The sequence below is a fragment of the Paraburkholderia sp. USG1 genome (genome assembly GCF_031570135.1).
In the GTDB taxonomy this organism is placed as follows: Bacteria; Pseudomonadota; Gammaproteobacteria; order Burkholderiales; family Burkholderiaceae; genus Paraburkholderia; species Paraburkholderia dioscoreae.
In genome coordinates, this window is record NZ_JAMWXW010000013.1 from 1 (window position 1) to 115343 (window position 115343).

Here is a 115343-nt window from a genome sequence, read left to right on the forward strand (position 1 = left end):
CCCACAGTTCGTCATCAATGATCGGCGTGCCCATCCCCTTGGTTCCTGTTGTTCAGATGGCCAAGGTTAACAGCTTGCCGAAAAGGTTAACAGCCCCCTCGGGGTCTTTTTGAAATGGTCTCTAAGAAAAGAGGTGCGCCGGACTGGTGCACCTCTTATGCCATAGCGATTTCAGCGGAGCGAGCACTGATGCCCACGGCCTGGATGTTTCCCAGCCTCGCTTCGCGATGGGCTTTCTGACAGAGGCGATCAATCATTTGACCTCCCGCACCTCGACCTCATGATCCCGCAGCAGGCGGGCCAAACCAGCATCGTAGGTAACACCGCCGCCATAAGTGTTCTGGTGTGACAGAGTTGCTATTCATGAAGGCTCGTGCAGCTTGCAATTATTATTTTTACGAACATATAATTTGTGCGCCATAGACCGTGGTTGTCAGGGCGACGGTGCAAATGGCATGGTATCGGCTGCCCGTCGGGGCTTGCGGATTCGTGCAACAAATTTCTGGAAGAGGAGTGTATGGAAAAGGAACTTGATGTCCTTCGCGGGCAGATCCACGGCCTGGTGGCCGCGGTCAGTGCCATTGCATCGGTGCTGCCCGACAGTGCCTCGGCTGACGCCGCGGAGGTGCTGGACGACATGATCGCGGCGACCGGCAGCTCAGGCCTGTCGGGCACGACGCTGGAGGCCATGCACGCGACCATCCGCCAGATCAGCGGGGCATTGCAGGTGTCACTTCACCGCTGACCGGGGCAGGTGTGCGTCGTCAACTATCTGCGCCTGCGAACTGGCTCCGGTGTTCCGACGCCTGGCGCTGTGAGTCCGCCGACCACAAACGCCGTCAGCTGTTCCAGCGTTTCAGTCGCGTCCCCGGGATTGCAGGCGCCCTCACTGAGCACCTCCAGCCGGTGGCTGTCCGAAAACGCGTACAGGTAGGAACCGATCATCAGCGTCACCCGCCAGTACAGATCCTTTCCAGGAAGAGTCGGCAGGGCGCTTTGGAGCGCTTCGACATAGGCCCGGGTGGACTCGCCATAGGCGAGGTTGCGAAGCTTGTACGAGATCTCGGGGGGTTCGGTATGCAGGCGGGCGTGAAGCCGGATGAAAGCCCGTCCACCGGGGGAGCGTCGCAGCGTCAGCATCGGTTCGAGGAATGTGCGGACCACTTCCGCAACGGACGGCTTCGCGGTGTTCTGCTGAAGCTGGCTGAGCAGGTCGAGGCGTTGCTCGGAAATCCGTGTGGCGCGGCGCAGGAATACCTCTTCGAACAGGCGCTGCTTCGTGCCGAAGTGGTACGTGATCAGTGCCTGGGTTACACCGCAGGCGTTGGCCACCTCACGCAGCGTGGAGCCCGCGTATCCGTGATCGGCGAAGTCGACTTCCGCGGCGTCGAGGATCTTTTCGCGCAGGTTGCTGATACCAACCGGACGGCCAGGGCCGTTACGGCGCTTCGGGGCGTTGCGCGAACGGGTGCTGCTCGGAGTGTCTTTCGTCATTCGCATTCGGACTGGATGTGAGTGCTGTGGCAGGGCGCCTGCGACTTCGTGGATGGATATTGTGTGGCGGCTATTGTACGGCCTTCCATAAGCCGGCTTGCCGTGAGCCGTGGTCGTGGGGCAGGTAGGGATGCCGCAGGGAAATTCCTGATTTTTGAAATCCTTATATTTAATTTTACGACCAAATAATATCAGCCCATGGGTTGATGCAGGTCAATTCTGGAGAGCGGGCAACATGACGAGAAAACTTCGGGTAGGTGTGATCGGTGGCGGCATCGGCGGCGTGGCCCTGACGGCCGCGCTGGCGCAGCAGGGCTTCGACGTGCGGATCTTCGAGCGCGCCCCGGCGTTCGGTGAGGTCGGTGCGGGGGTCCAGATGACCCCCAACGCCGTCAAGGTGCTCGACGCACTCGGTGTTGGCGAGGCGATGCGCCGCGTGACGTTCCTGCCGCAGGCGATCGTCGGCCGCAACTGGGACACGGCGAAGGAAATCTTCCGTATCCCGCTCGCGCACGAGTGCTCACGCCTGTACAACGCGCCGTTTTTCCATATCCACCGGGCCGACCTGCATCAGCTGCTGACCGAAAAGCTGCCCGCGGGCGCAGCGCAGCTTGCGACTGCCTGTGTCGACGTGCGGCAGTCAGGGGACACGGCCGTTGCCCGCTTCGAGGACGGCAGTGAGTTCGAGGCCGACCTGATCGTCGGGGCCGACGGGGTGCGCTCCGTCGTGCGCAGCAAGCTGTTCGGCGCAGACGCGCCGAAATTCACGGGCCATATGTGTTTCCGGGCGGTGGTGCCGGTGGATGGCGTGGTCGATTTCGTTTCGCCCGATTCCTCGTTCTGGCTGGGACCCAAATCCCACGTCGTGACCTATTACGTGCGACAGGGCAAGGCCGTCAATATCGTCGCGGTCAACGAAACGGCCGGGTGGGTCGAGGAGTCGTGGAACGCGCCGAGCAGCCGCGAGGAACTGCTCGCGGCATTCGAAGGATGGCATCCGGACCTGATCCGCCTGTTCGAACGTGTTGATTCGGTGTTCAAGTGGGGGCTGTTCGACCGCGATCCGATGCAGGCGTGGTCGGCCGGACGCCTGACCCTGCTCGGCGACGCAGCCCACCCGATGCTGCCGTTTCTTTCTCAGGGAGCGGCAATGGCGATCGAGGACGGCTATGTGCTGGCCCGGTCTCTGGCCGCGCATGGCAGCGACGTCGCCTCGGCGCTACGCGACTATGAGGCCGAGCGCCTGCCCCGCACGAGCCGGGTGCAGCTCGAATCCCGCGAGCGCGGCCGCACCTATCACCTGCCGACCCTCTTCGCCCAGCGCAAGCGCGACCTCGTCTACCAGTTCAAGTCCTGGCTCAACCCGCAGGCGTCGGGTATCCAGGCCGACTGGGTCTACGCCTATAACGCCACCGATTTCCAGCCGCGCGTCGCCACCGTGGCATGAGCCGCGCCAGCTTTTCCCGTATTCATGGATGACACCAGGATGAGCAAGAACCTTTACCGCATTGGACAGATCGTTCCGAGTTCCAACACCACGATGGAAACGGAAATACCGGCGATGCTGCTGGCGCGCCAGCAGATCCGTCCCGAGCGTTTTACCTTCCATTCCTCACGCATGCGTATGAAGAAGGTCGTGAAGAGCGAGCTGGCCGCGATGGATGCCGAGTCCGACCGCTGCGCGGTCGAGCTGAGCGATGCGCGTGTCGATGTGCTCGGCTATGCGTGTCTCGTCGCGATCATGGCGATGGGACATGGCTATCACCGTCAGTCGGAACGGCGGCTCAAGGCGCATACCGCGGTAAACGGTGGCGATGCGCCCGTGATCACGAGCGCTGGCGCGCTGGTGGATGCACTGAAGATCATCGGCGCGAAACGCATCGTGGTGGTCGCCCCCTACATGAAGCCGCTGACGGAACTGGTCGTCGATTACATCCGCAACGAAGGCTACGATGTGGTCGATTACCGGGCGCTGGAAATTCCGGACAACCTCGACGTCGGTCGCCATGATCCGGCCCGGTTGCCGCAGATCGTCTCGGAGATGGACACCCGCGACGTCGATGCGATCGTGCTGTCGGCCTGCGTGCAGATGCCGTCGCTGCCCGTCGTGGCCCGGGTCGAGGCCATGACGCGCAAGCCGGTCGTGACGGCGGCAATCGCCACCACCTACGCGATGCTGAAGGCGCTCGATCTGGAGCCTGTCGTGCCAGGTGCCGGCACGCTGCTCTCCGGCGCGTATTGAGGGCGCACGATGAGCACTTTCCTGTATGGCGCCAACGTCCACGCGAACGGCATCCGCCAGCATTATCTGCGCTATGGCGGCACGGACGGCGCGCGCGGCGGGCGCGCCGCAGTCATCCTGATTCCCGGCATCACGAGCCCGGCGATCACCTGGGGTTTTGTCGGCGAGGTGTTCGGCCGGGCGTTCGACACCTATGTGATCGATGTGCGCGGCCGGGGCTTGTCCGAAGCATCGCCCACGCTGGACTACAGCCTGGATGCGCAGGGCGACGACGTTGTCGCGCTCGCGGCGGCGCTCGGTCTCGGGCGATTTTCGCTCGTGGGCCACTCGATGGGGGCGCGTATCGCCGCGCGTGCGGCGGTGCTCAGGCCGGTGGGTCTCGCATCGGTCGTGCTCGTCGATCCGCCGGTGTCCGGCCCGCGCCGGCGCGAGTATCCGGGCAAGCTGCCGTGGTACGTCGACTCGATGGCGCTTGCGCGCGCCGGCATGGATGCCGGGGCCATGCATGCGTTCTGCCCGACATGGACCGAAGAGGAGCGCCGGCTACGCGCCGAATGGCTGCACACGTGCGACGAGCGCGCCGTGCTGGAGTCGTACCGGAGCTTTCACACCGACGACTTCCACGCGGATGTGGCGCAACTGCATGTACCGTCCCTGCTGGTCACCGCCGCGCGCGGTGACGTGGTGCGCGACGGGGACGTCGCGGAACTGCAACGCGCGACACCATCGATGCAGCACGTGCGCGTGCCCGACGCCGGCCACATGATCCCGTGGGACAACGCGGGTGGTTTCTATCGCGCCTTCGGCACGTTCCTTGGGGCGTCCCTTCTTTAATTCGTCAATCTCAATCATTCCAGGAAGACGCCATGCCTGTCAGCGATTACGCCATGCTCGAAGCATGGAAGACGGTTCTTGAATTATCCCGGCTCCAGTCCGGCCAGACGGTCACCGTCCTGACCGGCGCGGCGAGCCATCCGCAGACGGTCTCGACGGCCCTGACCGCTGCAGCCTTGATGGGTGCGGTGGTCAACCGCCTCGACCTGCAGCCGGTGAATGCAGAGAAGGCGCTCAGCCGCGACGCGCTGGCCTATCTGGGCACGACGCCGCTCACCGGCAACCGCGCGGCGATTGCTGCGCTAAAGGAAAGCGACCTCGTGCTCGACCTGATGACGCTGCTGTTTTCGCCCGAGCAGCACGAGATCCTCAGGTCCGGCACGAAGATCCTGCTCGCGGTGGAACCACCCGAGGTGCTCGTGCGCATGGTCCCGTCGGTGGAGGACCGCGCGCGCGTGAAGGCAGCGACCGACAGGATCGTGCGGGCGAAAGTCATGCAGGTACGCAACGATGCGGGCACCGATCTGACCTGTGCCCTTGGGCAGTATCCGGCCATCAGCGAGTATGGGTTCGTGGACGAGCCCGGGCGCTGGGATCACTGGCCGAGCGGCTTTGCGCTGACCTGGCCGAACGAGGGACAGACGCAGGGCACGATCGTGCTCTCGCCCGGCGACATCCTGCTGCCGCAGAAGTCGTACATCCGCTCCGAAATCCGGCTGGTGGTGAAGGACGGGTTTGCCGTGGAGATCCAGGGTGGTATGGATGCCGACCTGCTCTCGGAATATGTCGCGTCGTTCAACGACCCGGAGGCCTATGCGATCTCGCACATCGGCTGGGGGCTGCAGCCGCGCGCGCACTGGACGACGCTGGGCCTGTACGACCGGGAGGCTACGCTCGGCATGGATGCCCGGGCGTTCGAGGGCAATTTCCTGTTCTCGCTTGGGCCCAACAACGAGGCAGGGGGATCGAGAACGACCGCCTGCCACATCGATATCCCGATGCGCAACTGCACGGTGACGCTGGACGGCGAAGCGGTGGTCACGCGCGGCAAGGTACAGGACCAGGAGAGAACCCATGCATGACGAGCTTTCGACCTATCAACGGCAGGGTTTTGGCCATACGCTCAAGCCACGCCCCCCGTTCGGCCTGCTGATCGTGGATTTCGTCAACAGCTTCGCCGACCCCGCCGTGTTCGGTGGCGGAAACATTCCCGCGGCGATTGCCAGCACGGTTCCCGTGCTCGATGCGGCGCGGCGCAGCGGCTGGCCGGTGGCGCACACCCGTATCGTGTTTGCGGATGACGATGCCGACACGAACATCTTCGCGCTGAAGGTACCCGGCATGCTCACACTCAAGGAGCGCGACCATAACAGCGCGATTGTCGACGAACTGACGCCGCATCCGGGCGAACTGGTGGTGCGCAAGACCGTGCCGTCCGCTTTCTTCGGGACGTCGCTCGCCGCGTGGCTCACGCAACGCGGCGTGCAGACGCTTGTCGTGGCGGGCGCGGTCACGAGTGGCTGCGTACGGGCGAGCGTGGTCGACGCAATGCAGTATGGTTTCCGTCCGCTGGTGCTGTCCGATTGCGTGGGAGACCGGGCGCCTGGTCCGCATGAGGCGAATCTCTTCGACATGGAACAGAAGTACGCCGCCGTGATGGATTCGACGGTGCTGCTGAAGACGGTATCGGGGACTACGGTTCTGGTCTGAAAAACCGCGCATTATTTTTTTTCGCGTTGCGCCTATTATTTTTACGTTCATATAATAAAAGCACTATCGCCGGTAGTGTGATAGAGGAGAGGGGGGCGCTGACCGCCTCCTCCTGATCTGGCGGGCAGGGCGTTTTCCAGTTTGTCGCGCAATAAAACCAGATGTTGGTAGGGATGTATCAAGGTGGTGCCTCATTGATCAACATATAAACAGGATTCCTATATAAATGGATGGGAAAAATACAGTCACACGCGGCGGCGTGCTGGGCGCGTCAAAACCGGCAACCATTGTCGTTGCGCTTTGCCTCGCCGGTGCCGCGCAGGCGGCGTATGCCGATTCGAACGTCACGCTGTATGGCGTCATTGACGAAGGGATCGACTATGTGAACAACAGCGGCGGCAGCTCGCTGGTCCGTCTGCGCGACGGCACGTGGGACGGCATTTACGGCAGCCGTTTCGGTCTGAAAGGCGCGGAAGATCTCGGCGGCGGACTCAAGGCGATCTTCAGGCTTGAATCGGGCTTTGATGCCACGAACGGGAAGAACCTGCAGGGTGGTCGTCTGTTCGGTCGTTCGGCGTACGTGGGTCTTCAGGACGACCGGTACGGCACGGTGACGTTCGGGCGTCAGTATGACCTCGTGACGGATTATCTGCAGCCGGTCACGTCCAACGGCCAGTTCACAGGACCGTTTGTCCACGCGGGCGATATCGACAACACCGCCAACACGTATCGCATCGACAACGCGGTCAAGTACGTGAGCCCGTCCATCGCCGGTCTCACGCTCAGCGGCATGTATTCGTTTTCCGGTTCGACGACGCTCGGCACGACAGGTATGTGGTCGGTAGCGGCTGCCTGGGAACATGCCGGGCTGAACCTCGCCGCGGTCTATGACCACTTCAACAATCCGGGCCTGTTGACCAACGACGGCAACTTCATCGTCAACACGACCGGTTCGGCCGTCGGTGCCAGCGGTGCGTTCAGTTACGTGGGCAGCCCGCGCAACCAGCAGATCATCGGCGTGGGCGGCAGCTATGCGATCGGCGATGCGACCGCCGGGTTTACCTATACCAATACCCGGTTCGACGATGCCAATGGCACGACGAGCTCAGTTGTGTTCAACAACTACGATATCTGGCTGAAGTACAGCATTACGCCGAGTACTACGGTTGGCGGCGCCTACATCTATTCCGATGGCAAGGTGAACTACAACGGCGAGCGCCCGAAATATCACACGGCGGGCCTCTTTGCCAGCTATACCCTGTCGAAGACGACGATGCTCTATGCAATGGGCGCCTTCCAGCAGGCCGCGGGGGACGCAAAGCAGGCCGATATCTACGACTACGCGATCGCGGATGCATCGTCCACGAATCGCCAGCTGATGTTCCGCGTCGGCATGAATCACCGCTTCTAGTCGGGCGAAGCCGGTCCGGCCGGTGTCCTGGCCGGGCTCCCATTTCGATCACACTGCAGGATCAGCAATGTACACGTTCTCCTTGTTCTCACGTCGTTCCGGAATGGACGGAAAGACCCGCCCTGGTGTCCACAGCCGGCTGGCAACGATATCGCGAGGTATGACCGCGAACCGTCTCGCGGCGTCGATATTCTCGTTTTTTGCGGCCAGTGGTCTTGTCTGCACAGCCGCCTATGCGGCGTCGCCGGTGAAGATCGGGTTGATTCAGCCGCTCACGGGTTCGGTTGCCTACAACGGCCAGGCAGACGTGAACGGCGCGAAACTGGCGGTCGCGGTCATCAACAAGGCAGGCGGCGTACTGGGTCACCCGCTCGAGCTGACGATCGAAGACGGCCAGTGCAACCCGGCCAACACGGTCAATGCGGCCGAAAAGCTGGTCCAGAAGGACAAGGTGTCGGCCCTGATCGGTGCCTTCTGCAGTTCGGCGACGGCGGCCATCATGCCGGTCGCGCAGAAGTACCGCATTCCGCTGCTCACGGGCGTGTCGTCGGAGGCGGATCTGACCGAGAAGGGCAATCCGTGGTTCTTCCGGGCGGCGGAGACGGACCAGCTGCTTGCCCGCTCGTTTGCGCCGACGCTGATCAGGACGTTGTCGCTCAAGCGGGTCGCCTATGTGGGCGTGAACGACGACTGGGGACGCGGCGGCGTCCAGGCGTTCCAGCAGGCGCTGCAGGCGGGCGGGGTGCAGACGGCGTCGACCGACTATTTCGATCATGGCGCGACCGATTTCTATACGCTGCTCGCCAAGCTGCGGGCTTCCGGCGCAGATGGTCTGTTCGTTGCAGCGGAGACGCAGGACGGCTCGACCCTGGTCAAGCAGCTCAAGGAGCTGGGCCTGAACATCAAGGTGTTCGGCGTCGGTTCGTGGGCCACTTCCGACTTCATCGATCTGGCCGGGCCCGCGGCCGAAGGCGTCTATGCCGCCGTGCCGTACGCGTCGACACTGGCCACGCCGGAAAACTCCGCGTTCGTGAACAGCTATACGACCGTGTACAAGGCGCCTCCCGGCAAGTACGGCGCGGCAGGGTACAACGCCGTGGAAATCATGGCGGCGGCAATCCAGCGGGCCGGTTCGACCGATGCGGACAGGATCCGTGCGGCACTCCTGCAGACCGATTATCAGGCGCCGAATGGCCGGTACCGGTTTACGGCGAAGGGGCAGGCCTATGGTTTCAGCCTGGTGCTGGTCCAGATCCACAACAAGGTCCCGCAGGTCGTGGCGACCACGACAGTCGGCGCACCGCACTGATCCGGCAGGGCTGATCTCATGGACCTTCTTCTGCAGTTCCTGGCCGACGGCGTGGTCATCGGTGTCTTCTATGCCTTGTCCGCGCTGGGGCTGACGCTGATCTTCGGGCTCATGCGCGTGGTGAATTTCGCGCATGGGGAGTTTTACATGCTGGGTGGCGTGCTCGGCTGGTTCGTCACGACCCGCCTCGGTCTCGATTTCTTCTCGGGGCTCGCGATCGTCGCGGTCGTGATGGCTACATTTGGCTGGCTCGTCGACCGGTTCCTGATCGAGCGGGTCCGCGACCAGGGGGAAGAGGCCGGTATCCTGCTGACCATCGGCCTGTCTATCGTGATCGCCAACGTCGCGTTGCTGGTGGTCGGTACGGCGCCGCTCAAGGTGGCAGCGCCCGTGCCCGACGCGCCGATCCTGCTCGGAGCGGTGGTCCTGACACGGGTCCGGCTGGTCGCAATCATGATCGGGGCGGCGCTGATTGTGGCGGCGCATCTGCTGATCCGCCACACCACGCTCGGCCGGGCGATGCGTGCCACGTTTCAGGATCCGATGGCGGCGCGCCTCGCGGGCATCCGTACGGGCCGCGTCTACGCCTCGACCTTTGCACTCGGTACCACGCTGTCGGCGCTCTCGGGCATGCTGCTTGGTTCGATCTATTCGACGCAGGTCAGCATGGGCGGCCCGGTCAGCCTGAAGGCGTTCGTCGTCGTGATCCTCGGCGGCATGGGCAGTTTCGCCGGGGCGATCGCGGGCGGGTTGCTGCTCGGTCTGGCCGAGGCGCTGTGGGGCGGCTACGTGTCGACGAACCTGGTCGATCTGGTCGGCTTTGTGCTGGTCATCGCCGTTCTGCTGTTCCGGCCGTATGGCCTGTTTTCGCTGCGTGCCGAGAGGGTCTGACATGAAATTCGAACGTAACGGCCTGCTGATATTCGGGCTCCTCGCCGTGCTGGTGCCGCTGGTCATTCGCGACCAGTATCTGGTGCACCTCGGCGTCATGGTGCTGTTCTATGCGGTGCTGGCCACCAGCTTCAATCTGGTGACCGGATACGTCGGAGAGTTTTCACTGGGGCATACGGCGTTTCTGGGGATCGGTGCCTATACGGCCGCGATCCTGTCGACACGCTACGGATTGCCGATGTGGTCAACCGTACCGCTTGCCGGAATGGTGGCGATGGTCGCCGGCGTGCTAATTGGTGCAATCACCCTGCGCCTGCAGGGGCCGTTCTTCGTCATCGTGACGCTGTCCTTTGCCGAAGCCCTGCGACTGATTGCGGACAACTGGGTGTCCCTGACCAATGGGCCGATGGGCATTGCCGGCGTCGCACAGCCGGCCTGGATTGTGAACCTGGGTAACTTCCGTGCCACGCAGATTCTCTACTACATCATGCTGGGGATCACGGCCGCCGCGCTGTATTTCGCGTATCGCTTCGTATACTCGGCGGCGGGCCGCGCGGCCGTGACGGTCCGGGAAAACCGGTACGTGGCCCAGTCGGTCGGCATCCGGCCGTTCGCCATGGCGATGCAGGCATTCGTGCTGGGCGCTGTGCTGGCGGGGGTGGCCGGCGGCTTTTACGCGCATTACATTTCCTTTGTCGGCAGCGACGTATTCGGTTTTCCGTTTATGGCTACCATGATCATCATGGTACTGGTGGGTGGAAAAGGCACCTTGCTGGGACCGCTTGTCGGCGCACTGCTGGTCACGTTGCTGCAGGAATATCTGCGCGAGGCGCAGGAGTTACGGCTGACCCTGTTCGGCGTGTTCGTCATCCTGATCGTGCTGTTCCTGCCTCGCGGGCTGATGGGTTTCCTGGCCACGCGTCTCGCGGGACCGACGGCACGCAACGGCGATCTTGCCGCGGGCCAGACGCTTCCGGGAGGCACATCATGATGCAGACACATACGGACTATCTCTTGAGCGTGAATGGCCTGTCCAAACGGTTCGGTGGGGTGGCCGCGGTACGCGACGTCAGTTTCGATCTGAAGCCGGGAGAGATCCTGGGACTCGTCGGTCCGAACGGCGCGGGCAAGACCAGTTGTTTCAATCTGGTGACCGGCTTCTACCGCCCCGACTCCGGAGACGTGTCGTTCCGGGGCAAGCGTCTGACGGGAATGAAGCCATACCAGATTGCCCGCGAGGGGGTCGTGCGCAGTTTCCAGAAAACCAGCGTGCTGAAGTCGCTCACGGTTTTCGGGAACATCCTGGCGGGACACTATCTGGCAGCCCGTCAGCCGTTGTGGCGGGTCTTTCTGCCGACTGCCCGGGTACGCGCGATCGAAATGGACGTGCGGCATAGCGCGGAGCGGATCGTTGAGCTGATCGGTCTCGGGCGGCGGATCGATTCACCCGCATATCTGTTGTCATGCGGGGAGCTGCGTCTGCTGGAAGTCGCCATGGCACTCGCGGCCAGACCGAAGCTGTTGATGCTGGATGAGCCTGCTGCCGGGTTGAACACCCAGGAGGCCGTGGTGCTGGGCAAGGTCTTGCGCCAGTTACGCGACACGGAGGTCGAGGCGATTGTCCTCGTGGAACACAACATGAATCTCGTGATGAACACCTGTGACCGTCTGGTGGTGATGCATCTCGGGGAGAAACTGGCCGAGGGTGTGCCTGCGGAAATCCTGTCGAATCCGCAGGTTGTCGAGGCCTATCTTGGCAAGGCGCATGCCGCATGAACGCACTGGAACAACCTGTCCTGAATGTAGCCGACATTCACGTGGCCTACGGTAAGACGAAGGCGCTGCACGGCATTTCGCTGGAAGTGGCCCGCGGCGAGATCGTGGCGTTGATCGGCGCGAACGGCGCAGGCAAGAGCACGACCCTGCGGGCTATCTCCGGCCTGCTGCCGCTGAACTCCGGTTCGATTACCTGGAATGGCAATCCAGTCGGGGGCCTGACGGCGGACCGGATCGTCGCCGCCGGCATCGCGCACTGTCCCGAGGAGCGGCATGTCTGGCCGTCGATGACAGTGATCGAGAACCTGGCGCTGGGCGCCTATCTGTGCCGTTCCCGCGAGGTGGTGGCGCGCCGCATGGAACTGGCGTTCGACCGGTTCCCGCGTCTGAGGGAGCGGTCGTCGCAGCTCGCGGGGACGCTTAGTGGTGGTGAGCAGCAGATGCTCGCGATAGCTCGCGCGCTGATGTCGGAACCGCGCCTGTTGTTGCTTGATGAACCGAGCCTCGGGTTGAGTCCCAGGGTGGCGCACGAGATTCTCGATGTCATCCGCGCGATCAATGAACATGGCGTGACGGTGCTGCTGGTCGAGCAGAACGTACACAACGCACTGTCCGTTGCCCAGCGGGCGTATGTGTTCGAGACCGGCAGGATTACCGCGGCAAAATGCGCGGACGAGTTGCTGGACGATGGTGAACTGCTGGCTGCGTACCTGGGTGGGTAACGGGCAACGGTCATCCCTGTCCGCAAGACGTTGGATTGTGGAGGTACCGGAGACAAGGGAATGCGCTCTGTGGCACAGCCTCATGCGATTGCCTGATCGGCGACCTTGTCGATGAATCGGCTGGGGCCGTCTTGTCATGCCATTACCGTGGGAGGTGCCTGCGCAATCTGTGGAGAGGCCCGGATTCAAGGTTAATCGAATGCTTGCCGGGTGCCTTGTCGCCGGACGGTAAGACTCGCTTTCTTGTGCATATATTGTGGCGGATCGAAGACGTCTGGACCCACGCGCATCACGTAATCAGCGGGTGTGCACTGACCTTTATGGGGCACTTCGGGCGAGCGCTACTCCAGTAGGTACGCAGGGGCACCGGATTTTCGCGCTCGACCGAACAGAATCGATAAATCGCCTGTTGGCCCTCCGGACACAGGTACTTGTCGTCTCTGGCGATGTAGATGAAGTAGGCCCCGTCGAATCGTCCGTCGGCCTTTGCGCTAGAGGCTTGCATTTTCGGCGCTAGCGCCGCGATACCGGCGTCATCGCACGCCCTGATCCCCGGGGCACTGAAGTAGCCACCATCGGCGAGTGCCTTGATCGTCTTCTTGCCCATGGCATCTCGGGCGGCATTGGCCATCGGACTCACCGCGTCTTGTCGTTGCCGATGTTCGTAACTTCGTCGGCCATGATGAGGTAATGCTTCATGTCGACAGCCACCTGAAGGCTGTAGCCCACCACACCTGTACCCTGCCGCGCGGCATTGTATTGCGCGATGACGCTCGTGCTGCGCAGGCTGGCTGTCCACGTCGGGAATCATACGGTTCAGATATAGAAGTTCATGGCTAAAAACGAGGTCCGCCTATCGTCCATGAAAGCGGGGTTGCGAAAGTCTGCGGTAGAGCGAACCGGATCTCGCTGCCGGAGATAATCGCGTGTGCCGTAAAGCCTGAGCTAATAGTCACAGAGTGTGGTGAAGACTTACTGGCCGCGCTCTGGACGTTCGAGCGTAATGGTCATGTCTGCCTCGCGTTTGGATAGGCTGACGAAGTGAGGTACGGGTAGGCGAAGTCTGGCGTGGGCAGTAAAGACATCTCGGATATTTAACCGGATTACAGTCGGCAAGGTCTGCCGGGCGGGGTGGGTACGGCGGCGGATTCTAGCTCACTGCTGCGCGGACGGAATCCAGGAGGCCGAGGCGGCGTCGCTGGCGCGAAAGCTGGTAATCTTCTGCGCCAGTTGTTCGATGCTGCCGAGCCTGTTGTCGACCAGTTGTGCACGCGTGACCAGCGCCGGCTTGACCAGCACCCATTGCCCAGGATTCTGGCCCGCAATGAGCAGACTCACCGCACGTACCGAAACTTCCCCAACGACGGCCGCATTCGTCGCAGCCGTTGCCACCCACGGGCTGTGTGGCTCGACGATGGCCTGGATGTCGGAGGTCGAAATGTCCACGCCGTACACCTTCACCTTCGATTGCAGCCCCAGTTCATTAACCGCCAGCGTGGCGCCGCGGGCGAATTCGTCCCAGGGCGCAAAGATGGCCGTGATATCCGGGTGCGAGCGCAAAGCCGCCTTGGTTTGATCGGCCACCGACGCCGGTACGGAGTCGTTCACCACGCCCCATACGGCCTTTTCGACAATACCGTGCTGTTTGCCGAAGTCCTTCCACTCGGCGTAGCGGTGGTCCAGGGGCGCAAAACCCGCAACGTAGATCGCCCCTGCCTTGAACCCGTCACCCTGTTCCTTCACGGCCTGTTCGAGTACAAGACGAGCCATGTCACGGTCGTTCGGTTCGATCTGCGGAATCTTCGGATTATCGAGGTTGACGTCGTAGGCGACCACCTTGATTCCGGCGTCCAGCGCCCTTTGCGCCACGTCCCTGAGCGCTTCGGGCTTACCGTTGTTGATGACGATGCCGTCTACCTTCAGCGTGATTGCCTGTTCAATCAGTTGACGCTGTACGTTGGGATCCTGGCGAGCCTCCGAAATCCGCAGGTCGACCTTGAGCGCACGTGCCTGACGCCTGGTGCCCGCTTCGAAGGCCTGTAACCAGTCGCCACCGTCTACGCAGTTCACCACCGCGATCCTGACGCCACCTTTGTCGAATGGCGCAGGCGCGCCGGTCAGGCCATCAGCCTTCGCCAGTGTGGAAAGGCAGAGCAGGGCAAACGTCGCCACGGTCGCGCGCCGCAGATGAATTTTCTTTAGCATCTTGAACCGGTCAGGTTGGCGGGTGTGCGGGCGTTGCCGGGAAAATATCACCCGACCAAAGCCACAGCCGGATAGACGGATGGTGCCGGACATTTATACGAAGCGGGCCACGATCTGGCAACGAACGAGTTATGCTTTCGATATGAATCACACGGAATATCACACCTGCAATCCAGCGCAAATTCCTCCAGGATTGCTAAACAACTGGTCACAAAGCCTGAATCATGTTGCGCTTCCCCTCGCTGAGCCCGGATGAGCGTCGGACGGGAGGACGTCAGCCAGGAGCACGAGGCCCCTTACTGCTCTACGTAGAGAAATACGCCGCTGGAATGCCCGCCTCACGGGTAAAGGACAGCGCGACGGTTACGCAGGGCGCCCCCTTTGCAAAATTTCGATTTAGGAAATTCGCCGGAGCCTGTAACAACGCATCGTTGCTGTCAATGCTGGCAGATTTAACTGGCCTCACTCTCAGCAATATGGGACAGGGGGACGGGGTTACGGGTGCGCACGTCACTTTTTTGCAGCCACCTGCCAGCGGTGCGGGCAGGATGCCGAATACGCCGATCGGTGCCGCCACCGGATCCGCTCGGATCGCGGTGTAGTCGAGGTCAATCTGACGCCAGAGCGGAATCAGAACGATGGTTGCGAAATACACAGACCGGATCCGATCGTGACGGCCAGTGAGCCTGGACTTGCCCATGGCGAAATTGCGATGCGCGAACAGGTGAAGATCAATGATCGGATGCTTCTCTCCCAGTTCCCAAACGATCAGGAAGACGATTCCAACGGCCGACAGAATGGTCGTCAGCCAGATGACCGGTGGCGCGAATCCCAACAAGGCCTTCTGGTTCGTGAATTGCCCGTCGATATGCCGCCAGTCAGGTATCCCAGGCGCGGTATTCCCGCTTTGGCGCAGATCCTGGTCATCGAGCCATACGCAGTCTGATTCATCGCCTTTGCCGGGATGTGGCGCGGGATGGCAGCGCGGCAAGAAGCAACTAGAGCATCCCAGCCGACACGGCCGTCGGCGGCTCCCGTTCCCGATACACGTCGCGCGACTGCACAACGTGCGCGTCGCGAAGCACGAGGGTCTATGTCACTCTGGCCGGAACAGAAAACAAACTGGCCAGTTTTCGCAATGGGGAAACAGACTTGTCCGCTTACGCTTCCAGTCAGCGTGGCCTTGTCCTGCCGGTATGAGGATTTGACGGCGGCCCTCGGCTACCCGACATACTTCCAGGGAGCGTTTCCATGATCCACCCCACCCCAGCTGTCACGGCGAAAGAGGCCTGTGCGCTGCCCCGGGCACTTCGCCAGGGGGTCTTATGAGCACCAGTGTGCGCCAGGACGCCAAACCCCTCAAGCCGCTCAAACCGCTGGCCTTCACGGCCATCGGGCTTGCCGTCGTCATCGGGTCGCTGTCCGCCTGGTGGCTGACCCGTCACGCCCAGCCGCCCCAGGCCGCGTTCCCGCCGACGCCAGTTTCTGCTGTCCGGGTTGAGCCCCGTAGCGTGCCGGACGAACTGCAGGCGGTCGGCAGCCTGTCGGCCGTGCAGGAGGTCCTGCTCGCCCCTGACACCGCCGGGCGCGTCACGGCGATCCGCTTTGAGGCGGGGCAGGTCGTTGCCCAAGGCGCACCGCTCGTCCAGCTCTATGACGCGCCGGAACAGGCCGATCGCGCGGCGGCTGTCGCGCGCGCCGACTTTGCGCGCCTGCAGCTGGCGCGGTCGCAGGAACTGGCACCGACCGGTGCCGAGTCGCGCGAGCTGCTGCAGCAACGCCAGTCCGAATACGACGCGGCTCTCGCGGCAGTCAGGCAACTGGATGCCCGTATCGACCAGAAGTCCATCCGCGCGCCATTCCCCGGTCAGCTCGGTGTACGTCGCATCAACCTGGGCCAATACCTCAATGCGGGGGACCCGATCGTCACGCTGACGCGACTCGCGCCACTCTATGTCAATTTCACGGTGCCCCAGCAGGATCTGCCCGATCTGCAGGTCGGAGGACAGGTACGTTTCACCATTGACGCGTTGCCTGGCCGTGATTTCACATCGCGCATCAGTACCATCGAACCCAGGGTTGACGGCGACACGCGAAACGTCACGGTGCAGGCGGTCGTCGCCAATGACGACCATGCACTCAGTTCCGGCATGTACGCCACGATTCATGTGGTGCTTCCTGACACCACCAATGCCATTGTGCTGCCGTCGACTGCGATCCAGACCTCGGCGTCCGGAGACAGCGTCGTCATCGTCAGGGCGCCCGATGCCGAGGGCATTGGCAAGGCGGCCTTCGTGCCCGTCAGGACCGGTCGCCATATTGGTGACAAGGTGATCGTGGAGCAGGGGGTAAAGCCGGGCGATGTTGTCGTTACCGCCGGGCAGCTCCGTATCCCGCCTGATGCAACGGTGAAGGTTTCACCCGCGTCTTCGGCTCCCACCGCCGAGCGGAGTGGAACATGAGATTTACCGATCTCTTTATCCGGCGCCCGATCCTGTCGCTTGTTGTCAGCCTGCTCATCCTGCTGGTCGGCGTGAGCGCAATCTTCTCGCTGCCGATCAGGCAGTACCCCTATCTGGAGAACGCGACCATCACGGTCGAAACCAGTTTTCCAGGGGCGACCCAGGACGTGATGCAGGGCTTCATCACGGCCCCTATCGCACAGTCGATTGCGACCGCGAGCGGCATCGAATATCTTACGTCGACCTCGACACAGGGGGACAGCACGATCAAGGCGCGGCTGGTACTCAACGCCAACGCTGACCGGGCGATGACCGAGATCCTCGCCAAGGTGCAGCAGGTCAAGTACCGGCTGCCGGCGGGAGCGACGGATCCGGTGATTACCAAGTCGACTGAAGGCGGAACTGCCGTCCAGTATGTCGCCATGTATAGCAAGACGCTGTCGATCTCGCAGATCACCGATTTCGCGACGCGGGTTGCGCAGCCGATGTTCACCAGCATTCCGGGCGTGGCGTCTGCCGACATCCTTGGTGGCCGCGAGCTGGCGATGCGGATCTGGATCGATCCGTTGAAGCTCGCCGCACGTGGCCTTTCGGCAAGCGATATTTCAGCCGCGCTCAAGGCCAATAATGTCCAGGCCGCACCCGGCCAGCTTAAGAGCGAGCTGACGGTGAACAACATCACCGCTGATACGGACATGCGTGGCGTCGACGACTTCCGGCAGATGGTGATCAAGACCGGAGCCGATGGCTCTGGTCTCGTGCGGCTCGGCGACGTCGCGACGGTGGAGGTAGGCGGCAAGAATTACGATACCGCTTCCTTCGCGAACGGCATTCCTGCTGTTTTCATCGCGATACAGCCGACCCCGGACGGTAACCCGCTGGAGATCGTCAAGGCAGCGCAGGGACTCGTTCCAAAACTGCGCGCGATGGCGCCGCCCGGTCTGACGGTGTCGCCTAACTACAATGTGGCGCAGTTCGTCAACGCATCGATCGATGAAGTCGTCCATTCGCTGGTCGAAGCCATCGTCATCGTGATCTGCGTCATCTTCCTGTTCCTCGGGTCGGTCCGCGCGGTGATCATCCCGGTCGTCACGATCCCACTGTCGATGGTCGGGACGGCGGCGCTGATGCTGGCTTGTGGCTTCTCGGTCAATCTGCTGACGCTGCTCGCGATGGTGCTCGCCATCGGTCTGGTCGTCGACGACGCGATCGTGGTGGTTGAGAACATTCACCGGCACATCGAGGAGGGGCTTTCGCCCGTCCAGGCTGCCCTCGTGGGTGCGCGCGAAATCGTCGCGCCGGTGATCGCGATGACCATCACGCTCGCCGCAGTCTATGCGCCGATCGGCCTGATGGGCGGCCTGACCGGTGCGCTGTTTCGGGAGTTCGCCTTCACGCTGGCGGGTTCGGTGCTGGTGTCCGGCGTGATCGCGCTGACGCTGTCGCCCATGATGAGTTCCTTTCTGCTTCGCTCCAAGACGGATGAGCCCGGTCTCGAGAAAATGATCGAGCACCGAATGGAGCAGCTCACCGCGGGATACAGCAGGCTTCTCGCGACGACGCTCGCCGCGCGCCCGGCAGTGCTGCTCGTCGGTGGGGTCGTGCTGGCAGGGATTGTCATCCTGTTTAGCGGTACGCGTCACGAGCTGGCGCCCACCGAGGATCAGGGCATCGTCCTCGTTGCGACCAAGGCTCCGCAATATGCCGGTGTCGGCTACAGTGCCCAGTATGCGGCGATGGTGCAGGATGTGTTCAGGGCACTGCCCGAGTACGACAACAGCTTCTTGCATATCGGCGGGTCCAGCGGTGGCGGCCCGAATACGATGATCGCCGGTGTCGTCCTGGGCGACTGGTCGAAGCGGCACCGTTCTGCCACTGAAATACAGCAGGTGGTGCAGGCGCGCGGCGGCGCGATCGACGGCGAAACGGTCACCGCGTTCCAGCTCGGATCCCTGCCGGGCTCCAGTGGTGGCCTGCCGGTGCAGATGGTCGTGCGGTCTCCCGGCGACTTCCGCTCGCTCTACGAGGCAACCGAGAAGCTGAAGGCCGCCGCATGGGCCAGCGGTCTGTTCCTCTTCGTCGATAGCGACCTGGCGTTTGACAGCGAGAATGCACACATCGTCATCGACCGCAGCAAGGCGAACGACATGGGCGTCACGATGGAGGCGATCGCCGATACGCTCGCGGTGCTTGTGGGTGAGAACTATGTGAACCGGTTCAATTTTTTCGGTCGCTCCTACGACGTAATCCCACAGGTTGCTGGTGTGGATCGCGTGACACCTGAGAGTCTCGGGCGGTTCTATGTGAAGACGCGATCCGGTTCACTCGTGCCGCTGTCGACCGTCACGCACGTCGCGATGGAGCCCCAGCCCAATCAGCTGGCGCAGTTCAACCAGATGAACTCGGACACGCTCAAGGCGCTGCCCCGTCCTGGCGTCACCATGGGGCAGGCGGTCGCGTTCCTCCAGTCGCAACCTTTGCCACCGGGCATGAGCATCGACTGGCTGGGCGACAGCCGGCAGTTCGTGCATGAGGGCAACCGGCTGCTGGTTTCGTTCGCGTTCGCACTGGTGGTGATTTTCCTGGTGCTCGCCGCACAGTTCGAGAGCCTGCGCGATCCGCTGGTGATTCTCGTCACGGTGCCGCTCGCGGTGTGTGGGGCACTCGTGCCGCTGTGGCTCGGCTACGGGACGCTCAACATCTACACGCAGATCGGGCTCGTCACACTGATCGGGCTGATTTCCAAGCACGGCATCCTGATGGTGACCTTCGCCAATCACATTCAGGAGAAGGAAGGCCTGAGTCGTATCGAAGCGATCGAAAAGGCCGCGGCGGAACGGATGCGCCCGGTGCTGATGACCACCGCCGCGATGGTCACCGGGCTGGTCCCGCTGCTGTTCGTGCATGGCGCGGGCGCGGAGAGCCGTTTCGCGATCGGCATCGTGATCGTCACCGGCATGCTGGTGGGCACGCTCTTCACGCTGTTCGTCCTGCCTACGGTCTACAGCTTTATCGCGAAGGATCACCGTGTCGCAGCCGAAGGCGAGCGTACACGAGAACTCGCTTCTGCGGAGGTACCCAATGTTTAACCGTTACCTTGTACGCGGGGCGTCGAAACACGTTCTGCGGACTGTTGCGCGGCCGCTGGCCGCGGTTCTCCTGGCCGGTACGCTGGCTGCGTGCAAGAGCGGTCCGGATTACCGGCCGCCGGCGATACCGGACTCGGCCATGCAGCCGTTCGTGACGCAGACCGTGGCCACGGACGGGACCGCACCGCTCCCCGCGGACTGGTGGAAGCTGTACGACGATCCGGACCTGAACCAGCTGATCGGGGAAGCGTTCGCCGCCAATACCGACCTGCGTGTGGCGCTGGCCAACATGCAGCGTGCGAAGGGCATCTTCGACGAGGCACACAGCGGTCTGTTCCCGTCGACGACCGCCTCGGGCGGCGTCACCTACGGGCGCGACGAGACCACCTGGTACGGTACCGGGCAGGCTCCGATGGGCTGGACGTACACCGGTGGACTCGATGTGTCCTATGAGCTGGATCTCTTCGGGCGCGTGCGGCGCGACATCGAGGCGTCGCGCGACGATGCGCAGGCCGTGGCCGCGACCTATGACGCCGTGCGGGTAGCGGTTGCCGCCGAAACCACGCGTGCCTACGTGGATGCCTGCTCGCTCGGTGAAGCCATCGACGTGGCGAATACGTCCATTGAGCTTGCGAGCAGCAGCCTGCGTCTCGTCAGCGACGAGGAGCGGGCCGGCGCCGCCTCGCACCTGGACGTCGAGCGCGCCGGCGTCATCCAGGCGCAGGCCGAGGCGGCGTTGCCGCCGCTGCAGGGTCAGCGGCAGGCGGCCCTGTTTGAACTGGCAGCACTGATGGGGCGCACCCCCGCCCAGGTCCCGGAGTCGGCCCGCGCGTGCGTGAAGGCGCCGGACATCGCTCATGCGCTGCCGGTGGGTGACGGCACGGCCCTGCTGCGCCGGCGCCCCGATGTGCGGCAGGCCGAACGCCAGCTGGCGGCCGACACGGCCCGTATCGGCGTCGCGGTAGCCGACCTGTACCCCCGGATCAACCTGGGGATGTCGGGCAATTACCTGCGCAACGATACGCTCAAAGGTGACCGCACCTTCTCCTTTGCGGTAGGTCCGCTGATCTCGTGGACGTTCCCGAACGTGATGGTGGCGCGCAGCCGCATCGAACAGTCGAAGGCACAGAGTGCGGCGTCGCTGGCCCGGTTTGACGGCGTGGTGTTGACCGCGCTGAAGGAGACCGAGCAGACGCTGGCAACCTATGGCACCGCTCTGGATCAGCGCAATGCGCTGGTCACTGCGCGAGACCGGGCCGAGCGGGCATATCGACTTGCTGAGCAGCGCTTTCGCAGTGGCTCGATCAGCTACCTCGACGTGATCGTGGCGCAGACCAGCTATATCGATGCGAAGGCACAGGTGGCGGCGGCAGACCAGCGCGTGGGCTCCGATCGCGTTTCGGTATTCAAGGCGCTGGGCGGCGGATGGGAGAGCGCGGACGCAGGACGATGACAGGTGGTGGCCCCGATACATGGGGCTGCCTGGTCGCGGGTCGATGCCGGGCAACGTCAGTATGCCGGTTCAGACCTCCGTTTCTGGATCAACAATGGAAGAGCACTATGTCATCGCACGAGCCTACGCAGGCGATCGACCTCATGGCGGCATTTTCGCGCCGTAACCGCAAGCATGCAGCAGCGCCGGAGGAGGCGTCTGCTCCGGCCGACGGTCTCCAGGAAGCTGGGGACAGCGACTCCCTCATGAGGCAGGTGAAGCGGTTGAAGTCGGCGGATCTGCGTCCGACGACCACCCGCATCAGCGTGCTTGCTGTCCTCGAGCAGGCGGCTCCAGACTGTCTTCACGCGAACCAGATATTGCGCGAGCTGGCGAGACTTTCCGGTACGGAAACCGTCGGGTCGACCTACCGGGCCCTGAAGGATCTGCAGGAGTGCGGACTCCTGATCCGAAGCTGGAATGAACGGGGAAAGACGCTCTACCGGTTAAGGCCAGAGGGTCATGGCCCTGGGGGCAACACCCTGGTCTGTCGGTGTGGGAGGCGGCTGGTGGCCGTCGAGGACAGCGTCCTTCAGGAGACATTGACGCGGCTGGCCACGCGGGAAGGTTTTGCTGTTCAGGACCGGCCGGTGTTCACGATCTCGACGGTCTGTGCGGGATGTGAACACCACGCGCACAGCAGGTGATGCGTGGATGAATCTGCGATCGCCTGACTCCCTTTTCGCGGCGAAGGGTCCGCTGGGCCCGTCCGGGGATGCGGTGCAGAAGCGCCTGCAGCGGCCCCACGGTCTCACGACAAAAACAGGAAGCGACCTTCCACGTCATCAGGGGGGCGTGACGATGCTGATCCCCGGGGACCGGCCGGCCATCTTCCGGATGGAGGAATCGCCCCCGGCGCCGGTAGCTGGCATGGCCATGATGCGGTTTCATGCCGGGAGGTCAGTGGTTGCGCCCGCAAGGCTCCTGCCTCCTCACTTCCACATACCTACATCTGACGGACGTTTCTGATGGACAAGCTGGAGTGCATGCGGATTTTTGTTCGCGTCGCCCAGGCCGGAGGATTTGCCAGGGCAGCCTCGCATACCGACCTCAGTACCGCGGCAGTATCCCGCGCGATAATGGACCTGGAGTCGCGGTTGGAAACCCGTCTGCTTCACCGGACGACACGCCAGGTTTCCATCACCGAAGCGGGCCAGCGCTACCTTGAGCATTGCGAGCAGATTCTGGCGCATGTGGAGCTTGCCGAGGCACAAGCCACTGACGCAGGCAGACAGCCGTCGGGCAGGCTGCGTATCCATGCCAACACCAGTTTCGGGCAGCATCACCTGGTTCCCCTCATAGCCCTCTATACACAGCAGTTCCCGGATGTCTCGATTGATCTGGTGCTGGCGCAGCGTGTGCCTGATCTGATTGAAGAGAATTACGACGTATCGATTGTCGTGGCGCCGCAACTGGTCGATTCGTCCCTGATCTCGCAATGTCTTGGCACCGCCGGCGTCCTGCTTTGCGCGTCGCCCCGCTACCTCTCAGGCAGGGGAACGCCGGCAACCGTTGAGGAACTCCAGCAGCATACCTGTCTGCGACTTGTCCTGCCGGACAGTTCCACCGGGCAGTGGGTCTTCGATGGGCCGGATGGTGGAGTGTTTTCGCCTTCCCGTATGACGCAGTTCACCGTGAACGTCGGCGAGGCGATGGCCGAGGCGATCCGGGCCGGCATGGGCATTGGAGTACTGCCAGTGACCGTCGCCCTGCCGGGACTGCGCGATGGGAGCCTTGTACAGGTACTGCCGGCCCTCCGGCTGCGTCCTGCTCACATCCACGCACTTTACGCGTCGCGGCAGTACCTCGATGCAAAGATCAGGACATTCGTCGGATTCCTCCGTGAGTCTCTGCCGCACAGGCTTGCCGGGCAGGAGCAGGAACTCCGGGACTGGAGAAACAGGCAACACAGCGCGAGGACGAATGGGCGCGTGCGTCGCCTGCACAACGTGACCGGGTAAAGAGGACCCCGCTGCGGAATATGCAGTTCCAGCTTTTGGGGACTTGATAGCTGACCCCGGGGCGAGCGGCAGCGAATCGGATCACGCGAGCAGGCTGGAGTGCGCAATAAACTGGCTGAACTGCGCAATGCGCCGATCCCTCTACAACGCTAACATTCCATCATCCCGGAATGAGACACATTTTCGATATCAGTCGGTCATTGCAGCAAGGCCGCGACGCCCACTTCGCCAGCATCAGCCAGCGTCATTCACAGTTGTATTCACCTTGTGACGTACAGCGTTACGACCCGTGGTGTCGCTTGCCCGGCATGTACAGTCCGTCTTCCGGCGTGACTCATCCAGTTTCGGTCCTCACGGGCGTGATGGACCTATTGCGCGACTGACGGGCCCTGAATCGTGGAGCATCGACAGAATTCACGGGAAATCGTACTTTGGTAAAAGGATTATTTATGTCTGCCAGCCGTCCCCCTTACAGTCTTTTCAGGGTTGTCGCTGAAGGCGTTGAACGGATCACGCCACATATGACGCGCATCACGATTGATGCAAGCCGTCTGCCGGATTTGCGCCCCGGTCTGCCTGCCCGGTGGCTCAAGGTTTTCGTGCCCGCTGCAGATGGCCAGAGTCCGGCGGGGCGCGCCTACACGGTCCGGCGCTTCGATCCGGTTACGAAGAAGCTTGATCTCGACTTTGTCCTGCACGGGGACAGTGGTCCGGCGTCGGCCTGGGCCGCACGTGCCGCGGTCGGTGATTCATTTGAGATCAGCGCGGTGCACCCGCGTAGCGGCTTTCCCATTCAATCCTCGACGCAGCACTACCTGCTGTTTGGTGACGAAACCGCGTTGCCGGCGATTGGCAGTATTCTCGACACGCTGCCGGCGCATGCCCGCGCGGAGGTCTTTGTCGAGGTCGCCGATGACCGTGAGGAGCAGGTGTTCCAGTCGGCGGCAGAGGTCAGCCTGACCTGGCTACACCGCTCGGGCAACGGAGATGCCGGGCCCCGTAGCCTGAAGGACGCTGTCAGGATGTTGGCACTGCCTGGAGAAAACACCGCGATCTGGGTCGCGGCGGAATCGTCGGTCGTAAAGGCCATCCGGAAGCACGCCCTGTTTCACTGGGCCGTCGACCGGGAATTCCTGCATGCCGCCGGATACTGGAAACGCGGCGAAGCCGATCACCGGGATGAAGAGGGTTTCGCCTGACAGTCATCGGGCGCGAGGCGGCCGGTGGCGTCGGCAGGAAGCGGCATGGTGTGGCACGTGAGGGATGGACCCGTCGGCATACCGCCAGTCATGCCCGGGTGACTGGTCCTGATGACTGCCGGCTGGGCCGGCCGCCTTGCGAATGAAAGATCCTGGGAAGCACGGGTGCCCCGTCGACCTGTCGCCTGGAATCAGTACGTCGAGCCAGCCCTAAAGAAGACATCATGCGCACGGCGTGTGAACGCTGGGCGTGAGCAGCCCGGGCGTCACCGACCCGGGCGGGCTGCGGCGCGCTTTCGCGTTGCTGATGTCACAGCATCGCTCATTGCACGGGTTCCGGGTAGGGCTTGAGCCGGAAGGGCTGCACCATCTGGCCGAAATCCGGGACGCCATCCGGATGCGTGGCGCTGTCCGCGTCCTCGGACTGGCCCAGCGACGTATCCTGGGCCATCATGTCGATCGCAAGATCCTGGTTGCGGGCGATGTAGTCACGCAATGCGTGCTCGTAGTGCCCGATGCCCGCCACCAGTGCCGATGGACAAGCCGCCAGTTCACCGGCCAGGACGTAGGCGCCGACCATTGCCACGGTCGTGCCCTGGCCCGTTGCCGGCGAGACGCTGTAGCCCGCGTCGCCGACCAGCACCACCCGGGCGCTCGACCAGCTGTCCATGCGAACCTGGTGGGTCGCATCGAAGTAGAAATCAGGGGCGTCCTGCATGTGCGCAAGCAGTTGCGGGATCTCCCAGGCCGCGCCGGCGAACCGTTCAGTCACCAGACGCTTCTGCGCGGCGATATCGCGGTAGTCATAGTCCAGCGCTTCTGCTGAACCGAAGCCGAGATAGACTCTCGCCGGGGCATCCCTGTCCATCGCCAGCACGCCGGCCATCAGGTTTCCCTGGTCATGGAAGACCTGCCAGTGGTCAAGGCCCAGGAAGTTGGGGGCGGCGAAGACCGCAACATGGAAACCCACAAAGCGCAGGAACGGCTCCTCGGGGCCGAAGACCAGCCGGCGCACGCCCGAGTGCAGGCCGTCCGCGCCGATCACCAGATCGAAGCGGCGCGGCGCAGCCCTGGCGAAGGCGACATCCACACCGCTTTCGTCCTGGGTGATCGACGTGATCCTGTCGTCAAACAGGAACGCCACGTGTTCCTCCACGGCCTTATACAGTACCTGGCACAGGTCATCGCGCAGGATTTCGACATCCGGGCTGTCGAACCGGCCCCCCGTCAGGGTGCGTTCGGTGCTCCGGAAGAGTTCCTGGCCCCCGGCATCCACGACCGACATGCCGGTCAGCCTGGTGGCCCGCTCACGGAGGGTGGCGAGGATGCCCATGCGTTCGGCGACTTCGAGGGCCGGGCCACGCACATCGAGCGCCTGGCCGCCCGGACGCAGATGCGGAGCGCGCTCGACCACCGTGACCTGGAAGCCATAGCGGGCGAGCCAGTAGGCGGTGGACAGGCCGGCGACGCTGGCGCCGGAAACGAGGATGCGGATGTCATGTTTCATGGCGATCTTGTGAATCCGTGTCATGTCACTTCTTGCTGGCGTCCCACTTGTCTTCACGGTCTTCGCGCGTGTTGACCTCGATCTGGACGCCGCCGGGCGTGCGCGCGAAGAAGCGCGAACCACGGCCGAGCCGGTTGAAGATTTCGGATTCGAGGGCGATGCCACTGCCCTTGAACGTCTCGTACATCGCATCGACTTCATGCCTGGTCGCCAACTCGAAACCGAAATGGAAGTCCTTATGCCAGGTCACATCGGCCGGCATCTTTTCAAGCACGATGTCGATGTGTCCGTGCCGTAGCAGGGCGCTACCAGTGACCGGCTCGGTGAACTCCAGCGTGGCACCCAAATGCTGCTCGAAGAAGCTGGCTTCACTCGCAACATCGTGCGTGGGGAAGCTGAGGTGGTTCAGCTTGGCGTCTTTGTAGAGGCTCATGATGATCTCGCAAAAAAAGTGAAATGGAGTCGATGGATGGTGCAAAGCATCGGTCCACGAAGCCGTACCGGATGCCCGGCTTTCCATGCCATTATTTTGCGAGTAATTGCTTATTTACGAAACTCGCATTTGCTGTCAGTTCGGCGTCGAGCGTCAATCGCCGGAAATGACGGGGAATGCTCGCGCATGCGATGCGCTGGCCAGGCGATTACTCGCATTCATGGCCGACCCAAGTCATACCTTGCGGGGTCCCGGCGCGAGGCCGAGGTAACCAGACACGGTACGCTCGATCCGTTGCTCAAGATCCTTGATGTTAATTTCGCCACGGTCGCCCGCCGCATCGACCAGCACGCGGATGATGTTTGCGAGGTCATCAACCGCCGTTTTAATGTCTGGCTGCGCGGGGATGTCCTTATGGGACAGAATCTGCTGCATCAGTTCATGGAACGGGGACAGCGATGGAGCCAGTTCCCTGGCGATGGGTGCGCGGGTTTCCTCAAAGTCGAGCAGGCGCGCCAGGATCGGCCTGCGCAGTTGTTCACGTGTCGCGACAGCGATCAAATGCTTCAATGCCTTGCGGCCCGTCGTTTCTTTCAAGGCGCTTTGGGCTTCGGCGAGCAACAGCGCGCGTTCGCGCAGGGCCAGCGCAACGATCAGCGCATCCTTGCCGGGAAAGTATTGATACAGCGAGCCGACGCTGATCCCGGCGCGTAGCGCGACACGATTCGTCGTGAACGCCTGCAATCCCTGCGTTTCCAGAACACAAGCCGCCGCCTCCAGAATGGCGGCCACCATCTGTACGGCACGCGATTGCTGGGGGATCTTGCGCGGCATGAGCGACGGGCGCTTTCCTGCTGTCACGGGGTGCCTCGATCCGATGCGGGCAAAAACCCGGGTTGCCGGCATGCCGGACGACATGTCCGAAACGGGGCGCCGGCACCAGCGGCATTCCGGCAGGGGCGTCCCGGGAATGCGACCGGGCGCGCTGTCGTATAGGGTCGCGACGCATCAGTGCGAAGTCGGCTCGCCGGGCCGTGGCGCTGGATCATCCATCCAGGGAGAGGGCGGGTCTTTCCGGCGCGGCTGCGTCGATGCAAATCCGGCGGCGACCCCGGTTTGCCCAGACAGGCCCCGATGTTCAATGCCAACGGATTCACATTCACCCCGCAGGCGCCCGACGCTCTCCGGGTCATGCAGCATGTCCTCATATCGCAGCATGCCCCCGTCCCGTTCCTGTGCGGTTGCATTGGTTCAACGCTGGAGTGCAGCGGGTGCGAGATCATCCTGGGTGCGCCGGATATTGAATCTTCAGATGAAGGGCAAAATAGACGAATGCCGGGGTTTCCATTCCAGAAACAGACGGGCCTTGTCGGCATTGACCCGGCAATCTGAGCCCAGCGCCACCGTGGCCATCATGTCACCCCAGCAGGCGGCGGCTTCGTCGGGACTCAGGGAAACCGGCTTGCCGCCCAGGTGAAGTTTCTTCTGGATGGCTTCTGCGATTTCCCTGAAAGATGCCAGCCCATTCTCGGCAAAGAAACAGGAACCCGGCCTGGCCTTTTCCAGGGCCGCGACGTACAGGTCCGCCAGATCCTCGACGTGGACGTTGCTCCAGTGTTGCTCGCCGTTGCCTACATAGACGGCAGTGCCCCTTTCTTTTGCAGTCCTGACAAGCAGCGGGACCTGCATGCTTTCCCTCCTGAGCAGCAGGCCCGTGCCATACACCATGCCCGGCACAATGACGATGCTCCGGATGCCCTGCAGGGCCGATCGCAGGATGCGGTTGTTGATGAGAACCCGTTGCCCGAGTGGCGCATCCGTTTCCAGCGGAAAATCCTCCGTATAGACGAAGTGTGCCGTCTCAGGCCGGTCCCAGTTGGCCACGATGCCGGAGCCCGACGTATGGATGAAGGTCTTCCCTGTTCCATTCAGAAGGGAAAGACAATTCTCCACGACCTGCGGGTCATCAGAATCCGCTGTATGGATGATGGCCCCCGACGAGGCGAACGCTTCTTCGAGAACATCGATGTCCTGGAGGGAGCCCTTGACCGCCTGGATATCCAGTGCCTTCAGGGCCTCGATATCGGTATCCCTGCGCGCCAGCCCCCAGACGGGGTAGCCCCTTTCCTTCAGTCTGACGGCAACGCTGCCACCGATGTAGCCCGTGATACCCGTCACAAAGATGCGCTGGCTGTTTTCCACGATCGCGTACCCGCTGGTTGGTGTTTCATGCGCTGACAGGACACCGCCGATGCTGACTGCTGCCCGGTGAGCCATCACGCAACCGGTTCGTAGGTTCCTGTGCCCCCGGGCCACGGTGTCAGCACCTCGAAGCCATCAGCGGTTACGGCAACCATGTGTTCCCACTGTGCGGACAGGGAATGATCCCGCGTGACGACGGTCCAGCCATCCGACAGTACCCGGGTAGCGTGCGTGCCGGCATTGAGCATCGGCTCGATGGTGAACACCATGCCTTCCTCCAGGCGCAGTCCTTCGCCTGGTTTGCCAAAGTGCAGCACCTGGGGTTCGTCGTGATAGACCTGCCCGATACCATGGCCGCAATAGTCGCGCACCACGCTGAATCCTTCCCGGTGAGCGACGGACTGGATTGCGTATCCCACATCGCCCAGTGTGGCACCCGGACGCACTTCCAGGATGCCGGCCCGCATTGCCCTGTAGGTCGCCTTCACCAGTCGCCGCGCCAGCGGGTCGGGTTCGCCGACGAAGTACATGCGGCTGGTGTCGCCGAACCAGCCGTCCCTGATGACGGCGATGTCGATGTTGACGATGTCGCCTTTTTTGAGGATCTGCTGCGCCGACGGAATGCCGTGGCAGACCACGTGGTTGACGGAGGTGCATACGGTCTTCGGGAAGCCGTGGTAACCGATGTTGGCCGGGATCGCATGCTGCACGTTCACGATATGGTCGTGGCACAGGCGGTCAAGTTCTTCGGTGGAGACACCCGGTTTCACGTGTTCAGAGATCATGCGGAGCACGTCGGCCGCAAGTGCGCCGGCAGCGCGCGCCATGGCGATTTCGGCCGCTGACCTGATGAGACTGCGCTGTTTCATGACGTTACGCGATCGCCCTTACCACGCCACCGTCTACCCGGAGTGCGGCGCCGGTCGTGGCCGACGCCGGGGCGCTGCAGACGTAGGTGATCATGGCCGCAATCTCGTCGGGTGTTGTGAATCGCTGAAGCAGCGAAGACGGACGGGCCGTTGCGAAGAATTCGTGCTCGATGACCGATGCATCAACGCCGCGGCTCGCCGCAAGCTGGGCAACGAATCCACCGACACCTTCCGACGCGGTCGGCCCGGGCAGCACGCTGTTGACCGTGATGCCAGTGCCGGCAAGGGTCTCGGCGAGCCCGCGGGCCACCGCCAGCTGTGCGGTTTTGGTCATGCCGTAATGGATCATCTCGGCCGGAATCTGCAGGGCGGATTCGCTGGACACGAAGACAATCCGCCCCCAGTTGCGTGTGCGCATGCCTGGCACATAGTGACGCGAAAGCCGTACGCCGCTGAGCACGTTGGTCTCGAAGAAACGGATCCAGTCTTCGTCGCGAATCTGCTCGAACGGTTTCGGTTCGAAGATGCCGAGGTTGTTGACCAGCACGTCGATCTCGGGAAGCTGGCCAGTCAGCGTATCGCAGCCTTCCCGGCTGCTCAGGTCGGCCGTGATGCCCGTGATCGTCGCATCAGGCAATTCGCGTCTCAGCGCGTCCACCGCGCCGTCAACGCGCGCCTGGGTGCGGCCATTGACCGTGACGTGGGCGCCCTCGGCCACGAGTGCGCGAGCGGTGGCGAATCCGATGCCCGCTGTCGAGCCGGTGACCAGCGCCCGTTTTCCTTTCAGTCCAAGCTCCATGACTCCACTCCAGTCCGTTTGGCAATCTTCTACGTTACCTCTCCCGGGCGCGGCGCAGTAGCGAAATCTGGCCAGACTGTTATTCATTCCGGACAATGCGTGACGGGACTGAACCGGCAACCACGACGCCAGGCCGCGAGCGTAGTATCTCCAGCTTGTCGTGCAGCCCCGTCCGCCCGGCAAGGTGGGCGCGCCAGAGGCCAGGGTATCCGGTCCGGAGCACCCGGCGAAAGTGGATGCCCCGGAACCCGGCATTAACTGCGCCTGCCTTGCTGGAAAGAAAAATTGCTGCCCGGGAGGGATGCGCTCCCACATGCGCTGCTGCCGCCGCCCGCGTGCGGCTCACCCCGCCGTGCCGAAGCGCAACACTCTTTTCCGATATCGGCAAGAACCCGCCTGTCGCCGCGCAAGCCCAAGCCCAAGCCCAAGCCCAAGCCCAAGCCCAAGCCCAAGCCCAAGCCCAAGCTTAGCAACGCACATACCGTCAGGAGCTGACCGCATTGCCGGGTCAGCCGCACGGCCCGCCCATGCAAAAGGAAACTCATGCGCCACAACCAGCCTGTCACGCAGCAGGAATATGACTACCCGGCCGGCCAGATGCTCGTCTCGGCGACCGACCTTAAGGGCCGCATCCGGTACTGCAATCCCGCTTTCGTCTCCATCTCCGGCTATACGAAGGAAGAACTGATCGGCGAGCCACACAACATCATCCGCCACCCGGACATGCCGCGCGAAGCGTTCGCGGACATGTGGGAGACGATCCGCGCGGGCCGTCCGTGGACTGCGCTCGTAAAAAACCGCCGCAAGAACGGCGACCACTACTGGGTCCGCGCGAACGTCACACCGATCACCGGGCGCGGCGCAGTAGTTGGCTATCTGAGCGTGCGGGTAAAACCGTCGCGCGATGAGATCCGTGAGGCCGAAGCCCTGTACACGAAACAGCGGGAAGGCCGCCTGCGCGGCTACAGGCTGCACCGGGGCGAGGTCGTGCGTACCGGCGCGGCGGGTGTGCTGGCGTCGCTGCTGCGCATCCCGGTCGCGACGCGCGTGGTGATCGGCTATGTGGCGACCCCGGTCGCGCTCGCGGTTGCCGGGGTCGCCGCATGGCAGGACGTGCCACCCATGCCGTTCTGGATTGCGTTTGGCGTCGCAACGGCCTGCAGTGCGTTCGCGTGGTGGCAAACCACCGGGCATCTGCGCACGCCGCTACAACAGATCTCCGGGGTATCCGCGCGGATGGCCGCCGGCGACCTCACCGCGCAGATGACCGTCGCGGGCCGCGACGATCTCGGCAACGTGCTGCAGGCCCTGAACCAGTTGCAGGCGAACCTCACCGCGATCGTGTTCGACGTGCGCTCGCAGATCGACGGCATGCTGGCCACTGCGCGCGAGATATCGGACAGCAACGTCGATCTCGCGCGGCGCACCGAACTGCAGGGGGCGTCGCTTGAAGAAACCGCCTCGACGATGGAAGAACTGACGACCACCGTGCAGGCCAACGCCGATGCGAGCACCCGTGCGCTTGAACTCGCGCGCGACGCGCACGCTGCGGCGGCCGAGGGCGGCTCGATCGCGGGGCAGGTCGAGCGCACGATGATGGGTATTACCGAAGCGGCGCGCCGGATCGCCGACATCACCGGTGTGATCGACGGCATCGCGTTCCAGACCAACATCCTCGCGTTGAACGCGGCGGTTGAGGCCGCGCGTGCGGGCGAGTCGGGCCGCTCGTTCGCGGTCGTCGCCGGTGAGGTGCGGACGCTCGCGCAACGCTGTGCGGCGTCCGCGAAGGAGATCCGGCAGGTCGTCGAGGCGAGCGTCAATGAGATCGCGCAGGGCACCGAACTGGTCGCGCGGACCACCACGCAGATGCGTAATATCGACGAAGCGGTGAGCCGGGTGTCATCGATCATCGTCGAAGTCGCGCACGCGAGCGGTGAACAGGCCGAAGGCATCCGGCAGGTGAACCAGGCGGTGTCGCATCTCGACGGCGCGACACAACAGAATGCGGTGCTCGTCGAGCAGGCCGCGGCGACCGCGCAGCGGCTCGTGGACCAGGCGGACGTGCTCGATGAAGCGGTGCGGCTCTTCAGCGTTGGTGGCCCGCAGCCGCGGCAGGATATCTCGCGGACGAGTCCGCGCCGCGCCACCACGTCGACGCGATCGACGCCAGACGTACCGATCCCTCGCGCCGCAACCACGCCGGATGATGCGTCTGGGGCATATCGTGCCGAACGTCCGTCCAGTCCCGCGTCCCTGAGTCCACCCGTGCCGGCGAAAGAAGTTGGCCGGATTGAATAATGGTCTGGCCGGGTATCACTATCCTGGGTGCGTAAAAGACCGATAGATTCAAAATCCGGTTCGCGAGCCGGAGGCGGGTCGTCGATCCTGGCCGAAAAAAGGGGCGCGGGGCGACAGCCCGGATCTGGCCGTGCTGGCCAAGCCAGTATGAGTCGTAACCTGAAGGGCAGTCGGTCTCCGTCGGAAAGCGGTGCGTCGCCGGCCTGTTGCGCATTCGTGATACAAGAGCGGAGATTTTCGGATGGACGTCGGTACACCGCGGCGGGACCACACGGACATGGCGCGGCGCCGTGCGACATTGTCGCTGGCTGCGCTTGCGACGTCGGTGTTCCTCACCTTCATGACGGTCGGCATGCCGCTGCCGGTGATTCCGCTCTATGTCGGACATGAACTGGCCTTCGGAAACGTCCTGGTCGGTCTTTCGGTCGGCATCCAGTTTCTCGCCACCATCCTCACACGCGGCGTTGCCGGACGGGAAGCGGACCATAGTGGTGCGCGGCCGGTCATGCTGCGCGGCATGCTCTTCTGCGCCTGCTCGGGCGTGGCACTGATCCTGTCGGCGCGGCTCCCGGTCCCGGCCGGCTGGCGCCTGCTGATCCTGATCGCCGGGCGTCTCGTGCTGGGTTTCGGCGAAAGCCAGCTGATCGTCGGCATGTTCGGCTGGGGCATCGGGACAGTGGGCCAGCCGCGATCGGGTACCGTGCTTGCCTGGACCGGGATGGCGATGTACGGTGCCATCGCCGCGGCCGCGCCGCTCGGGTTCTGGCTCTATCACCTGGGCGGCCTGACCCTGGTGGGCGCGGCCGTGATCGTGCTGCCGGCGGTTGCGGCGGTTTTCGCCTTTCCGGTGGCCGGTGTGGCGCCGCATGCTGGCGAGCGCCATTCCTTCTGGCGCGTCATCGGACTGATCTGGCAGCCGGGTCTGGGCGTGCTGTTTCAGGGCGTCGGCTTCGCGGGCATCGGTGCTTTCATCTCGCTGGATTTTGCTTCCCATGGCTGGTCGGGCGCCGGTGTCGCGCTGACGTGCTTCGGCGCAGCGTTCGTCCTGGTGCGTATCCTGTTCGGAAAGCTACCGGATCGCGTGGGTGGCACGCCGGTCGCCATCGTGTCACTGATCGTCGAAGCGGCCGGACAGGGGCTGTTGTTCGTGGCACCGGTGGCCTGGGTTGCACTGCTGGGTTCTGCGCTGACCGGCGCGGGGTGCTCCCTGGTCTTCCCGTCGCTCGGTGTGGAGGTCGTGAAGCGCGTGACTCCGCAGATCCGGGCCAGCGCACTGGGTGGTCTCCTTGCATTCCAGGACATCGCCTATGGCCTCACCGGACCCGTCACCGGGGCGCTCGCCACCGGGTTCGGCTATTCGTCGGTGTATGCGGTGGGCGCCCTCTGTGCGCTGGGCGGCCTGCTGATGACGATGACCCTGGCCACCGGCGCGTTCGGCTGGTCTGCCCGCCAGTGAGGGGGCAGGCGGCGGGGTAGCTGACAGGACATGTGCAATCGTTATCCACGTTATCCCTATCCGGACTATTCATGAATCAGCCCGATGGCCTGCCATCATCGAAGCGTCGCTGGGTGATGCTGTGCATCCTGCTGGGGATGGTGCTGAGTTCGCTCGACAGCGCCATCGCCAACGTTGCGCTGCCGGTCATCGCCCGTTCGCTCGCGAGCAGTAACGCGGCGGTGGTCTGGGTGGTGAGCAGTTACCAGCTCGCGGTCATGGTCTGCCTGCTGCCGGTGGCGGTTCTGGGCGAGTCGATCGGACTCAAACGTCTCTACGCGCTGGGCCTGACGGTCTTTACGCTTGCCTCGTTGAGTTGCGCGCTCTCACCGACACTGGCGGTGCTGGTGGGCGCGCGCATCGTGCAGGGCGTGGGCGGCGCCTGCATGTCCGTTGCCGGAATGGCACTGGTGCGCACGATCTACCCTCGCAGTATTGTCGGCCGCGGCTTTGCGCTGGTGGCACTTGCCGTGGCGGTTTCCGGCGCCCTCGGACCCACCATCGCGGCGGGGATCCTGGCGGTGGCAAGGTGGCCGTGGCTCTTCCTTGTCAACGTCCCACTGGGCTGTCTTGCGGTATCGGTATTCCTCGCGCTGGGGCCCCCCGGCGTCCGGCAGGCACGCCGATTCGATGTGCACGGCGCTGTGCTCAACGGGCTGGCGTTCGGCCTGATCGTGGTCGGGGTCGGCACGCTGGGCGTGGGCGGCGTCACCATCGCCGTCGAGGAGATACTCGCGGGACTGGCGTGCCTCGGCCTGCTGATCCGGCAGCAGAGGAAGCAGGCGACGCCACTGCTGCCGCTGGACCTGATGCGCATCCCGGTGTTCGCACTGTCCGTCGGTACGTCGGTCTGCTCCTACGCGGCGCAGATCCTGGCCTACGTCAGCCTGCCTTTTTTCTACGAGACGGTGCTGCATCTGAGCCCGGTCGAAACCGGTCTGCTCCTGACGCCGTGGCCGCTGCTGGTGGCGGTTGCGGCCCCGGTCTCCGGCCGGCTGATGACCCGGCATCCTGCTTCGTTGATCAGCAGTACCGGTCTGGCCATGCTGGCGGCCGGCCTGCTGCTGATGGCCTTTCTGCCCGCTGCGCCCGCGAACTGGGACATCGTGTGGCGCATGGCGCTGTGTGGGATCGGCTTCGGGCTTTTCCAGACTCCCAACAACACGGCATTGATGACAGCGGGGCCAGTCGCGCGCAGTGGTGCCGCGAGCGGCATGGTCGCGGTCGCGCGTTATGTCGGCTGGTCGCTGGGCTCGGCCCTGGTGGCGCTCATCTTCGGGGTGGCCGGCGCGCACGCGACGGTTTCGTGCCTGGTGACGGGGGCCGGCTTTGCTGCTGTCGGCGCGCTCTTCAGTACCGCGCGCCGGTACAGTCAGCCGGCAGCCCCGCACGGGCAACCCGACGACGGAGCCGCACAACATGTTCCACCTAGCCAGCGAGGCGGGACCTGATTCGCACGGCGGTAGACCTGCGCGTCACAGTGTTTTCTGGACGGGGGTGGTGCTGGATGGATTACCTTCCATACAGGGCAGTGCTATGTTGGCGATCGTGCTTTCGGGCACCTCGTGACGCCGCAAGCATGACCGGGATTGTGATCACGACTCTCCTTCGGGATGGACGACTGTAGGAGCGGTGTTCGAGGCCGGCATGAGTGGCGCGTGTGTTCTGTGTACTTGCAGGCATTGGCATGCTCCAGCACGTCGTCCGTCGCCACCGCTATTTCACGCGTGTAACGCCAGGGTTGGTCACACTTCTTCGCGAGCGGAGTTTGATTACTCGTGTGAAGATTGCGAAAAGAGGACGGGGTGGCTGGCCTGTATTTCGGAAGATCCAGTATCGGTGGACCGGTTCCGCTTCAGTTCCCTGACCGGTCTTCCGCCGCCGGGCGACGACGAGGGCGCGGCTGAAAGGAGGGTACCGAATGCTATCGGACATCCTGGCGTGCTCACAGCATGCGGTCGATCGTAGCAACGGCTCCATGGAATGTGCGATCTACGCGGAAAAGTGCTGACGATCACGTCGCCGCACGCAGGAGGATCTCTGCTACCTGCTGCGGTGCATCCACCATCAGATCGTGTCCGAAAGGCAGATCGATGACTTCCCAGCCGGATTGCTTGCAGCGCCCGGCGATGCCGACGAACGGAGGTGATCCAAACGCGCCAGCTAGCACATAAACCTTTCGTTGCACCCGATCGAGTCCGGCTACGGATTCCAGTACGTCTTCGAACGTTGCTACCGGGTGGGCAGTACATTGGCTGTCCACCCAGGCCTGGTTTTTTTCGCCGACCATAAGCGCTTTTGCCTGTGGTGGGGGCAGGTAGGCGCGCTTGTCACCGGTGACCTGTTCCTGCATCTGGAGCCACGCTTGCTCACCTAGCTGGTCCTTCAACGATTGGCCATCTTGAGGCAAAAAGGCATCGAGATACACGACCGCCTTGATGCGGGAAGCCAGTTCCTGCGCTACGCCGCTGACTACCATCCCGCCATAAGAATGTCCTACGAGAACAATGTCATGGAGATCTTCCCACTTGACGAGATTGACTATATCGGCCACATGGTCATGCAGACGTATTGAAGGCGATAGCAGGTGCGAACGATCGGCGAGCCCGGTCAGGCTCGGCGCATGAACAACGTGTCCGGGCGTGCGCAGGATGTCGGCAACCCCACGCCAGCACCAGCCGCCGTGCCAGGCGCCATGCACCAGTACAAACGTAGAGGGTATAGCCGATCCGCAACTGTCGCCGCTTCGTGGCGTACCTGTTGAAGACCCGGACAGGGAACCTCGGGCGGGAACTTCTGATGTGGATTTATTTGCCATCTTCGTCTCAAGTTGGGTTTTGGGGCTAGGAGGCACCGTCTCGCGGCATCCGCCGGTTGAGCATCGTGCGTGCTGGGTTATCAGGCGCACGATTGAGTCTTTATGCTCCGGGCCAGATCTCCGTCGAGACGATTGCGTTTGTACCGGCAGAGGAAGGCCTCCGGCGACATGTTCTTCGGGGACGTGCCTCGATCAGGGTTCCGTACTCCCTTCGCGTGTGGCGAAACGTGTTTCCGGGCGCATCAGAAAGACTTTCGTATCCCGACATTCGCCCCGACGGTCGTGCCTTCCACCCCATTCAATGCGCCATTGAGCGCAAGCCCCGTATTCATGGCGCCGTGATTGTTCACGACGCCGACCTGTGCATAAAGCGCTGTTGCTTTTGAAAGAAAATACTGGGTGCCGAGTGCTACGACGAGAGAATGGTTGGAAGAATCGTTGCGGTCGCTTGTCACATATACACCGCCGCTGATATCCAGTTCGGGAAGAACCTGGCAGTCCAGGCCGCCGCTGTAGACGTTGCTGTCAAACGAGCCGGCCACCTTGTAGTTGACGAACGAGACTTTGGCTGTCAGCGAGCCGAAAGTGTAAGCCAGTCCCAGCTCCCGGCCTTCGAATTCCTCGGTGCTGGGCACTGGTGTCTGCGCTGTGCCGCCACTGTTGCCGTCATAGATCGCCGCATTGACCATGAGGCCGCCACCTTCATATTTCAGGCTGGCCGAATACTGGCGCCCCGCCTGAAAATTTCCCGCTTGGCCCCCCAGGGCAAGCAGTGCGCTGCCAGTGAATCCGGCAATCTTCGGGCTGGTGTACGACACCGCATTCGAATTCATGGCGCCTGTCACGAGCACATTGTCGGCATAGTTGACGAGTGCACTGCCCAGGTACGCCATGCCGCGCGGATCGGACTCGTACACTGCCAGAAAGAATGGGGAGAACTGCACGCCCGCCGTGATCTGGCCGAAACCGCCACCCAGTGCGACCCACGCCTGCCGGCCGAAGAAGTTGCCGTTTGAATCGTTGAATCCACCGTTTGCCAGACTCACGCCGCTTTCCAGATCAAAGCTCGCGGTTAGGCCACCCCCCAGGTTCTCCACGCCTTTGAGTCCGAAAGATGTAGGCATGTACCCGCTGTCTACCATTGAAAAGTTGTGACCGGCATTCTGTCCGTTCGAACCGGCAGTCTTGCTTGTGTACAACAATCCGCCGTCTGCTATGCCATACAGCGTGACGCTGCCCTGCGCGTGGGCTATCCCACATGCGAGCAGGATTGCCACGCCGGCTACACAGTTCAGTCTCGAGCCAGTAATTTTCAACATTGTTGTCTCCGTTTTTTTATGGATTGCCCGTGTCTGATGCTGCTTCGACAGCACTACGTGTCCGGGCGAACACGGTAAGCAACATGCGTCGATATTTCGATAGCCAGGGTAGTTTTTGTTATTAATTTAGTAATACTAATTATTTGGTAAGACTTCCTGCCATGTCTCGCGATGTTCGCGGTGAAGTTCCTGAAATCGATCCTACCGAACGCGAGACAAACGGCCCCTGCCGAAACTCAAATAGCCCGAGCCGTAACACTTGATCGTGAGCTGGTTCGATCCCTGCAGCTTTTTCCGGGTGCTGATACACGCTCTGGGCGCCCGTATGTGCGGCGCCCGTCGGTGTCACACGGGAATCTGCTTCTTCAGGACCAAGCCGTACATCACTGCGGAAAAGAGTGCGAGGCAGCCGGTCAACACAAGCGCGCCCACAAACCCGCCCATACGGTCCACGGCAATACCCGTCAGGATCGGGGCGCATCCGCCTCCCAGGAAGCCACCGAAGTTCTGGATACCGGCGAGCGATGCCACCATGCGTCGCGTGGTCACTGCTTCAGCGCCGAGTGTCCAGTAATTTGCCGACGACAGGCTGTAGGCGAACATGCCTGCTGTGAGCATCGCGACAGCTGTCGAGGGACTCGAACAGAACGCCGTGCCGAACATCGCCAGGCCGGTAAGAATGGCGGAGACCGATAAAAGTATCCGGCGAGACATGAGCGGGTGCAGCCCCCGTCTTACCAGCGAATCGGACAGCTTGCCCCCGATCACCACGCCGATACCGCCGGCAATATAGGGAATGGCGGCGACAAGGCCGGTGCGGCTGATCGTGATGCCCTGGGCGCGCTGCAGGTAGGTGGGTAACCACGCGATGTAGAACCAAAGGACGTACTGCAGGCAGAAGCCGCCGATGATCATCACCCACGTGGTCCGGTAGGTCAGCAGGGTGAACCAGTTGGCAGCATGAGCGCCCTGGTCCGCGCTGACTGCTTCAGCCCGGGTATGCATCTGTCCCGACCGGATATAGGCGAGCTCACGCGGATTCAGCCAGGGGTGCCGTTGGGGTTCCCGGTAGAGGATCAGCCATCCGAGCAGCGAAACAAAGCCAAATGCGCCCATGAGCATGAACATCGCGGGCCAGCCATAGGCGACCATCAGAAAGGTCGAGACCGGTGGTGCAATCGCCAGGCCGAACTGGGAGGCGGACAGGTAAATGCTGGAAGCAATCGCCTTTTCATGGTCGGGAAACCACGCGTCGGTCGCCTTGATGCCGGACGGAAAGAGGGGGGATTCGGCGACGCCCAGTGCAATGCGGCACCAGACGAAGGTCTGTACGCTGCGTGCCAACCCGGTGAAGACCGCGACGACCGACCATGTGCCCGCCGCGAAGGCCATCAGCACCTTCGCACCGAAGCGATCGACGGCCCAGCCTGTTGGCAGACTGGTGAGCGCATAGGGCCATACGAAAGCAGACAGAATGACGCCCATCATCGTATTGCTGATATGAAGGTCTCTCATGATCAGCGGGGCGGCAACGGACAGATTGCCGCGGTCGAGATAGTTGGTCAGGGTGAGCAGGGTAATGATCGCGACGATGACCCATCTCAGGTTCAGGCCGCGGGGGCGATCGCTTTTGACCGCCGGGCTCGCGATATCGCTGGCAGGACTGCCGGCCAGATTGTTCCTCATCTCCATGTCTCCTCCATTATTTGTTTGCCGGAACTTTGTCGTTCCCGGTACATCAAGGGCACATCATTGGCTTGAACCCGCGGGCAAGGAACTCAGGCCTGACCGGCGCTAACAGAACCGGTCGAAGTGAATCTGGGACACAGGCACGCGGTGACCGACGACAAGCATTCGCTGAACCGCATCGACCATTGCCGGCGGCCCGCTGAGATAAATCTCGAACTCGGCGAACCGCTTGCCGAGCCTAGCCTCGAGGACTTCATGGATGAAGCCCCGTTCGCCGGACCAGCCTTCGTCCGTGATCGAGGACGAATCGGATACGGCGCTGACGTTGATGATCTTTCCTCGCAAGGCGTCGTCCGCAGCGAGAAGCGCGGCATCGCACAGATCCTGCGGCGTCCGGCCGCCGTAGAACAGATGAGTCTCACGCCCGGCGAGGCCTGGCGTCCTGGATGCGCCACGCAGGATGGACATCATCGGCGACAGGCCCGCGCCGCCCGCAATACACAGGATCGGCCGTGGCGACTCGGGGCGCAGGTAGGCCGTGCCATAAGGGCCGTCGAGCGTCACGCGTACAGCCGGCGTGGTTTCGATCCCGAACAGGCGCGGGGAGAAACGTCCTTCCGGCACCCGCTTGACAATGAATTCCCAGATCCCTTCGCGATTCGCGGTGTTCGACATCGAATAGGCACGCTCCTCGTGCGTGCCTTCGATGCCGAGCATGGCGTACTGGCCGGGGAGGAACTCCGCAGGGCCCTCGCCACGAAAGCGGAATTCCGACATGTCGCGGGTCAGACGCGTCACCCGTTCGAGTTCGAGACGTTGTCTGCGAGGCACAATAGGAGGCACATATTCCTCCAGGCGCCGTATGCGGATGACGCAGTCGGATTGCGGCACGGACTGGCACGCCAGCCGTTTGCCGGCCGCGCGCGCACGCGCAGACAGGCCGGCGGCGTCCGGCATCCTGTCGATGACCTCGCCGGAGGCCAGTTCGTACATGCAGCTACCGCAGCCACCGGAGTTACATTCGTAGGGAAACCCAATACCACTTCGCAACGCTGCTCTGAGGAGGGTGTCGCCTGGCGCATTGGTATAGCTCAGCTCGCTGTCCGCCATCCGGACCACGCAAGGTTCGCCTGCGCCCGTCGTGGCTGCGGCCGTGCCGTCAGGCTCTGAACGGGTATCGCGCGCTGCCGCGGACCCGGCGTCAGCCGCCACTTTCGCGACGAGCACCGTGCCATTCTTTACCTGAACGTCGAAGGTCTGAAGCGCAACTTCGCAGGGGTAGGAGATGGCTTCGCCCGTGGTCACGTCGAAGGAGCCGCCGTGCAGCGGACATTCGACGACATGGTCGCAAAACGTCCCATCGGTCAGCATGGCGACATTGTGGGTACAGATGTTACTGGTTGCGTGGACGGTGCCCGCGACGTTGAACAGCGCAATCGGCGGCAGGCCATCGATGTCGATTGGCCGCATGGTGCCGGGATCGAGCTCGCCCAGATTGCATACAGGGACCCAGTCATCCTGTCGGGTTCGGCAATTCATTGACAATCCTGAAATGAAAAAGCGCGCCACTGCCGATACTTGGTACTTGCAGTACTTCAGCGAGCGCGCGTTACTAGACAGCGTCGATACAGCGTGATGGCGTCATTGCCATTCATTCATTCATGGAAACCTCTACCGGCGGCCAGATAAGCCGCATTCAGGATCGCGCTGAGGACCATCGTGTGGTCGGCGCGTCCGCTTCCCGCCAGCTCGTAGGCGACGCCATGTGCAACAGTCGTGTGGACGTAGGGAGGCCCCAGCATGACGACGCTGTTGCCTGAAAATCCCCATGTCTTCATCGCGATATGGCCTTGGTCGTGATAGAGAGCGACCACGACGTCATAGCGGCCTTCGATGCAATGACGGAAAACCGAATCCGGACTGACCGGTCCGTGGACGTCAATGCCATCGTTGCGCGCCGCTTCAATGGCGGGAAGGACAGCCTCGCGCTCTTCGAGGCCATCCGCATGAGGATTGAGCCCGGCCACCGCGATGCGCCGCTTCGTGATGCCCCACTTTTTCATTGAGGCATCAAGGAAGCGGATAAGCTTTCCGACCGGTTCCAGCTGGACGCGGCCGGGTACCTCACGTAAAGGAATGTGGTCGGTCAGGTGCGCGATCATCAGCGGCGACGACCGAAGCAGCAGGTACGCGCCTTCGGGGCCGTGCGTCGCGATCCGGTTCAGGGTGCCGGCCATCTCCATCGAGGCTGAGCTGATGGGGCCCATCACGGTTGCGTCGAGGATGCCTTGCCGCGCGAGCCTGTCGGCATGTTCGAGCCACATCCCGCTGGCCCAGCCCGCGCGTTCGACGTCCTTGCCGTATTGAATCCAGCCGGCGTCGAACGCCACAGGTTCGATCACATCGAGCATATCGCTTCGTGCGGCGCACTCGTCAGGCCCGTCCACCCGGCGAACTTCGAGCGGCAAGCCGGTGATTCGTGCGGCCTCGCGCATCACCGCACAACTGCCGATAAGCACGGGCATCGAGCATTCATGAAGCTTCCCGGTGTGCCACGCCTTGGCGATGACTTCGGGGCCTATTCCACACGGGTCGCCGATCATGATTCCAACGGCCGGCTGTGTGTTGCGGTTATTCGTCATATTGCATACCGTACGTAGTTTCCGGCCGTTTCTGCTGCGATCGACATGGGCTAGACGTTGTAGAAATCGAGCACTTCGTGAATGATGTCATTCACGATCACGGTCTTTTTCGACCGTATCCGCCAGTCGTCTCCCGCGGCTTGCAGCACATATTCGGCGTAGCCGAAGTAGGCTGCCACCTTGCCTTCCAGAACAGAATTCGCGATCCAGCTGGTGCGGGCGTGCACCGCATCGTCCTTCACCTCAGCACTCACGAGTTGTGGCAGGTGGATGGTGCGGGGCGCCGGATTGGCGGACGATGCCCGTCCCGTGCGTATACGGAAAACCCGCGCTTCCAGTCCCACCCGATTCTTGTAGTAGATCAGTGACAACTCGCGACTGGGGTCAGTGACCAGCGTCCCGTTGCTGCGCCAGGCGGGAATCCAGTACTCACAATCGGGCAGATAGAGCTCCAGCCAGCGATCCCAGTCCTTCGTATCGAGCAGTACGGCTTCCTTCCCGATGAAGCCTTGAACCGACTCCCACGTGCTATTTGCTTTTGTCATCGATCATTCGCCTCCTGCGAGTTCCCGGCTGATGCTGTCCTGCATGCGTCTCTTCCACTCTTCGAGAATGGTGATGAATACGCCCTCGTCGGCTGCTTCGGTGCCGCTGCTCAATGCGTTGACGCCCAGCCGGCGTCCCGAATCGTTGGCGCCATGTACCCAGCGCGTCTGTCCGCGCGACAGGTCGTTCCAGGGAGCGTTCCCGGCCCTGTAACCGATCTGGCAGTTCCGGAACTCGGTCAGATCGTCCGGCGTGGCCATGCCGGTGGCATTAAAGAAATCCTCGAACTGGCGAATCCGGCGTTCTCTCATGTCGGGGCTTTCATCAACGGGCGCAATGCAATAGCTGATGACCTCGGTTACATCGACGGAGACGGGACGCAGGATACGGATCTGGGAACTCATCTGGTCCATCAGGAAGACGTTCGGCATCAGCAGCAGATTGCGGACCTTTTTTGTGATCCAGTCAGCGTATTCGCTTCCGAAGCGCTCGACGTATCGCTCATGGAGCGCATAGGCCGGGCGGTCCTGATAGTTTGCATAAGGCGCATAGAGAACACCGTGGCCGTTGTCGAACGCGAAGAAACCGCTGTCCCCTTCGCCCCAGTTCGAGACATCGAGATTTTTCGTGGTATCGGTCACCGCATTTTTTGCGCGCCGCTTGGTGGTCATGATGTAGTTGCCGTGGACTGTCCCCACGTGGTAGCCATCCAGTCCATTTTCTGCGGCCAGCTTCCAGTTTCCGGAGAACGTGTAGGCGGTTTCTCCTGGCAAGACCTCAAGGTTGCCGCTGGGCGACTGATCGGCGACGAGATCGATAAAGAGCGCTGCGCCCGCGAGATATTCCTTCAGCGAAGGGACTTCGGCACTCAGGGAAACAAAAATGAACCCACGGTAGATTTCAAGTTTCGCTACGGGCGTCAGACCGAGGTGGGATCTGTCGAACCCGGACGGATAACCACCCTTTGCCTCGTCTGTCACATTGACGAGTTCTCCGCGCGCGTTATAGCACCATCCATGAAACTGACACATGTGGATCTTCCTGCTTCCGACTTTCTCCCGGCATACGCGAGCGCCCCGATGTGCACAAACATTCAAAAATCCGCGGACTTCTCCGTCCTGGTCACGTGTGAGCAACACCGGCTGGCGTCCTACGGTCAACGTGAAGAAATCGTTGACGTTCGGAAGCTGACTGACGTGCGCGGCGTAGACCCAGTTTCCTTCGAAAAGATGGCGCATCTCGAGTTCGAAGAGATCCGGGTCGGTATAGATGTTTCGTGCGCCAAGGTAGACGCCTTCGGGACCCTGGCGTAGCGCGGGGTTCACGAGTTGCGCCTGGACTTCCGCGGCAGTGCGTCGGGCGACCGCGGGCTGGTGTGGAACAATGGGTATCGTCTTGTCGATGGAACTCATCAGTTAACTCCTGTGAAACGGTGTGTCGTTGTGCTGACACCCGTTTCCCGTTCATGGCTGCGTGATTCTGCTGTGCCGGGCTGTGCCGGGCTGGACGGGCGTGCCGGGTTTATTGAGCCTCACCCGTCAGCAGATAGTGTTCGACCACCGCATTGAATTCGGCAGGAGCTTCGTACTGTGGCCAGTGCGCAGCGTTGGCCGTCGAGATATAGAGCGAACCACGTGAGAGTCGAGGCAGCGCGGCCCGTGCGGATTCGACGTCGTGTATTGGATTGAACTTCGTCCAGTAGAGTAGCGTCTCGGCGGCGATGTTTTCGAGCTGGATCATTTGCGAACCCGAGGCGTCGTCATTGAGCCGCTGCAGCAGTGCCAGCACCAGTGGGCCGGCGCGCTGAAAGTCCGGCTGCGTGTAAAAGAACAGGCGGGTTTCGACCAGGTCCTCATCGAGCAGCCCCCAGTTCGACTCGTGCATCAGGAACTGCATGCGCTTGCGGACGGAATCGACGGTGGGCTGCTGGCCCACGTTCTTCGCGCTAAGTTCGCGGAATTCGGCGGCATCGCGACGGCCCTTGTCCGTGACGATAGGAATTCCGCCGGCTGTGTTGAGAACGAGGCGTTTCACCCGTTCCGGGTATTTGACGGCGAATCGCCCGGCCACCCATCCGCCCAGCGATTCTCCCGAGAGGTGAGCCTTGTCGACGTTGAAGGCATTCATCAGTTCAAGGAGCTGATTCGCGTACGTGTCGCTGTTGTATTCGATGTCGACCGGCTTGCACGAAAGCCCGTGGCCGACGAAATCGAAGGCGATGACGTGAAAATGCTTCGAGAGGGCGATAACGTTTTTGGCATACGCTTCGAGGTGACCTCCGAGCCCGTGCATGAGGAAGAGTACCTCCGGGTTGCCTTTGCCGGCTTCCGCAATACGGATACGCTCATACGAAGGCGTCGCGACGTACCGGATTTCGGCACCGAGAAAATCTATCCACTGGCCCATTTTGTTGCCTGCTCCTGTTAAAAAAACACGTTGTATATGGCGTCAGTAAAACTAGCGGGCTGAGCGGGCCAGCGTCCGGCTGTGCCCCCAGTCACTCATCTGGCTGTAGTTCTTGACCTCCCAGGCAGCGTCATCGATGACGATGCTGCCGTGCCCGCATTCGACTGCGAACCCCGAGGGCGACTGCACGTAAAAGGAGATCACGTGGTCGTTGGGGTGGTGTCCGATGCCCATGTAGATCGGCAGCCCTTCCTTGATGCAGCGGTCATAGGCCAGTCCCACGTCGTTCAGATCCGTGACCTCCAGCATCATGTGATTGAGGTGCTTGCTGGTCGGGGCGTACGCGGTGGCCAGCGAATGGTGCCGCCCTGTTCGCGTATGAAAGAAGGTCGCGTCGAAGTCCACGCCAGGAAGCGTCTCCGAGTCACGGATATAGTCACTGACCAGAAAGCCCAGCTTCCGTGTATAGAAATCGACGGTTTCTTCATAGTTCTGCGCGATCGGCAGAATATGGCCAATGCCCTGGCGCCCGGTGACGAAGCCGCTGCCTTTCATCACCGGTGACCGGAACGGCGACGAGATCGGCGCGTAAGACGGGCCAAAAAAGAACTCATGCCTGAAGCCGTTTGGGTCGTCGCAGCTAAACAGCTTTTCGACGCGGCGTCCTTTGGCTGTTTGCGCATCGCCTTCGACAACCTCGACGTCGAGAGACCTGATTCTTGCGACGTATTGTTCGAGCTCGCGAGCGGTATCGAACTGCCAGCCCGCCGCGCTGATGTCGTCGGCCGTGCCCTTTTCGAGCAGGATACGCTGCGCATACTCATCCATGCGCAATGCGAGAGAGCGGTCGTCGCGGCGACCGACCATCAGGCCAATAATGTTTGTGGCGAAATGTTCCCAGGCGTCAAGGTCGGACACGTTTAGCACTACGTATCCAAGACTGGAAAGTTCAGACATTGTCGTCTCCTGTTATTTGTCTGGCGCCGTGAAGCGAATTGCGCTTCGCAGGCCGGCGTGCATGACGTCTATGCGAGTCGTAGCCTTGAATGCGCAATTTTTTTACTGCAATTTCGCATCGGCGCGGTGTTTTGGGGTTTCCGGCTTAGCTCAAGCTTGTGGGGCAGGGCGCATATCCGATCCATTCACACATTGCATTGCGATGGATCAACAATAGTGGAGTTTGTGAAGGTCAACTATCCGCAGGGCGCATTGCGTTATCCGTTTTTTGCCAGGCCCTGGCAAAGCGGGCCATGGTGCTGTGGGGCAACAGACAGTGCATGAGAGTGAGCCTCCCGTTATGCCATTGCGGGATAAACGGCGCACTCGCGGGTCATGGATCCGGCGAGAGATCCGGGCATGAGCGCAGGCGCGCTCATGTTTATTACGGAAGGCTATACGCCTGGCAGAAGTGGCCGCCTTCTCTATCTGTCGCAACAGCGCGCGACCGGGCGGTTCGAAGCTTCTTCATCAGTATGAGCGAGTTCGCCATGATCCGGCGCACCGCAGAAAGCCGGGATCCTGCATGTTGCGCAGGCACCCAGGTCGCGCGGCGGTGCAATGTCGATTCCCGCTCCGGCAAGTGGGCAGCAGGCTGACGAATGGTCGCCCGGAGCGGGCGGCGAAGGTTTTCCCCGAATGCAAACGCCTGCGCGGCGTCCGCGTCATGGTCGATGGCTGTTCCGATGCCAGCCGGTACTCAATGGAGATCAGGATTGCGCCTGAGACAGCATCATGCGTTGAAGTGTCGCGGACCGCACGGGCGCATGTGAGGCTTATGGAGCCGCCAATGGATACTTTAATGCAGGCATCTAACGCTACTTATATAGAGTAGTGCGATACCAGTCGCCGGGCTATCCATTGTGTGCACGGTTTTATCCGCTTTTTGCAATTCAAGGCGCCGGAGAACGGGCGACGTACCGCGGACACCGTGCGGCATGGCGCCCGGGGTTACGCGTGGATCCTGCCGGTACGCGAGCGGTGAAACGTCTCAGACGGCAACTGCCCGAAAATTGCCTTGTACTCTGCCGAAAAACGTCCCAGGTGGTTAAAGCCGTATTCGAGCGCGACCTCGGTTACGCTTTGCGCGGCCAGGTTGACGTTGGACAGGCACGCGTAGATTCTCCGGAGCTTCTTTTCCTTGATGTACGTGCTCGGCGAGACGCCCTTGCTGATGGAGAAGCGGTCATACAGCGTGCGCAGCGAAACGTTACATTCGGAAGCGAGGCTGGCCGCGGAGATATCTTCGCGGATATGGGCATCGATGTACCGGTCGACCTTGGCAAAGAGCCGGTCGTCACGGCTGACGGCGACGTGACTGATGACGTTGTTGGGAAAGAATTCCAGCAGTTTGGAGGCGAAAAAAAGCTCGAGCGCGGAATCCCGCAGGTGCGCGCCCGAACGGTGCTCTTCCGCTTCCAGATAGAGCAGTTCGATGGTACGGAAGGCGGTCGAATGGGTACTGAGCGAGCAGGCGCTGCGGGCGAAACGCACGCCGTCAGCCGGAAGCAGGCCGAAATGGTCGAGCGAACACGCATTGAAGAGCGAGCGCGGAATATTGACGATCAGCTTGGTTCCGTCCGGCGAATAGGTGACGGCCGAAGGCACGGACGGGTTCACGAGCATGGCCCAGCCAGGCTCCAGGCGGAGTTCCTGATGGTCGATGTTGATCGTACAGTTGCCGTTGATGACCAGATGTAAATGATAGTCGTCAATTCCCACCGGATTTTCGATCAGCGCCCGGCTTCCATAGGAAATGACGCTCAACCCAAGACTGCCCAGCACGGTATGGCGCAGCGTTGCCCGGTTGGCGTCGCCGTCCGATTTCAGCACGTGCATGCCGACATGGCGGCGGATATACGCTGACACCTCTTCTGGAGTGCTATTTTCGTATATTGTTGAACCCTTGAGATATTCGGCCAACATCGCGGCAGTCTCCGTTATTATCGAACAGCATCATCTGGATGTGGGGCGGGGAATAACAGTTCATTATCCAGATCACTTCCGGTCTATCTTATTAAGCTCTCGTTGCATACCGGGCTATCGGGATTTTTACCAGTGACGGCTCAGCTTGCCACCCTGCATTGGTCGGTCAACAAACTGGGGCCGGCAACGAAAGCTGTCCACGGCTAGCCTCTCTTAACCCTGTCCGCCGGCTCCGCTGAAGAGTGCGCGCACGGAGCCGAGTCCCGCGATGTGTGCTTCGAAAGAATCACCTGCGTTCACGGCAACCATCGGGCCGAGTGCACCTGACAGCACGATATCGCCTGCCTTGAGCGGTGTGCCGAGCGACGCCAGTTTTCTCGCGAGCCAGACCACCGCGTTGAGCGGATTGCCCAGACATGCCTTGCCCGCGCCGAAGGAGACGGGTTCGCCGCCCCGCTCAAGCACCATGCCGCACAGACGCAGGTCGATATCCTTTAACTGTTTCGGCGACGAGCCAAGCACAAACGCGCCCGACGATGCGTTGTCCGCGACCGTGTCGGCAATGCGAATGTCCCAACGCGCAATGCGGCTGTCGACGATTTCGATGGCGGGCAGCGCGTAGTCGATCGCCCTGATCACGTCGCCGAATCCGGTGTCGGCGTGCGGCAGATCCTTGCCGATCACGACCGCGATTTCGGCCTCAACCTTGGGTTGAAGCAGGCTCTGGACCGGGACGGGCTCAGCGTCGCCATAGGCCATGTCGGCGAACAGCACGCCGAAGTCGGGCTGGTCAACGCCCAGCTGTTTTTGCACGGCCTGCGAGGTCAGGCCGATCTTGCGGCCGACGATCCTGCGCCCGCGGCTCAGTCCGTGATCCGTGACGTGTTGCTGCACACGATAGGCGCCATCCATATCCAGTTGCGGATAGCGCTCGCGTAGCGGCGCGATCGGCGTGCGCTCCTCGATGGCGCTCAGCAACGCGTGGGCTGCATCCAGATAGTCCTGCTCAGTCATATTCCGTCTCCTGTGACATGGCTTTGTGTAACGGCAGTATCGCCGTTGCTCGGCCGGACAAGCGTTCCGGCCGCAGGTCATACGAGTCGCTTGCGGACGATAAGCGTGGAGGTTGACTGTGGATGAGTCTCCCCGCGCCTTTTCCATCGTTTTTCGCATTGCACCCTAGGGCCGCTGATCTTAATTCTCACAATGTAATAATGAAAATCACATATTGATATTTTATCCGAGGCGTCTTAACCTTTCCATAGTTTTTACGACTGCACGCCGCACACGGCAAACCACTGCTTCGCTTACCACGAGCGACTCACTGAACAAGGAGGGTATGTTGGAAACCCGAAAACTGAAGGCCGCGATTATTGGCTCCGGCAACATCGGCACGGATCTCATGATCAAGATCATTCGCCATGGGCGCCGGATCGAGATGGGCGCTTTCGTCGGTATCGACCCGGAATCGGATGGGCTGGCGCGGGCACGACGCCTGAACGTTCCGGTTACGGCGGGCGGCATCGAAGGCCTGATGAAGATGGATGGATTCAGGGACATCGGCATCGTGTTCGATGCCACCTCGGCGTCGGCCCACAAGCGGCACAATGCGCTCCTTCAGGAGCATGGCATTCGCGTCATCGACCTGACCCCCGCAGCGATCGGTCCATACGTGATCCCGTCGATCAATATCGACGGCGAACTCGATGCGCCGAACATCAACATGGTGACGTGTGGCGGGCAGGCCACCATTCCGGTCGTCGCGGCTGTCTCACGCGTGGCAAAGGTGCACTACGCCGAAATCGTCGCGTCGATCTCGAGCCGCTCGGCCGGCCCTGGCACGCGGGCTAACATCGACGAATTCACCGAAACGACCTCGCGTGCCATCGAAGTGCTGGGTGGTGCGAAGAAGGGCAAGGCGATCATCATCCTGAACCCGGCCGAGCCGCCGCTCATCATGCGCGACACCGTCCTGGTGCTTTCCGAACCCGCTGATCAGGCGAAGATCGAGGAGAGTATCGCTGCGATGGTCGAGTCGGTACGTAGCTATGTACCGGGCTACCGGCTGAAGCAAAGCGTGCAGTTCGAACTGTTTGGTGAGGATCAGCCGTTGAACATTCCGTCCCTTGGGCGTGTATCCGGTCTCAAGACCTCCGTCTATCTGGAAGTGGAGGGCGCCGCCCACTATCTGCCTGCCTACGCGGGAAACCTCGACATCATGACCTCGGCTGCGCTGGCGTGTGCGGAGCGCATCGCGGAAAGCCAGACGGCCATGACGGCGTGAAGGGAAAGCAGAAGGAACACCACGTGAACACAAAGGTAAAGACATGGCAGACAAGCTCTATATTTCGGATGTAACGCTGCGCGACGGCAGTCACGCGATCCGCCACCAGTACACGGTCAGCAACGTGCGCGCGATCGCGAAGGCGCTCGACGAAGCCGGCGTCGACAGCATCGAGGTGGCGCATGGAGACGGCCTGTCCGGGTCGAGCTTCAACTATGGCTTCGGCGCCCATACGGACCTTGAATGGATCGCGGCCGCAGCGGACTCGGTGAGGCAGGCGAAGATCGCCACGCTGCTGATTCCAGGCATCGGAACCGTGCATGACCTGCGCAGCGCCTACGACGCTGGAGCGCGCGTGGTGCGGGTCGCCACGCACTGCACGGAAGCCGACGTTTCGAAGCAGCATATTGTCTCGGCCCGCGAACTCGGCATGGACACGGTTGGCTTTCTGATGATGAGTCACATGACGGCCCCGCAGCATCTCGCGCAACAGGCGAAGCTGATGGAGAGCTATGGCGCGACATGCATCTACGTGGTGGATTCGGGCGGCGCGTTGAACATGAACGACGTTCGCGATCGTTTCCGCGCGCTCAAGGAGGTGCTGCAGCCGGACACGCAGACGGGCATCCACGCGCACCACAACCTCTCGCTGGGCGTGGCAAATTCGATCGTCGCCGTGGAGGAAGGCTGCAACCGTATCGACGCGAGTCTCGCGGGTATGGGCGCCGGCGCCGGCAATGCGCCGCTGGAAGTGTTTATCGCCGCTGCTGAACGTCTGGGCTGGAATCATGGTTGCGACGTGATGAAACTGATGGATGCGGCGGACGACATCGTGCGGCCGTTGCAGGATCGACCCGTTCGGGTGGACCGCGAGACCCTGGCGCTGGGCTATGCCGGCGTGTATTCGAGCTTCCTGCGGCATGCGGAGGCCGCGGCTAAACGCTACGACCTGAAGACGGTGGATATCCTCGTCGAACTCGGCAAACGCAAGATGGTGGGCGGCCAGGAAGACATGATTGTCGACGTGGCGCTGGATATCAGGAAGGCCGCGCACGCTGTCTGAGTCTGTCGCACGCAGCGCTGGCTGTGCGCATTATGCGGGGCGCGCGCAGCCACTGCTGGCATGTTGAAGCGGGCGGTTGCGTCAGTCAGGTCACGCGCCCAGTTTCGCGCTGATCTGGTTTGCAACCGCTTTCACCATTGGCACGAGTTCGGCAAGCCGTTGATCGTCGGTGTAATCCACGGTACTGGTCACACTCACTGCGGCCACTATCTTGCCGCTACCGTCGCGGATCGGCGCGGCCACGCAGCGGATGCGCGGCTGATTTTCGCCGAGATCAAACGTATAGCCGCCACTCGCATACTCGTGCATCCTCTTGAGCCACTCGTCGAGCAACAGGGGCTGCGGCTCGCCGTTAGCCTCGCGTTCATAGTAGACGCGCCACGCCGCTTCGCCGCTATCCAGAATCAGCGACTTGCCAACGCCGGTCGAGCATACCGGTTTGCGGCCACCAATCCGTGAATTGACCTCTATCGGGCGCTGGCCACCCACCTTGTCCAGATAGACGACGCTGGTATCGTCGAGCGCGGCGAGGTGGACTGTATCGAGTGTTTGCCCGGCAAGCCATTCAAGCCGTTCGCGCGACATCACCGTCAGGTCGGACTGACGATAAGCGAGAAATCCCAGTTCGACGAGCTTGCTGCCGAGGCGATAGCCCTTGCGCGGCTCAAAGCTCAGATAGCGCACCTGCACGAGTGCGGAGGCGATCCGGTGGGCCGTGCTGAATGCCATGCCGGTGCGCTCCGCAATCGTCTGCACGTTTCTGCAGCCGTCGGCGACCGCATCGACAATGTCCAGTCCGCGGAAAAGGGTCTGGCTGGCAATCACGCGGTTGGGGGATTCGGTGCGGGACATAGAGGAATGTTGAGAAGGGGATAGTTCGAATTATAACGGTGCGCGTCACGGTTCATGACAGCCTTTCAAGGCCCGTCACAGCCGCTGGGCGTCTGTTTTCCATCTCTTGCTGCGCTACGCACTAGCCGGCGTTCGCGGTTCGCTCCCCCCGTTTTCGACGCCCGCGCCATGGAGTAGCCACTGCCTGAACACCGCCACTTTCTCGTGCCGGAACTCGTTCTTTCGATACGACAGAAAATGCGTTTCACGCTCAAAACGAACGAACGTATCCCCCAGCACTTCGACAAGATCACCGCGCGCGATTTCGCGCGAGGCCAGAAGCGTACTCTCCAGCACGACGCCCATGCCGTCAGCCGCTGCGGAGATACCTAGCGCCGCGCGGTCAAATGACGGCCGTGGCGTTGCAGGCATCGGAAGTCCGTTTGCGTCGAACCAGTCCTTCCACGTGATGCGGCTGAGCTGCGAATCGATCAGCGTCAGTTCGCCGATCCGCTGTGCGACCGGCGTGTCCGTTTCCAAGAGCGCGGGCGAACAGAGTGGCACGATTGGCTCGCGTCCCAGTGGCAGGGTTTCGACGCCCGCCCGCTCGAGTGCGCTGCCATACGAAATCGCGACATCGATTTCATGAACGCGTGTCAGATCGATTGGCTCGGCTCCCGTCGACAGACGGATGGTGATATGCGGAAACGACTTCGTAAAGCCGGGTAGCCGTGGCCCAAGCCATTTCACCGCGAAGCTGGGCGCGCAGTGCACGGCGAGCACCTGCGCGTCGGGAGCCAGCGCGACTTCGCCGCACGCCGCTTCGACGACATCGAATACCCGGCTCAGGCTGTCGAGCAGCCGCAGCGCCCCCGGCGTCGATTCGATACGCCGGTTCCTGCGCAGGAACAGCGGCCGCCCAAAATACTCCTCCAGTTCCTTGACCTGATGACTGATGGCGGACGGTGTCAGATGAAGCTCCTGGGCGGCGAGCGCGAAGCTTTCGAGCCGCGCCGCTGCCTCGAATGCCCGCAACAGGACAAAGTTGGGGATCTTCCTCATGTATTTCTCTGATGCATGAATGTCATTCATGTTTTCATGAACAGTCATCGTTTGTCAACGGATCGCGCGGGCGCGACCATCTGCTCACCCAAGGTTCACCCGTGTTCAAGGAGCAAACATGTCTGAAGTGATGGAAGCCGCGTCGAAGACCATCGACCTGAAGGGCCGCATTTCGATTTATCAGCCCGAGCAATCGGGCCTGATCTTTCCAGAACTGCGAGCCTTCACGAGCCACGCGGCGCATCGCCAGCATCTGAAGGAGCGTCTTGTCGGGGCCTGCCGTGCATTTGCGCTGCAAGGGTTCGACTACGGCTTCGCCGGTCACCTGACCGTGCGTGACCCGGAGAATCCCGGCCTGTACTGGACCAATCCGATGGCGATTCATTTCTCGCAGGTGAAGGTGTCGAACCTGATCTGCGCAGATCACGAAGGCAACGTCGTCGAAGGCCGCCACGCGATCAACCGCGCGGGCTTTGTGCTGCATGCGGCGGTGCATGAAATGCATCAGGACATCGTGGCGATGTGCCACGCGCATACGGTCTACGGCACGGCGTTCGCGTCGCTTGGCAGGAAGCTCGATCCGATCAGCCAGGACGCGGCCGCCTTCTATGAAGACCATGTCGTGATTGGTGACGAAGCGGGCCAGGTTGCAGTTGAAGTGAAGGCCGGCCATAAGGTCGCCAGCGCGTTCAACGGAGTCAAGGCGGCCATTCACCAGAACCATGGCTTGCTGACCGCGAGCCGCCACAGCATCGAGTCTGCCGCATTCTGGTTCATCGCGCTCGAGCGCTGCTGCCAGCAGCAACTGATGATCGAAGCCACCGGCGCCACGCCTCATCTCGTCAGCGAGGCGCGCGCACGCTACAGCCGCGAACACGTCGGCAGCGAATACATTGGCTGGCTGCATTTCCAGACCATCTGGGATCAGCTCGTCAATACGCAGCCGGACATGTTTGAGTAAGGCCCGGCAATGCGGCGTTTCTGTTGCAGCAAGGCCCCAGGGTGGCGGGTCGGGCATGTTCCCGGTTCGCCGCGACAAGAGGATTGACGGAGACAGATGATGAATTCAACCAGCCCCGCCGCGTATCTGGACATCCCGGAAAAGGTCACATACGGCAGGCTGATGTGGCGACTGCTGCCATTCCTGTTTTTCTGTTATCTGTGCGCGTATCTGGACCGAATCAACGTCAGCTTCGCCAAACTTCAGATGCTCCAGGATCTCGGGATGAGCGATGCGGTCTATGGGCTCGGTGCGGGGATTTTCTTTGTCGGCTATCTGCTCTTCGAGGTGCCGAGCAACCTGATCCTGCTCAAGGTCGGCGCACGGCGCTGGATCGCGCGGATCATGGTGACCTGGGGCCTGATTTCGTCGGCGATGATGTTCGTGACCACGCCCACCGCATTCTACATCGTGCGTTTTTTGCTCGGCGTCGCGGAGGCGGGCTTCATTCCCGCCATCCTGCTTTATCTGACTTACTGGTTCCCGGCGTCGCGTCGGAGCAAGGTTACTGCGCTGTTTTTAACCGGTATTCCGATGTCTGGCGTGGTCGGTGGTCCGCTCTCGGGATGGATCCTGCATTCGCTGGGCGGCCAGTACGGTCTCGCAGGCTGGCAATGGCTGTTCCTGCTTGAAGGGGTGCCGACCGCGCTGTTCGGCGTGGTCGCGTTCTTCTATCTGGATGACAAGGTCGTCGACGCACGCTGGCTCACCGGCGAGCAGAAGTCGCTGATTGGACGCAACCTGGAGGCCGATGCGGGTGAGCACAAGCTTCATTCGTTGCGCGACGGGCTCCTGAGTCCGCGTATCCTGCTGCTGAGTGCGATCTATTTTTTCTTCACCATGGGACTCTATGGCGTGAGTTTCTGGCTGCCGTCGCTTGTCAAGGCATCGGGCGTAGCAGATCCGCTCGATATCGGTTTGCTCTCGGCAGTCCCGTATGCCGCCGCGACGCTCGCCATGATCGTGGTCGGACACAGTTCCGACCGGAGCGGCGAACGCAGGTGGCATCTCGCCGTGCCGGGTGTAATCGGAGCGGTGGCGTTGTGCCTGAGCGTCGTCTGGGCGCATGACACAGCGCTCGCCATGATCGCGCTGACGATCGGCACCATGGGCGTGATGACGACGATTTCGCAATTCTGGACACTACCGCCGACGGTTCTCGGCGGCGCGGCGGTCGCGGCGGGTCTCGCGCTGGCGAATTCGATCGGCAGCATTTCCGGTGTGGTGAGCCCATACGTGATCGGCTGGTTGCAGACCACGACGGGCTCGACAGGCAACGGTGTGCTGGGACTCGCTGTGAGCATGGTGATCGGTGCCATCCTGACGCTCACGCTATCCGCGCGTGCGGTGAACAACCGGCCGGAACGGGGTTGAATGCCCTGGATGCAACCAGCGGACGCGCTGCGGCGCGTTCCGGACCTCTTGGGTTACGGCTCTTCGCTGAGCACCTCACCGAGGCGCGTAATCAGATTGCTGCGCGCCCGGTTGGTGTGCAGTTCAACCAGTTCGACAGCACGCTTTGCGTGGCCGGCGGCGATCGCTTCCGCGATGGCCGCGTGCTCATCCCAGATCGAGTCGCGCTGCTTCGACGATTGCAGCACTGCCCCCATCACGCGCCGCAGATGAACCCAGTGCAGATGAGCGCTTTCACCGATCAACGGATTGCCCGACGCGTGGTAAATCGCGTTATGGAACGCGATGTCGGCATCGATCATGGCCTTGACGTCCTTGCCTTTCGAGGTGCGCCGACCTTGCGCGATGAGGGCTGCATCGATTTTTCCACCGCGTTGCGCGGCAAGCCGGGCGGCGAGCGCATCGAGTGCGCCGCGCACTTCATAGAGCATGCTGATCCATTCGATATCGAGCGGTGCGACCAGCAGGCCGCGACCCGGAGCATCCTGCACGAGGCCGTCCTTTTTCAGCAGGCGCAGCGCCTGGAGGACCGGCGAGCGCGACACCGCGAACTGCTCGGCGATCTCTTCCTGCGTGAGGCGCGTGCCGGGCGCAAGCGAACCATCGCTGATCGCGTCGAGCAGTACGCGATAAACCTCTTCGACGTAATCCGGACGGACCTGAATCTTTTTGAACTTGAGTGTCATAGGGTGGCCTTTGTACTTTGAATACAGACTACAGTGTCACTCCGTGGGCGTCAACGTAGGTCGGGTCGTCGGTTGATCAGGGGCGCCCGGGCCGCAAATTCCGTGATCAGGCAGTTGACCTCCAGACAGCGTAAGCATGGAAGACGATTTGAATGCGCCCCGAAACTGCATGGAGAAATCCAAAAGTCGGAAGTACAACTGATAGTCAGGGCTTGGCGTTTACCCATATAGGCAGTGAATTGAAGTGCATCTAATCTTTGGATACAGAGTTCGGTATTCTGAAATCAAAGACCTCATCTGCAGGACACGCACGAGTCCTTCATCTTCAACATGGAAAAGGAGTCCCCATGTCGGTCAAATCGGAAAAAATGGAAAAGGGCGGTAGCGTGGGTGGCGGCACCGCAGTGAAAAAGCTGATCCCGTATGGCGGCTATTACACGAACAAGGTGCCGGAGCACGATCCGGAGCTGACGGAGACCGGACCCGGCACGCCCATGGGCGAATACATGCGCCGCTTCTGGCACCCGGTCTGCATGTCGATGGAACTGACCGACACACCGCGCTTCCTGAAGATTCTCAACGAGGAACTCGTGGCGTTCCGCGACGGTAGTGGTCGTGTCGGCGTTCTCCATGCACACTGCGTGCATCGCGGCGCGTCGCTCGAATACGGCGCCATCAGGGAGCGCGGCATTCAGTGCTGCTATCACGGCATGGTGTTCGACGTCGACGGCACGTGCCTGCACGTACCCTATCCCAGGGGTGAAGAGGCTGAAGCCGAAAAGTATGCGTGCTCGATCCGCCAGGGAGCCTACAAGGCGATTGAGCGTAACGGGCTCGTGTTTGCGTACATGGGACCTCCGGAAGAGGAGCCGCCGTTCCCCGAGTGGGAGGGTAACTTCACCGTGCTGCCGGGTGATGAACTGGTGCCGTACAGCAACTTCCAGCATTGCAACTGGCTGCAGGTCCAGGATAACGCCGCGGACAACTATCATCCGACGGCGTTGCACGCTGGCAGGAACGTTGTAGGCGGCCACTATCAGGGCACCACATTCGACGAAGTCGGTGCAGCGTCGATGGAAGTCGCGCCGGACATGCAGTTCATTCCGGTACAGCAGGGCCGCAGCCTCGCGTGTGCGGGCGCGCGCCGCGTCGACAGGGACCGGCTGTTTGTACGTGTCCAGCATCAGGCACTGCCGAATCTGAGTCTGCACGCCTATACGTCCGAAGACGGTTCGAAGAAGAAACTGTTCAGCCGCTTTCACATCATTCGCTGGACCGTTCCGGTTGATGACGAGAACAGCAAGATGATCGGCTGGCGCGTGATGGGATCCGGGATCGATACCCGGGGCATCGGTAAGAAAGAATGGGTCGGTTACGAGTCAATCGACTTTCTTGAAGGCCAGGTGGCGATGCGCCGCCCGGAGCGCTTCGGCAAGTACACGATCGACGACATGCCGCCGATCCCGCCGAATCACCGCGAGCGTGCGAATTACAAGGAAGCGCAGTACGCGCCAGGCGACTATGAAGCGATCATCAGCCAGCGGCCGATCGCAGTCCATGCGGCGGAGCATCCGACGAAATTCGACGCAGGGCTCTATCTGTTCCGCAAACTGTTGCGGGATGCAGTCCGCGGGACGAACCCGGCCGCGGGCCCGGTGCAGTTCGCCGAATGGTTGCGCTCGGTCGGCGGGGCGCCGAACAGCTACTGCTCCGGCAACGTGTTCGACATTCCTGAAGCCGCTACCGTCGAGGAAGAAGTTGCACAGCGTCGCCGGGTATCGAAGGGCATCGTCGCTATCCTGACCGAGAGCGAGCATCTGAAGGGTGAAGAGCGGACTGCTTTCGTACGCACGAAGATGGAGGAACTCGAGCAGTCGGCGCGTAAGTAGCCGGTAACGAATGTGCATCCGGCAAATCCGCGTGCTTCCCGGGGAAGCAATGATGACGCAGGGGAGTTCTGTTCATGGAGCGGCCCCCGGGCGCCAAACACCGGGCGGCGCGCAATTACGCCGCTGGGGGAGAGATTATGGCAGCAGGCAATCAGGCAGCGTCAACACCTGTATCGACGCTGGAACTTTTCGTGCGGCAGATTCGCTACGAAGGCAGGAACATTCAGTCTTACGAACTGGTCGACCCGGACGGCGGCGAGTTGCCGCCGTTCACAGCAGGCGCACACATCGACGTGCATCTCGCGAATGGCATCGTCCGGCAGTATTCACTTTGCAATTCACCAGCCGAGCGTCAACGCTATGTGATAGCAGTGCTGCGTGATGAGAGGGGGCGTGGCGGATCAAAGGCCCTGCATGAACAGTTGCAGGTCCAGGGCCGGGTCCGTGTGAGCTGGCCACGCAACAATTTTGAGCTTGCCGGCGAGGCGCGTCGGGTCATTCTGCTGGCTGGCGGAATCGGCGTGACGCCGCTGAAAGCGATGGCGCATCAGTTGCAGGCATCAGGCAAGGACCATGAGTTGCACTACTGTGCGCGCGATACTGGAGCGGCCGCGTTCGGTGCCGAACTGCGGGAACTGCTCGGAGAAGGGCGGTTGCATCTGCATTTCGATCACGGTGATCCGTCGAAAGGACTTGATATCGCGCGAATGCTGGGTGAGGCGGCCGAGGGCACGCATGTCTATTATTGCGGCCCGGCCGGCTTCATGAACGCCTGCGCGCAGGCAACGGCGCACTGGCCAAAGGGGGCGGTGCACTGTGAGCATTTCAAGGCGCCGGAGCGGCCGGCTGTCCCGGGCGCGGACGCGAGCGGTGCCAACGCGGCACTCTCAGGCGGCTTCCTGATCGAGATCGCCAGCTCAGGTCAGCGACTGACTGTGCCACCGGACAGAAGCATTGCCGACGTGTTACGAACCGCAGACATCGGCATAGAGACATCGTGTGAAGCGGGGTTGTGTGCGACGTGCAAGGTCCGCTACCTCGCTGGCGAGGTGGATCACCATGACTGCATCCTTGGCGAGGAAGATCAGGAAAATTTCCTGACTGTGTGCGTATCGCGAGCGAAAAACGGGTTGCTCGTCCTGGATCTGTAGCGATCCAGAACCCCTGCGGGCGGGAGCGATCGAATCAGACATCTCCTATCAGACGGAGCGAACATGGTCCTGCCCGACTACCTGACAATTCCTGTCACCAATGAGAACGGACGTGGCGTTTATCTGGTGGGAGAAACGGGAATGACGCTGCGCGAGGCGCAATGGCCGGCGTCGCCGCTGGCCGGTTGGTTGAATGATGACCGTATTCCCGGCAACGCGCGGGAAGTACTTGAAGCCGATGCGCGTTTAGCGGGGATCACGGGGCTGATCCGTGTTCTTGCTGAACAGGAGGGCGCCAACAAGTTTCGTGCAGTGTGGGTCCTGGCTCGTGTGCCTGGGGAGTTGGTATCGGTCGTGGTTCGTGACGCACGGGATGCGAGCCATACCCAACTCCAGGACGACGCCCGTTTTTCGATATCGCAGGCACGCCGCTATTGGGCCCGTAACGCGATCGTGTTAGTCCAGTCGCAGAGTGAGGCGCAGAGCCTGTCCGGGCTGCACCGGTTCGTATCGGCATTTGACCAGCCGGGGGCGGAGCGCGACCGGCTTTATCGCAAGGAAAGGGATGACGACATTGGGCTGAGCTATGCCTGGTTGTCGCCGGATCGCATGGAGGGTTGAGCATTGGGCTGTGCGCGTGGACGACAGGTGCGTCTCGGCGCTTATCTTACGTCTGCGTGGCCGGGGAGCCAGTGTCCGGGTTTTGTATATCCATCTCTTTTTATGGTGAATTTCTTGATGAGAGTTGCTTCGCATTGCCGGAGGTGGCCACCTATCCGCGTCTCGTGGGACTTTGGCCATCTACATGGCGCGGGCGAAATGCGCCTGGTGGTCAATTGGAACCTCTGTGCGAGCGGGTTCGATACCACAACAGGATCTTGATCAAAGAGGCGGCACCGACGCCGTCACCCGTAGTAGGTCATGACCCTGCGGCCGCGCAGTTCATGAATGTCGATGTTCATCTCGTAGAGTTCGCCCAAGGGGCCGGTCTGCATGACACCCGCAGGTGGGCCCTCCAGCATCACCCGGCCGGCGCGCATGGCAATGATATGGTCCGAGTAACAGGAGGCGAAATTGATGTCGTGCAGAACCAGCACCACGGTCTTGCCCAGTTCGTCGGCCGCGCGCCGAAGGATCTTCATCGTCGCGGCCGCGTGCTTCAGATCAAGACTATTGAGGGGCTCGTCCAGCAGCAGGTAGTCGGTGTCTTGGCATAGCACCATGGCGATGAAGGCGCGCTGGCGCTGGCCCCCGGACAGCTCATCAATGAACCGCTCGCGCAGCGGCGTGATTTCGAGATACCGCAGCGCGCGTTCGACGTGATCATGGTCTTCCAGGGTGAGACGTCCTTTCGAGTGCGGGTAGCGGCCGAAAGCGACGAGATCGCCCACGCTCAGGCGTGCGCCCGTATGATTGTCCTGCCGCAGGATCGCCAGCCGCTTCGCCAGTGTGCCGGTGGGCGTTGTTGCGACATCCATGCCGTCGACGGTGACGCTTCCGCTGGTCGCCGGCAGCAGCCGGCTGATGAGCATCATGAAGGTGGACTTGCCCGCGCCGTTCGGACCGATGATGGACGTCAGGCCGCCCACGGGTATCGTGACCGACACGTTGTCCACCACAGTGATAGCGCCGTAGCGCTTCGTGAGCGCCCGGGTTTCGATCATCGTGTTCTCCTCATGATCAGGATGATGAAGGCGATGCCGCCGAAGAATTCGATCACGATGCTCAGGCTGGTGTCGAAGCCAAACAGCCGTTCCAGTACGAACTGTCCTCCAACCAGGCAGATCATCGCGACCAGTGCGGCAGCGGGGAGCATCAGCGCATGCCGGGCGTTGCCCACAAAACGGTAGGCCAGATTGGCGACCAGCAGGCCGAAGAAGGTGACGGGCCCGACCAGGGCGGTGGACACCGAAACGAGTATCGCGATCAGCATCAGGATGGACCGGACGGTTCGCCGGTAGTCGACTCCCAGGTTGATGGCGGTCTCGCGCCCGAGTACCAGCACGTCGAAGCTGTGCCGCATGCGCCAGCCAACGACCGAAACGCCCAGCACAAGCACCGCTGCGATGGAAAGCAGGCTGGAATCGATCAGGTTGAAGCTGGCGAAGAAGCGGTCCTGAAGGACGGCGAACTCCCCCGGATCGAGCACGCGCTGCAGGAAACTGGACAGGCTGCGCAGCAGGGCGCCGAACACGATGCCGGCGAGCGCGAGGAACATCAGATCCTGGCGGCCGCCAGTGAAGAGCCAGCGATAGAGCACTGCCGCAGCGCCGACCATGACCAGCGTCTCCACTGCGAAGCGCAGATGCGGATCAATCGCGTTCGCACGGACGAAGCCGATCGTGAAGGCGAGGAGCGTCTGGATCAGCACATACAGCGCGTCAAAGCCCATGATGGACGGCGTGAGGATCCGGTTCTGTGTGATGGTCTGGAACAGCACGGTCGAGACCGCAACCGCGTAGCCGATCAGCAGCAGTCCTGCCAGTTTCTGGGCGCGAAGCGGCAGCACAAAAGCCCAGTGGCCTGCCGCACCGACCGTCATGAAGGCGGCCGACATGGCCACCGTCAGGGCGGCAAGCAGCGTGATGACCGTGGATGGCCGCATCTGTTGCGGCCCGGCCAGAGCGGGTGAATCAGCCAAATCGTGCAGTTCCACGTTTCATGAGCAAAAGGAAGATCACGCTGCCGGCGATGCCGATGATCGGGCCGACCGGAATCTCGTAGGGGCGGGTGACCGAGCGGCCGATGATGTCGCACACCAGCACGAAGCCTGCGCCCAGGGTGGCGGTCCACGGTACGGCCCGGCGCACGTTGTCGCCCACGATCATGCTTACGACGTTCGGCACGACAAGCCCGACAAAGGGAATGGCACCCACCGTTGCGACCACGGCTGCCGTTGCCAGGGAGACGATGAGGAGTCCGGTCATGAGCGTTGCCCGGTAGTTCAGCCCGAGGTTGCCCGCGAAGTCCCGGCCCAGCCCTGCGACCGTGAACCGGTCTGCGGTGATGCTGGCGGCAAGGGCCGCGGCAAACGAAATCCAGAGCAGTTCATAGCGCCCGCGCAATACTGACGAAAAGTCTCCGGTCGACCACGCGACCAGCGACTGGATGAGGTTGAACCGGTAGGCGAGGAACGTTGCCGCCGCGTTGATCACGCCTCCGAGCATCAGGCCGACGAGCGGCACCATCAGCGGCGAGCGCAGGGGCGCGCGCCGCAGGATCGCCAGAAACAGCAGTGTGCCCAGCAGGGCGGCCCCGCAGGCCACCAGCATGCGGGCCGGGACGGGCAGGTCCGGGGCCAGGAGCGCACACAGCAGCAGCCCCAGCGTGGCGGACTCGATGGTCCCGGCCGTACCCGGCTCGACGAAGCGGTTACGCGAGAGCATCTGCATGATGAGGCCTGCCACGGCCATCGCGCTTCCGGCGAGGACCAGCGCAACCGTCCTCGGAATGCGGCTGGCGAGCAGGACGCTGGCGCCTTCACTCTTCCCACCGGCGAAGAGCGCTGCGGGCGACAGCGGGATGGCGCCGACAAAAATGCTCACGCACGCCAGCACGCCCACAGTGGCCAGTGCAACAGCAAGACCTTCGAGACCTGCAAGACCTCGGGGGGCGAGGCTGCCTGGAAAGCCGCGTCGCCTCATTTCGAAGCTGACACGGCCCGCGATACTTCGTCGACCATCCTCTGCAGCGCGGTGAGGCCATCGCCCACGATGTACCACGTGACGGGATCGAGATAGACGACGTGTCCAGCCGTCCAGGCTCTGGTCTGCCGCACCAGTTCATTATCCAGCAACTGTTTCGCGGGGGCGCCTGCCTGTCCGATTGCCACATCCCGGTCGATCACAAAGAGCCAGTCTGGATCTGTCCTGAGCAGGAACTCGGAGGACACCACCTGGCCGTGCGGGCTGCTGGCATCCAGGTTGCTCGAGGCCGGCCGCACGCCGAAGTCGTTATAGAGCGTACCGAACCAGGAGTCGGGGCCGACGGCCGAAATCCGGCCGCCGCTGGTCATAATGAGCAGGCCGGTACCCATCGTTGCCGTGCGCGCGCGCAGTGCGGCGATCGACTGCTTCAGTCTGCTGACGCGACTGGCCACTTCTGCCTGTTTGCCAAAGATCTGTCCGAGGATTTCGGCGTGCGCGATGGCGCTGTCGACACGGTGCTGCAGGTCAGGGCTCAGGTCGATGGTCGGTGCAAGTTTGGCCACCTGCGCGTATCTGGGGGCTGAGCGTCCGCCAACAATGATGAGGTCGGGGGAGAGCGCATTGAGTGCTTCGTAATCCGGCTCGAAGAGGGAGCCGACCTTGCGGTACTGGCTGCCAGCAAATTTTGAGAGGTAGGGCGGGTACGGCGTCGTGGGAACGCCGGCGACGTTGACGCCGATCGCCGAGAGGGTGTCGAGCGAAGCGATATCCAGTACCGCCACGACCTTCGGGTTGACCGGGACACGGGTTTCGCCCTGGGAGTGGTGAACCGTGATTTCTTCGGCGTGCAGCACGGGCGGCAGAACGGCCAGACCCGCAAGCGCCACCTTTGCAAGCATCAGCGCCATACGCGCGGCGGGGTGCTTCCGTTGGCCTGACGCGTGCTGCCGGGCCGGGTTTGCGACGGCGGGGCGCGTCGTGCGGGGTGCTGTCCCTGTCTGTGCGAGGGGTTTTGCCACGAGGGCGATAAGCCTGCTGATCATGCTGGATTCCATGGCAGTCGGACACCTCAACGTGTACGTCGTTGAACGTGCTCCGGGATTGGCGGTGCATACTCCGTGCGACCTGGCGTCGTCGGGAGGTTAGTGCGGACGGGCAGGATAGCCGTGGGGCAGATGCTAGAGGCGACACAGCCACGTGTCATTGCGCAATTCGGCCAATCGATTATCCAGACCAGCCGGATCGGGAACGGGAATGTCTCTCACGGCCGTCTTCACCATGTGCCATGTGAGCGCGACTTCATGGAGGGACTCGCCTGGCCGATAAATCCCGCGCGAGTACCTGCGCAAAGGCGGCCGGCTCCGGCGCCTACAGATACCAGGCAGAACTTCAAGGGTTCAAGCGGTTCCCACCGCCGCTCTTTGTGCGTCATCACACTAACGATCCGGCCATCGACGCCGTCGTGCCCCACCCGGGTCGTGCATGCGGGTGGCGTTTGGCTGATTTGAATAACCTATTGGCCGGTTCACGCAATGCTGACGCGATGATTGCGGCTTATATTACGGCTGGTTTCAATTGAGAATGAGTGTCATTTATGTTGGCTCGACAGATCAGCGGCGGGCAAAAGGCCCGGGGTACGGTACGCCGTGCTTACCAGGCGGTCATGCGGTTACGCAGTTTGCCCGGCCGCCTTCTGTTTCCGTCGGCTGCCAGCGAAACCAGGCCGCAGCGCCCGCCGCATACCCCGTTGGTGATCCGTATCCAGCGGCGCAGGGTTCCGGTCGAACACCTGCAGAGCCTTCTCGCGAGCAATCCTGGTTACGCCACGCGCTGGATCGAGGCGGCCGCGAAAACCGGCCTCGTTGCCGCGCAGATCGTCTGGGGCCAGTTGCTGCTTGAAGGGCGGGGGGCGCTCAGGCGTGATGCACGCGCCGCATTCGCGTCATTCGAGGCGGCGAGTACGAGCGGGGACGCCGAAGCGCTGAACATGACTGGGCGTTGCTACGAGCAGGGCTGGGGCGTCGAGGCTGATCCCCAGCGCGCGATCGCGTGCTTCGAGGCTGCGGCGCAGGCCGGCCATACCTGGGGGCAGGTCAACCTGGCCCAGATGCTGATGCGTGCAGGTCATCCCGCGGACCGGCCGAGGTGTTTTGCGCTATTCAGGGCAGCCGCCGAAGGCGGCACGCTCAAGCCCAACCTCAAGGCGATGAACTCGCTGGCCCGTTTCCTGGAGGAGGGCTGGGCAGGACCACCCGATCCGGCAGGGGCTGCGCACTGGTATCAGAAGGCCGCGGCCCTGGGGGACCACTGGGCGCAGTTCAATCTCGCCACGATCCTGTTCCGCCAGGGTGATCACGACGCTGCGCACAGATGGCTGGGAAATGCCATTGCCATCAGTGACAACGGGTTTCGCCGGCGGATTGCGCCTCTGCTGCTGGCGCGGCCGGAGGGATTGCTTCGTGAGCGTGGCCTCGACGCGCTTGCGCGTTGCGCCGCGCACGGGGCGCCGGAGGATCTGTACGCCTACGCGCAGGCCCTTGACACGGGTGTCGCAGGGAGCACAGATCCTGTCGCGGCCGACATCTTCTTCAGTGCGGCGGCCGCGAAAGGTCACCCGCAGGCGGTTGCGCGCCAGGGGCGCGTCATGCAGGCGCGACGGTGGCCCCGCCTTGCGGCCCTTGGCCGGGCGATTGCCGGGGCGTTACCACAAAAGATTCAGTAACCAGACCACACACCATTGCAAGGGGAATGAAATGAGAACGATCGGGACCCTGAGGCCGGTCCTTACGGGGGTGGCCGCATCCACGAGTCTTGCTGGCGGCCTGTTCTTCGTTGCAGGAACCGAGGTGGAGGCGCAGGAAACCGCGCAGCCACCGCAGCCCGCCGATGAACCTGCCCAGCTTCCGGCGATCAGGGTTGAAGGCCAGGCGCCGACCAACGCACTGCAGACCGGAACCGGTCTGAACCGGCTTCCCGATGACCTGCAGAGCACGCCGCAGACGGTCACCGTCATTCCGCACGTGGTGATCGAACAGCAGCAGGCAGCGACGGTCGAGCAGGTGCTGCAGTATGTGCCGGGCATCACCGTTTCGACCGGCGAGGGCAACGGCGGTATCAACGGCGACCAGTTCCGCATCCGGGGCTTTGACGCCTCAGGCGACATCTATGTCGATGGCCTGCGCGATTTCGGCTCCTACGTCCGCGACAGCTTCGCCACCGAAAATGTCGTGGTCCTCAAGGGACCGTCTTCCGAGAGTTTCGGCAACGGCACCACGGGCGGTGTGATCGAACTCGACAGCAAGAAGGCGCATCTGGGCAATGAGTCGTCGTTTGAGGCGACGGGAGGCTCCGGCCCCTATGGGCGCGGCGTGCTCGACGTCAACCACCAGATCAACGACACGACCGCGGTGCGTGTTGTCGGCATGGGCAGCGGCCAGGATTTCGTGGATCGCGATCATGTCTATTCGAGCCGCGCGGGCGTTCTCGCATCGATCGGTTTTGGTCTGGGCACGAGTCAGACGGTGACGGTCAACTATTTCCACCAGAGCAGCAACCAGCGTCCGGACTTCGGTGTGCCGATGGTCAATAACGGTACGGACATCGGGGAACCGGTCACGGAATATGGCGTGCCGCGTTCGACGTATTACGGCCGCGAGAGCGATCATGACCGGCAGGATGCCGACGTCGCCTCTGTCCTCTACAAGGGCCGCTTCGGCGACTGGCTGACGCTCACCAACGACACGCGCTTCGGATACTACACGCGCGACGTCAGGTTCACCCCGACTTTCTGCACGGCTGCCTGCGCGAGCAGTGTGCTCGCAGGCAACCTCAACACCCCGTACACGATCTGGCAGGTCGGCGGCACCCGGCAGACCAGTTACGGTGGCGAGAACGTCACCACCGCCGTCATGAAGTTCTACACGGCGGGTTTCCGGCACGAGCTTGTTGCGGGCGTGGACGTGTACTCCCAGCATGCCAGTACGAATTTTTATCTGCCTGTGGGACCGGAGCCTGCCGGTACGCTGCTCAATCCGGTCTTCCAGAATTCGCCAGGTTTTTCCGACGTTGTGCTGCCGGCTTACCGTACCACAGCAACGAGCTGGGATGTCGGCCCGTTCATCAGTGACCGGGTATGGCTGACACCGCAGGTGTCCATTCTGGGTGGCGTGCGCTGGGATCACTACAACGTCTCAGGAAATTCCGCAGGGACACCTGTCGGTACGACCACGAATTTCGCCAGTCCCAAGGCCGCCCTGATCTGGGAGCCCATCGAACACCAGACCTATTACTTCAGTTACGCGCGATCGTTCACCCCTCCGGGTAACAACATCACGTCGCTCAGTTCGTCGCTGGGGCTTTCGCAGGCGCCCACGACAAACCTGAAGCCCGAGGGCGACACCACCTATGAGATAGGCGGCAAGTGGAGCCTGCTGGATGACCGTCTCGGGGCGACGGCTGCGCTCTTCCGGGTCCAGAAAAGCAATGCTTCCTACACCGATCCCACCTCGGGTATCCAGACGACGACCGATGACCGGGACCGGGTGCAGGGTGTTGAACTGGGCCTGACGGGAAAGATCACGTCGAACTGGGACGTGCAGGCAGCCTATTCGTACATGGACAGCAAGATCGTCTCATCGTCCATCAGCGTCTTCACCCCAACGTCTGCGGCGGGTAACAGGGTGCCTTACGTCTCGAAACATAGCGCTTCGCTGTGGAGCACCTATAACGTGACGTCGCTGCTCCATGGCCCGCTGCCCGGTCTGCCCGGTCGTATCCTCGTCGGCGCGGGCGTTAACTACCGCTCCGACTACTATGTGGACGATGCCATGAAGTTGCGCATTCCCGCGGCGACTACCGTCGATGCTATGGTGTCGTATGACGTCGACCGGTATCACCTCGCACTGAACGTGACGAACCTGACCAACGCGCTCGCCTACAGCTCCGCTTTCAGCAATGGCTACGCCACCCCGGTTGCCGGCCGGACCGTGCTGGCGACGCTTGGCATCAAATTCTGAGCTGACATGCTGATCGAGATCCCACAGCTCCTGTTGCCGGAGGAAGTGACCGCCGTCCGGGGGATTATCCGGGCAGGGGCGATGGTCGATGGCCGTGTCACGGCGGGTGAACTGGCGGCGCAGGCCAAGCACAACCTGCAGCTTCCCGAGGGCTCACCGGCCGCGCGCGAAGCCGGTGAGATCATTCTCCGGGCGCTGGGGCGCAACGCCGCGTTCAACAGTGCTGCCCTGCCGTTCCGTGTGCTGCCGCCGCTATTCAACCGGTACGACGCCGGCATGAAGTTTGGTGCCCACGTCGACGGCGCCGTGCGCGCGATTCCCGGGGCCGGCATCCGCATGCGCGCGGATCTTTCCTCCACGCTCTTTCTGAGCGCGCCGCAGGACTATGACGGTGGCGAACTGGTGATCGAGGACAGCTATGGCGAGCATGCGGTGAAGCTGCCTGCGGGCCATATGGTGCTGTATCCCGCCGGCAGCCTGCACCGTGTCAACGAAGTCACGCGAGGCTCGCGCTGGTCGTCCTTCTTCTGGACCCAGTCGATGATCAGGGACGACGGGTTGCGTGGACTGCTTTACGACCTCGATCGGGGGATCATGGATGTGCGGACATCGCTGAACGGCGACACGCGTGGAACGCTTTCGCTCACCAGCGTCTATCACAACCTCGTTCGTCGGGCCGCGGAACTGTGAGCATGACATCGTCCGCGCGTGGAGAACGAGCCTTGGCTCCAGGTGGCTGGAGCCCCTGTGATCACACAACCATGAATGAACCATCTTTTCCAGTTTCTGCAGGACCTGATGCAAGGCGCGGCAGGCGGGCGGGTGTGCTCGAAGCCGCAGTGCTTAAACTGTTCACGCGGCGTGCGCATGTTGTTGCACTGGAAGACCTGAACCCGGGATTCCGGATCCTTACCCTGGGCGGTGAGGCGCTCAGGAGCTCGGAATGGACGCCGGGCGACAGGATCCAGATCCAGCTCGGAGGATGGACCCAGCGCACCTATACGCCACTGGACTGGGATCGGGGGCAAGGTACTACGCGGATTCTCGTTCACCTGTACGGTGACGGGCCGGGTGCACACTGGGCGCGCGAGGCTTACGCCGGCGCCGGGTGTGTGCTGTTCGGCCCGCGCAGGTCGATCAACCTGCGCAAACTTGCAGGACCAACCCTTCTCTTTGGTGATGAAACGTCGCTTGGGCTGGCGGCGGCATTCAACGCGGCCATGGCGGACAGTGAGCCGGTCAGGATGCTGTTCGAGGCCTCGGTGATGGACGAATCCGGTCCGGTCATCAAGCGCCTGGGACTGCGAAATGCCAGCACGATTGCACGCCAGCAAAACGATGCCCATCTCCTGGCCGTCGACGACCAAATCCTTGCATGGATGGACGCCCACCCGGCCACGCAATGCGTATTGACGGGCAAATCGACATCCATCCAGCAGATCCGGCAACTGCTTCGCCAGCACGGTGTTGCTGCAGCGCGTATCCAGACGAAGGCTTACTGGGCACCGGGGAAGACGGGGCTGGACTGACTGCCCCGCCCGGGGTGCACCATGTCTGGACTGTCTGGACGGATAACCCGGGTGGCGCGCGGCTTGGGAGCAAGGCTTTTGGGAGCAGGCGGGTGACGATGCACAGCACACATGTGATGCCATGGCGGATCGAGGATATTGACCTGAGCCGTATCGACCGGCGGAAAGCGGCGTCGAATGAACAGCTCATCTTATTGCTGTGCGCGGCGTCGTTTGTTGAAAGTGGTACCGATCTTTACGCGAGCAACCTGAGTACCTTTTTCAGGGACGACCCCGAGGTCTCGGCATGGCTGAATGACGTGTGGGAGCCGGAAGAGATGCAGCACGGTCTGGCGTTGAAGACCTACATTCGTCATGTATGGCCCGGGTTCGACTGGGATACCGCGTTCAGGAATTTTTTCGCGGAATATTCCCTGACCTGTTCGGTCGAAGAATTCGAGAAGACGCGCTCGCTCGAGATGGTGGCGCGCTGTGTCGTCGAGATGGGTACCGCGACGCTCTATCGCGCGGTCAGCGAATGTTCGGACGAGCCCGTGCTCAGGCAGATTGCCAGCAACATCCGGACCGACGAGGTGCGGCATTACAAGCACTTTTTAAGCTTCTTCAGGAAGTACAACGAAATTGATGGGCATGGCCGGTTTGCCATCTCAGGTACGCTGATGCGCCGGTTGATGGCGATGAGGAACGAGGATTCCGCGATTGCGTTGCGACACGTTTTTGCGATCCGTTATCCCGCCCGGGCTCACGACACGGCGTACCAGCGCAGCCTTGCCGAAGGCGTCAACACACTGGTGAGGCGCAATCTGTCGGCTGACCAGTGCGTGAAAATGCTGCTGAAGCCGCTCGCCTTGCCTGCACCGGTCCTGCGATGCATCCAGGGGCCGCTTGCGAAGATGACACAGCACGTGTTTTTTCGCTAGGGAAGGCTTGCCGGACCAAAGGAAAGCCGGGCTGGACTGACTGCGTTGCCCAGCCTATACCGTGTCCGGGAGGACGATGCCGGGCACCGGGGCCTGTTCGCCTTCGAAGCCTGACGCGCTGTTGCGGTCGGCCAGGTACCGGGCAGGGGGCTTGCCGACCGCCTTGCGGAACATGGTGACAAAACCGCTCGCGTTTTCATAACCCAGATCCAGGGCGACGGTTTGTACACTGTCGCCCTTCGCGAGGCGCTGCAGCGAAAGGATCACGTGCAGCTGTCGTCTCCACCGCCCGAAGCTCATCCCGATCTCGTGCTGCAACTGACGGGTCAGGCTGCGTTCGCTCATGCCGATGCGAACTGCCCAGTCCGTCAGGGTTGATTTGTCTGTCGGGTCCGCCAGCAGCATTTCCGTGAGTCTGCGCAGACGTATGTCGTGTGGCATGGGCAGATGCAGGTCCTCGACAGGCGCCGCGACCAGTTCGTCCAGCAACGTTGCGATCAACCGGCTTTCCGGTCCCTTCAGGGAATACAGTTCGGGAAAGCCCGCCGCCCTCAGGAGCAGTTCGCGCAGCAGGGGCGACACCGAGAGGGTGCAGCAGCTCGTCGGCAGATCCGGTGCGGCATCGGGTTCGACGAACAGGCAGTAGCACTCCGTTTCCCCCGAGCCGCGGGCGGCGTGCTCCAGCCCGCCAGGTATCCATACGGCACACTGGGGCGGCACGATCCAGACCCCGTCCTCGACTTCGCAGTTGATGATGCCGCGCACGGTGAAGAGCAGCTGTGCCTTGTGATGACTGTGGCGCGCATGTTCCCAGCCCTTCTTTGCGGCGGACGCACGCAGCGCTGTGACCGGGCGCTGGAGGCCGTCGACGTCAATGACGACGGGTGAAAGCGTGCGATGAATATGTGGCATGGCGGAGCCCGGACGTCCCGTGAGGGGGCTGGCTGGATTGAATAATATTATGGCAATTTTGCGCAACGTTGTCCAGGCGTTTTGCGGGTATCGTGATGCACAGATCGTCCTGTTCTCAAGGCATCCAGGTCGGCCTGCGCCGGACGCGAGCGGCTGCCTCACCATGAACCGTGGCGGCGCGCGCGTGACTGGCGCAGGCGCTCGCATTGGACATGGTTCGGGCGCGCACCGATCAGGGGGTACGGCCTGAGGGTCGGTCTATACCGGCGGTGTGTGTCGCATGAATGCCTGCAGCGGAGAGGGTTCACGTTCCACGGTGTTCAGGCTGGTCGCCCGCCATTGAGTTTTTTCACCCGTGATTCCTGCAGGAGCCTGGCGCCATGCAGCTGGACAGCACACACTTCCCGATGGTCTGGATGCGCCTGGGCGCATTGCCGGACCAGCCACCCGAAACCGCGTTTGCCGGGTTCGATCAATTGCTGGCACGCCAGCAGGCATTTGTTCTCCTCAGCGATGAGGGCATGACTGGGGGCGACCATGAGCACACCCAGGAAGAGCGCAGGCAGACCGCGCTCTGGATGAAGAAGCACCGGGCCGCGATCAGGTCCTTCATCAAGGGCATGGTCGTGATCGAGCCGGATGCCGCGAAACGGCAGGCGGGCGAAGCCTTCGCCCGCCTGTACGAGAAAGCGTGGGGTTATCCGATGCTCATCGCCGTTTCAAGGGGAGAAGCGCTGGAAACGGCGCGCACGCTCCTCGAAGGCGACCAGGCCGATGCAACGCAGACTTCATAGTGGCGCCGGACTCCGGGCCCGGCCTTCTGCCCGCTCTTACCAGTGATGCACGGCGATCATGGACCCGACATTCGAAGACGCTGATCAGGTTCTGGCCTGTGGTCACCGTATCCGCTCGCGCCTATGGCGACTGCAACTCACGCTCGAAGACGTCGCAGTCTCCACGGGTATCTCGAAGCCGTTTCTGTCCCAGGTTGAACGCGGGCTGGCCAGGCCGTCTGTCAGGTCCATGATCGCCATTGCACGGGCGCTGGGTATCTCGTGCAATTACTTCTTCGACACGCCAGGCGAAGCGCATCCCGTACGGCGCAAGGAAGAGGTGCAGCTTTTCCGGCTTGAGGGATCGGCGGCCTCCTTTGCTGGCTGACAACGCTTTCCGCAGGAAGCAGCCTGACTGGCTTTCTCGTCCATGTGCTGCCCGGGCAGAAGTCGGAGGTCGTGGCAAGCGCGGGAGAGGAGTTCGTGTTCGTGCTGGCCGGAGAAATAACCATGGCACTGGCCGAACGAAACCTTCACGGTGTGCGCCGGGGACTGTGCGCACTACGCGTCGACGGCTGGCTATGGCTGGAGCAATTCAGGAACGCGGGAGGCCGTTGCAATCTGGGTGGGTATGCCGGGTTTATTCTAGCTCGCACGGGGGTAGGGCATGCCACGGGCTCATGTCACGCAGGCGATCATTTTCCGGCGCTGGTGACCGTTTCCGGCAGGTTCCGGACCATGACGGTCTGTGGATTCGACAGCGGAATGCCGGCTGCACGCAGCCGTTTGAGAATCTCAAACAGCAAATCACTTTTGGTGGCGTCGGTGATTCTGGGACTGTATACGTAGCCGGTGACATTCATCGTAATGCCGGCAGGCGTCAACTGGCTGAAGCTGACCGACGGTGCGGGATGTTCGAGAATCGAGGGGTGCGCGACGTAGACACCGAGGAGGAGATCGCGGACCTGTTCCGGATCGATGTCCAGCGGAAAGGTCAGCGTGAGTGTCGTGACGCCCTGCGTGCCGTTGCCCGTCACGTTCCGCAGATTCTGCGAGATCAGCTGGGAGTTGGGAACAATGACGGTCGAGCGGTCGGAGAGCTGGATTTCGGTCGCGCGTACGTTGATGCGCCGGATATCACCCTCGACGCCGCTGATGCTGACCATGTCGCCGACCTTGACCGGACGCTCGGTCAGCAGGATCAGCCCCGAGATGAAGTTCTTGACGATTTCCTGCAGGCCGAAGCCGATCCCCACCGACAGCGCGCTGACGATCCACGCCAGGTTATCCCACCTCACGCCCAGTGCCGACAGGGTGAGCAGGGCGACCAGCACATAGCCCATGTTGATGAACAGCGTGAGCAGCGAGGCACGCATGCCTGCTTCCATACCCGTCTTGGGCAGGAGTTCGTTGTCGAGCCACCTGTGCACGGAGCGAAGCAGGTACAGGCCCACCCCGAGCGTCAGGATCGCATTGAGGACACGGGCCGGAACGATGTTCAGGCCGCGCAGCCGGTCGCCGCCGAATATGTCGAGGATGCTGTTGAGCAGGTCGGTCGGGGTGGTACCCAGGCCACCGGTGAGCAGGGCGATGACCGCGATCATCAGCAGGAGGCTGCGTCCGGCACCCGACAGGACGGTCGATGCCTGTTCGAGATGGCTGTCGTCCAGTCCGAACAGGTTCCGGATGGTCTGGCCGCTCGCGAGCTCCGTGCTGAAGAGGCTTTCGCAGATATCCTGGGTGAGTCTCGTCAGCAGATAGCACGTGCACAGCACCAGGGCGAACCAGACGAGCTCGTAGGTCAGGAATCGCGCGATGGTAATGTAGCCGCCCAGCAATGCCAGCAGTGAGACCACAACAGCGAGGCTGATGGCGGCATGGATCAGTCCTGCGAGCGTGGAGCGGGCTTCCGGCGGCTCTCCCGCTGCGGCCAGCGCACTGCGCACCCGGTTGGCGCGCAGCAGCGCGGCGCCGATGGTCAGGGCCACGACCATCGACACGATGCCGCGTCCGAAGAGCGTCACCTGCAGGCTGGTGTCGACCGTCCGGTTGAGCTGTTCCAGGGCTCCCGAGAGCAGGAGCAGGCCCGCGAGGATTCTCGGGAACGGCTTGATCGCGAGCGCGACCGGGTTGGCCATGACCGGCAGGCGCCACGAAGGATGGTGCGTGCACAGCAATGCCCGGCCGAGGCCGGCGATCAGTGCGCAGGTCAGCGCCAGCTTGACCAGTTCGTCGGCAAAGTCCTGCAGGCCGGAAGGCAGGGGCTGGTGGCGGGTCAGGGCAAGATCAATGAGCTGGACGGCGCAGGCCGTGGACAGCAGGCTGGTGAACGTGGTCGACAGTGCGATCGCGCTGCGCCGCAGCCGGCCTTCGGGGAGGTGGCGAAGGCTCAGCCAGGCCAGCATCCGCTCGAGCAGACGGCTACCCGCTGTCCAGATGGCCAGCGCCAGCAGGACGAGCATGGCGGTCGTGATCCGCGAGGCTGGTTGCCAGGCCCACTGCAGTTGCCCGCCAGTCTGCGCGAGGAAGGCCATTACGCGCTGATGGTCCGTCGGGTCGGGGTGGATGAGTGGCGCCCAGAACGCCATACCGAGAATGCTGCCTGAGCGCAGGGCGAGCTGGTCTTTCAGCTGGTCGTGTTGCAGCCTGGCAAGCTGTCTGCCCAGGTCGACCAGGCTCTCCCTGGCCTCCTGGGCCTGTTTCAGTTCGGCGTCGAACTGAGCCTGCCGGGCCGCGAGGGCGAGGCGCTGCTGGGCGACGGCAGGGGTTTCCGTCGTGGCGCCAGGCGCGGGCGGCGGCCCGAGTACGTCCAGCTCGGTTTGCAGTCTGGCGCGCTGCGGCAGCAGCGCCTGAGTCAGAAGGTCGTCGACGCTGTCGGCCAGTTGCTGGGTCGCTGTGCCGAGATCGGCCAGCTGCCGGCTGCCGGTTGCCGTCGAGGCCTGCTGCCTGATCTGGGCCAGCTTGTCCTGAAGGGCTTTCAGGTTCGCGGCGGTGGCTGCGTCCGTGGCCGGTGCCGCCGGCTCCGGCAGGGTGTTGGCCCACAGGGTCGCCGGCATCAGGCCGAGCGGGGTCAGCAGCGTGAGAAGAACGACGAAGCGGCGGAGTTTACGCATGGGGCGGTTCCAGCGAAGGCTCGGGCGATCGTGCCTCGGGCGAGGTGGTCCCGTCATCCGGTGTGCAGTCCTGCTTTTGCGACACGGCCCACCCGCGCGCATTGCTGGCGATCTGGCTGGCAAGCCGCGCGACGATGCGTTGTTGCGCACGCACCAGTTCCGGGTAGCCACCGGACGCCGCTTCCTGCAACTGGCTGTGGCACGTCAGGCGGGATGTGCCAGCGGTCCCGGCAAAGCCGAGACTCCAGTCAGCCTCGAGCTGCACACCTTGCCCCGGCCATGCATCAAGACGCCGCACCTGCAGCCTGACCCTTAGCACAGGCTTGCCTGTCGGTCGGGTCAGCCCGGCAACGTCCTGGGCGTCGAGACGGTGGACCAGTTCCTCGGACAGCGCCGTGCGTACCTCATCACCCAGTGGGGCGGCCCATTGCTCATTATCCAGCACGGCAACGTTACTGTCGCCCTGCCGTACGACCAGCGGCTGCTGGTCGAGCAGGGCAGGAATGCCGACTGGCAGGACATCGAGGGCGAACGGTGCGGGCTGCCCGGTGAGGGCACTTCCTGATTCCGGTGACACCAGCGTGTAGTAATGCACCGGGGCCGAAGCGCAGGCACCCAGTGCGAGGGCCAGGGAGGCCAGGCCCGCGCGAACGAGGAGATTCATTTGTTCGACTCCTGTGAAGCACCGGTGCCCGGGTGGTTTGCGGATGTGGTGGCCGGCAGCGCATCGCCGGCCCGGCCGCGCAGCAGCGCTTCGGGATGACGGCCCACCAGATCGGTGAGCGTGCGTAGCGAACGGGCGGTGCGTTGCACCTCCTGCAGGGTCTGCGCAAGGTTCTGCTGCAGTGGCCCGTCGTCGGCCAGCATGCCCTGCGCCGTGCCAAAGGTCTGACGAGCCTGCCGCATGGTCTGCGTTGCTGCGGGCAGGACCTGGCCGTTGATCTGGCCCAGCGTGCTGTCCAGCTCGGAGAGCGCCGTGTCCAGATGCTGCCCGATCGAGTCGAGTGGCATCTTGTCGATCTTGCCGATGATGCTCGCCAACTGTTCCTGCAACTGATCGAAGCTGCCGTTGATGGTGGGCAGCATGATGGGCCGCGCGGCCGAGTCGAAGGCGACCTTCGGTGCGTTGGGTACAAAGTCGAGGGAGATGTAGAGTTGCCCGGTCAGCAGGTTGCCGGAGCGCGCCTGCGCGCGCAGACCGTGTGCAACCATGTTGCCGAGGAACTGCGCGGCCTGCTGGTCGGTGGCGCCACTGAGTTTCGGGAGCCTGTTGAGCACGGGACCGAGGCGCTGCGGATAAACCTCGATGCCGACGATCGACGGGAAATGTTGCGTGGCCGGGTCATAGTCGAGCTGCATCGACACCACGCGCCCGATGTCGATGCCCGAGAATTCCACCGGTGCGCCCACGGACAGTCCGCGCAGCGGCTGCATGAAGCGCAGCTGGATGTACTGAGCCGGTCCGTCCGGTGGGGCCATGGCGCTCTGCTGATCGGTCGCGAGCGTGAAGCGGGTATTGGGCGGCGCGGGGACGGCCGTGCTTTCATCGGGTGCGCCAAAGGCGATTCCGCCCGCCACGATCGTGGCGAGGGACTGCGTCTTGAGCTTGAATCCGTCGGCGCCCAGCGACAGGTCGACCCCGCTCGCGTTCCAGAAACGGGTGTCGGGGGTCACGAAACGGTCATAGGGCGCATCGACGAAGAGTTGCACGCTGACGCCCCGGCCATCCGTGTCGAGACTGTAGGACGTGACCTGACCGACCTGGATACGCCGGTAGTAGACCGGCGAGCCGATATCCAGCGAGCCGAGGTCGCGGGTATGGAGCGCGAAGTTCGTGCCGGGTACGCCATTGATGACGGCGGGCGGCGTTTCCAGTCCGGTGAACATGATACGCGACTCTTTAGAGGTGCCGGTGTCCACGCCGATGTAGGCGCCTGACAGCAGGGTGTCCACGCCCGATACGCCGCCGATACCGATGCGCGGACGCACGACCCAGAAGCGCGTGTCCGCGCGGGTCAGACTTCGCGCATTCCTTGCCAGTGACACTTTCACGATGACATGCGAGCCGTCATCGCTCAGTGCGACCGAAGACACCGTGCCGACTGTCACGTCCTTGTACTTGACCGGCGTCTTGCCCGCTTCGAGTCCGGCGGCGGTCTCGAGCGAAAGGGTGATGTCCGGGCCGGCCGACAGCCAGGTGTGGATCACCATCGACAGTCCGATCAGCGCGGCAACCAGCGGGACCAGCCAGACAAGTGATATCCGCCAGCGACTTCGCGTGACGGGGGGATCGTGCGGTTCGGGCAATGTGTTGTCAGGCAGGAGACTCATGGTTGCTCAGCGTCCCAGATCAGCCGGGGATCGAAAGTCATGGCGGAGAGCATGGTGAGGATGACCACCATGCCGAAGAAGAGGATGCCGGTGCGTGGCTCGATGTCCGACAATGCCTGGAACCTGACCAGGGCGCAGACGAAGGCGACGACCAGCACGTCGAGCATCGACCAGTAGCCAACCACCTCGACGAGCCGGTACAGGCGCGCGCGTTCGCGCATGCCGCGGCGGCTGCCCCGCTGGGCGCTCACGAGCAGCAGGCCGAGCGCCAGGAACTTGGTACAGGGGACGGCCACGCTCGCGGTGAAGATCACGAGCGCAATACCGATGGAGCCTGTTTTCCAGAACTCCACGACGCCACCCATGATGGTGCTGTCACTGCCACTGCCGAGCAGGTCTGTGTACATGACCGGCAGCAGGTTGGCCGGGATGTAGCAGATCAGGCCGGCGATCAGGAACGCCCACGCGCGTGCGAGGCTGTCGGGACGGCGCCGGTGCAGGGCGGCACCGCAGCGCGGACACGGCGCAGGCTTTTGCCCCCCGGGCGAAACCCGGCAGGCGAGGCCGCAGGCGTGACAGGCGATGATGCCGAGCTGGCGGGCGCGAGGCGGCCCGCTCATGCCGCATTCCCCGGTCATCTTCCCTGACGCGTGCCCGCTATCGGTCCATTCCCACAGCCAGTGAATTTCACGGCTCGCGATCAGTGGGACCAGCACCATCAGGGTGGCCGTGGCCCAGATGCCGGCACCCGGGATGACCTGCACGAAGCTGGACAGCTTGATGATCGCTACGAGTATCCCGAGCACGCCGACCTCGACCATGCTCCACGGACGTAGCACGCCGAGCATCCGCATGGTTCGCGCGAAACCGGGCGCACGGCGTCCGGCGCGGGCAAACACGAGTATCCAGGCCAGCAATGCGATCTGCAGGAAGGGCACCACGATGATCGCGAGTGCAGCCGGAATCGCGATCGGCGCGGCTGCGCCTTGAGCCAGCGCCGCAGCCGACTGCCACAGCGTCGCCTCACTATGCAGCCCCTGCAGGCTGATGCGGATGACCGGACAGGCATTGGCGATCGCGAACACGATGGCGGCGGCGACAGTCAGTGCGAGCCAGCGGTCCACGTCGAGCCGGCTGGCGCGGTAGAGCACGGCGGCACACCGTTCGCAGTGGGCCACCTCGTGACGGACCAGCGTGCGACGCCGGTAGACGCTGTCGCACTGCTCGCAGACAACCAGATGGGGAAGTGTTTGCATGACGGCAGCCGATGGCGCTCGCAGTGCAGGGATTGGGCGCGAGCAGCCGGTAAAAAAACTAGACGAATTTGTCTATTATTATTAAACTCGACGAACTTGTCTAGTTTTGCCCTGCCTCAGGCAGGCAGATCAAACCGGTGCGGGAGAGAATGGATGGGGGCAAGAGCGGTATCCGGAGGCGGACAACCCGTTCCGACGGCGCAAGCCGGAGGGCCGCTGGCTGTCGTTGCCCGCGCCCCCCGCCAGACGCGGGGGCAGGCGAGGGTCGACGTGATTCTCGACGCTGCCGCCCAGGTGATCATCGAAGAGGGGCTGGCGGGTATGACGATGCACGGGGTGGCCCGGCGGGCGAAAACCTCGATCGGTTCGATGTACTACTTCTTTCCGGACCGGGACAGCCTGCTGCAGGCGCTGGTTGACCGGCACGTTGCGGCCACCCGCGAGATCGGGCGTGACCTCAATACGGTACCCGCCTCCACGTGGCGGCAGTTTTCGGCAACAGAGGCGATCGGACGAATGATTACGCCCTATATCGAATATCTGCGGCGCCATGCGGACTATCTGCCGCTGATGCACGGCCGCACGCAGCCCGAAGATGACGCCGATTTTGTTCACACGGTCAGGCGCGTGCTCGATGCCCGCCTGCCAGGGGTTGAGCCGGCCGGGCGTCAGGCTTATGCCACGCTGCTGCATTCGATCGCCGCAGGAACTGTGCATATGGCTTTTCAGGTTGCCCCTGAAGGCGTCTGTTTCTTCCTGCAGGAAATCCCGCGGGTGATGGCCGCCTATCTGGCCGACATTGAGGGGACTGTGCGGAGCTAGTACTTTGCCGCGCGCAGATTCTGCGTCTTTGCCGATTTGATGTTCTGCCTGTGCGAGCCTCGTGCCGCGATCCGGGCGGGGCGATGATTTTTCAGCTTGCTGGGGGCATTACCGCATGGGAAACGTTGAACGACGAAAACAGATCGTCATTGTCGGGGGTGGGGTGGCAGGCCTTGAAGTTGCCACCACGCTCGGGCGACGCTCGCTTAAACATCCGAGCGCGCCAGCGATCACGCTTGTCGACCGCGATTCGGCCCATGTGTGGAAGCCCATGCTGCACACGATCGCAGCGGGCACCCGCGATATCTCGCAGCAGCAGACCACCTATATTGCGCAGGCGCGCGACGCAGGGTTCGCCTATCAGCCTGGGGAGTTGAGCGGCCTCGACCGGACCGGGCGCGAACTGCTCATGGCACCGCTGTATGCGGCTGATGGACGTTTGCTGGTTCCCGCGCGGCGGCTGGCCTATGACACGCTGATCATTGCGGTGGGCAGCGAAGCGAATGACTTTGGTACGCCCGGGGTGCTGGAGCACTGCTTCAGGATCGATTCGCGTCTTCAGGCGGATGCCTTCAATCATGAGATCCGCATCCGCATGCTGCAATGCCTCGCCCAGGATGGTGAGCTGTCCATCGCGATTGTTGGGGGTGGTGCGACCGGAGTCGAGCTGGCGGCAGAACTGGTGCAGCTCACCGAGGCTGCTGTGGCCTATGGTGCGAAGGGGCTTGCCGCACGCATCAGCATTACGCTGATCGAGAGCGGTTCGCGGCTGCTGGCAGCATTCCCCCAGGATATATCGGCAGCCACGCGCACGCGGCTTGAAAAACTGGGCATCAAGGTGCTTACCGATACACGCGTGAGCGCGGCGAATGCCGACGGTTTCGTTCTCGGGGATGGCGGGAAAATTGCGGCCTCCCTGAAAGTCTGGGCCGCCGGTGTCAAGGCACCGGCGTTTCTCGCGAATCTGGACGGTTTGGAGGTGACACGCGGGAACCAGCTGGTGATCCAGCGAACGCTTCAGACGACGCGCGATCCGGACATCTACGCCATCGGCGATTGCTCGAGCCTGACATTGCCCGGTGCAGAACGGCCGTTGCCGCCGACGGCCCAGGTTGCCCACCAGCATGCACAACATCTGATCCGCCACCTGCCGGGTGCTGTGATGCACGGCGAGCGCGTGCCGGCTTTCGCGTACCGGGATTTCGGATCGCTGGTTTCGCTCGGCGGCTATGACGCCTACGGCTCGCTGGGCAAGTTCGGCCTGCTCAAGGGCGCCACCATTCGTGGACGTCTCGCCCAGCTCAGTCACGTCATGCTTTACCGCAGCCATCAGGCGCGGCTGTACGGATTCTGGCGCGGCGGGCTGCTCTGGCTGGTTGACCGGCTCAACTCCCGGCTGCGCTCGTCGATCCGGCTGGATTGAAATTGCCGCCAGCGCGGATACCGGGGGAGGTGAGGGTGTGCAAGGCGCGGCTGTTCCCCGGTGGGGCCGCATTGCCGCATACCTTTGCGTTTCGTTCACGCTCGCAGGTGGCAACGGAGTACAGGATCGACTGACGCATCGTTCGAAAAACTGATTGAAGCGGGAGCTGCACGATGGCGACATACCGGGAACTGCTGGCCCAGCGGGAAAAACTCGATGCGGAAATTCAGCAGGCGCGCAACACGGAACGGGCGGCGGTGATTGCCGAAATCCGGCAGAAACTCCTTGACCATCAGATTGGACTGGACGAGCTGGCCGGTCGTCGCGTGAAGCCTGCGGAAGTCAATGTGCGTCGTCCTGTTGCACCCAGGTATCGCGATCCGGCGTCGGGCAAGGAATGGTCCGGGCGGGGTAAGCCACCGGCCTGGATCAAGAATGCGCCCGACCGGCATAAATTCCTGATCCGGTGATGGGTGTGCGTCGCTGTCATCGCAGACGGCGCAGGGCGGTATACGCTCTGGCGCCGGTCGCCCCGACTCCAGCACGTTGAGGTGCCTGATTCTTCATCGCACCGGGTGATGGGCATTGCCGGTTCGGGGTTTTCCGCGGCAACGGAACGTGGATACCCTGCTACCACTGCCTGCCTGTGCATCGCATGCGCAACCTGATTAAACGGGAGCGCGGGAACAGTGGGCACAGCAGTCCATGCGCTGCCGGAGACTGTGCGGTTGACGCCTCTGGTGACGATAGATCATAAGGGCGCGATTATACTTTTTGATCTATTGCCTGATAATCAACGATATAACAAGGACTACTTACGGTTATTGAAATAATATGTCTCGCCGGATATGCAACAATCCATCCGTCTGGAAAGGGATGGTTATGGATACGCTTCAAAACATGCGTGTTTTTCTTCGCGTCGTCGAAGCCGGCAGTTTCACCGGTGCTGCCCAGCAGCTGAACACGACGACCGCGTTCGTGTCACGGGCCGTTTCGGATCTGGAGGCGCATCTGAGCGCACGTCTGCTGAACCGCACGACGCGGCGCATTGCGCTGACCGGAGCGGGCGAGCGTTATCTGCAGCGTTGCGAGCAGATTCTCGCGTATGTCGAACAGGCGGAAGCGGAGGCCGGCGACGCACATGCGCGCCCGTCCGGCAAGCTGAAGGTGCACGCGATGGCAAGCTTTGGCCAGCACTACGTGGTGCCGGCGGTCGGACGTTATCTGCAGCAGTACCCGGACGTGCGCGTCGAGCTGACGCTAACGCAGCGGATACCGGATCTGCTTGAGGAGGGGTACGACGTTGCACTCGTGCTCGCGACCGATCTGCCCGATTCCGGCTTCGTGTCCCAGCGGCTCGCGAGTGCGTTCAGCATCGCGTGTGCGTCGCCTGCATACCTGGAGCGGTGCGGGGTGCCGCGCATGCCCGCGGACCTCGCGAACCATACCTGCCTGCAGACAGTGACGCCTACCCCGGCATCGCAGTGGCAGTTCACCGGACCGGACGGTGACGAGACCATCGAACTCGGCGCGGCGAAGTTCCAGGTGAACGTTGCGGACGCGCAGGCAGTCGCAGTGTGCGAGGGAATGGGCATCGGGCTGCTGCCGATTTACTCGGCGGTCTGCGGGCTGCGCAGCGGCGAGCTCGTGCGGGTCCTGCCCGAATACAGGTCGCAGGAGATGAACGTGTACGCGATGTATCCATCGCGGCGGTATCTGGATGCGAAGGTCCGGGCCTGGGTCGAGCTGCTGCGCGAGCAGATTCCGGCAGCGCTGCAATCAGACTGGGAAGAGGGCGAACGTCCGTCAATGGCGGCCCAGTGCGTCAACAGCCCGGCGGTATCCTGAGCGTGCCTGACGGCAACACATAACCCATGGAATTGACATGCATCGCCTGCATCCCATATCATCCGAATAATTCATCATGTGTTGAATATTATTTGCACGCCTTGGCCGACCAGTCCGACTCCTCGCGATCGACAGCACTAGTCCTGATGCGACTGGTCGCGTTCCGGGTCGGGCACTGCCCGGCGCAAGCGGAAGCCGGGGCGTCCTGTCGCGTGCCCGACACCTTTAACGCCTTCGATACGACGGGTGGCGGCTCGCCCTCTCCATGCAACCCACGTCGCTCTATCGAACACAGGCAACCCAGGCACCATGACGTTACCAACACGACGCGACTGGCTGTTTTCAGTCAAGACATTCATCGCTTCGATGCTCGCGCTGTACCTCGCGCTCAAGCTCGAACTGCCACGCCCGTATTGGGCCATGGCGAGCGTCTACATCGTATCGAACCCGTTTGTGGGCGCGACCCGTTCCAAGGCGTTGTATCGCGTCCTCGGTACATTGCTCGGCGCCTCCGCGGCGGTGTTCTTCGTGCCGCCATTTGTCGAGATTCCCTGGCTCTTCAGTGTGGTTGTGGCGACGTGGACTGGCACCCTGCTTTATCTTGCAATATCCGACCGGACCGCGCGCAGCTACGTCTTTATGCTGGCGGGCTATACGTTGCCGCTGATCGCGCTGCCTCTCGTCACGAATCCGACCAGCGTATTCGACGTTGCCATCTCGCGTACCGAGGAGATCACGCTGGGGATTGTCTGCGCCAGTGTGATCGGCAGCGTGCTGTTACCCAATCGCCTCGCGCCCACCCTGATCGCGCGTACCGATGCCTGGTTTCGCGACGCGGCGTTTTACGCGCAGGAGACGCTGGCCGGACGTATCGTGGGCAAACCGCTTGCCGCATGCCGGCAGCGTATGGCTGCCATGGTCAACGGCCTGGAAATGCTGCTTAGCCAGTTGGGCTACGATCAGACGCACCCGCCCGCTACCCTGATGCGGGCGCAACTGCTGCGCGGCCGGATGCAGTTGCTGATGCCCATCGTCTCCGCCCTTGCCGACCCGCTGTCCGCTCTTCTGCGTATGCAGCACGCACAGGTGACCCCGATCCACGCGCTGCTTGCTGACACCGCGAGCTGGATCGGTACACCGCTGCCTGAGGCCATCGCCGCCGGCAACGAGGCGGGTGATGATCCGGTTGCCGACACACTGCGTGCGCGTATCGCTGCGCTGCAGCCCGATGCAATGGAGCTGACTCGCTGGGAAGGGGCGCTGCTGTCCAATGCGCTCTGGCGCCTGCGTCAGCTGATCGACCTGTGGCAGGATTGCCGCACGCTACGTGCGACCATTGCCCACGAAACCGCGTCGTGGCGTCCGCGCTACCGCAACTGGCGACTGGGCGGAACCGAGCGGTTTCGCGATCGCGGGATGATGCTGTTTTCAACGCTCTCGACCGTGATCGCCATCACCATCGCGTGCGGCATATGGATCGCATCCGGCTGGAACGATGGCGCCGGTGCGGTTACGCTCACTGCGGTGGCCTGCTGTTTTTTTGCCGCGCTGGACGAGCCGGCGCCACAGATGTTCCGTTTTCTCGTGGCAACCGTGCTGAGCGTATTGTTGGCCGGGATCTATTTATTCGTCGTGCTGCCGTATGTTCATGACTTTCCGATGCTGGTTGCCATATTCGCCGGGCCATTCATTCTCGTCGGTACACTGATTCCGCTCCCCCAGTTCAGCCTGGTGACCATGATCGTCGCCGTGAACACAGCAAGCTTCATCAGCCTTCAGGGCGCTTACGACGCGGATTTCTTTGTTTTTCTGAACGGCAACCTTGCGGGTATCGGCGGCCTGCTGTTCGCGTACATATGGACTCGCGTCACCCGGCCGTTCGGCACTGAACTGGCGGCGCAGCGACTACTCGCGTCAAGCTGGGCCGATGTTGCATTGACCGCTTCCGCTCTGCCGCGCATTGACCAGCGCAACCTGTCTGCACGGATGCTGGACCGCCTGATGCAACTGATTCCGCGCCTGACCGCGTCGGACGACGACCGACACCCGGCAATTGAGAGCTTTCGCGATCTGCGCGTGGCGGTCAACGCACTTGATCTTCGCCGCATGCGGCCGCGACTGGCCGCCGATGTGCTGGCTGTAGTCGACCCGATACTCGCGGACGTGAAAGCTCACTTTGAGCGCTGCGCGGCGCGACGGGAGCGCCAGCCCGCTCCGCCAGCACTGCTTGCGGCACTCGATGCCGCGCTTTCGCATGTAGCGACCCAGGGCGTCACGGCTGCCGACGAGGCCCCGGCAGGTTCCCGCGTCGAATACCGTCGGCTGCGCGATACGTTGCATGCATTGGTCGGGTTGCGTCTGTCGCTCTTTCCTGCATCGGAACTGAACGCTTCGCTGGCTGGCAGCACGCCATCCCCGTGACAAACCGCCGACCCCGCATGTCCGTCGACTCATTGAACCCCTTCCCGAAGGCAAATCATGATCGGTGAAATCGATATCCTGGGTGTGTTCGTGCCTGCTGCCCTGGTCCTGATGTTGATTGCCTATCTGATCAACCTCGTGATCTCCGCGGTGCTGACGCGTGCCGGATTCTATCGGCTGGTCTGGCATCGCCCGGTTTTCGATCTGGGAATTTATGTGTTGATACTGAGTACTGCCGTACTTATCTCTCGCCATTTGAAAACGTGAAAAAAACCTGGCTTTCCTTGGGGCAGATCCTGCTCACGCTGGTCGTCATCGTCATTGCTGTGTTCGCGCTGTGGCGACTCGTCGGTTACTACATGTACTCTCCGTGGACGCGCGATGGCCACATCCGTGCCGATGTCATCCAGGTCGCCCCGGATGTATCCGGCCTCATCACGGACGTCGACGTGGTGGACAATCAGCCGGTCAAGCGTGGCCAGTTGCTGTTCGTTATCGACCAGGCCCGCTACGCGCTCGCGTTGCGTACGGCCCAGGCAGACGTCGAGGAACGGCACGCGGCACTGGATCAGGCGAGACGCGAATATGCGCGGAACCTGACGCTCGGCAATCTCGTTGCCAGCGAGGTGCTGGAAGAAAGCCGGACCCGGATGGAACAGGACGACGCGGCGCTTACCAATGCTGAAATCGCGACCGATACCGCGCGCCTGAATCTCATACGCACGCAAATCCTCAGTCCGGTCGACGGCTGGCTGAACGACCGCGCGCCGCGCACCGGCGAATTCGTGGCGGCGGGCCACCCAGTAGTGTCTGTCGTCGACATGCACTCTTTTCGCGTGGATGGTTACTTCGAAGAAACCAAGCTACATGACATCCATATCGGTCAGCCTGCGGACATTAGCGTGATGGGCGAAAAGGCTGTGCTGCGTGGTCACGTTCAAAGCATTGTCTCAGCCATTGAGGATCGTGATCAGACAACCAGTGCGAATCTGCTTCCGAATGTCAACCCCGCGTTCAGCTGGGTGCGGCTCGCGCAACGGATTCCCGTGCGTGTTGCGCTCGACCAGGTACCGGACGATTTCCGGATGATCGCCGGTCGCACGGCGACGGTAGCGATACGCGATGATGAAAACCATCAGCCCGGCGACGTCGGACGCCAGAACGGACCGGGAGCCGCTGCGCATCATGGCGCGTTAGCGCCCCGCCAAACCCACCCGAATCGGGCCGCGGCGATCGCGAGTACGGCAGAAGGTGCCAGGCCATGAAGCAGACACGACCGGAACGACTGGCACGATCGGCGCAATTGCGTTCCCTGTTTGCCAACCGCACCCGGACGCTGGTTCCGCTCGTACTCGTGCTCACCGCCTGCAAGGCTGTCGGACCCGACTACACCGTGCCGGCGGATGCCATGATCAACCACCCGCTCGCGAATGCACCGCTCATCGAAACCGGCGCGCCGGTTTCCCAGCAGCCGCTTCCGCCGGACTGGTGGCGTCTGTACGATGATCCTGTGCTCGATCAACTCGTGGAGTCAGCGCTGCAATCCAATACGGACCTGCGCGTTGCGGCCGCCAATCTGGCGCGCTCGCGGGCAGCTGTCGATGTGGCGAGCGCGCAAGGGGGGTTCTCCGGTTCTGCGAGCGCCACACTCGATCATGCGCAGGAGGCCGGGGAGCAGTACCTGTTGTTCAGCAAGGTGCCCGTCGCGAACGAAGGGAATCTCGGGCTCAATGTGTCGTACGAGTTTGACCTGTTTGGCAAACTGCAACGTGGCGTTGAGGCGGCACAGGCAGACAGCGAAGCGGCCAAAGCGGCAAGCGATCTCGCCCGTGTAAGTGTCGTGTCGCAGGTAGTGGAAGCCTATGTCGAAGCCTGCTCGGCCGGTGATGAATTGACGGTCGCCCAACGGTTGCTCGACCTCCAGAAGCAGCGTGTCGCCCTGTCTGCACGGCTACGCAGCGCGGGGCGCGGCAGTCAGCCCGATGTGACCCGGGATCAGACGCAGGCCGATACACTGGCTGCCGATGTGCCACGCTTTCTCGGTCGGCGTCGGGTTGCCGAGGCACAGCTTGCCGCGCTGCTGGCTCGCCCGGCGAGCGACTTGCCGGCAGCGGTCGCGACTTGCGACACACTGCCGGCACTGAGCCAGCCGATTCCGGTTGGCGATGGTGCCGCACTGCTCAAGCGCCGTCCGGACGTACGGGAAGCCGAGCGGCAACTCGCGGCTGCCACTGCACGCATAGGCGTCGCGGTTGGGGAAATGTATCCGTCGGTTGAGATTGGCGCTTCGACAGGCACGACCGGTCTGCTTGGAGATCTCTTTGGTCCGGCGACCAACCGCTGGTCAGTCGGTCCGCTCATCAGCTGGACGTTTCCTGCAAACGGCCAACGCGCACGCGTACGGGCCGCCGAGGCGGCAACAGGGGGAGCCCTTGCCCATTTTGATGGCGTTGTATTGAATGCGCTGCGCGAAACGCAGTCCAGCCTCGCGACCTATGCCGCCGACACGCAGCGTGCGGAAGCGTTACAGACTGCCTATCGAAGCGCGACGAAGGCCGCGGACGAAACGCATCAGCTTTACATGGCAGGTCGTGAGTCATTTGTCGCCGATCTCGACGCCGCGCGCACGCTGGCTGCGATGAACGCACAACTGGAAGCTGCAATGGGTCAGGTCGCGCTCGATCAGGTGAGTCTGTTCCGTGCGCTCGGGGGCGGCTGGGAAACGACCGAGGCGGCATCCTTGCCGATGCCTGTTACCGGAAATTCTCAGAAAACCGCAGTCGACTGATTCCTTGTCTCAGCCGCTGCGGATGGCTGTGGGGTAGCGGGCGCGGGCGATACCTTGCGCCTTGTTCGGGGTATTCGAGACAGGGACTACCGTGAAATCCGGTGGAGTAGGCCGCCTCGAGTTGATGTGAGTTCCCATTGTCAGACACGAAGGCTTCGGTCATGGAAGAATTTCCGGCAAAGTGATGGGAAACTTCACGAGTACTTCACCGTGCATCAAAACCCGGAACGAAAAAAAATGGCAGCTATGACCGTACGCCCGGCACCCACCTCCAGTGAACGACGTCCACGCGGACGACCGGCGCGTAGCGCAACGGTCGATACCGAGGCACTGCTGAAAAACGCCCGGCAGGTGTTTGCAAAACGCGGGTTCGATGCGACCAGCGTCCGTGAAATCGCCCGCGACGCGGGCGTCGATCCGGCACTGATGGCGCATTACTTCGGCTCGAAGGAAGCATTGTGGGGTGCGGTTGTCGGGCAGATTGTGGAGCAGACGGCACCGATGATCCGAGCGACAGCGCAGCTGCGCCAGTCTGATCTCGGCAGCCGTCGGCGGGTCGAGCAGGCGCTGGTCATTTTCATCGACCGGGTCTTCAGCGAGCCCGACATCAGCCTGTTTTTCTCGACAGCCGCGACCGAGCACGGCGAGCGCCTTGCCTTTCTCATCGAACGGCTGGTTCGCCCCTACCACGACGTGTTCATTCCGCTCCTGACGGATGCGATGAAATCAGGTGAACTCGCCTGCGACGATCCGGAAGTGACCTACTGGATGTTGTTGAACGCGATCAGCAAGACGGTTTCGTACAGTCATGTGCTCGCCGCCTTTTCGTCACTTCCCGGGCGGCCTGCCGCGTTCAAGCGCACGGTACTTGCGTCGGTACTCAACATGCTCGGCCCAGTGCCTCAATCCTCCTGAGGGCGTCGCGTATCGGGGCTGTGTCGCTGTGGATACCCGGCCGGGCGAGTCTGCGATGTGGGGTTGAAAGCGGGAACATCATGAATGGTGTAGTGTCTGCGGAGATGCGATGGGCATTGCATGGCCAGTGGCCCGGATGCATCAGTACACCAACCTTTTTCTCCCTGGGAGTTCGCGTGATGAGCCAGACCCTTTACGACATTCCGGTTGCATCCATCGATGGCAAGGCGCTGACGCTCGGCGCATTCCGCGGCAAGGTGCTACTCGTGGTCAACGTTGCGTCGAAGTGCGGACTGACGCCGCAGTACGAAGCGCTTGAAAAGCTGTACGTGGACAAACGCGCGCAAGGTCTCGAAGTCCTCGGCTTTCCGGCCAACAACTTCAAGGGCCAGGAGCCGGGCACTGAGGCGGAAATCAAGACCTTCTGCACTACAACGTACGACGTGACGTTCCCGCTGTTCTCGAAAATTTCAGTAGCCGGCGACGACCAGCACCCGCTTTACCAGGTGCTGACGGGAGAGCGTCCCGCCGCGACCGGTGATGGTCCGTTTCGCGACCGCCTCAAGGGTTATGGCATCGAGCCGAATCCGGCGCCGGACGTGCTGTGGAACTTCGAGAAATTTCTCGTTGCCCGGGACGGACGTGTGGCGGGACGCTTTGCGCCGGATGTGACCGCGGACGATCCGCGCCTGCTCGATGCGCTCCAGTCCGAACTGGCGAAGGGCTGATATCTGCCATTTGAAGCACGTATTGACGGGGTAGGGAGTCTTGGGGTCTCTCTGCAATGAGTCCGTGTTACTGCGGTGGTTTCCCGTCGAAGTGAATGGCCCGTCTGGCATTGCGTATTCCGCAATTCTCTTTTTTTAAACCCAGTTTTCGTTCCGGTAACTCCCGGAGATAAAATGTGGTCAATATAATTCATCACTAGATGAATTTTTTTAAATTTTCTTTGACCATGGCACTGCAGCGTGGGTCCGCGTGCCTGTCTCACCCGCCGGTCGATTCCTGCTCAGTCGTCTCGATCATGGCCTGACCGCTGCCGCGACCTCTGCGGCAGCTTTCGATTCCAGAAAGGAACTTCATGAAAATCGATTCCGTGGTGTCCCGGGCATTCGCCATGCCGCTCACGAGCCCTGCCTTTCCGATGGGACCTTACCGGTTCGTGCATCGCGAGTTTTTCATCATCACGTACCGCACCGATCTGGACCGGCTGCGTGAAGTCGTGCCGGAGCCGCTGAAGGTCACGGAGCCGCTCGTGAGCTATGAATTCATCCGGATGCCGGATTCGACCGGATTCGGCGACTACACCGAAAGCGGCCAGGTGATCCCGGTCGAATACGAGGGCGTTGCCGGCGGTTACACCCACGCGATGTACCTGAACGACCATCCGCCGATCGCCGGCGGACGCGAACTGTGGGGCTTTCCCAAGAAGCTCGCCGCGCCGACGCTGGAGACGCATACGGACACGCTGGTCGGCACGCTCGACTACGGTCCGGTACGCGTCGCGACCGGCACGATGGGCTACAAGCACAAGGAACTCGATCCCGCGGAGCAGGGGAAGAAACTCGCCGCGCCGAACTTCCTGCTGAAGATCATCCCGCACGTCGACGGCTCGCCGCGGATCTGCGAGCTCGTGCGCTACTACCTGGAAGACATCACGGTAAAGGGTGCATGGAGCGGCCCGGCATCGCTGGCCCTCGCGCCGCACGCGCTTGCGCCGGTCGCCGATCTGCCGGTGCTCGAAGTCGTTGGCGCGCGGCACGTGATCGCCGACCTGACGCTCGGCCTGGGCGAGGTGGTGCACGACTACCTCGCGAAATGAATGCTGATGAATGTGTGGCCCCGAACCCGAACATGGAGAATTGAACGATGAGTGACCTGCAAGGAAAAGTCGCCGTAGTGACCGGCGCAGCCAGTGGCATTGGCAGGGAGATTGCGCTGGTGTTCGCGAAAGCGGGCGCGACGGTGGCGATTGCCGACCTGAATCTGGGTGGCGCGAATGCGGTCGCGGAGGAGATCCGCCAGACGGGCGGCAAGGCGATCGGCGTGGCGATGGACGTGACGAGCGAAGACGCCGTCAACCAGGGCATCGACAAGGTCGCAGCCCAGTTCGGCTCGATCGACATCCTGATCTCGAACGCCGGTATCCAGATCGTGAACCCGATCGAGAACTATGCGTTCTCCGACTGGAAGAAGATGCAGGCGATTCACGTCGACGGCGCGTTCCTGACGACGAAGGCCGCGCTCAAGCACATGTACAAGGACGATCGCGGCGGCGTGGTGATCTACATGGGCTCGGTGCATTCGCACGAGGCGTCGCCGCTTAAGTCGGCCTACGTGACGGCCAAGCACGGCCTGCTCGGCCTGTCGCGCGTGCTGGCGAAAGAAGGCGCGAAGCACAACGTGCGTTCGCACGTCGTGTGCCCCGGCTTCGTTCGCACGCCGCTGGTCGACAGGCAGATTCCGGAGCAGGCGAAAGAGCTTGGCATCAGCGAAGAGGAAGTGATCAGGAAGGTGATGCTCGGCAATACGGTCGACGGCGTCTTCACGACGGTCGAGGACGTGGCGCAGACCGTGCTGTTCCTGTCCGCGTTCCCGAGCGCGGCGCTGACCGGCCAGTCGTTTGTGGTCAGCCACGGCTGGTTCATGCAGTAGCACAACGATCGATCCTGCCTGCCGGCCGCGTGCCGGCATGTGACGAAACCATAGTTGGGGATATTTTCGATGACGTATCAGCAGATCGACTTTCTTCTGATCGGGGGAGGGCTGGCGAGTGCGAAAGCGGCCGAGACGCTGCGCCGGGAGGGTGCCACCGGCTCCATCCTGATCCTGTCGGCCGAATCGACGCTGCCGTACCAGCGCCCGGCCCTGTCGAAGCGCTATCTGCTCGGCCATGCCGAAGCGGAGCAGATACTCGTTCACTCCGCGCAGTATTACGGCGAGCAGGAGATCGAGGTCGCACTGGAAACGACGGCCATTTCGGTCGATACGGTCTGCCAGCGGGTGGAGACCTCCACGGGGCGGCAGATCCGTTATGGAAAACTGCTGATCGCAACGGGTGCGTCACCCCTGCCCGTCGAATTACCGGGGGCGTCGCTGGAGGGCATTCATACGCTGAGGTCCCGCAACGATTGCGACGCGATCCGGCAAGGTGCATCAAAGGCGAAGCGCGCGGTCGTGGTGGGCGGGAGTTTTCTCGGCATGGAAGTCGCGATGTCGCTGGTCGACCTGGGTCTCGACGTCGCCGTCGTCGAGGGCGATGACCAGCTGCTCCGGCATCTCGAATCGACGGCACTGTCGGATTTCTTCCGGCAATACGCGCAGCAGCGCGGCGCGTCCGTGGTATTGGACGACCCGGTCGTCGCGTTCCATGGAAAACGGAAAGTCGCGGAAATCGAAACCCGCGCGGGGGCGCGGATACCGTGCGACCTCGTGGTGGTCTGTACCGGCGTCGAGCCGGCTACGCGGTTTCTGGAGGGCAGTGGCATCGCACTCGAAGACGGCCGCATCGTGGTCGACGATCTGCTGGCGACCAGTGTGTCCAACGTCTGGGCTGCGGGTGACGCAACGAGCTTCCAGGATCCGGTGTTCGGCCGCCGGCGTCATATCGAGCACTGGGACAACGCGGTCAAACAGGGGCACCTGGCTGCACTGAACATGCTGGGGCGGCGGATGCGTTATGACGAGGTGTCCTATTTCTACTGTGAAATTGGCGATATCGGGTTCGACGTGCTCGGCGCGCCAGAGGATACCGATGAACTGATCGCGCGGGGTTCGCTGGACGAACGTTCCTTTGCGCTGTTCTATCTGAAGGGGAATGTGCCGAGAGCGGTGTTCTCGGTGGGCCGGCCCGCCGGCGAGACGCGGGTTGCGGAGGGGCTGATCCGATACCGTACGAGCGTGCTTCCGCAGAAGGAAAAGCTGCAGGACCCCGGCTTCACACTGGACCAGCTCGCGACGCAGACGGTGCTGGTCCTTCAGGGCGGCGGCGCGCTGGGCGCCTTTGAATGCGGCGTGGTCAAGGCGCTGGAGGAGCACAAGATATTCCCCGACGTCGTGGCCGGGATCTCGATTGGCGCGCTCAACGGTGCGGTCATAGCCGGCAATCCGCGCCATGCCACGGCAGCGCTGGAAGCGTTCTGGTCGGAGCTCGAGGTGGCTTCGCCGGCGATGCTCCCTGAGCCACTGAGACGTTCGGTCACAGCGATGCAGATCCTGCAATATGGCGTGCCGAAGTTCTTCCGGCCGCGCTGGCAGCCTTCCTTCGGCGAGCCCTGGGTGGCGCCGTGGAACTGGACCGGCTTTTACGACACGTCGCCGATGAAGCAGTTGCTGGCGAAATATGTGGACTTCGGCGCGCTGAAGCACAGCCCGGTCCGCCTGATCGTCGGCGCGGTCAACGTGCTGACCGGAGAACTGGAAGCGTTCGACAGCTACGTCGACGATCTGACGCCCGACCATATCCTCGCGAGCGGCAGTCTGCCGCCTGGTTTTTCGTGGACGTTCGTCGACGGCAAGCCGTACTGGGACGGCGGCGTGGTCAGCAACTCGCCGCTTGATCTCGTGATCGACCGCTGCGGTCCGGACGGCAAGCGCGTCTTTATCGTCGACCTGTTTGCGGGTGAGAAGGCACTGCCATCCAGCATGATGGAAATCATGGCGCGCCGTGACGAGATTGTTTATTCGGAGCGCGTGCGCACCGACCTGCGCACGCGTGAGCTGAAGGATGCCTATCGCAGCCTGATCGAGAGCATTCTCCAGGCGGTCGAGCCGGCGGAGCGGGACAAGATCCAGCAGCGGCCCCGGTATATCCAGCTGATGGGCGACGGGGCAAAGATGAGCGTCACGCGGTTCGTGCGCAAGGGGGCGCCTGACGAACCGTCGTCACGCGACTACGATTTCTCGGATGTGTCGATCCGGTCCAATCAGGCTCAGGGTTACGCGCTGGTGAACGAAGTGCTCGGTTCAACAGTGGAGTCCACCACTGCGGCTGCCGGCCAGGCCGTGGGGATGATCCCCGACACGGTGGGGCGGTGAGGCGCTCCCGTTATTTTTTGCGTTGCGGTCGTCGTGGCGGTGCAACAGCGGCTCGCTCCCACGACGGATTCCGTGAAGGCGGTCCACCTGATTTTCAGTGGTCGCCATTTTCCCAACCTGTTGCTCCCGGGGACATGCCATGAGCGAAGAAAGAATCAATATCCTGCTGGAACTGTACAAGGCCAATACGCTCTTTTTTGGGCAGGTCGCGGCGCTGGCCCACCAGGCGGGCCAGCAATGGCAAAGCGAGAGTCAGCGGGCTATCGCCACGGCCGTTGCCGAGTCTGGGGCGGAACTGAAGGAGTTGCTTGAAGCAAAGGATCTTCCTGCGCTGCTGGCGTCCCAGACCGGCATCGCCAGCCGCCGCTGGGAGAAATATCAAGGCTCGGTCCAGGCGGCGCTATTGGCCAGCGCTGGCAGTCCTGATGCCGTGGTCAGGAAACTGGCCGAAGCCTTCGGGGACTGGCAGCGGCGGGTGAGCGAGGTTACCGGCACCGCCGTCCCTGCGGCTGGCGTATGGTTTGGCTATCCGAATCCGTTCCAGCAATTCTGGAGCAACGTCGCTGACGGAAACGGTGCGAAGGAGGGGCACGGTGCAAAATGAGCGGACTGCCCTCGTCACTGGAGGGCTCGGTGGCCTTGGCGCGGCCATCAGCCGGAGCCTGGCCGACGCCGGCCATACGGTTCTCGTTACGCACTCGGTCGGCAACGACCGTATCGGGTCGTGGATGCAGCAGCAGGCCGATGCCGGATACACGTTTCATGCGTATGCGGTCGATGTATCAGAGTACGACTCATGCCAGCAATTGGCAAAATCGATTCATGCCGAAGGACGGCACGTCGACATTCTCGTCAACAACGCCGGGGTCGTGCGGGACGGGACTTTCCGCAAGCTGACCAGAACGAGCTGGGATACCGTGCTGCGCACGAACCTGGACTCCGTGTTCAACGTGACCAAGCCGTTTGTGGACGGCATGCTTGAACGCGGGTGGGGGCGCATCATCAATATCTCATCGATCAATGGCTCCAAGGGGCAGTTCGGGCAGAGCAACTATGCAGCGGCCAAGGCCGGTATGCATGGCTTCACGAAGTCGCTCGCGCTCGAAGTGGCTCGCAAGGGGGTGACGGTGAATACGGTGTCGCCGGGCTATCTCGACACGAAGATGCTCGACGCCGTGCCGAAGGAGGTGCTCGAATCGCAGATCATCGCGCAGATTCCGGTTGGCCGGCTCGGCCAACCTGAGGAGATCGCTGCGCTGATCGCATTCATCGCGAGTGACGCGGCCGGGTTCATGACCGGCAGCAACATCTCGATGAATGGCGGGCAGCACATGTACTGACCGGTCTTGCGTCTTTGAACCGGGCTCGCAGAATCGCGCTTGCCACACGATGCTGTACGTGCCTGGCACGACATACCACCTTGGCGCGTGCACGGTCCTGTCCGGCAGGGTGCGTACGTGCGCAATAGCAGCCAGGAAACGCTCTTCGTATTTGCGATGCCGCGTGACTACGGCCCAGGTACAGCCCGATGGACGGCGGATCGCAGACGGGCGCGCACGTCGGGATGACGGGTCCATTCTAGCCTCGGACAGTTGAGGTATACACGCGCTTTGTGCTTCCCTCCGTGCGGGATCAGTCAGGTTCGACTGATCCGCAGACACGCGCATCCTGTTTTTCCATCTCAAGGAGTTTGCTATGAATTCCACTGTACCGGTGGAGAAATCGCTAACCGGACTTCGTGTTTCGGCCACGCTATTTCTCCTTATCGGGCTCTTCACGGCTGTGGGTGGGCTCAAACTCGTCAGCCTCGGCGGGTCATCCTATTACCTGACTGCAGGTGCGGCGATCGTCCTTACCAGCCTGCTGATGTTCGCCGCCCGGCGTGGTGCATTGTGGGTATTCGCGCTGTTCGTTTTCGGGAGCACGGTCTGGGCGTTGTTCGAAGTGCAACTGGACTGGTGGCAACTGCTGCCGCGTCTTGACGTCTGGTTTGTCATGGGACTGTGGATGCTGCTGCCGTTCGTGCGAGGCCGGATCGCCGCGTCAGGTGACAGCAGCGCGAGTGCCCTGCTTGTGGCCGCGCTCGCGTGCGCGGCGATGGCTGGCATTGTGAGCCTGTTCATCGACCCGTACAGCGTCGAGGGGCAACTCGGTCGCACCAGCACGGACGTTAGCGATGCCGCGCCGCCTCAGCCAGAGGGTGACTGGCAGGGGTGGGGACACTCGGCGTTCGGACAGCGTTATTCCCCGCTCGCGCAGATTACGCCGGACAATGCCGACAAGCTGCAACTCGCGTGGAGCTTCCGTACTGGCGACGTGGCCGGCCCCAACGACCCGAGCGAAACTACCTATGAAGACACGCCGCTGAAAGTCGGTAACATGCTTTACGTGTGCACGCCGCACAGCCGCGTGATCGCGCTCGACGCGACCACGGGCAAGCAGTTGTGGGACTTCGATCCGAAAATCCGGAGCCCCACGGGTACCTTCAGGAAGTGGGAGCACATGACCTGTCGTGGCGTCGCGTACTACGACGAAACCGCCTATGCTGCATCGGCGGGGACGGGTGTAGCTGCGGGCGCGAGTGGTGTCTCCGTGACTGCCTTTTTGAGCGATACGACCGCCTCTGCCGTTGCGTCGGCAACGGCGTTTGCCCAACCATCGACCGGTAGTGCCTGTCCGCATCGGCTGTTCCTGCCGACGGCTGATGCGCGTCTGATCGCCCTGAATGCAGACACTGGCAAAGTCTGCGAGGGTTTCGGCGACAAGGGCACAGTCAGTCTGCTGACGAAGGATCTCAATGGCCATGTGCTACCAGGTGGCTACTATTCGACGTCTCCGCCCGCAGTCACGCGTAATCTGGTGATCATCGGCGGGCACGTGACCGACAACTACTCGACCGACGAACCATCGGGCGTCGTGCGTGCGTTCGACGTGAATGACGGCCACCTCGTGTGGAACTGGGATGCGGGCAATCCCGACGAGACCGAGCCGCTGCCGCCCGGCAAGATGTATGTGCACAACTCCCCGAACATGTGGTCGGTGATGAGCGTGGACGAAAAGAACGGCCTCGTGTACTTGCCGCTTGGTAACCAGATGCCGGACCAGTGGGGCGGTAACCGCACGCCTGAATCGGAGAAGTTCAGCGCTGGCGTTGTCGCATTGCATATTGCCACCGGCAAGGTTGCGTGGAACTATCAGTTCACGCACCATGATCTGTGGGATATGGATGTGGGCGGCCAGCCGACACTTACTGATATCAAGACGGCCGATGGTGTTCGACCTGCACTGCTTGCGAGCACCAAGCAAGGCTCAATCTATGTGCTGAATCGGCTGACCGGTAAGCCGATCGTGCCGATCCGCGAGATTCCGCGTCCGCCGACGACGATCCCCGATGACCACGCGTCGCCAACGCAACCGCTGTCCGACATCAACTTCACGCCGCCGCCGCTGACGGAATCGTCGATGTGGGGCACGACACCGTTCGACATGCTCTATTGCCGGATCAAGTTCAGGTCGCTGCGTTATGACGGTGCGTTCACGCCGCCCTCGCTGCACGGCTCAATCGTCTTTCCCGGCAATTTCGGCGTGTTCGACTGGGGTGGCATCGCGGTGGATCCGGTGCGCCAGATCGCGCTCGTCAATCCGGACGCGATGGCGTTCTACGACACGCTGATTCCGCGCCACAAGGTGGATGGCTTCGGCGAGTCGACGAGCGAAACGGCGGGTGTGCATCCGAACACCGGTGCTCCTTATGCCGTGTCGATGTCGCCGCTGCTCGCGCCGTGGGGGATACCGTGCCAGGCACCACCGTGGGGTTACGTGGCTGCCGTCGACCTGACCACAAACAAGGTGATCTGGAAACACAAGAACGGGACGGTTCGCGACAGTGCACCGCTACCGATTCCGATGCCGCTTGGTGTGCCATCGCTGGGCGGAATGGTGACCACGGCAGGGGGCGTCACCTTCCTTGGTGGGACCATCGATTACTACCTGCGAGCCTATGACGTAAGTAACGGCAAACAGCTCTGGGAAGGGCGTCTGCCCGCGGGTGGTCAGGCGAACCCGATGAGCTACATGGGGGCGGACGGGCGTCAGTACGTGCTGATCGTGGCTGGAGGCCATGGTTCGCTCGGCACCAGGCAGGGCGACTACGTGATGGCGTACGCGTTGCCTGGACCGTAAGACGTATTTCGGGCATTGATGTTTGAGAAAGCGGTGCGCTCTGGCGTGCCGCTTTCGTTTTCTCAACGGATGCCTGTGCGTCCTTACATCTGATCTTCAAATCGTCTTTACGTTCGTCCCGCTCATGGCGCGCGAACGTCTGCTGTGCATCCTTCGCATGCGGGAGTTGCCAGGCTGTGTGTACGCAGCCACGTTCTGTGCGCTATGCATGCGGATGCATAGCGCGTTCGATGGCGTGGCCGATGCGGGGATCTTCTATCGCAGCCAGTCATCTCCATTTTCCCAGAACGTTATCTGTGTCAGGTTCCGCTGCTTCCCTACTTTGGAAGCACCCTGATTGGTCCGGTTATGGGCTGTGCAGAGGGGGCATTCGATGATGCGATCGAATTGCTGCGGACTGGTCGTCGTGCTAGGGGTGATGCGCTATTGCACGAACGCATTGCGGAAAGTGCAGTGGAGTTGTCGTCTGCACAGAGTCTTTATGAATCGGTGATCGCGACACTCCACACAGCCGGATCGGAGTTCCGGGCGTTAACGGTGGGAGAGATCAGGACCTTGCGGCGGAATCGCGCTTATCTCGTAAAACTATGTCTGAAATCGGTCGGCCGGATGCTCCGCGAGCTAAGGACCGCAGGCATCCAGAGTGCAAGCCCCATTCAAAGGCACTGGCGGGATCTCCAGGTCATGGCCGCGCACATAGACGTTGACTGGGATATTGCGATGACCGAGTACGGGGCCTATATGCTTGAAGATCAGCATGCCCCCTGCACGAACGTTCCCTATCGGACAATTTAAGCCACAGAAGATGACCTAGGCGAACTCTTTTGACTCGCGCTTCGAGAGCGTGCAATCGAAGTTTGGTATTGCTTTCGATGAGAGAGACATCCTCCCAGCCGGCAATTACGCGCTCTACAGCAGGCATGGAAATGACATCCATCTAAGTGGTCAGCTTCCCAAGCTTGGTTCCCGGGTGCTGACAACCGGAACGATAGGGGGCGACGTCTCTGTCAAGACGGGAAAATGGGCTGCAGGGATTTGTGCCTTGCGCGCACTGGCAATACTTCGACATGCATTGGGCAGTCTGGGTTCGGTCGAGAGGATTGTCTGTATCACCGTGTACATGCAGTGCTCGCAGAATTTTGAAAGGCATAGTGAAATCGCCGATGGTGCGTCGGATGTACTGAACTTCGTTTTGCAGGATCGTTGGCCTCATGCCCGCACATCACTCGGCGGATTGGTTCTGCCTCGAAATGCTGCGGTAGAGTTGGAACTGACTGCGATCGCGAATAGCGAAGCGCTTCGGCTGGTCTGATGTGATGGCCGGTTGATACGTGCGTTGTGCAGGGTTTCGGATTACGGTCGCATGATACGAAGGCAACCAACTGAGTCGAGAATGAGATGAAACTGTCTGGTCTGTTACGACACCGCGCCATAGTGCTTCTCTGGAGCGGATTGGCCATATCAGCGATAGGAGATGAGCTTTTTACCGTCGCAGTGTCGTGGTTGGCGGTCGGCATTGCTGGAGCGGAGGCGAGCTGGCTCAACGCCCTGCGGGGAGGGGCGGCCCTTCTGGGGGCGCTACTTGGCGGAATCTGGGCCGAACGCTGGGATCACCGGGACACGATGATCGGTGCCGACCTGCCAAGGGCAGTACTGGCAGTGTTGCCAGTCGTTGCGATCAGCTTCGGGCTGCGGCACCTATGGGTATTGGCCGTTCCCGTTACGCTGGCAGGCAGCCCAGCGCTCCCGCAATCATCGTCAGATAAGCCAAGTCACCCAGCAAATCGAGGGATTGAGAAACCTGACGGTGCCAGCCGGTATAGATGAAATATTGCAATCCGGCATGGCCAGGAAAAGCGCATCGGTCGTCACGTGCAAGACAAGAGCACGACAGACGATCGTGGGTCATTGTTCGTCAGGCCCAGTCAGGGACCGAAGCCGCCGGTATCATGCGTTCTCGGGCAACACACCTGATATCTTCGCTTCCGTTCGCAGGGCCGGATAGTCGATGTAGCCTTCCGCCCCACCTCCCTGGAGCTTGTCGAAGACAGGCTCGTTCAATGGTGCGCCCGTGCGCAGTCGCTCGGGAAGGTCAGGATTGGCCAGAAACCCTAGGCCGAAGCCGATGGCGTCTGCCAATTTGTTATCGAGCGCTGCCTGAGCCTGTTCGACTGTGAATTTTTCATTCGCGACGTACACGCCACCGAACTCGTGCTTGAGCGTGGCTCCGATCGAATCATCAGCGACATGTTCACGAGCCATCAGAAAAGCCAGTTTGCGCTGCCTGGCTTGCCGGGCGACGTAGGTGAAAGTCCCGAGCAAATCCGAGTCCCCCATGCTGTGAAGATCAGCCCGCGGGGCTAGGTGCAAGCCAACGCGATCCGGGCCCCACACGGAGATCGCTGCATCGACGACCTCGAACATCAGGCGGGCGCGGTTTGCGACCGGTCCGCCATACTCGTCGGTGCGGTGGTTGGTGCTGTCTTGCAGGAACTGATCGAGCAGATAGCCGTTGGCACCGTGCAACTCGACGCCATCGAAGCCCGCTGCCTGGGCATTTTTTGCGGCAGTCCTGAAATCCTGGACGAGCGCAGCTATTTCCTCGACGCGTAATGCGCGCGGAACGGCATAGGGCCGCTCGGGGCGCAGCCGGCTAACAGTGCCCTGGGCCGCAATCGCACTCGGCGCCACCGGTGCCTGGCCGCCGAGAAAAGATGGATCGGAGATCCGGCCGACGTGCCACAACTGAACCATGATTCGGCCACCTGCACGATGCACGGCGTCGGTGACGATCTTCCAGCCCGCGACCTGCTGGGAATTCCAGATCCCCGGAGTGTCTTCGTAGCCCGCACTGGAAGGGCTGATATCGGTCGCTTCCGTAATGATAAGACCGGCGCTGGCGCGCTGTGCATAATAGTCAGCCATCAGGGCGTTCGGCACGCGACCCGTGCTTGCGCGAGAACGGGTCATCGGGGACATCAGGATGCGATTGGGCAAATCCAGATCGCCAATGCGGATTGGATCGAAAAGAGTCGGCACTGAAGTTCCTTTGGTTTTGTGGAATAGGCAAGCGGGCTGGCCTGCAGTGAGAAAACAGGATATGACTTTTCCGAAGGATTGATAATCTGGTAAAAGTGAAATGCACTTAACACCCTGAGTGAGAGATGGCCATGCTGGACCGGTTTAATGGATTGCAAGTACTTTTGAAGGTTGCCGAACTCGGCAATATGTCGGCGGCCGCTCGTGCGTTGAAAATGTCACCGACGATGGTCACCAGACACATTGCGGCACAGGAGGAGCGCCTGGGCGTCCGCCTCCTGCATCGAACGACACGGCGCGTGACCCTGACCGAGGCCGGTCGCGCCTATCGGGACGCGGCTGAACGAATCGTCAGTGAACTGGAGGAGGCCGAGGCGGCTGCCGCAGCCAACCAGGTCACCTTGCGTGGCCTGTTGCGCGTCAGCGCACCGGTTTCGTTTGGAACACGAGAGATTGCCCCGTTTCTGGCCGGGTTCTCCAGGCTGTTTCCGGAACTGACGGTCGATCTCGGCCTCAACGATCGTGTCGTCGATCTTGTCGATGAGGGCTGGGATATGGCCATTCGGATCGGTCGCCTCGCAGACTCGACACTTGTCGCCCGCAAGCTTGCGCGATACGGAATGCTGCTTTGTGCATCACCCGCATATCTCGCCGAACACGGCACACCGACCCGCGTCGTCGAGCTGTCCCGGCACCAATGTCTTGGTTATACGCTGTCCCAACTGGTCGGCCCGGATTTCTGGTCGTTCAGGGAAGACGGCCAGATCAAGGTGCCGATTTCCGGCCATTTGCGCACGAGCAATTGTGACGTCTTGGTGGCTGCTGCCGTCGCTGGACAAGGCCTGATCTATCAACCGACCTATATCGTGTCCGATGCTATCTGCGCGGGGACATTGGTTGCGCTCGAAGTCGACTATCCCCCAATCGCCATGGGCGGCGTCTTTGCGGTCTATCCACCGTCCAGCAGGGTTCCCGCCAGGGTGCGTGCCTTCATCGACTACATGGCGGAACAATATGCCGGCGTTCCGCCATGGGAAAAGAGAATGGGCGTCGGGCTTGAACGGTGAGAAAGATATGGTCAACGGTGTAGCGGTCAGCCGTGGCAGGAGTCCGGTGAATGGTTGCATGCACGACCGCTTCCTCGGTCATGTGCTGGATCATGAAGGTAAGGTTGCAGTATGTGGTGACGTCGGTGAGATCAGTTACGGGGAGCCGGATGTACGGGCGGAGCGCCTGCCCATCCAGGCTCGAACGTATGCTCATTGCTTTCCGATAACACGGTCTTCCTATCGAGTCTTGACAGGTTGTGGCCTACGGCCTGCTTTTCGAAGCACGGCGGCGGAGGTTTTATGCTTCGCTGTATTTATCTTTGCAGGCAGGCTCGGCGCCGGATTACAGGTGGGGGCACCTAACATCCCGACCATGGAATCAACAAAATTTTCGAAAGGATCGGTTCTGTCCCATATCGAATCGCCTTGCGAGTCGGAATCCGCAAAAGCTTCATAAGCTGCGAGAAAGCCAGTCATGGACCAGAAGAAAAAGACTACCCGCTGATTGACTACATCAGGTGGCAGTGCGGTAAGAAAGCCGCGCATATGACAGAGTGCGCGGTCGTACTCGTTGTAGTGCATTTCTCGCGTCAACGCACGCAGCATCTGCGTACGGGTTTGCAGCACCATGGCGAGGAATCGCGCGGTATGTGGAACGCTACCGTCCGGACTGTTCGAAAGCGGCCACGCAACGAGTGCGCTAACGACTTCGCGCAATGACGTAGGGCCACCACTGGCTTCGATTTTTGCAAGACGCGCGCCCCATAAGGCGTTGGCATCTCCCATGGCATCACAGATAACCTGACGGATCAGTTCTTCTTTTGAGCGAAAGTAGTAGTTCAACGAGCCGGGGTTTTTAAGTGCCGCAGCCGCGACGATGTCGCGCACGGTTACGCCCTCTATTCCTACCTGGGAGAAGAGTCGCTGCGCCGCCAGTTTGATTCGTTCGCTAGTATCCATCGGTTGTCAATGAGAGGTATTTCTGCTCTGCCGTCACGTCAGGCAAAGGATTCAGTGAGCATGAAAGTGCCGGCTGCTGCGTCGCGGCTACGCGGTTGCCTATGGCGATGCGCTCGCAGGTGCCGGCAGGGGGGCCTCAAGTGAGAACCCTTCAACGGCATCTCCGGTGTCACCGACAAGGTCAGGTACTGGTGGTGCCAGGCGATTTTATCAGTTCGTTCAGCCTCGCCGGCACTCGTGCTTATTCCGTGACCGGGTCGTCGATCAGCGGATGGTATCCCGCTGGCACCGGCAACGGCCTTTGCCTTGCAGCAATGACACTGTTATGGAGGGTGGTGCTGCTGTGCGCACGTCGTGCGGAGCCCGTATTGCGATTCGATGTCAGAAACCCGCGTCGTTCACGGGCAAGCCAATTAAAGCATTGGCCCTGTTGACGATTGTATAAAACAAATGTTCTTGACATCTGTTTCATCGACGTCGAGAATGTCTCCCACGTTGTGCAGTTTTTTTGTTGCACAGGCTTCGACAACAGCAGCGGACAGGGAACATGATTTCATTCGAACTGACTGAGGAGCAGGCCATTGCGCAGGCAAGCGTCCGGGAGTTTGCAGTTGAGGTGCTGCTACCGGTCGCGCAGCTGGCAGACGACGAGGCTGCGCTGGAGCGATCAACGCTCGACAAGCTCTGGCGGCTGGGTATCGTTCAATCGCGGGCCGACGCCAGCGAGCCGGATGCCGCAATAATGAGCGCGCTCCTGCTCGAAGAGCTCGCCCGCGGGGATGCAAGCGCGGCGACTGCTGTGGCTTCGTCGCTGGGCTTTGTCGCCGCTATCGTGGAGCAGGGAACGGCCGCGCAGAAAGAGCGATTTCTCCCGTTGTTCCTGGATAACCAGTTCCAGGCGGCCGCCGTGCTGCTACTCGAGCCGTCTGTCGCATTCAGTGGCACCAGGTTGGCTACGCGTGCGGAAAAGACCGCGGATGGTTATGTAATCAACGGCCTCAAGAACTTCGTGCCGCTCGTTGACGATTGCAAACACTTTCTGGTCTTGGCTGAAAGCGCTGGCGCACACGTGGCTCTTATCGTGGAAGCGGACGCCGAGGGTGTTGAGTGCCGGCACGCATATGCGACGCTGGGCTTGCGGGGGCTGCGGGCGGGCGACGTGACGTTCAACGACGTGTTGGTGCCGTTCCAGAACAGTCTTGGTGAAAACGCGGGTTGCAATGTGGACCGGCTGATCGACGCGTCACGGACTGCCATCAGCTCAATCCTCACCGGCGTGAGCTCCAGCGTACTCGAATACGTACAGCCTTATACGAAAGAACGGATAGCCCATGGCGAAGCACTCGCCAGGAAACAGACGATCGCATTTCGCATTGCGGATATGCACATGAAGATCGAAGCGATGCGATGGATGTACTGGAGAGCAGCACGCTCGCTTGACCTTCGCGCTTCGACGACGCGCCTATGCCGGCTTGCGCAGGTATATGCCAGCCAGCAGGCCATGTGGGTCGCCGACGAAGGCCTCCAGATGTTTGGCGGTCACGGCTTTACGCGCGATTACCCCCTCGAAATGTGGTATCGCAATGTGCGTACGTTGTCGTTGCTGGATGGCATGGTCGGCGTTTGACGTCGACGTTTGGGACGGACTGGCACAGGAATGGTGAGATGATCGATTTCGAACTGTCGGACGGCGACAAGACGCTCGTCAACGAGGCGCGCGAACAGGCGCTGATCGCGCGCAATTACGCGCGCTATTACGATAAGCATGAGGATGAAGTGCCGCCGCGTGAACTTCCGGAAGCCCAAGGGCGCCCGGATCCCTTTGCGCAGCGCTTGCTGATGGACGGCGAGATCAGCGGCAAGGCGGTTGTTGAAGCACTGCTGCACATGGAGTTCTTCCGCGGTGATGTTGTCCCGTTGCGCATTCCCAGGATCAGCCTGGGTAACTATGTACTGGAAAGTGTCGGTAGCCCGGAACAAATCGAGAAATGGGGCAAATCGCGCATTGCGATCGGCATCACCGAGCCTGGCGCTGGCTCCGACCCTTCGAGGATTACGACTTCAGCGATCTATGACCAGGCCGCTGATGAGTGGATCATCAATGGCGAGAAGATTTTTATTACGTTTGCTGAAGATGCCGACGCAGTGATCGTCTTCACGAAGCTAAAAAACAAGGAAGGCAGGTCGTCCTACACCACCTTTCTTGTAGAGAAAGGCACGCCAGGCTTTAGCGTCGGTCCTCAGGTTAAAAAAATGGGGATTCGTGCCGAGGACACCGCCAATCTGATTTTCCAGGACTGCAGGGTACCGGGTTTCAACCACGTCAAGGCTGACTTCAAGGCGGTCTTCGAAGTGTTCAATTTCTCGCGGCCGATCGTGGCAGCGTTTGGTCTTGGCACTTCGCGCGCGCTGCTCGATTTTACCCTGGAAAAGCTTGCCGAGGTTGGCATTACGCCAGATTACCGCAGTAGCATCGGAACCCAATCGGCGATTACAGAGCGCCTATTGCGGCTGGAGGCCGAGTACGAAGCGGCCTGGCTGGCTGTCATGCGCGCCAAATGGCTCGAGGATCGCAAAGGCAGGGTCAAGGTTGAGGCGTCCATGGCCAAGGCGATGGGTGGCATGGCGGCGCGAAAGATAACTCAGGAATGTCTGGAGTTGCTCGGGCCGGTATCGTTGACCGAAGCCGATCTGGCAGAGAAATGGTTCAGGGACGCAAGAATCTCCGATATCTACGAAGGACCGGGTGAAGTGCAGCGTCTTCTGATTGCTCGACATCTGCTCGGATACTCGCAGGAGGAGTTGCGTTAGGCAGAAGTATTGTCGTGCAGTCGTATTTCGTCTTCCTGTGTATCAGGGGGACAGGACTGTCTCCACGAATCCTCTGGAGGCAGGCGATGGATTCCAGTGCGTCAGGGCAATATCTGCGTTCTTCGAGAGAGCTGGTATGAAAATTCTGGTGGCAGTGAAGCGTGTAGTTGATGCGAATGTGAAGGCACAGGTGAAGTCGGACGGCGCGGGTATCGACATTGCCAATGTGAAGATGTCGATGAACCCGTTCGACGAGATCGCTGTGGAAGAGGCGGTGCGTCTGAAGGAAGCGGGCGTGGCGACTGAAGTCATTGCGGTTTCGGCAGGCGTGACGCAGTCGCAGGAAACGCTGCGCACGGCGCTGGCGATTGGCGCGGATCGCGCCATCCTGATCGAGTCTTCGGAAGAACTGCAGCCGCTGGCTGTCGCCAAGCTGCTCAAGGCGCTGGTCGACAAGGAGCAGCCTTCGCTGATCATCCTCGGCAAGCAGGCGATTGACGACGATTCGAACCAGACCGGCCAGATGCTGGCCGCTTTGGCGAATCTGCCGCAGGCGACGTTCGCGTCGAAAGTGGTTGTTGCGGATGGCAAGGCGACGGTCTCGCGTGAAGTGGATGGTGGTGCGGAAACGCTGTCGCTGACTTTGCCAGCGGTCGTCACGACCGACCTGCGTCTGAACGAGCCGCGCTACGTGACGCTGCCGAACATCATGAAGGCGAAGAAGAAGCCGCTGGAAACGATCAAGCCTTCAGACCTTGGCGTGGATGTGACGCCGCGCCTGAAGACGCTGAAGGTCGTCGAGCCTGCGAAGCGTAGCGCCGGCGTGAAGGTCGCCGACGTGAAGACGCTGGTCGAGAAGCTGAAGACCGAAGCCAAGGTGCTGTAAGGAGACGGACGAAATGACGATTCTAGTAATTGCGGAACACGATAACGCGTCGCTGAAAGCGTCGACGTTGAATACGGTTGCTGCGGCGGCTGAAGTTGGCAAACTCGTTGGTGGCGATGTCCACGTGCTGGTCTCGGGTCACAACGCGCAAGCTGCGGCTGATGCGGCGGCCAAGATTGCAGGCCTTTCGAAGGTACTGCTGGCCGACGCGCCGCAACTCGAAGCAGGCCTCGCGGAAAACGTTGAAGCCACGGTGCTGAACATTGCGAAGGACTACTCGCACATCCTCGCGCCTGCAACGGCTTACGGCAAGAACATTGCGCCGCGTATTGCAGCGAAGCTGGACGTTGCGCAGATCAGCGATATCACTGCAGTAGACAGCGCCGATACCTTCGAGCGTCCCATCTACGCAGGCAACGCCATCGCCACCGTTCAGTCTCAGGATCCGATCAAGGTCATCACGGTGCGTGCAACGGGCTTTGACCCGGTGGCAGCAGAAGGCGGCAGCGCGACGGTCGAGAAGATCGAAGCCGCAGCCGACAGCGGCCTGTCGCAGTTCGTGAGCCGCGAAGTGACGAAGCTGGACCGTCCGGAATTGACCTCGGCGTCGATCATCGTGTCGGGCGGTCGTGGTCTGGGCAGCGGCCAGAATTACACGAAGGTGCTAGAACCGCTGGCGGACAAGCTCAACGCAGCACTCGGTGCCTCGCGCGCTGCGGTGGACGCCGGCTTCGTCCCGAACGACTATCAGGTCGGACAGACCGGCAAGATCGTCGCGCCGCAACTGTATGTCGCGGTCGGCATCTCGGGCGCTATCCAGCATCTGGCCGGCATGAAAGACTCGAAGGTGATCGTGGCGATCAACAAGGACCCGGAAGCGCCGATTTTCAGCGTGGCCGATTACGGTCTGGTGGGCGACCTGTTCAACCTGGTGCCGCAGCTGGTTGCTGTTCTTTAGAGCTGTCTGCTCAAGCTGTTGCGGGTCAACCTGGGCGAACAATGATTTTCGCCTTCCGATTCGCTTGCAGACACCAGGCCGATCTGTCTTGCGTAGGCAAACCTGGAAGGAGCGAGCCTACGATTATCGGGCGATCGGCCATGAGAGTGTCAACGGGGCGCGCATTCAGACAACATCGAAGACCGGATGCAGGTTTTGCTGGGGGAGCGGAGGCGACGGGCATGGCTGGGCCATTACATGGTGTAACGGTGATTGAATTTGCCGGAATTGGTCCGGGACCTTTCGCGTGCATGATGCTCGCTGACATGGGTGCCCAAGTGATCCGCATAGACCGTGTTCCAACTGGCGAAAACAGGGCGGTTGACACATTGACGCGCAATGACGGCATAGTCGACCGTGGACGCCGTTCTGTCGCCCTGAATTTGAAGGACGGTCGCGGAGTCGAGGCGGTATTGCGACTGGTAGCCTCCGCAGACATTCTGGTCGAGGGATTTCGGCCTGGCGTGGCGGAAAAACTTGGCTTCGGACCGGACGTTTGTCACGCACGCAATGCGAAGCTGATATACGGGCGCATGACCGGATGGGGACAAACAGGACCGCTGGCACACGCTGCCGGGCATGACATCAACTATATTTCCCTGTCTGGTGCACTTTACGCGATGGGGAGTCTTGACCGACCACCTTCGCCGCCGCTAAATCTGGTCGGCGATTATGGCGGGGGTGGGATGCTCCTCGCGCTTGGAACAGTATCAGCACTCTACGAAGCACGGAAGAGTGGCATTGGCCAGGTAGTGGATGCTGCGATGTCGGATGGTACGGCGACACTCATGGCCATGATGTATAGCCTGCGCGCCAAGGGACAATGGCGAGATCGTCGTGAGACGAATTTCGTGGATGGCTCGGCGCATTTCTATGCGGTATATGAGTGTGCGGACGGTAAATACGTGTCGGTGGGAGCGATTGAACCGCAGTTCTACAGGAAATTACTGGAAGCGTGCGCGATCGACGACGCACACTTCCAGCAGCAGTGGGCCGTCGAGGATTGGCCCAGGCTCAAAAAGAAACTAGGAGCGGTCTTCCGTACCCGCACGCGTGACGAGTGGTGTCAGTTGCTGGAGGGAAGCGATGCATGCTTCGCGCCGGTACTTGATATGACTGAAGCACCGTTTCACCGGCACAACGTAGCGCGCGGCACATTCGTTGAGTCGGGCGGCGTGATTCAACCCGCGCCAGCTCCGCAGTTCAGCCGCACACCCAGTGAGGTTCCACCGCCGGCTCCTTTGGCGGGTCGGGATAGCCTGCAATTGCTAAAAGAGGTTGGCTATAACGACGACGAACTCGCTGCCATGTCGCGTGACGCGGTGGTCTACCAGCAAACAGCTGGAAACGGCGGCAGTCAAGCCGCGCGCATCGTTTAGCTCCACAGAACCGCGACGAATGAACTTGACATTGAGCTAGATAGTTCTAATATAGTTTATATATAAACTATATCGATATCATTTCATGAAAGGTAACCAACGTCTGGCTGCGGTAGCGCGAAGCACGGCACCGATGGCCGGAGCATTGCCGGATCTGCCCATGCCGGAAACGGAAATGGTTCGTCTTATCCGCATATGCGTCAACGGGCTGGGAGACTTTTTTGACCCGGTCTTTCGCAAGCTGGAGCTGACCGAGAATTCGTTTCATGTGCTGTGCCTGCTGATGGCCAGCGAAGGCGGTCGGGCTTCGCCAAGTGAGTTGAGCGAACTGGTCGGAACAAGCCGCGCAAATATGACCCGGATTCTCGACATGCTGGTGAGTGATGGACTTGCGTCTCGCGTTCTGGAAACGCGGGACGCAAGGCGACACGCAATTCATATAACGCGTGCTGGCCGGAAAGTCGCAACTGAAGCGGTACCGAGATTAATCGAGCCGCTGAAGCGGGCTTTCTCGGACCTGAGTCCCGAAGAATTTGCGACGCTCGAAAAGTTGTTGCGCAAGAGCATATTGTCATTTGACAAAGGCGCCCAGCCTCTTCGCAATGTGGGCTGACAGCGTCGCTGTACCACAGGTCATAAAGAGTGCCGGGCAGGGTGAACCAACCGATGTGAGGAGGTGTACGTGATTCTGAGTCCAGATCAACGAGCGATGCAGGACGCGGCCAGGCGATTTTCGCGCGAACGTCTGTTGCCTACGTATCAACAGCGAGAACGCGAACGCCGGATCGATCGTTCACTTCTGCGCGAGATGGGGCAACTGGGTCTCATCGGGCTGGACTTGCCCAGTCAGTACGGTGGCATTGATGCGGATGCAGTCACCACTGGACTTGTTATTGAAGAGCTGGCATATGGCGATTTCAACGTTGGGGCACTTGCAGTTGTTTCCTCGCTTTGTGCCGCAGTCCTGGTTCGAAATGCATCGGCCGTTGTAATGGATACCTGGTTGCCCCGGGTGACAAAGGGGGAGGCGATTCTGGCTCTTGCTGTTACCGAGCCACAAGCCGGTTCGGATGCAAGCGCTATCAGGTTACGGGCAACACGATCGGATGATCACTACGTGCTTGATGGTGAAAAGACGTCGATCACTTACGCTGACTGGGCGGATGCATTTGTGGTTTTTGCACGGACGGGAGAAATCAGCGACGGTGCCAAAGGGGTGACGGCTTTCCTGGTACCTGCTGATTCCGCCGGTATGCGCGCTACCCGTTTCGATGATGTCGGCAGTCATGCTTCCGGTCGGGGATCGTTGTTTTTCGACGAGGTCCGGGTTCCGGTTAGCCACCGGCTTGGGCCGGAAGGCCGGGGGTTTACGGAAGTGATGGCCGGCTTCGACTATAGCCGTGCACTCATTGCCCTGCAGTGTGTTGGTGCAGCACAGGCATCCGTTGACGAGGCCTGGGCCTACACCCGGGAGCGTGAAGCCTTCGGTGGTCCCATCAGTCGATTCCAGGGGGTCACATTCCCTCTGGTCGAGGGCGAAACGCTGCTGGCGGCCGGTCGTCAACTGGCATACCACGCTTTGGCATTGAGAGATGCCGGCCTGCCTCACACCGCCGAGGCCGCGATGGTGAAGTGGTTTTGCCCCAGAACCGCCTTCGACGTGATCCATCAATGCCTGCTCACCTTCGGTCACTACGGCTGGACCCTGGATCTTCCCCATCAGCAGCGTTTGCGGGATGTCATGGGTCTGGAAATCGGTGATGGCACTGCCGGGATCATGAAGCTGATTGTCGCGCGCTCACGCGTAGGTAAAGTGGCCACGTAAACCCAGGATGTCGAATGAAATATCAATCCGTATTTGCTGAAGGCCTTTTCGAAGGCCACACCGTGATCGTGACTGGCGGCGGAAGCGGCATTGGCCGCTGTACAGCGCATGAACTCGCCGCGCTCGGTGCCAACGTTGCGCTTGTTGGGCGCGACCCGGAGAAGCTGGACAAGGTTCGTCGTGAAATCATTGAAGATGGCGGAACCGCAAGCGGGTACGCGTGCGATATTCGGGATGAGTCCGCCGTCATTTCCACGATAGAAGCAATCCTGTCTGAACATGGCCGCATTGACGCTTTGGTGAACAATGCCGGAGGGCAATACCGTGCGGAGATGAAAACTATCTCGACCAAGGGCTTCGAAGCAGTCGTTCGGAACAACCTCACCGGTGGGTTCATCTTCATGCGCGAAGTTTATACGCGCTGGATGGAGCACCATGGTGGTGCCATTGTCAACATGATCGCTGACATATGGCATGGCTGGCCCAACTTCGCGCATTCCGCAGCTTCGCGGGGCGGTATGCATACGTTGAGTGAAACCGCTGCATCTGAATGGGCAGCCGCCGGCGTTCGCGTGAATACGGTTGCCCCGGGCAGTATCGCGTCAAGCGGCCTCGATACTTACGATCCCAGGCATCGCGCGTATATACAGAATGAAATTGCGGCAGAAGTTCCTCTGCAGCGTTTCGGTACCGAATCAGAGGTTGCTGCAGCCATTGTTTTTCTTCTGTCGCCAGCGGCGGCGTACATCACAGGCTCGTGTATCCGTATTGACGGCGGCGGCCCTAATGCCCGACCCATGTGGGCGAAGCTCGCGCCTTCTGACAGAAGCCAGCCATTCAATGGCTTTCATCGGGCGATACTGCCGGAGATTCTTTCCCCGCGGGATTAATCAGGTTATATGGCGAAGGATCATGACTTTGATCTACCGGACGATTTCCTGAATTTAAAGTTTATTTGAGAATATAGAGGAAGCAAGACATGTCGGACAAGGTGCTATATCAAAAGAAGGGCGCGGTTGCCTACATCACATTGAACCGTCCTGAAGTCAAGAATGCAATTGACCTGGACGTCCACCACCGGCTACGCGAAATATGGACGGATTTCCGTGACGACCCGGAATTGCGGGTTGCGATCCTGACGGGCACGGGGGACTCTTTCTGCGCAGGTGCGGACTTGCGTACGCACGTTCCGGAGTGGGACGGTGTCGGTCCGAGTTTGGGCCGTGACAAGCTGCTCGATGGATTCGCCGGTGGTCTCACGCGTGGTTTGCATCGGATCTACAAGCCGGTGATTGCGGCTTGTAACGGCTGGGTGCTGGGCGGTGGCCTGGAACTGGCAATGGCCTGCGATATCAGAATCGCGTCAGAGCGCGCCCAGTTCGGCTCGTTTGAACTGCGCCGCGGTATGCACCCGGCCGATGGCGGCATCGTACGCCTCGTCAACACCTGTGGGGTTGGTATTGCACTCGAGATGGAGCTGACCGGCGAGCCGATCAACGCGCAGCGCGCGCTTGCGGCGAACATGATATCGAAGGTTGTTGCGCATGACGAGTTGATGGCGGCAGCTGACGATCTGGTCTCTCGCATTTTGCGCAATGACCGGCGTGCGGTTGAATCCGCGAAGGAAACGATCTTCGAAGTAGTTGGCCGAACGCTCGACGAACAACTGAAGGTCGAATGTCTCTATGGCTACGCGCTGTGCGGGGGAAATCCAGAGCTCGTCAAGCGGTCGAGGGAGTTCCTCGAAAAAAGTGACCGTGGCCGCGCCGGCGTCAATGCGACGCCTCTCTAGGGCTTCCGGGAACAAGTCGGCCGGACACTTTGCGGGGCTTCGTACCGATACGCCCGCATGTTCCGTCGGCGCAGGCGACCGTCGCGGATACTTGATGCAGCGCGCGGTATGAAGAAAGCCGTCCCTGGGATTCGTACGGAAAGCAGTATTAACAGGGTCGTCGCTTTGCAGAAAAGGATCGTGCGATGGAAGATGCAGTGCCGACTGGATTTAAACTGGTTTCGTTAGGAGCCGCATTCATGAGTCAGTTCGGGCCACTGTATTTGTGCTCCGAAACCAGCACCCTTGCATTCCGGGTCGCGCCAAATCATCTGAATCCGGTTGATATGTGCCACGGCGGTGCAATGGCCACTTTTGCAGATTTGCAGGTTATCGCAATTCGACCAGGTGCCGACAGGGCGGACCAGCATTCACCAACCATAAGCCTGTCTGTGGACTATCTTGCACCAGCGCGATTGGGCGCCTGGGTCGAGGCGGACGTTACGCTGGTTAAATCGACGCGAACGATGATCTTTACACAGGCATTGATTGCCGTGGACGGCAACATCGTTGCCCGTTCGTCCGCCATATATCGAAAATATGGTGATCTTTGCCTGCCTGTTGTCTGAAGGGCGGTCATTCGCTTCATCCGGGCGCATGAACAACAACGAAGGAGACATACCCACATGAACACGAAACCGATTTCGGAATACGGGGCCATCATTCTTGGGGGCACTGCCGGTGTCGGTCTTGAGACCGCTGCGCAGTTCGCCGAACAAGGGGCTCGCATCGTGCTGCTGGGACGCAATCCACAGCGAGGCGCAGTAGCATGCGATGTTGTCCGGGGCAGGAGTCCAAATGCCGATGTGGAATTCATCCAGGTCGACGCAACGGATCCGGGCGACCTGGTCAGGGCCGAGCGCGCGGCCCGCGCCCGATTGGGCGCAGTAGACGTGCTGGTCTGTACGACTGGCCCCAGTCGACCTCCCGCGCTGTTGCACAACATCGCGGTCGAGGATTTCAAGCCACGTCTCGAAGAAATCATCCTCCCACCGTTGTACATGATGCATGCTGTTCTTCCCACCATGCGCGCGCAGAAAAGCGGTTCCATCATCAACGTTGCCTCGGACGCGGCGAAGGTGGCTACGCCTGGTGAAACTCTGATAGGCGCGGCGATGGCGGCAATCATCATGTTCTCACGCGCCGCTGCTCTGGAAGTGAAGCGTGAGGGTGTTCGCATCAACATTCTCACGCCTTCGCTGATTGCAGGTACGCCAGGCGCTGCCCTCATAGCTGCAGATCCTTTTGCATCTAGGATGTTCGCGAAGGCCGCTGACATGGCGCACCTGGGCGTTGCCGATGCACAGGATCTCGCAGCGATGGCAGTCTACCTGGCCGGACCGGCGGCGCGACGCATCACAGGGCAGGCGATCAGCATCAACGGCGGCATATCCGTTGCCTGAGTCGTGTCCCCAGCGCGCGGGCCACTACGGAAACAAGGAGACGCGATGATGAACTATGAAACGCTCGAGTTAGTAGTGAGCGAGGGAGTAGCGAGCCTCACTCTGAATCA

Annotated in this window: 101 protein-coding genes and 1 pseudogene (1 of these 102 running past the window's edge); 66 read left to right on the forward strand and 36 right to left on the reverse strand. The window is 61.8% G+C overall.

Translation table 11 applies throughout. The annotated features are described in order from the left end of the window. The first annotated feature begins 517 nt into the window (after positions 1 to 517). Positions 518 to 745, forward strand: a complete 228-nt coding sequence (locus tag NE850_RS18300; RefSeq protein ID WP_310699086.1) for a hypothetical protein — start codon at positions 518 to 520, stop codon at positions 743 to 745. 23 nt (positions 746 to 768) lie between these two features. On the opposite strand, the gene NE850_RS18305 is transcribed toward NE850_RS18300, so the two are convergent. Beyond that, positions 769 to 1494 carry a TetR/AcrR family transcriptional regulator gene (locus tag NE850_RS18305; RefSeq protein ID WP_310699087.1) on the reverse strand — a complete coding sequence of 242 codons (726 nt, stop codon included), beginning with the start codon at positions 1492 to 1494 and terminating at the stop codon, positions 769 to 771. A gap of 235 nt (positions 1495 to 1729) precedes the next feature. Between NE850_RS18305 and NE850_RS18310 the strand changes: the two genes are divergently transcribed. The 11 genes from NE850_RS18310 to NE850_RS18360 all read left to right on the forward strand — a co-directional run bounded on the left by NE850_RS18310 (position 1730) and on the right by NE850_RS18360 (position 12389). Beyond that, a complete protein-coding gene (locus tag NE850_RS18310) occupies positions 1730 to 2941 on the forward strand; it encodes an FAD-dependent monooxygenase (protein ID WP_310699088.1) in 1212 nt (403 codons plus the stop codon). A gap of 39 nt (positions 2942 to 2980) precedes the next feature. Next, positions 2981 to 3736 (forward strand): Asp/Glu racemase, encoded by a 756-nt coding sequence (locus tag NE850_RS18315; protein WP_310699089.1) that lies wholly within the window; start codon positions 2981 to 2983, stop codon positions 3734 to 3736. A gap of 9 nt (positions 3737 to 3745) precedes the next feature. Next, the gene (locus NE850_RS18320; protein ID WP_310699090.1) at positions 3746 to 4570 is read left to right on the forward strand and encodes an alpha/beta hydrolase; all 825 of its coding nucleotides are present in this window, start codon (positions 3746 to 3748) and stop codon (positions 4568 to 4570) included. Between the two features lie 32 nt (positions 4571 to 4602). Then, the gene (locus NE850_RS18325) at positions 4603 to 5652 is read left to right on the forward strand and encodes a 2,5-dihydroxypyridine 5,6-dioxygenase (RefSeq protein ID WP_310699091.1); all 1050 of its coding nucleotides are present in this window, start codon (positions 4603 to 4605) and stop codon (positions 5650 to 5652) included. Continuing rightward, entirely contained in the window at positions 5645 to 6280 is a 636-nt protein-coding gene (locus tag NE850_RS18330; RefSeq protein WP_310699092.1) for an N-carbamoylsarcosine amidohydrolase, read from the forward strand. Before NE850_RS18325 ends, NE850_RS18330 begins: the two co-directional genes overlap by 8 nt. 226 nt (positions 6281 to 6506) lie before the next feature. Beyond that, positions 6507 to 7691 carry a porin gene (locus NE850_RS18335; RefSeq protein WP_310699093.1) on the forward strand — a complete coding sequence of 395 codons (1185 nt, stop codon included), beginning with the start codon at positions 6507 to 6509 and terminating at the stop codon, positions 7689 to 7691. Positions 7692 to 7851: 160 nt separating this feature from the next. Further along, complete coding sequence (locus tag NE850_RS18340) at positions 7852 to 9000, forward strand: ABC transporter substrate-binding protein (RefSeq protein ID WP_310699094.1); 1149 nt, start codon at positions 7852 to 7854, stop codon at positions 8998 to 9000. 18 nt (positions 9001 to 9018) lie between these two features. Further along, positions 9019 to 9891, forward strand: coding sequence for a branched-chain amino acid ABC transporter permease (locus tag NE850_RS18345; RefSeq protein WP_310699095.1), 873 nt, complete (start codon positions 9019 to 9021; stop codon positions 9889 to 9891). Between the two features lie 46 nt (positions 9892 to 9937). Next, entirely contained in the window at positions 9938 to 10882 is a 945-nt protein-coding gene (locus NE850_RS18350; protein ID WP_310699096.1) for a branched-chain amino acid ABC transporter permease, read from the forward strand. Further along, positions 10879 to 11667 carry an ABC transporter ATP-binding protein gene (locus NE850_RS18355; RefSeq protein ID WP_310699097.1) on the forward strand — a complete coding sequence of 263 codons (789 nt, stop codon included), beginning with the start codon at positions 10879 to 10881 and terminating at the stop codon, positions 11665 to 11667. Before NE850_RS18350 ends, NE850_RS18355 begins: the two co-directional genes overlap by 4 nt. Then, the gene (locus tag NE850_RS18360; protein ID WP_310699098.1) at positions 11664 to 12389 is read left to right on the forward strand and encodes an ABC transporter ATP-binding protein; all 726 of its coding nucleotides are present in this window, start codon (positions 11664 to 11666) and stop codon (positions 12387 to 12389) included. The genes NE850_RS18355 and NE850_RS18360 overlap by 4 nt, the downstream gene beginning before the upstream one ends. Before the next feature lie 289 nt (positions 12390 to 12678). Here the strand turns inward: NE850_RS18360 and NE850_RS18365 are convergent, their stop codons facing one another. The 4 genes and pseudogenes from NE850_RS18365 to NE850_RS18375 all read right to left on the reverse strand — a co-directional run bounded on the left by NE850_RS18365 (position 12679) and on the right by NE850_RS18375 (position 15585). Next, a complete protein-coding gene (locus NE850_RS18365; RefSeq protein WP_310699099.1) occupies positions 12679 to 13020 on the reverse strand; it encodes a hypothetical protein in 342 nt (113 codons plus the stop codon). A gap of 98 nt (positions 13021 to 13118) precedes the next feature. Then, positions 13119 to 13445, reverse strand: a pseudogene (locus NE850_RS39495) (LysR family transcriptional regulator); the annotation flags it as partial. A gap of 99 nt (positions 13446 to 13544) precedes the next feature. Next, positions 13545 to 14594: a substrate-binding domain-containing protein gene (locus NE850_RS18370; RefSeq protein WP_310699100.1), complete on the reverse strand. Its 1050-nt coding sequence runs from the start codon at positions 14592 to 14594 to the stop codon at positions 13545 to 13547. A 304-nt stretch (positions 14595 to 14898) separates the two neighbouring features. After that, on the reverse strand, positions 14899 to 15585 hold the full coding sequence (locus NE850_RS18375) for a hypothetical protein (protein ID WP_310699101.1): 687 nt from the start codon (positions 15583 to 15585) through the stop codon (positions 14899 to 14901). A gap of 334 nt (positions 15586 to 15919) precedes the next feature. On the opposite strand from NE850_RS18375, the gene NE850_RS18380 reads away from it, so the two are divergent. The 6 genes from NE850_RS18380 (at position 15920) to NE850_RS18405 (ending at position 24797) form a co-directional block, all read left to right on the forward strand. Next, on the forward strand, positions 15920 to 17056 hold the full coding sequence (locus tag NE850_RS18380) for an efflux RND transporter periplasmic adaptor subunit (protein WP_310699102.1): 1137 nt from the start codon (positions 15920 to 15922) through the stop codon (positions 17054 to 17056). Further along, positions 17053 to 20145, forward strand: a complete 3093-nt coding sequence (locus NE850_RS18385; RefSeq protein WP_310699103.1) for an efflux RND transporter permease subunit — start codon at positions 17053 to 17055, stop codon at positions 20143 to 20145. The genes NE850_RS18380 and NE850_RS18385 overlap by 4 nt, the downstream gene beginning before the upstream one ends. Beyond that, complete coding sequence (locus NE850_RS18390; protein ID WP_310699104.1) at positions 20138 to 21598, forward strand: TolC family protein; 1461 nt, start codon at positions 20138 to 20140, stop codon at positions 21596 to 21598. The genes NE850_RS18385 and NE850_RS18390 overlap by 8 nt, the downstream gene beginning before the upstream one ends. A gap of 107 nt (positions 21599 to 21705) precedes the next feature. Next, positions 21706 to 22284 carry a transcriptional repressor gene (locus NE850_RS18395; RefSeq protein ID WP_310699105.1) on the forward strand — a complete coding sequence of 193 codons (579 nt, stop codon included), beginning with the start codon at positions 21706 to 21708 and terminating at the stop codon, positions 22282 to 22284. Positions 22285 to 22605: 321 nt separating this feature from the next. After that, on the forward strand, positions 22606 to 23598 hold the full coding sequence (locus tag NE850_RS18400; RefSeq protein ID WP_310699106.1) for a LysR substrate-binding domain-containing protein: 993 nt from the start codon (positions 22606 to 22608) through the stop codon (positions 23596 to 23598). A gap of 449 nt (positions 23599 to 24047) precedes the next feature. Then, complete coding sequence (locus NE850_RS18405) at positions 24048 to 24797, forward strand: siderophore-interacting protein (protein ID WP_310699107.1); 750 nt, start codon at positions 24048 to 24050, stop codon at positions 24795 to 24797. 322 nt (positions 24798 to 25119) lie between these two features. Here NE850_RS18405 and NE850_RS18410 read toward each other — a convergent pair whose 3' ends face one another. From NE850_RS18410 to NE850_RS18435, 6 genes are all read right to left on the reverse strand, one after another. Continuing rightward, entirely contained in the window at positions 25120 to 26304 is a 1185-nt protein-coding gene (locus tag NE850_RS18410) for an FAD-dependent monooxygenase (protein ID WP_310699108.1), read from the reverse strand. 25 nt (positions 26305 to 26329) lie between these two features. Continuing rightward, positions 26330 to 26824 carry a VOC family protein gene (locus NE850_RS18415; protein ID WP_310699109.1) on the reverse strand — a complete coding sequence of 165 codons (495 nt, stop codon included), beginning with the start codon at positions 26822 to 26824 and terminating at the stop codon, positions 26330 to 26332. Positions 26825 to 26971: 147 nt separating this feature from the next. Further along, complete coding sequence (locus NE850_RS18420; RefSeq protein WP_310699110.1) at positions 26972 to 27571, reverse strand: helix-turn-helix domain-containing protein; 600 nt, start codon at positions 27569 to 27571, stop codon at positions 26972 to 26974. A 474-nt stretch (positions 27572 to 28045) separates the two neighbouring features. Continuing rightward, complete coding sequence (locus tag NE850_RS18425; RefSeq protein ID WP_310699111.1) at positions 28046 to 29014, reverse strand: NAD-dependent epimerase/dehydratase family protein; 969 nt, start codon at positions 29012 to 29014, stop codon at positions 28046 to 28048. Further along, on the reverse strand, positions 29014 to 29808 hold the full coding sequence (map, locus tag NE850_RS18430) for a type I methionyl aminopeptidase (RefSeq protein ID WP_310699112.1): 795 nt from the start codon (positions 29806 to 29808) through the stop codon (positions 29014 to 29016). The genes NE850_RS18425 and map overlap by 1 nt, the downstream gene beginning before the upstream one ends. A 4-nt stretch (positions 29809 to 29812) precedes the next feature. After that, on the reverse strand, positions 29813 to 30607 hold the full coding sequence (locus NE850_RS18435; RefSeq protein WP_310699113.1) for an SDR family oxidoreductase: 795 nt from the start codon (positions 30605 to 30607) through the stop codon (positions 29813 to 29815). A 543-nt stretch (positions 30608 to 31150) separates the two neighbouring features. Between NE850_RS18435 and NE850_RS18440 the strand changes: the two genes are divergently transcribed. From NE850_RS18440 to NE850_RS18450, 3 genes are all read left to right on the forward strand, one after another. Further along, on the forward strand, positions 31151 to 32905 hold the full coding sequence (locus tag NE850_RS18440) for a methyl-accepting chemotaxis protein (protein WP_310699114.1): 1755 nt from the start codon (positions 31151 to 31153) through the stop codon (positions 32903 to 32905). Between the two features lie 241 nt (positions 32906 to 33146). Then, a complete protein-coding gene (locus tag NE850_RS18445) occupies positions 33147 to 34361 on the forward strand; it encodes an MFS transporter (protein WP_310699115.1) in 1215 nt (404 codons plus the stop codon). A 71-nt stretch (positions 34362 to 34432) separates the two neighbouring features. Then, positions 34433 to 35851, forward strand: a complete 1419-nt coding sequence (locus NE850_RS18450) for an MFS transporter (RefSeq protein ID WP_310699116.1) — start codon at positions 34433 to 34435, stop codon at positions 35849 to 35851. A gap of 563 nt (positions 35852 to 36414) precedes the next feature. Here the strand turns inward: NE850_RS18450 and NE850_RS18455 are convergent. The 11 genes from NE850_RS18455 to mhpD form a co-directional block, all read right to left on the reverse strand. Further along, a complete protein-coding gene (locus NE850_RS18455) occupies positions 36415 to 37218 on the reverse strand; it encodes an alpha/beta fold hydrolase (RefSeq protein ID WP_310699117.1) in 804 nt (267 codons plus the stop codon). Positions 37219 to 37460: 242 nt separating this feature from the next. Continuing rightward, positions 37461 to 38537 (reverse strand): porin, encoded by a 1077-nt coding sequence (locus NE850_RS18460; protein ID WP_310699118.1) that lies wholly within the window; start codon positions 38535 to 38537, stop codon positions 37461 to 37463. 345 nt (positions 38538 to 38882) lie between these two features. Next, a complete protein-coding gene (locus tag NE850_RS18465; RefSeq protein ID WP_310699119.1) occupies positions 38883 to 40223 on the reverse strand; it encodes an MFS transporter in 1341 nt (446 codons plus the stop codon). Positions 40224 to 40331: 108 nt separating this feature from the next. Continuing rightward, positions 40332 to 41765 (reverse strand): Rieske 2Fe-2S domain-containing protein, encoded by a 1434-nt coding sequence (locus tag NE850_RS18470; RefSeq protein WP_310699120.1) that lies wholly within the window; start codon positions 41763 to 41765, stop codon positions 40332 to 40334. Positions 41766 to 41881: 116 nt separating this feature from the next. Further along, positions 41882 to 42868 carry a 4-hydroxythreonine-4-phosphate dehydrogenase PdxA gene (locus tag NE850_RS18475; protein WP_310699121.1) on the reverse strand — a complete coding sequence of 329 codons (987 nt, stop codon included), beginning with the start codon at positions 42866 to 42868 and terminating at the stop codon, positions 41882 to 41884. Between the two features lie 50 nt (positions 42869 to 42918). Beyond that, positions 42919 to 43413 (reverse strand): aromatic-ring-hydroxylating dioxygenase subunit beta, encoded by a 495-nt coding sequence (locus tag NE850_RS18480; RefSeq protein WP_310699122.1) that lies wholly within the window; start codon positions 43411 to 43413, stop codon positions 42919 to 42921. 3 nt (positions 43414 to 43416) lie between these two features. Further along, positions 43417 to 44826: an aromatic ring-hydroxylating dioxygenase subunit alpha gene (locus NE850_RS18485; protein WP_310699123.1), complete on the reverse strand. Its 1410-nt coding sequence runs from the start codon at positions 44824 to 44826 to the stop codon at positions 43417 to 43419. Between the two features lie 109 nt (positions 44827 to 44935). After that, complete coding sequence (locus NE850_RS18490; protein ID WP_249485695.1) at positions 44936 to 45820, reverse strand: alpha/beta fold hydrolase; 885 nt, start codon at positions 45818 to 45820, stop codon at positions 44936 to 44938. A 51-nt stretch (positions 45821 to 45871) separates the two neighbouring features. Then, positions 45872 to 46777 (reverse strand): VOC family protein, encoded by a 906-nt coding sequence (locus NE850_RS18495; protein WP_310699124.1) that lies wholly within the window; start codon positions 46775 to 46777, stop codon positions 45872 to 45874. A 990-nt stretch (positions 46778 to 47767) separates the two neighbouring features. After that, positions 47768 to 48739, reverse strand: coding sequence for an AraC family transcriptional regulator (locus NE850_RS18500; RefSeq protein ID WP_310699125.1), 972 nt, complete (start codon positions 48737 to 48739; stop codon positions 47768 to 47770). A 216-nt stretch (positions 48740 to 48955) separates the two neighbouring features. Next, a complete protein-coding gene (mhpD, locus tag NE850_RS18505; protein WP_310699126.1) occupies positions 48956 to 49756 on the reverse strand; it encodes a 2-keto-4-pentenoate hydratase in 801 nt (266 codons plus the stop codon). A gap of 325 nt (positions 49757 to 50081) precedes the next feature. On the opposite strand from mhpD, the gene NE850_RS18510 reads away from it, so the two are divergent. Together NE850_RS18510 and dmpG are read left to right on the forward strand one after the other, a co-directional pair. Beyond that, positions 50082 to 51026, forward strand: a complete 945-nt coding sequence (locus tag NE850_RS18510; protein WP_249485701.1) for an acetaldehyde dehydrogenase (acetylating) — start codon at positions 50082 to 50084, stop codon at positions 51024 to 51026. A 43-nt stretch (positions 51027 to 51069) separates the two neighbouring features. Continuing rightward, positions 51070 to 52089, forward strand: a complete 1020-nt coding sequence (gene dmpG / locus NE850_RS18515) for a 4-hydroxy-2-oxovalerate aldolase (RefSeq protein ID WP_310699127.1) — start codon at positions 51070 to 51072, stop codon at positions 52087 to 52089. Between the two features lie 90 nt (positions 52090 to 52179). On the opposite strand, the gene NE850_RS18520 is transcribed toward dmpG, so the two are convergent. Further along, positions 52180 to 52941 carry an IclR family transcriptional regulator gene (locus NE850_RS18520; RefSeq protein WP_310699128.1) on the reverse strand — a complete coding sequence of 254 codons (762 nt, stop codon included), beginning with the start codon at positions 52939 to 52941 and terminating at the stop codon, positions 52180 to 52182. Between the two features lie 114 nt (positions 52942 to 53055). Next, positions 53056 to 53982: a LysR substrate-binding domain-containing protein gene (locus tag NE850_RS18525; RefSeq protein ID WP_310699129.1), complete on the reverse strand. Its 927-nt coding sequence runs from the start codon at positions 53980 to 53982 to the stop codon at positions 53056 to 53058. Positions 53983 to 54100: 118 nt separating this feature from the next. Between NE850_RS18525 and NE850_RS18530 the strand changes: the two genes are divergently transcribed. After that, the gene (locus tag NE850_RS18530; protein WP_310699130.1) at positions 54101 to 54943 is read left to right on the forward strand and encodes a class II aldolase/adducin family protein; all 843 of its coding nucleotides are present in this window, start codon (positions 54101 to 54103) and stop codon (positions 54941 to 54943) included. Between the two features lie 99 nt (positions 54944 to 55042). Then, on the forward strand, positions 55043 to 56356 hold the full coding sequence (locus NE850_RS18535; RefSeq protein ID WP_310699265.1) for an MFS transporter: 1314 nt from the start codon (positions 55043 to 55045) through the stop codon (positions 56354 to 56356). A 53-nt stretch (positions 56357 to 56409) separates the two neighbouring features. Here the strand turns inward: NE850_RS18535 and NE850_RS18540 are convergent, their stop codons facing one another. Then, the gene (locus NE850_RS18540) at positions 56410 to 57081 is read right to left on the reverse strand and encodes a GntR family transcriptional regulator (RefSeq protein ID WP_310699131.1); all 672 of its coding nucleotides are present in this window, start codon (positions 57079 to 57081) and stop codon (positions 56410 to 56412) included. A 347-nt stretch (positions 57082 to 57428) separates the two neighbouring features. Between NE850_RS18540 and NE850_RS18545 the strand changes: the two genes are divergently transcribed. The 3 genes from NE850_RS18545 (at position 57429) to NE850_RS18555 (ending at position 60742) form a co-directional block, all read left to right on the forward strand. Continuing rightward, entirely contained in the window at positions 57429 to 58970 is a 1542-nt protein-coding gene (locus NE850_RS18545; RefSeq protein WP_310699132.1) for a Rieske 2Fe-2S domain-containing protein, read from the forward strand. Between the two features lie 137 nt (positions 58971 to 59107). Then, the gene (locus NE850_RS18550; protein WP_310699133.1) at positions 59108 to 60121 is read left to right on the forward strand and encodes a PDR/VanB family oxidoreductase; all 1014 of its coding nucleotides are present in this window, start codon (positions 59108 to 59110) and stop codon (positions 60119 to 60121) included. A gap of 63 nt (positions 60122 to 60184) precedes the next feature. After that, positions 60185 to 60742 (forward strand): hypothetical protein, encoded by a 558-nt coding sequence (locus NE850_RS18555; RefSeq protein ID WP_310699134.1) that lies wholly within the window; start codon positions 60185 to 60187, stop codon positions 60740 to 60742. A gap of 284 nt (positions 60743 to 61026) precedes the next feature. Here the strand turns inward: NE850_RS18555 and NE850_RS18560 are convergent, their stop codons facing one another. The 4 genes from NE850_RS18560 to NE850_RS18575 are packed head-to-tail and all read right to left on the reverse strand — an operon-like array spanning position 61027 to position 64676. Next, positions 61027 to 61785 carry an ATP-binding cassette domain-containing protein gene (locus tag NE850_RS18560; protein ID WP_310699135.1) on the reverse strand — a complete coding sequence of 253 codons (759 nt, stop codon included), beginning with the start codon at positions 61783 to 61785 and terminating at the stop codon, positions 61027 to 61029. Next, on the reverse strand, positions 61782 to 62777 hold the full coding sequence (locus NE850_RS18565; protein ID WP_310699136.1) for an iron chelate uptake ABC transporter family permease subunit: 996 nt from the start codon (positions 62775 to 62777) through the stop codon (positions 61782 to 61784). The genes NE850_RS18560 and NE850_RS18565 overlap by 4 nt, the downstream gene beginning before the upstream one ends. Beyond that, a complete protein-coding gene (locus NE850_RS18570) occupies positions 62755 to 63765 on the reverse strand; it encodes an ABC transporter permease (RefSeq protein WP_405044857.1) in 1011 nt (336 codons plus the stop codon). Before NE850_RS18570 ends, NE850_RS18565 begins: the two co-directional genes overlap by 23 nt. Beyond that, positions 63762 to 64676 carry a siderophore ABC transporter substrate-binding protein gene (locus NE850_RS18575; protein WP_310699138.1) on the reverse strand — a complete coding sequence of 305 codons (915 nt, stop codon included), beginning with the start codon at positions 64674 to 64676 and terminating at the stop codon, positions 63762 to 63764. Before NE850_RS18575 ends, NE850_RS18570 begins: the two co-directional genes overlap by 4 nt. Before the next feature lie 686 nt (positions 64677 to 65362). Between NE850_RS18575 and NE850_RS18580 the strand changes: the two genes are divergently transcribed. The 5 genes from NE850_RS18580 (at position 65363) to NE850_RS18600 (ending at position 71232) form a co-directional block, all read left to right on the forward strand. After that, the gene (locus NE850_RS18580) at positions 65363 to 66490 is read left to right on the forward strand and encodes a tetratricopeptide repeat protein (RefSeq protein WP_310699266.1); all 1128 of its coding nucleotides are present in this window, start codon (positions 65363 to 65365) and stop codon (positions 66488 to 66490) included. 31 nt (positions 66491 to 66521) lie between these two features. Next, on the forward strand, positions 66522 to 68783 hold the full coding sequence (locus NE850_RS18585; RefSeq protein ID WP_310699139.1) for a TonB-dependent siderophore receptor: 2262 nt from the start codon (positions 66522 to 66524) through the stop codon (positions 68781 to 68783). A 6-nt stretch (positions 68784 to 68789) separates the two neighbouring features. Then, entirely contained in the window at positions 68790 to 69473 is a 684-nt protein-coding gene (locus NE850_RS18590) for a Fe2+-dependent dioxygenase (protein WP_310699140.1), read from the forward strand. A 134-nt stretch (positions 69474 to 69607) separates the two neighbouring features. After that, positions 69608 to 70312, forward strand: a complete 705-nt coding sequence (locus NE850_RS18595) for a siderophore-interacting protein (protein ID WP_310699141.1) — start codon at positions 69608 to 69610, stop codon at positions 70310 to 70312. Between the two features lie 98 nt (positions 70313 to 70410). Continuing rightward, complete coding sequence (locus NE850_RS18600; protein WP_310699267.1) at positions 70411 to 71232, forward strand: ferritin-like domain-containing protein; 822 nt, start codon at positions 70411 to 70413, stop codon at positions 71230 to 71232. Positions 71233 to 71286: 54 nt separating this feature from the next. Here the strand turns inward: NE850_RS18600 and NE850_RS18605 are convergent, their stop codons facing one another. Beyond that, positions 71287 to 72144, reverse strand: coding sequence for a helix-turn-helix transcriptional regulator (locus NE850_RS18605; RefSeq protein WP_310699142.1), 858 nt, complete (start codon positions 72142 to 72144; stop codon positions 71287 to 71289). A 380-nt stretch (positions 72145 to 72524) separates the two neighbouring features. Here NE850_RS18605 and NE850_RS18610 point away from each other — a divergent pair, with 380 nt between their 5' ends. Both NE850_RS18610 and NE850_RS39500 read left to right on the forward strand, forming a co-directional pair. Continuing rightward, positions 72525 to 72938 (forward strand): hypothetical protein, encoded by a 414-nt coding sequence (locus NE850_RS18610; RefSeq protein ID WP_310699143.1) that lies wholly within the window; start codon positions 72525 to 72527, stop codon positions 72936 to 72938. 58 nt (positions 72939 to 72996) lie between these two features. Further along, complete coding sequence (locus tag NE850_RS39500) at positions 72997 to 73305, forward strand: helix-turn-helix domain-containing protein (protein ID WP_405044858.1); 309 nt, start codon at positions 72997 to 72999, stop codon at positions 73303 to 73305. A 307-nt stretch (positions 73306 to 73612) separates the two neighbouring features. On the opposite strand, the gene NE850_RS18620 is transcribed toward NE850_RS39500, so the two are convergent. From NE850_RS18620 to NE850_RS18635, 4 genes are read right to left on the reverse strand one after another with little or no spacing between them, the layout of a single operon-like run. Next, entirely contained in the window at positions 73613 to 76030 is a 2418-nt protein-coding gene (locus NE850_RS18620; protein ID WP_310699144.1) for a DUF3772 domain-containing protein, read from the reverse strand. Then, complete coding sequence (locus NE850_RS18625) at positions 76023 to 76694, reverse strand: PqiC family protein (protein ID WP_310699145.1); 672 nt, start codon at positions 76692 to 76694, stop codon at positions 76023 to 76025. Before NE850_RS18625 ends, NE850_RS18620 begins: the two co-directional genes overlap by 8 nt. Beyond that, positions 76691 to 78361, reverse strand: a complete 1671-nt coding sequence (locus tag NE850_RS18630; RefSeq protein ID WP_405044859.1) for an intermembrane transport protein PqiB — start codon at positions 78359 to 78361, stop codon at positions 76691 to 76693. Before NE850_RS18630 ends, NE850_RS18625 begins: the two co-directional genes overlap by 4 nt. Next, the gene (locus NE850_RS18635) at positions 78358 to 79617 is read right to left on the reverse strand and encodes a PqiA/YebS family transporter subunit (RefSeq protein WP_310699147.1); all 1260 of its coding nucleotides are present in this window, start codon (positions 79615 to 79617) and stop codon (positions 78358 to 78360) included. The genes NE850_RS18630 and NE850_RS18635 overlap by 4 nt, the downstream gene beginning before the upstream one ends. A 270-nt stretch (positions 79618 to 79887) precedes the next feature. On the opposite strand from NE850_RS18635, the gene NE850_RS18640 reads away from it, so the two are divergent. The 18 genes from NE850_RS18640 to NE850_RS18720 all read left to right on the forward strand — a co-directional run bounded on the left by NE850_RS18640 (position 79888) and on the right by NE850_RS18720 (position 100365). Then, positions 79888 to 80439 carry a TetR/AcrR family transcriptional regulator gene (locus NE850_RS18640; RefSeq protein ID WP_310699148.1) on the forward strand — a complete coding sequence of 184 codons (552 nt, stop codon included), beginning with the start codon at positions 79888 to 79890 and terminating at the stop codon, positions 80437 to 80439. A 115-nt stretch (positions 80440 to 80554) separates the two neighbouring features. Continuing rightward, positions 80555 to 81862, forward strand: a complete 1308-nt coding sequence (locus NE850_RS18645) for an NAD(P)/FAD-dependent oxidoreductase (RefSeq protein WP_310699149.1) — start codon at positions 80555 to 80557, stop codon at positions 81860 to 81862. A gap of 173 nt (positions 81863 to 82035) precedes the next feature. Next, a complete protein-coding gene (locus NE850_RS18650) occupies positions 82036 to 82332 on the forward strand; it encodes an H-NS histone family protein (protein WP_310699150.1) in 297 nt (98 codons plus the stop codon). 412 nt (positions 82333 to 82744) lie between these two features. Then, entirely contained in the window at positions 82745 to 83710 is a 966-nt protein-coding gene (locus NE850_RS18655) for a LysR family transcriptional regulator (RefSeq protein ID WP_310699151.1), read from the forward strand. A gap of 309 nt (positions 83711 to 84019) precedes the next feature. Next, positions 84020 to 86131: an FUSC family protein gene (locus tag NE850_RS18660; RefSeq protein ID WP_310699152.1), complete on the forward strand. Its 2112-nt coding sequence runs from the start codon at positions 84020 to 84022 to the stop codon at positions 86129 to 86131. A gap of 57 nt (positions 86132 to 86188) precedes the next feature. Then, positions 86189 to 86398, forward strand: coding sequence for a DUF1656 domain-containing protein (locus NE850_RS18665; protein WP_310699153.1), 210 nt, complete (start codon positions 86189 to 86191; stop codon positions 86396 to 86398). Then, positions 86395 to 87396 carry an HlyD family secretion protein gene (locus NE850_RS18670; RefSeq protein ID WP_310699154.1) on the forward strand — a complete coding sequence of 334 codons (1002 nt, stop codon included), beginning with the start codon at positions 86395 to 86397 and terminating at the stop codon, positions 87394 to 87396. Before NE850_RS18665 ends, NE850_RS18670 begins: the two co-directional genes overlap by 4 nt. Further along, entirely contained in the window at positions 87393 to 88919 is a 1527-nt protein-coding gene (locus NE850_RS18675; protein WP_310699155.1) for an efflux transporter outer membrane subunit, read from the forward strand. Before NE850_RS18670 ends, NE850_RS18675 begins: the two co-directional genes overlap by 4 nt. Positions 88920 to 89156: 237 nt before the next feature. Next, positions 89157 to 89834, forward strand: coding sequence for a helix-turn-helix domain-containing protein (locus NE850_RS18680; protein ID WP_310699156.1), 678 nt, complete (start codon positions 89157 to 89159; stop codon positions 89832 to 89834). Positions 89835 to 90013: 179 nt separating this feature from the next. After that, positions 90014 to 90562, forward strand: coding sequence for a glutathione peroxidase (locus tag NE850_RS18685; RefSeq protein WP_310699157.1), 549 nt, complete (start codon positions 90014 to 90016; stop codon positions 90560 to 90562). 353 nt (positions 90563 to 90915) lie between these two features. Then, entirely contained in the window at positions 90916 to 91656 is a 741-nt protein-coding gene (locus tag NE850_RS18690) for an acetoacetate decarboxylase (protein WP_310699158.1), read from the forward strand. A 47-nt stretch (positions 91657 to 91703) separates the two neighbouring features. Beyond that, a complete protein-coding gene (locus NE850_RS18695; protein ID WP_310699159.1) occupies positions 91704 to 92489 on the forward strand; it encodes a 3-hydroxybutyrate dehydrogenase in 786 nt (261 codons plus the stop codon). Between the two features lie 69 nt (positions 92490 to 92558). Beyond that, positions 92559 to 94871, forward strand: a complete 2313-nt coding sequence (locus NE850_RS18700) for an FAD-dependent oxidoreductase (RefSeq protein WP_310699160.1) — start codon at positions 92559 to 92561, stop codon at positions 94869 to 94871. A 139-nt stretch (positions 94872 to 95010) separates the two neighbouring features. Beyond that, on the forward strand, positions 95011 to 95475 hold the full coding sequence (locus NE850_RS18705) for a hypothetical protein (protein ID WP_310699161.1): 465 nt from the start codon (positions 95011 to 95013) through the stop codon (positions 95473 to 95475). Continuing rightward, complete coding sequence (gene phbB / locus NE850_RS18710; RefSeq protein ID WP_310699162.1) at positions 95465 to 96211, forward strand: acetoacetyl-CoA reductase; 747 nt, start codon at positions 95465 to 95467, stop codon at positions 96209 to 96211. Before NE850_RS18705 ends, phbB begins: the two co-directional genes overlap by 11 nt. A gap of 355 nt (positions 96212 to 96566) precedes the next feature. Then, complete coding sequence (locus NE850_RS18715; protein WP_310699163.1) at positions 96567 to 99053, forward strand: glucose/quinate/shikimate family membrane-bound PQQ-dependent dehydrogenase; 2487 nt, start codon at positions 96567 to 96569, stop codon at positions 99051 to 99053. Between the two features lie 348 nt (positions 99054 to 99401). Then, positions 99402 to 99848, forward strand: coding sequence for a hypothetical protein (locus tag NE850_RS39505; RefSeq protein WP_405044860.1), 447 nt, complete (start codon positions 99402 to 99404; stop codon positions 99846 to 99848). Between the two features lie 49 nt (positions 99849 to 99897). Then, positions 99898 to 100365 (forward strand): RidA family protein, encoded by a 468-nt coding sequence (locus NE850_RS18720; RefSeq protein ID WP_310699164.1) that lies wholly within the window; start codon positions 99898 to 99900, stop codon positions 100363 to 100365. A gap of 635 nt (positions 100366 to 101000) precedes the next feature. Here NE850_RS18720 and NE850_RS18725 read toward each other — a convergent pair. Beyond that, entirely contained in the window at positions 101001 to 102092 is a 1092-nt protein-coding gene (locus tag NE850_RS18725) for an alkene reductase (protein ID WP_310699165.1), read from the reverse strand. Positions 102093 to 102217: 125 nt separating this feature from the next. On the opposite strand from NE850_RS18725, the gene NE850_RS18730 reads away from it, so the two are divergent. After that, entirely contained in the window at positions 102218 to 103159 is a 942-nt protein-coding gene (locus NE850_RS18730; protein WP_310699166.1) for a LysR family transcriptional regulator, read from the forward strand. A gap of 219 nt (positions 103160 to 103378) precedes the next feature. Here the strand turns inward: NE850_RS18730 and NE850_RS18735 are convergent, their stop codons facing one another. Further along, positions 103379 to 104101 carry a helix-turn-helix domain-containing protein gene (locus NE850_RS18735; protein ID WP_310699167.1) on the reverse strand — a complete coding sequence of 241 codons (723 nt, stop codon included), beginning with the start codon at positions 104099 to 104101 and terminating at the stop codon, positions 103379 to 103381. 547 nt (positions 104102 to 104648) lie between these two features. Between NE850_RS18735 and NE850_RS18740 the strand changes: the two genes are divergently transcribed. From NE850_RS18740 to NE850_RS18795, 12 genes are all read left to right on the forward strand, one after another. Continuing rightward, positions 104649 to 105728: an acyl-CoA dehydrogenase gene (locus tag NE850_RS18740; protein WP_310699168.1), complete on the forward strand. Its 1080-nt coding sequence runs from the start codon at positions 104649 to 104651 to the stop codon at positions 105726 to 105728. A gap of 38 nt (positions 105729 to 105766) precedes the next feature. Beyond that, positions 105767 to 106912 carry an acyl-CoA dehydrogenase gene (locus NE850_RS18745; RefSeq protein ID WP_310699169.1) on the forward strand — a complete coding sequence of 382 codons (1146 nt, stop codon included), beginning with the start codon at positions 105767 to 105769 and terminating at the stop codon, positions 106910 to 106912. 136 nt (positions 106913 to 107048) lie between these two features. Next, complete coding sequence (locus tag NE850_RS18750; protein WP_310699170.1) at positions 107049 to 107798, forward strand: electron transfer flavoprotein subunit beta/FixA family protein; 750 nt, start codon at positions 107049 to 107051, stop codon at positions 107796 to 107798. 13 nt (positions 107799 to 107811) lie between these two features. Continuing rightward, entirely contained in the window at positions 107812 to 108756 is a 945-nt protein-coding gene (locus tag NE850_RS18755) for an FAD-binding protein (RefSeq protein WP_310699171.1), read from the forward strand. Positions 108757 to 108977: 221 nt separating this feature from the next. Next, positions 108978 to 110174 carry a CaiB/BaiF CoA-transferase family protein gene (locus tag NE850_RS18760; protein WP_310699172.1) on the forward strand — a complete coding sequence of 399 codons (1197 nt, stop codon included), beginning with the start codon at positions 108978 to 108980 and terminating at the stop codon, positions 110172 to 110174. Between the two features lie 85 nt (positions 110175 to 110259). After that, positions 110260 to 110787, forward strand: a complete 528-nt coding sequence (locus NE850_RS18765; RefSeq protein ID WP_310699173.1) for a MarR family transcriptional regulator — start codon at positions 110260 to 110262, stop codon at positions 110785 to 110787. A 69-nt stretch (positions 110788 to 110856) separates the two neighbouring features. Continuing rightward, the gene (locus NE850_RS18770) at positions 110857 to 111999 is read left to right on the forward strand and encodes an acyl-CoA dehydrogenase family protein (protein ID WP_310699174.1); all 1143 of its coding nucleotides are present in this window, start codon (positions 110857 to 110859) and stop codon (positions 111997 to 111999) included. Between the two features lie 14 nt (positions 112000 to 112013). Further along, a complete protein-coding gene (locus NE850_RS18775; protein ID WP_310699175.1) occupies positions 112014 to 112889 on the forward strand; it encodes an SDR family oxidoreductase in 876 nt (291 codons plus the stop codon). A gap of 89 nt (positions 112890 to 112978) precedes the next feature. Then, positions 112979 to 113791 carry an enoyl-CoA hydratase/isomerase family protein gene (locus NE850_RS18780; RefSeq protein ID WP_310699176.1) on the forward strand — a complete coding sequence of 271 codons (813 nt, stop codon included), beginning with the start codon at positions 112979 to 112981 and terminating at the stop codon, positions 113789 to 113791. 185 nt (positions 113792 to 113976) lie between these two features. Then, a complete protein-coding gene (locus NE850_RS18785; protein ID WP_310699177.1) occupies positions 113977 to 114399 on the forward strand; it encodes a PaaI family thioesterase in 423 nt (140 codons plus the stop codon). 57 nt (positions 114400 to 114456) lie between these two features. Then, positions 114457 to 115233 (forward strand): SDR family oxidoreductase, encoded by a 777-nt coding sequence (locus NE850_RS18790; RefSeq protein ID WP_310699178.1) that lies wholly within the window; start codon positions 114457 to 114459, stop codon positions 115231 to 115233. Positions 115234 to 115278: 45 nt separating this feature from the next. Then, a protein-coding gene (locus tag NE850_RS18795; protein ID WP_310699179.1) for an enoyl-CoA hydratase-related protein crosses the window boundary here: on the forward strand, positions 115279 to 115343 show its 5' portion. It continues 727 nt past the right edge of the window; 65 of the gene's 792 nt are visible here — the first part of the coding sequence; it begins with the start codon at positions 115279 to 115281; its stop codon lies off the right edge, out of view.

Bases quoted from the DNA above. Each gene is read 5' to 3' on its own strand.
- NE850_RS18300 (WP_310699086.1), top strand. From the start codon at position 518: ATGGAAAAGGAACTTGATGTCCTTCGCGGGCAGATCCACGGCCTGGTG.
- NE850_RS18305 (WP_310699087.1), bottom strand. From the start codon at position 1,494: ATGACGAAAGACACTCCGAGCAGCACCCGTTCGCGCAACGCCCCGAAG.
- NE850_RS18310 (WP_310699088.1), top strand. From the start codon at position 1,730: ATGACGAGAAAACTTCGGGTAGGTGTGATCGGTGGCGGCATCGGCGGC.
- NE850_RS18315 (WP_310699089.1), top strand. From the start codon at position 2,981: ATGAGCAAGAACCTTTACCGCATTGGACAGATCGTTCCGAGTTCCAAC.
- NE850_RS18320 (WP_310699090.1), top strand. From the start codon at position 3,746: ATGAGCACTTTCCTGTATGGCGCCAACGTCCACGCGAACGGCATCCGC.
- NE850_RS18325 (WP_310699091.1), top strand. From the start codon at position 4,603: ATGCCTGTCAGCGATTACGCCATGCTCGAAGCATGGAAGACGGTTCTT.
- NE850_RS18330 (WP_310699092.1), top strand. From the start codon at position 5,645: ATGCATGACGAGCTTTCGACCTATCAACGGCAGGGTTTTGGCCATACG.
- NE850_RS18335 (WP_310699093.1), top strand. From the start codon at position 6,507: ATGGATGGGAAAAATACAGTCACACGCGGCGGCGTGCTGGGCGCGTCA.
- NE850_RS18340 (WP_310699094.1), top strand. From the start codon at position 7,852: ATGACCGCGAACCGTCTCGCGGCGTCGATATTCTCGTTTTTTGCGGCC.
- NE850_RS18345 (WP_310699095.1), top strand. From the start codon at position 9,019: ATGGACCTTCTTCTGCAGTTCCTGGCCGACGGCGTGGTCATCGGTGTC.
- NE850_RS18355 (WP_310699097.1), top strand. From the start codon at position 10,879: ATGATGCAGACACATACGGACTATCTCTTGAGCGTGAATGGCCTGTCC.
- NE850_RS18360 (WP_310699098.1), top strand. From the start codon at position 11,664: ATGAACGCACTGGAACAACCTGTCCTGAATGTAGCCGACATTCACGTG.
- NE850_RS18365 (WP_310699099.1), bottom strand. From the start codon at position 13,020: ATGGCCAATGCCGCCCGAGATGCCATGGGCAAGAAGACGATCAAGGCA.
- NE850_RS18370 (WP_310699100.1), bottom strand. From the start codon at position 14,594: ATGCTAAAGAAAATTCATCTGCGGCGCGCGACCGTGGCGACGTTTGCC.
- NE850_RS18380 (WP_310699102.1), top strand. From the start codon at position 15,920: ATGAGCACCAGTGTGCGCCAGGACGCCAAACCCCTCAAGCCGCTCAAA.
- NE850_RS18385 (WP_310699103.1), top strand. From the start codon at position 17,053: ATGAGATTTACCGATCTCTTTATCCGGCGCCCGATCCTGTCGCTTGTT.
- NE850_RS18390 (WP_310699104.1), top strand. From the start codon at position 20,138: ATGTTTAACCGTTACCTTGTACGCGGGGCGTCGAAACACGTTCTGCGG.
- NE850_RS18395 (WP_310699105.1), top strand. From the start codon at position 21,706: ATGTCATCGCACGAGCCTACGCAGGCGATCGACCTCATGGCGGCATTT.
- NE850_RS18400 (WP_310699106.1), top strand. From the start codon at position 22,606: ATGGACAAGCTGGAGTGCATGCGGATTTTTGTTCGCGTCGCCCAGGCC.
- NE850_RS18405 (WP_310699107.1), top strand. From the start codon at position 24,048: ATGTCTGCCAGCCGTCCCCCTTACAGTCTTTTCAGGGTTGTCGCTGAA.
- NE850_RS18410 (WP_310699108.1), bottom strand. From the start codon at position 26,304: ATGAAACATGACATCCGCATCCTCGTTTCCGGCGCCAGCGTCGCCGGC.
- NE850_RS18415 (WP_310699109.1), bottom strand. From the start codon at position 26,824: ATGGAAAGCCGGGCATCCGGTACGGCTTCGTGGACCGATGCTTTGCAC.
- NE850_RS18420 (WP_310699110.1), bottom strand. From the start codon at position 27,571: ATGCCGCGCAAGATCCCCCAGCAATCGCGTGCCGTACAGATGGTGGCC.
- NE850_RS18425 (WP_310699111.1), bottom strand. From the start codon at position 29,014: ATGGCTCACCGGGCAGCAGTCAGCATCGGCGGTGTCCTGTCAGCGCAT.
- map (WP_310699112.1), bottom strand. From the start codon at position 29,808: ATGAAACAGCGCAGTCTCATCAGGTCAGCGGCCGAAATCGCCATGGCG.
- NE850_RS18435 (WP_310699113.1), bottom strand. From the start codon at position 30,607: ATGGAGCTTGGACTGAAAGGAAAACGGGCGCTGGTCACCGGCTCGACA.
- NE850_RS18440 (WP_310699114.1), top strand. From the start codon at position 31,151: ATGCGCCACAACCAGCCTGTCACGCAGCAGGAATATGACTACCCGGCC.
- NE850_RS18445 (WP_310699115.1), top strand. From the start codon at position 33,147: ATGGACGTCGGTACACCGCGGCGGGACCACACGGACATGGCGCGGCGC.
- NE850_RS18450 (WP_310699116.1), top strand. From the start codon at position 34,433: ATGAATCAGCCCGATGGCCTGCCATCATCGAAGCGTCGCTGGGTGATG.
- NE850_RS18455 (WP_310699117.1), bottom strand. From the start codon at position 37,218: ATGGCAAATAAATCCACATCAGAAGTTCCCGCCCGAGGTTCCCTGTCC.
- NE850_RS18460 (WP_310699118.1), bottom strand. From the start codon at position 38,537: ATGTTGAAAATTACTGGCTCGAGACTGAACTGTGTAGCCGGCGTGGCA.
- NE850_RS18465 (WP_310699119.1), bottom strand. From the start codon at position 40,223: ATGAGGAACAATCTGGCCGGCAGTCCTGCCAGCGATATCGCGAGCCCG.
- NE850_RS18470 (WP_310699120.1), bottom strand. From the start codon at position 41,765: ATGAATTGCCGAACCCGACAGGATGACTGGGTCCCTGTATGCAATCTG.
- NE850_RS18475 (WP_310699121.1), bottom strand. From the start codon at position 42,868: ATGACGAATAACCGCAACACACAGCCGGCCGTTGGAATCATGATCGGC.
- NE850_RS18480 (WP_310699122.1), bottom strand. From the start codon at position 43,413: ATGACAAAAGCAAATAGCACGTGGGAGTCGGTTCAAGGCTTCATCGGG.
- NE850_RS18485 (WP_310699123.1), bottom strand. From the start codon at position 44,826: ATGAGTTCCATCGACAAGACGATACCCATTGTTCCACACCAGCCCGCG.
- NE850_RS18490 (WP_249485695.1), bottom strand. From the start codon at position 45,820: ATGGGCCAGTGGATAGATTTTCTCGGTGCCGAAATCCGGTACGTCGCG.
- NE850_RS18495 (WP_310699124.1), bottom strand. From the start codon at position 46,777: ATGTCTGAACTTTCCAGTCTTGGATACGTAGTGCTAAACGTGTCCGAC.
- mhpD (WP_310699126.1), bottom strand. From the start codon at position 49,756: ATGACTGAGCAGGACTATCTGGATGCAGCCCACGCGTTGCTGAGCGCC.
- NE850_RS18510 (WP_249485701.1), top strand. From the start codon at position 50,082: ATGTTGGAAACCCGAAAACTGAAGGCCGCGATTATTGGCTCCGGCAAC.
- dmpG (WP_310699127.1), top strand. From the start codon at position 51,070: ATGGCAGACAAGCTCTATATTTCGGATGTAACGCTGCGCGACGGCAGT.
- NE850_RS18520 (WP_310699128.1), bottom strand. From the start codon at position 52,941: ATGTCCCGCACCGAATCCCCCAACCGCGTGATTGCCAGCCAGACCCTT.
- NE850_RS18525 (WP_310699129.1), bottom strand. From the start codon at position 53,982: ATGAGGAAGATCCCCAACTTTGTCCTGTTGCGGGCATTCGAGGCAGCG.
- NE850_RS18530 (WP_310699130.1), top strand. From the start codon at position 54,101: ATGTCTGAAGTGATGGAAGCCGCGTCGAAGACCATCGACCTGAAGGGC.
- NE850_RS18535 (WP_310699265.1), top strand. From the start codon at position 55,043: ATGAATTCAACCAGCCCCGCCGCGTATCTGGACATCCCGGAAAAGGTC.
- NE850_RS18540 (WP_310699131.1), bottom strand. From the start codon at position 57,081: ATGACACTCAAGTTCAAAAAGATTCAGGTCCGTCCGGATTACGTCGAA.
- NE850_RS18545 (WP_310699132.1), top strand. From the start codon at position 57,429: ATGTCGGTCAAATCGGAAAAAATGGAAAAGGGCGGTAGCGTGGGTGGC.
- NE850_RS18550 (WP_310699133.1), top strand. From the start codon at position 59,108: ATGGCAGCAGGCAATCAGGCAGCGTCAACACCTGTATCGACGCTGGAA.
- NE850_RS18555 (WP_310699134.1), top strand. From the start codon at position 60,185: ATGGTCCTGCCCGACTACCTGACAATTCCTGTCACCAATGAGAACGGA.
- NE850_RS18560 (WP_310699135.1), bottom strand. From the start codon at position 61,785: ATGATCGAAACCCGGGCGCTCACGAAGCGCTACGGCGCTATCACTGTG.
- NE850_RS18570 (WP_405044857.1), bottom strand. From the start codon at position 63,765: ATGAGGCGACGCGGCTTTCCAGGCAGCCTCGCCCCCCGAGGTCTTGCA.
- NE850_RS18575 (WP_310699138.1), bottom strand. From the start codon at position 64,676: ATGGCGCTGATGCTTGCAAAGGTGGCGCTTGCGGGTCTGGCCGTTCTG.
- NE850_RS18580 (WP_310699266.1), top strand. From the start codon at position 65,363: ATGTTGGCTCGACAGATCAGCGGCGGGCAAAAGGCCCGGGGTACGGTA.
- NE850_RS18585 (WP_310699139.1), top strand. From the start codon at position 66,522: ATGAGAACGATCGGGACCCTGAGGCCGGTCCTTACGGGGGTGGCCGCA.
- NE850_RS18590 (WP_310699140.1), top strand. From the start codon at position 68,790: ATGCTGATCGAGATCCCACAGCTCCTGTTGCCGGAGGAAGTGACCGCC.
- NE850_RS18600 (WP_310699267.1), top strand. From the start codon at position 70,411: ATGCACAGCACACATGTGATGCCATGGCGGATCGAGGATATTGACCTG.
- NE850_RS18605 (WP_310699142.1), bottom strand. From the start codon at position 72,144: ATGCCACATATTCATCGCACGCTTTCACCCGTCGTCATTGACGTCGAC.
- NE850_RS18610 (WP_310699143.1), top strand. From the start codon at position 72,525: ATGCAGCTGGACAGCACACACTTCCCGATGGTCTGGATGCGCCTGGGC.
- NE850_RS39500 (WP_405044858.1), top strand. From the start codon at position 72,997: ATGGACCCGACATTCGAAGACGCTGATCAGGTTCTGGCCTGTGGTCAC.
- NE850_RS18620 (WP_310699144.1), bottom strand. From the start codon at position 76,030: ATGCGTAAACTCCGCCGCTTCGTCGTTCTTCTCACGCTGCTGACCCCG.
- NE850_RS18625 (WP_310699145.1), bottom strand. From the start codon at position 76,694: ATGAATCTCCTCGTTCGCGCGGGCCTGGCCTCCCTGGCCCTCGCACTG.
- NE850_RS18630 (WP_405044859.1), bottom strand. From the start codon at position 78,361: ATGAGTCTCCTGCCTGACAACACATTGCCCGAACCGCACGATCCCCCC.
- NE850_RS18635 (WP_310699147.1), bottom strand. From the start codon at position 79,617: ATGCAAACACTTCCCCATCTGGTTGTCTGCGAGCAGTGCGACAGCGTC.
- NE850_RS18645 (WP_310699149.1), top strand. From the start codon at position 80,555: ATGGGAAACGTTGAACGACGAAAACAGATCGTCATTGTCGGGGGTGGG.
- NE850_RS18650 (WP_310699150.1), top strand. From the start codon at position 82,036: ATGGCGACATACCGGGAACTGCTGGCCCAGCGGGAAAAACTCGATGCG.
- NE850_RS18655 (WP_310699151.1), top strand. From the start codon at position 82,745: ATGGATACGCTTCAAAACATGCGTGTTTTTCTTCGCGTCGTCGAAGCC.
- NE850_RS18660 (WP_310699152.1), top strand. From the start codon at position 84,020: ATGACGTTACCAACACGACGCGACTGGCTGTTTTCAGTCAAGACATTC.
- NE850_RS18665 (WP_310699153.1), top strand. From the start codon at position 86,189: ATGATCGGTGAAATCGATATCCTGGGTGTGTTCGTGCCTGCTGCCCTG.
- NE850_RS18675 (WP_310699155.1), top strand. From the start codon at position 87,393: ATGAAGCAGACACGACCGGAACGACTGGCACGATCGGCGCAATTGCGT.
- NE850_RS18680 (WP_310699156.1), top strand. From the start codon at position 89,157: ATGGCAGCTATGACCGTACGCCCGGCACCCACCTCCAGTGAACGACGT.
- NE850_RS18685 (WP_310699157.1), top strand. From the start codon at position 90,014: ATGAGCCAGACCCTTTACGACATTCCGGTTGCATCCATCGATGGCAAG.
- NE850_RS18690 (WP_310699158.1), top strand. From the start codon at position 90,916: ATGAAAATCGATTCCGTGGTGTCCCGGGCATTCGCCATGCCGCTCACG.
- NE850_RS18695 (WP_310699159.1), top strand. From the start codon at position 91,704: ATGAGTGACCTGCAAGGAAAAGTCGCCGTAGTGACCGGCGCAGCCAGT.
- NE850_RS18700 (WP_310699160.1), top strand. From the start codon at position 92,559: ATGACGTATCAGCAGATCGACTTTCTTCTGATCGGGGGAGGGCTGGCG.
- NE850_RS18705 (WP_310699161.1), top strand. From the start codon at position 95,011: ATGAGCGAAGAAAGAATCAATATCCTGCTGGAACTGTACAAGGCCAAT.
- NE850_RS18715 (WP_310699163.1), top strand. From the start codon at position 96,567: ATGAATTCCACTGTACCGGTGGAGAAATCGCTAACCGGACTTCGTGTT.
- NE850_RS39505 (WP_405044860.1), top strand. From the start codon at position 99,402: ATGGGCTGTGCAGAGGGGGCATTCGATGATGCGATCGAATTGCTGCGG.
- NE850_RS18730 (WP_310699166.1), top strand. From the start codon at position 102,218: ATGGCCATGCTGGACCGGTTTAATGGATTGCAAGTACTTTTGAAGGTT.
- NE850_RS18735 (WP_310699167.1), bottom strand. From the start codon at position 104,101: ATGGATACTAGCGAACGAATCAAACTGGCGGCGCAGCGACTCTTCTCC.
- NE850_RS18740 (WP_310699168.1), top strand. From the start codon at position 104,649: ATGATTTCATTCGAACTGACTGAGGAGCAGGCCATTGCGCAGGCAAGC.
- NE850_RS18745 (WP_310699169.1), top strand. From the start codon at position 105,767: ATGATCGATTTCGAACTGTCGGACGGCGACAAGACGCTCGTCAACGAG.
- NE850_RS18750 (WP_310699170.1), top strand. From the start codon at position 107,049: ATGAAAATTCTGGTGGCAGTGAAGCGTGTAGTTGATGCGAATGTGAAG.
- NE850_RS18755 (WP_310699171.1), top strand. From the start codon at position 107,812: ATGACGATTCTAGTAATTGCGGAACACGATAACGCGTCGCTGAAAGCG.
- NE850_RS18760 (WP_310699172.1), top strand. From the start codon at position 108,978: ATGGCTGGGCCATTACATGGTGTAACGGTGATTGAATTTGCCGGAATT.
- NE850_RS18765 (WP_310699173.1), top strand. From the start codon at position 110,260: ATGAAAGGTAACCAACGTCTGGCTGCGGTAGCGCGAAGCACGGCACCG.
- NE850_RS18775 (WP_310699175.1), top strand. From the start codon at position 112,014: ATGAAATATCAATCCGTATTTGCTGAAGGCCTTTTCGAAGGCCACACC.
- NE850_RS18780 (WP_310699176.1), top strand. From the start codon at position 112,979: ATGTCGGACAAGGTGCTATATCAAAAGAAGGGCGCGGTTGCCTACATC.
- NE850_RS18785 (WP_310699177.1), top strand. From the start codon at position 113,977: ATGGAAGATGCAGTGCCGACTGGATTTAAACTGGTTTCGTTAGGAGCC.
- NE850_RS18790 (WP_310699178.1), top strand. From the start codon at position 114,457: ATGAACACGAAACCGATTTCGGAATACGGGGCCATCATTCTTGGGGGC.